We start from the raw sequence: 115,343 nt of genomic DNA on the forward strand, positions 1-115,343 counted from the left end.
ATCTGGAATCAAATCGTTCATTCTATTGATACATCTCAAAAAGGTAGATTTTCCGCAACCCGATGGCCCAATAAGTGCAGTTACTTTATTGGTTGGTATTTGCATAGCAATTTCCTTCAAAGCTTTTTTTTCGCCATAATATAAGGACAAATCGTTTACTTCTATTTTTATATCTTTCATGTTTAGGGATTCTAATTTTTATATTTTGTAAAAAAAATGGGTGTGTGCTTATTTGGCTTTTCTTCTAATTCTAGATCGAATGGCTACAGCTATGATATTGAGCGATAGGGTTAAAATTAGTAAAACTAATGTAGTAGCAAACTGTATAGGCATGGTTTTTTCTACATCTGATGATTGTGTGGACATGATATAAATGTGGTAGCCCAAATTCATAAATTGGTCGCTCAACGATTTGGGTAAAGTAGCCAAATAATAAGCGGCACCTGTAAACAATATTGGAGCTACCTCGCCAGCACCTCGGCTAACGGCCAATATAGTTCCCGTCATGATTCCCGATACAGATCCAGGCAAAACGACTTGTTTGATGGTTTGCCATTTGGTAGCACCAAGAGCCAAACTGGCTTCACGAAGTTCGCGTGGAATGGTTTTGAGGGCTTCTTCTACAGACACAATAATTACGGGCAATGTAAGCAATGACATGGTAAGACTGGCCCACAAAATGTTGGGTTGCCCCCAATGCAGTTGCCCGCCATGAAACACCTTGTCGGCACCGTTGCCAACAAATTTTATAAAAAAACCTAAGCCAAAAAGGCCAAATATTATAGAAGGCACGACGGCCAATGTTCGAACTGAAAAGCGAACAGCTGCCGCAAATTTTGAGTTTTCTCGAGCATATTCTGTTAAATAAATAGCCGTAATGGTGCCGAAAGGGACTGCCGCAATCGACATGAGGATTACTAATATAAAAGTACCAATTAAGGCAGGAAAAATACCTCCTTCTGTCATTCCATTTGTGGGAAACGAGGTAATGAAGGCCCATGAAAATTGTGTTCTGCCCTGATAAACTATAATACCCAAAATGATGGCTAAGATAGCAATTATCGTAACTACGGCCATTTGAGTAATACCAACAATCAATTGGCCTTTTATTGCCTGACTTTTTGAGGTTTGATTAAAAAAAGGGTTGGGTTTTGAAATGGTTTGATTTTCCATAAATTATTTTCCTTGAAATTTTTTGATTAAGCGTCCTTTTACATAAAATTCGGCAATGGCATTGAGCCCAAATGAAAAGACAAACAACAACGAACCAATAAAAAACAACACACTATAATGGGTTTCGCCAAACACAGTTTCGGCCATTTCTGAGCCAATGGTGGCTGCAAAAGTTCGTACAGACTCAAAAGGATTTGACGATAATAAGGCGGCATTACCTGTTGCCATTAAAGCAATCATGGTTTCGCCAAACACACGACCTACACCCAACAAAAGGGCAGCAAAAATACCTGGGGTTGCCGCAGGCAAGGTAACAAAAAAAGCGGTTTGCCATTTGCTTGCTCCAAGTGCCAAACTGGCTTCGCTATATGTTTTTGGTACTGCCGAAAGAGCATCTTCTGAAATGGTATAAATAATAGGGATGGCTGCTAATGCCATAGCCACACCGCCAACAAAGGCATTTAGCCTAGATTCGTAACCAAAAAGGCTTTGAAACAAACTGGCTAAAACCATCAAAGCAAAAAAACCAATTACTACCGATGGAAATGCGGCCAGCATTTCTATGATAGGTTTGATGATTTCTTTTTTGCGTTTGGATGCAAAACACGAAGTGTATAGGGCAGCTAAAACGGCTAAGGGCCCTGCAATAAGCATTGAAATCAGGGTAACTTTGAGTGTGCCAAAAAGCAATGCAATTAGTCCAAAACGAGGGTGTTCTGATACAGGAACCCATTCTGATGTAGCAAAAGTGCTCCAAGTTTTATCGGCTCCTTCGTTGTTTTGGGCCACTTTTGGTTCTGCAATGGCAGGCTCTGGTGCATTCAAATCCTCTAGGGGTTCACCATAAGTTTCTGGTGCAATCGTTGGTGCATCTGGTGCATTCAAATCCTCTACAGGCTCGCCATAGGTTTCTGGTTTTAGTGTTTCGGGCTCTGGTGCATTCAAATCCTCTACGGGTTCGCCATAGGTTTCTGGTTTTGAGTTGTTCTCGATTACTTTTTCTGTTTGAGGCTTAGCTGATTGTCCAAAACTAAATAGCGGCAGCGATTCTTTGAAAACAAAAATAAAGATCAAAAAAATGATGGTTATCGATAAAAAAGCCACGCCCGAAATGATTTTTTCGGATAAAAATTCGGAGAGTCTGAATTGTTTTTTAAGACTTTCTTTTGTAAAGCTTTTAGGAGCAGTTTCGGAAATCATAGGATTGAATTAAAGCATGCTTAAATGGAACACAATACTAAATTAAACTTTCTCTAGATTGAAAAAGGAGACTAAATTCTAAATAAACCAGCAAAATAGATTGAGCCTATTTTGGGCGTTACCACAAGGGTCGGGCTATCCGTTTCAATCTTTTTTGAGGCAAAAAAAGCCTCAAAAAAGGATTTCCACTACTATCCCTAACGCAAAACACGGTAACTAATAGCATTTAGCTAAAAAAGGATAATTTGAAAAAGAACAAAACTATTTTACAGGAAAATACCCTACACTCGAAACAATTTTTTGACCTTCGGGACTCAAAATCCAATCGATAAATTTTTTGGTATCACCTGTTGGTTTTGTTGTCAAATACATGAATAAATATCTTGCAATAGGATACGTTTTGTTTTTGATGTTAGCCTCTGTTGGCAAAACACCTTTTGATTTGGCATCTTTTTTTACCTTACAGTCTTTTACACCTTCGGCATAAGCAGCACCACCGTATCCAATACTGTATTTGTCTTTTTTAACAGCATTGATGATGGCTGCCGTACCTGGCAACGTTTGGCATGTTGGTGCAAAATCTGTTTTAACCACATGGTCCTTAAAAAACTCAAATGTTCCAGAGCTACTTTCTCTACCATACAATTGAATTTTGGCATCATCGCCACCAACTTGTTTCCAATTGGTTATATTTCCTGCAAAAATGTCTCCAATTTGTGCAATAGTAAGTTCAGAAACTTTATTTCCTTTGTTTAAAAACACAGATAAACCGTCTTTTGCACATGGTATTTGAATGGCATTTTTACCAAATTTGGCTTTTATTTTTTCTAATTCAGCTGGTTTTATAGGTCGGCTCGAATTGGCAATTTCTGTCGAGCCATTGATTAAGGCCGCAAGCCCAACGCCCGATCCTCCACCTGTAACTTGAATAACCGTTCCTGGGTTTTTCTTCATATATACTTCTGCCCATTGCTGAGACAATATTACCATAGTGTCTGACCCTTTTATGGTAATTTTATTTAATGTGGTAAACGAATACGAAAGGGCTATCAATGCGATAAAAGCCGTAATAAGAATGTTTTTTTTAGATTTCATGTTGTTGTTTTTTTTAAAAATTAAATTGCATTTGTATTCTTAATAAATTTCCTTTTTGTCTGTTGTTTTTCAAAGCACTGTCTTCAAATGTTCGGTCGGAAATTACCCATTCTGCAACAAATTCAAAGGCTTTGAATGGTTGCCATTCTAAACCTATTTCGTAATCACGAACGATATAGCTTCTGGCATCTTTTTCAAATTTTTTGCCTCCATCATAATATTGAAATTTGGCAAACGGATATAATAATTGGTGTTTTGGAAGGTCTAATTTGTAGTTTAAGGTTACGTAACCACCTTCTAAATGGGATACCGCAACACTGTTGGTTGTTTTGTCATATCGAGGCCCTTTACCAATGTTGTATTCTGCTTGTATTCCAAAAGGTTTTGGATACAATATAAGCGAAGCAGCTAAACGTTCGTCGGCAACATTTAGCCTTTCTGGAATACCAACACCTGTCGAAATTTCGCTACTAAAAGCCCATTTACCTTTATAAGCTTGAAGTCCTGGCTCTATGATTTGATTTTTTATTTCAAATGGATAACTAATTCTCGATACAATGTGCAAGTTTCTATTTCCTTCTGATTTGTTGGCCGTTTGTCCATTATATGCTCCAAAAGCAAAAACACCATAATCGCCAGATCCTTTATAACCATCTTTGACCAACATTGCAAAACGATCTCTAATTTTGCTTGGAGCCCAATAGAAAAATGCTCCTAAATCTCGTTCGTTTGCAACAGCACTGTTCAAACCATCATTTCGATCTAACGTCAATCTGTTTTGACTTGATTGTAAATTCTCGAATCCAAAGGGTACTTTACTTTGTCCAAGTCGTACACGGTATTCTTTTTTGGCATCAAAAGATATATCGGCATACAAATCTCTAATTTGAGCAAAATGATTGACCCCTGTAGAAGGAGAACTGGCCAAATCTGGCTGTATATACACATACACATTTGGATGTACTTGTCCAGAAAAAACCAATCGGGCTCTTCTAATAAAAAAACCATTGTTTGATTGTGCATCTGATGCTGTAGAGGTGGTACCCCATGATTTATCACATTGTTCGCAGGACACTTTGTCGTTGCTAGAAAACAAACCATTGTATCTGATTTGTGCATAGCCACGAAGTGATATTTTGTCAAACCAATTGTCTTTTTTGGCTTTGGTTTTTTCTTCTAATACTTTGGCTTTATTAATAGAATCTAAAATTCTAAATACCTCTTTTGAAACAGCTTGATTATCTGTTTTTTGAGCATGAGCAAAAGTGGTTAGTACTATTAAAATTAAGGTAATTTTTTTCATTTTATTTAAATTGATCGGTTGTTTTTAACTTAGGCAAAGATGCTACCTTTATGTTAAGACCAGGTTAAAGCTGTATTATCTTAATAACAAGATATGGTTAATATAAAGTAGCTTTATTGTTAATTTAATGTTAATTCCATTGCGTCTTTTTTTTTTGCCTAACCTATCAATTTATAACCCACTCCTTTTATGGTAACAAAGTTATTATTGCCAAGTTTTTCCCTTAACTTTCGAATGTGCACATCTATAGTACGGCCACCAACCACAACATCATTTCCCCAAATTGTTTCTAAAATTTCTTCTCGGCTAAATACTTTTCCTGGTTTTGAGGCCAAAAGGCAAATGAGTTCAAATTCTTTTCTAGGCAAAATGATTTCGATATGGTCTTTTATAATTTTATAGGCTTCTTTATCAATTTGTATGCTACCAATAGTTTGAATGCTACTTGTTTCTTCTTGAGGTATGTTTCGCCTGAGCAACCCTTTGATTCTGCTCATCAACAATTTTGGTTTTATAGGCTTTGTAATATAATCATCGGCTCCTCTTTCAAAGCCTGCTACTTGCGAATAATCTTCGTTTCGGGCAGTTAGAAAAGCAATTAAAATGTCTTTCAATTCTGGAATTTTTCTAATCTGTTCACATGCTTCCATGCCATCCATGACGGGCATCATAATGTCTAATAATATCAAATGTGGTTTTTCTGACTTGGCTTTTGCTATGGCTTCTACACCATTTGTTGCTGTCATCACCTGATAGCCTTCCTGATTCAAATTGTAGCTTATAATTTCTAAAATATCTACATCATCATCAACTATCAATATTTTAGTTTTCAAATTTTTCATGTTTATATAATCAATGTTTCTGTTATTGTACCTTTTCTCAATGTTAAATCCCATTGTTGCTTGTTTTTTTGAAATACTAAAACTGGTTTGCAGTGCAAAGTTTGTCAAAAAAATATGGGTAAAAGTAGCAACAAAACAACAGCTTCAACTATGACATATACTTAATTAACCGTAATTTAATGTAGTAACAATTTGATAATAGTCTGTAAACTTAATAGTAATCTTGGGCTAACTATTAGTTCAAATGTTAGCCTTTTCTTTGCACAAATTAAAAACGACATTATAATGAAAATCCAACGCTTACTGATTGTGTTATTTTTTACATCAATTTGCTTTTCACAAAATTCTGGAACAATTGCAGGGCAAATCACAGAAAAAAACTCGGACAACAAACCGATTTCCAACGTATCCATAATAGTTACAGGTACCTCAATTGCTACAACAACCAACACCCAAGGCCAGTTTAAATTGGAATTGCCTGCGGGTCAGTATGTAGTAGGTTTTAGTTTGCCAGGATATGAATATGAAGAAATTGTTGCGGCAGTACAACAAGGAGTTGTAACCACTATCAACACAAAATTGACACCTTCAAACAATCATTTGAAAGAAGTAGTTGTAAAATCGACTTCCAAAAACCGAGAAAAAGCAACCGCATTGTTATTAGAACAAAAAAATGCAATGGCAATAAAACAAAGTATAGGGGCCCAAGAAATGTCTGCAAAAGGTATTGGTAATGTAGAAACAGGATTGACCAAAATGACGGGTATTTCAAAAGTAGAATCTAAAGGATTGTTTATTAGGGGTTTAGAAGATAGGTATAACAATTTATTACTCAACGGTATGGCAGTACCTTCTAACAGTCCATTCAAAAAAATGATTCCATTAGATCAATTTCCAACAGATGTTGTAGGATTTATGGATGTGTATAAAACGTTTAATTCTGATATTTTTGGTGATTTTTCAGGAGCTACCATCGATGTGGCCACAGCCCAACCCACAGAGGCAAAAACCAAAATAGCTTTGGGAGCTGGATTTACAACTCAAAATAGTTTACAAAATTTCCTACAATCAGTTGATGCCGATAACAGCAAAAGTTATTTTGGTTTTGGAGGTCAGGAACGCCGTTTGCCCACAGGTTATGGCAACATTCCTTCGGCAAAAATTAGTAACGATTATCAATCGACATGGGATGTAACTTCTAAAAAAGCACCCTTGAATACAAGTTTTGGCATTGGACATTCTGATAAATTTTTGTTTGGCAATAGTGGTGCAAAATTATATTATCATGTTGCAGCTCATTTAGACAATAAATACCAAATCAGACAAGGTGTAGATCGTACCTTTTCGCAAGGGCAAGGGATTTACGACAACAATTTGTATAGAACAGCATATAGCACTCAAACACAATCTTCGGTTATTTTTGGACTACAATTTAAAACCAAACGATTGCATTTGTTTTCAAATAGTTTGTTTTTGAAAACTACCGAAAACAGCATTCAAGATCAAAAAGGTTATACCCGAACAGCTGTTCAAAATCCCAACGAGTTTATCAGATTGAATCAATATGAATCTTCACAATATTTTGCCAATCAACTTTTTGGAACATATAAAATTACCGACAATGACCAACAAGGTATAGCGGCTGGTATTTCATATACAAGAACGCAATACGATATGCCAGACAGAAAATTTGTAACAGGAACTCAAACAGGCAGTAATACTATTGATACCCAATATGGTAGCAACAATTTGATCAGGCAGTTTTTTAATATCGAAAATAATTTTCATGTATCTGGAAAGCTGGAATATTATTTGAAATGGGGGCAAAACCAACACAATAAAGTAAACTTTGGATACAACGGTTTTGCAGAATATATGCAATCTGTTTTTCGATTTGCTTTTGGAAAACCAAATGGTGCTGCGATACCTTTTACTGTAAATCCAAATCAAATAGAGGCAACAATTCAACATGATGTAGCCAGTAACAAAGTGTATTTTCAAGAGGAATCATCAAGCGAGTATAAAACAAAAGTTTTTCAAAGAGCCGACGGTTTTTATTCAAATGTATTATTTCATCTAAATGACAAATTAGAAATTAATACAGGAATTAGAGCTGAAAACACCATAAGAGAGTACAAATACAGAACCATTTCCGATCCTATAACAAATCCATTTAGAAAAAAATCAGTCGAAAAATGGTATATTTTACCAGCCATAAACGTAAAATATATAGCCTCTGAAAAGGCCAATATTAGATTTGCTGCCTCAAAAACTTATACCAAACCAGTGCTTTTTGAAAGCCTAGATATTAATTTGATCAATGCCGACGGAACTACAGAAAGAGGTAACTCTAATCTACTAAACAGCGAAAATTATAATGCCGACCTAAAATTGGAAATATTTCCAACCAAAAATGAACTATTTGCAGCAACCTTTTTTGCCAAATACATCAACAACCCTATCGAAAGAACTGTACAGGCAAGTGCCACAGGAAGCGGACAAACAATCACTTATTTCAATAACAAAAGTGCCCAATTGTTTGGAGCAGAATTTGAAATATTACTACAATTATCAAGAATCAACGACAATTGGAAAGGGTGGTCTTTTGGTTTTAACACCTCATTAATGTTTACACAAGCAAATGTAAACAAAAACAGAGAAGGCTATTTTGATACTTTTGAAAAAAGAAAACTTCAAGGAGCCTCAACATGGTTGGTAAATGCCGATATAAAATATGAATTTAATATGGGCAACAATTGGAAAAACACAGCGTCTTTTGTATATGCAGTAAATGGCGAACGTATTTATGCCGTTGGCGTTGCGGGATACGATCATATATATGAAAAACCGTTTCATAAATTAGATTTTGTATGGGGTAGTGTGATTAATAAAAATTGGAATTTCAAATGGTCTATCGATAATATTCTGAATCCTATTTATAAACAAGTATTAGGCTCAAACAATCAATTGGCTATTGCCGAAACCTCCTTATTGTTACGGTCATACCAGCGAGGCATTGGCTTTTCAACAGGATTATCTTATTCGTTTTAATAATATTATCTTGATCGGTTGTATGGTTAAAATTAATCCGAAAAGCCATTTTTTATAGCAAAAGAGCCTAAGAAATTGGGCTCTTTTTTGTTTACAATTTCATAATATTTAGGAAACAATATGTTGTTTTACAGCTAACAATTATATAACGATTTACAAACTTTGAATATGAAATGTTGCGCTACATTTGTCAAAAGTTTTAAAAACAAATCAAAACAATTTTCAAAAATGAAACAATTATTTTTTAGCTTAGCTTTAGTCGCTTTATCAATAACAGGATGTTCAACTAGCGACGATGTTGAAACAATTCAACCCGTAGAAGGAGAAATAACGGGATCTATTACGACCAACAAAACCCTAGCTTATGGTAACTATACCTTGAAAGGAATTGCAACAATAGAATCGGGGGTTACTGTTATTTTTGATGCGGGTTCCAAAATTATATGTACTGCGGCAGACGGTGTAGATGCATTAGTAGTAAAAAATGGCGGAAAATTAATCATCAACGGAACGGCTTCTCAACCAGTTGTTTTTACAGAATCATCTGCAACACCAGGGGCTTGGGGTGGCATCATTATGTATGGCGATGCTCCAATAAATGGTGCGGGCGGTGTAACAAGCAAAACATCTGAAGATGGATTGAACTTGCCTTATGGCGGTACAAATCCATTGCACAATGGTGGAACTCTTAGATATGTTCGAGTAGAATTTGCGGGCAAAAAAATTACCGATGGAACAAGCGAAATGAATGGATTTTCATTTTATTCTGTTGGGTCTGAAACGGTTTTAGAAAACCTTGTTTCATACAAAGGAGCCGATGATGGTTTTGAATTTTATGGAGGAACGGTAAGTGCTTCTAATTTAATTTCTTATGGCAATTCAGACGATTCTTTTGATTGGCAAGATGGCTGGAAAGGTCAAAACAACGCAAACTGGTATGCTTATCAAATAGGTGTTGGAAATTTTGGAATGGAAATTGAGGCGTCAAACAATGATAATGCTTATTGGCCAGTAATTTCTAATATTACACTTAAAAGAAATGCTGGAACTGTAACCGAAGGGGGCTCTTCTGCTGCAGAGTATGATGCCATTCAATTTAAAAAACATGGTAATGGTGATTTTTCAAACATACTAATTACGGGTTACACAACTACTGGAGCAACTGCCGTACGAATTCAGGATGCGGCTACTAATACCTATCAAGTAAATGCCAATAAAATCAAATTAACTGCCGTAAAAATAAACGATGCAACTAGTCAATTTGCTGGTGCTGGTACATTATCGGTTGCATTTCCAAACAGTCAATATACGTTGAGTACTACTGCTACGGGAGCCAATATGACTTTAGGCAATTGGACCACAGTAAATGGCGAAAGTTTGATCAAATAACATTTTTTTTATACAAATTCAAACCACCAATTTATTTTGGTGGTTTTTTTATTTGTATTTTCGCACCAAAATAACCAATAAAAAGCCCTTTTTTATGGAAATCAACAAAGCCTCGTTCAAAATATTTAATGCCTCGGCGGGTTCTGGTAAAACTTATAATTTGGTAAAAGAATACCTGAAAATTATTTTGTCTTCCAAAAAAAATGATGCTTATCGAAATATATTGGCTATCACTTTTACCAATAAAGCAGTTCATGAAATGAAATCTCGAATTGTAAACAACCTTTCGGATTTTGCTCAAGACGAACCCAATGCTAAAACAGTAGCACTCATGACCGAAATTGCGGCAGAGTTATCCCTTTTAAACAAGCCTTTGTCTGTATTGGAAATCAAAACAAAATCGCAACAAATCATCAAACATTTGATTCATAATTATGCCGCTTTTGATATTTCTACCATCGACAAATTTACCCATAGAGTCATTAGGGCCTTTGCCCTAGATTTAGGCCTTTCTGCAACTTTTGAAGTGAGTTTAGATACCGATAACTTATTGGCCGAAGCTGTTGATTCATTAATTGCACAAGCTGGTACAGACCCCGTTTTGACCCAATTGATGGTTGATTTTACTATGGAAAAAACCGATGACGACAAATCGTGGGACATTTCAAACGAAATTTTAGAAACTGGAAAATTAATTTTGAACGAAAACAACCGACTCGAAATAGAACAACTTCAGGACATTACAATCCCACAGTTTATTGAAATAAAGCAAGTTTTATGGGCCAAAATCAAAACCCTCGAGGCCATCAATGTGGCATTGGCACAACAAGTTTTTGATTTTTTAAACAACCATCAAGTAGATTTAAAATCATTTTCGGCTCAGGTATTTCCAAAACATTTGAACACCATTTTAGCCAACCAATTTAACAACAAAAACAAAAAATTTCAATCAGAATCTGATTTCAAAATCAATAAAACCGCAAAAGACAAGGACTTGATAGAAAGTTTGTTAAGTCAATTAGTCGGATTAATGAAACCTATTTATGACAATTACGAAAAAATATATTTTCATAAAGCTTTTCTAAAAAATATTACGCCGCTTTCGCTCCTCAACAGCATTGGAAACGAATTGGCAAAAATTCAAAATGAGCAAAATTTATTATCCATATCAGAGTTTAATGCTATTATTCATCGAGAAATTCAAAACCAGCCCGCGCCATTCATCTACGAACGTTTGGGCGAAAGGTACAAACATTTTTTTATAGACGAATTTCAGGATACCTCCGAAATGCAATGGCAAAATTTGATACCACTAATCAACAATGCCACGGCCAGCGAAGATTTGATGGGTGAAAGAGGTTCGCTTATGATTGTAGGTGACCCCAAACAATCTATATACAGGTGGCGTGGCGGAAAGGCCGAACAATTTATAGAATTGAGCAACAACAACAGCCCTAACAACAACCCTTTTAGCAATCCGTCGAGACAAGTTACACAATTGGACACCAATTTTAGAAGTTTTTCTGAAGTAATTCAATTTAATAATGATTTTTTTAAAATGATGGCCAATGAATTTCAGCATTTGGATTACAAAAATATGTATGAAAACAATAGCTTTCAAAAAAACAACACACATACAGGCGGCTATGTAAACATTACTTTTATTAATGAAACCACCACACCAAACGACCTTTCGGAAGATGAAACACCAGAGGATGAGGTTTTGGAAAAAACGGATGTTTATGTGTTAGAAACCTTCCAAAAAATTAATGAATGTATCGAAAAAGGATTTCAATATAAAGATATAGCCGTATTAACTCGCAAAAGAAGCCACGGAGTTTTGATTGCCAATTACTTGACAGCACAACAAATACCAATTATTTCGTCTGAAACTTTATTGCTTAATAATGCAAAAGAAGTACAGTGTATCATACATGTTTTAAGGTATTTGAAAAATAATAATGACAAAGAATCCAAATCAAGATTTTTGCAATATTTGGCACAATACAGCCAATCCGAAATGGAAATTCATGATTTTATTGCACAAGGAATGTCGTTTGAAACAGAAAATGAATTTGAACATTGGTTGGCTCATTTCAATTTGAGTTTTTCATTTGAATTAATTAGAAAAAAATCACTTTTTGAAACAGTCGAAACCATCATTACCCATTTGATTTATCAAAACACCCAAGATAATTCGGAAAATGCTTATTTGCAATTTTTTTTAGACATCGTTCTCGAAAGAGAAGTCAAAAATCAATCGGGTATTTCCGATTTTTTAATTTTTTGGGAAAAAAAATCAGATCGTTTGAGCATTCCAACCCCCGAAGGCAATAACTCTGTTGTCATCATGACGATTCACAAATCGAAAGGATTGGAATTTCCTGTGGTTATCTTTCCATTTGCGGTAGAAGATTACAACCGAAAACCCAAAGATAAATTATGGATTACGGTGGACAAAGACAATTTTGGTTTACCTAAAGTATTGATAGACAACAGTTCAGCCGTTTCTGATTATGGCTTATTGGCCAAAGGGGTGTATGAAAGTAAAAAACAAGAAGAGGTGTTGGACAATATCAATGTGTTGTATGTTGCCCTTACTCGTGCCGAAGAGCAATTGTATATCATTACAGAATATTTGTCGCCAAAGCAAACCAAAAACAACGATGGCGAATATGAAACGCTGTATAAAAATAATATGGCATCCTATTTTATAAAGTTTTTAATACAAAAAGGATACAACCCAGCTCAGAATACCAGCTTTAAATTTGGCTCCCCAATCAAATTATCAACCCAGCCAAACAATAGCAAACCCAATATACCGATTCCAATTGTAAAACAAATTTTAGATCCCAAAAACATCAAAATTTCTCAAAAAAGTGCCATGCTTTGGGGTACCAATAGAGAAGAATCGATTGCTTTTGGTAATGTAGTTCACGAAATTTTATCGTTTATAAAAACCGCTGCAGATATACCTTTTGCCATCGAAAAAGCTTTGAATGACGGCTTGTTGCCAGTTGTGCAAATGGAATTTGTGCAAAACAGTATTGAACAAATTGTAAAACATCCGAAACTATCAGCCTATTTTAATCCTCAACATATTATTTTGAACGAAAAAACAATTATTGGCCCCAATAGTCAGACTCTAAAACCCGATAGGATGGAAGTAACCCCAACTAATAAGGTATTGCTATTGGATTATAAAACAGGAAGTTACGACGAAAAGCATTTAATGCAAATGAATTTTTACCAACAAGAAATAGAAAAAATGGGCTATACTTTACTACACAAATCATTGGTATATATTGGAAATGAAATTATAGTCTTGGATTTGTTAGCCAACGCATAAACTAATATGACATGAAATTTCCAGAAAAATTAGCTCAAAAAATAGCCCAAAGAGTTCAAAAAAATGCTTTGAGAACTTTGCAATCTCATAACAACGGAATTGATTTTGCAACAAACGATTATTTAGGATTGTGCCAAAGTTCACTTCTTTTTGATCAGGTTCATACATTTTTGATTAGTCAAAATATTAAAAAAAATGGTGCTACGGGTTCCAGATTACTTACAGGAAATAGCCCTTTGTATGAAGCAACGGAACAATTTATTGCACAATTTCATCAGGTAGAAGCCGCTTTGATTTTCAATTCTGGCTATGATGCCAATGTAGGTTTTTTTAGTAGTGTACCACAAAAAGGCGATGTCATTTTGTTTGACGAATTCATTCATGCTTCTATTCGAGATGGTATTGCAATTTCGTTTGCAAAATCTTATAAATTTAAACACAACGATTGTGATGATTTAGAACGACTGTTGCTACAGAATCAAAATACCACCGTTTATGTTGTTACAGAAAGTGTGTTTTCTATGGATGGCGATACTCCAAATTTACAAAACATGGCTGCCATAGTTGCCAAACACAAGGCTTATTTTGTGATAGACGAGGCACATGCTCTTGGTGTTTTTGGAACAAAAGGGGTAGGGTTGGTTCAAAACTTAGGGCTAGAGCATACCGTTTTTGCTAGAATTATGACCTTTGGCAAAGGACTAGGATGCCATGGGGCAGCCATTTTGGGCAGCCATCAACTCAAGCAATATTTGGTAAATTTTGCCCGTAGTTTGATATATACCACGGGGCTTTCGCCACATGCCGTTGCCACTATTTTGATGGCTTACCAATATTTGGACAAACAGCCAAATGAGTTGGCCCTTTTAAGGCAAAACATTTTGTATTTCAATCAACAAAAACAGCAAACGGGGCTCAAACCCATGTTTATATATAGCAAATCGGCTATTCATTCAATTGTAATTCCAGGTAACGACATGGTTAGGAATATCGCAACAAACTTACAAAATAAAGGGTTCAACATCAAAGCTATTTTGTCGCCCACCGTGCCAGAAGGACAAGAACGGCTGCGGTTTTGTATTCATGCGTACAATACTTTCGACGACATAGATACCGTTTTGCATACATTAAGCCAATGTATTTTTTGAGTAAAAACCAATCATAAAATGGTGGTAATTGGTTTATATACAGCAGTTTTTTTGTTTGGAAAAACACAGAACATATTTGAAAATAATACCAAATATACATATAAAATAGTCCAATCTACTTGTTCTTTTTTGCTAAAATCATTCAAAAAAAATAGTTCCGTAGCCCAGCTATGCAACGATTTTTTTTGAAAATTTTTTCTAAAAAATAACTACGCATCTTTGGACTATTTTATAAATATATTTGGTATAACTTATTTATAAATATATTTGGTATTAAAAATTTGATAAAAATGAAGTGCAATTATTACTATATTACGGATAATTAAACGACATGGTACCCAAGATGCCTTTTTGATATTTTCGATTTTCAATTTTACGACAATTATCTTATATTTGCCATCTTTATTTTTATTTACAAATAAAATAAAGCAATACCGTAATCAACATATCTTATAAATGAAAAATTTAATTGCAGAATTACAATGGCGAGGCTTGGTTCATGATATTATGCCAGGAACCGAAGAACAACTTTGTAAAGAAATGACAGCAACCTACATTGGCTTTGATCCAACTTCTGATTCTTTACATATTGGCAGTTTAGTTCCTATCATATTATTGGTACATTTAGAAAAATTTGGACACAAACCCATCGCACTTGTTGGTGGAGCCACAGGCATGATTGGCGATCCGTCTGGAAAATCTGCCGAACGAAATTTGCTCGACGAAGCTACTTTACAACATAATGTACAAGGGATAAAAAATGTATTGTCTCGGTTTTTAAATTTCGATTCTCACTCTGCAAATGCACCACTTTTGGTAAACAATTACGATTGGATGAAAGATTTGTCGTTTATCAATTTTGCTCGGGATGTTGGCAAAAGAATTACAGTAAATTACATGATGGCAAAAGACTCCGTAAAAAAACGTTTGGCTGGAGAAGGCGAAGGAATGTCTTTTACAGAATTTACCTATCAATTAATTCAAGGGTATGATTTTTATCATTTGCACAAAACCCATCAATGTTTGCTCCAAATGGGAGGGTCGGACCAATGGGGGAATATTACAACAGGTACCGAGTTAGTCCGAAGAATGAACCCCGAAGGTGCCAAGGCTTTTGCCATGACTTGCCCCTTGATTACCAAAGCCGATGGTTCGAAATTTGGCAAATCTGAAGGTGGCAACGTATGGCTTACCGCCGATAAAACTTCGGTGTATAAATTTTACCAATTTTGGCTCAATACTACCGATATTGATGCAGAAAAATACATCAAAATTTTTACTTTTTTGGACGAAAATACCATTCAAAATCTCATTGCAAGTCATCATGAAGCACCTCATTTACGTGTTTTACAAAAAAAATTAGCCGAAGAAATTACCATTTTTGTTCACGGACAAGACGCTTTAAACAAAGCCATAAACGCCTCGGCTATTTTATTCGGAAACGCTTCCTACGATGACTTGAATGCGTTAGACGAAGCAACGTTTTTAGAAGTGTTTGAAGGGGTACCTCAGGCCGAAATTGACTTAAATGAATTGCAAGCGGGCATTCAAATTGTTGCGGTGTTGAATGAAAAAACAGGATTTTTTAAATCTAATGGCGAAGCCCGTAGAGCTTTAACTGCAAACGCTATTGCGGTTAATAAAGTGAAAGTAAAAGAAGACTTTGTATTAACTCAACATCATTTGATAAATCATCGTTTTATTTTGCTTCAAAGCGGCAAAAAAAATTATTTTATCATTAGAGCGGTTTAATTTTTTTTATAATAAAATAAAACCAACCATAACAAAGGTTTGACACTTTTGTTGGTTGGTTTTTTTTGGGTCTAATAATATTTAACATTTGATGCCAAAACAACAAAATTTTGAAGTCAAGTGTATAAGATTTCTTTAAATACAAATCCTTGTAACGATAATTGTTCTAGCACTTTTGGAAGGATGACAGACAAGTTTTGGAAGGCTTTTTGACTGTCATGAAATACAATAATACTACCCGATTCCGTATTTTGAACTACATTTTGCAAACATTTTTCGGGAGGGGTACTTGCATCATAATCCACACTCAATACATCCCACATAATTATTTTGTACCCTTTTTTTTGAATCCAATGGGCTTGAAAAGGATTTATTTTGCCATAAGGAGGTCTAAAAAGCTTGGTTTTTTGAGGCAATGTTTGCTCGCATTGTTCAACATCGTTACAATACATTGTTGTTTTGCACTTAAATCCGTTCAAATGGTTGTGGGTGTGGTTGCCTATTTGATGGCCTTCTGCAATGATTCTGCTTACTATTTCTGGATATAAATCGGCATTTTTACCTACACAAAAAAAGGTAGCCTTTGCGTTGTATGTTGCCAATTGATCTAAAACCCAAGGGGTAATTTCTGGCGTTGGACCATCGTCAAAGGTTAAAAAAATGTGATTATATTGGTTTGGAATGTCCCAAATCCAGCCTCGCAACAAGCGCTTGATCCATCGATTGGTTTTGACCCAAAAAAACGACATTTTTTATTTTTATTAATTAAAAAAAAGTAACATGTATCTTCCAAACACGTTACAAAAATACACATTATATTTTGAAATAGTCTCAATAACACCAAATATATTTATAAAATAGTCCAAAGATGCGTAGTTATTTTTTAGAAAAAATTTTCAAAAAAACCGTTGCATAGCTGGGCTACGGAACTATTTTTTTGACTCATTTTAGCAAAAAAGAACAAGTGGATTGGACTATTTTATATGTATATTAGGTATAAATTAGGTGTAAAATTTGAAAAAGGTTGCAGCTTGTTTGCCCAAAATAAAAAAAGCCTCTTTATTGTATAGCAATAAGAGGCTTTTTTATTCATTTAACAATGTATTAAATGATAACTCGAACTACTTGCCCTGTGTTTGTAAGGAGTTCTATTTGAGCACTTTGATTGTCGTTTTTGTTAGAAATAATTCTCGAAACTGTTTCAATATCTGTTGCCTTTACATTGTCGATACTTAAAATGATACCGCCTTTTAAGTCGTTGGTATAATCATTCAAACGGTCGTTGTTGATGTTTTTAATTTTTACCCCATAATTTATTCGAAATTTCTTTTTATCTATCGAATCAATATTTTCTAATTCAATGCCTTTAAATTCTGTAATTAGGGCATCATTTTTTGTTAAAACAACAGGTAGGGTAATGGTTTTTTCGTTTCTAATTACGGTAACTTGCACGGTATCGTTTGGTCGTTTGGTACTAATGTAGCCAGAAAGTTCTGCAAACGAATTGATGTTTTGACTGTCAAGCTTGATAATCACGTCGCCTTTGGTTAAACCCGCTTTTTCGGCACCCGAATTTTGAGTTACTTTTTTGATATAAAAACCTTGCGAGGCCTTGATTCCTAATTCTTTAGAGGCATTTCCTGAAAGCTCGTTGCCCTCTACCCCCAAAATACCTCTTTGAACATTACCAAACTCCATAATGTCTTCTATAATTTTTCGTGCAATGTTTGAGGGCACCGCAAACGAATAGCCAATATAGGAACCCGTTTGAGACGATATCATGGTATTGATGCCAATGAGCTCTCCCCGAGTGTTCACTAAAGCACCACCGCTATTGCCCGGATTTACTGCAGCATCTGTTTGCAAAAAGGATTGTATGCCATTGGTGTCTAAATTTCGAGCTTTTGCCGAAATAATTCCTGCGGTAACCGTTGATGTCAAATTGTATGGATTCCCCACGGCCAGTACCCACTCGCCAACTTTTACTTGATCCGAATCGCTAAAGGTTGAATAGGGCAATTTTTCGTCGGCATTGATTTTTAGCAAAGCAATGTCCATTTTTGAATCGGTACCAATAAGTTTTGCCTTATAATTTTTTTTGTTATTAAGGGTAATTTCAATTTCGTCCGCATCTTTGATCACATGGTTGTTGGTAACAATGTAGCCATCCTCCGAAATAATAACTCCAGATCCCGTGCCAACTTGCTCTTGTTGAGGCAACGTGCCACCCCTAGAACCATAGAAAAACTCCATTATTGGATTGCTCAACGTAACTCTCGATACATTTTTTACGTGTACTACCGAATGAACGGCTTTGTCTGCGGCAGTTGTAAAATCAATACCCTCTGCACCAAAACCCACTTGATGCTGCATTCCATTTGAACTCGAAGTAACAATGGAATTTGATGGTGCTTTGGTTTCGAAAATCAATTGATAAGCCCCTAAAGTGGTTGCCCCACTTAATAACGACACCAAAAATAAACTCGAAAATTTTCTCATAATGATTACTATTTAATTGTTATTACTGAATATGTTATTTTAACTGATTAGTATTTTTTTATTTTATCAAAACAACGTAAACTTCATTTTTTTCAACAAAATTAAAAATAAATACTTGTCTGAAAAAATGCTTTAACGCTCGTTTAACAATCTTTAACTTAACTTTAATAAAACCGAGATTTTGAATAAAAAAATGCAAGAAATTCTTTTTTTATGTTAAATAAAATACAATTCAATAAAAAAGCAAAAGTTTTGAAAAAAAGTTTAACTTTGTGCTTTCAAACAATCAAAAACAATTGAAATGTTACTACAATTTTTTAAATATCAAGGTACTGGAAATGATTTTGTGATGATAGACAACAGAAATTTAATATTTCCAAAAGACAATACCCATTTTATAGCCCAATTGTGTAATAGAAAATTTGGCATTGGTGCTGATGGCTTACTGTTGTTAGAAAACGAAGTTGGCGTAGATTTTAAAATGGTATATTACAATGCCGACGGCAACGAAAGTACCATGTGTGGTAATGGAGGTAGGTGTTTGGTTGCTTTTGCAAAACAACTCGGGGTAATACAAAACAAAACCACCTTTATGGCCATCGATGGGGTGCATCATGCTACTATCGACGAAAATCATGGGGTTTCTTTGCAAATGATTGATGTAGATGATATTACAATTTCTGATGATTATGTGTTTTTAAATACAGGTTCGCCACATCATGTAACCCTTGTAGATCAATTGAAAAATTACAACGTAAAACAAGTAGGGGCAACCATTCGTAACAGTAGTTTGTATGGAAAAGAAGGCAGTAACATCAATTTTGTTGCTCAAATTTCTGAAAATCATTTTGCCATTCGTACTTATGAAAGGGGCGTTGAAGACGAAACATTGTCCTGTGGCACGGGAGCAACGGCCGTGGCACTAGCTATGAATGTACTTCAAAAAACCAGCAGCAACCTGGTTGATATAGATGTAGAAGGAGGAAAACTCCAAATCGCTTTTGATAGAAATGGCAACGAGTTTACCAATATTTTTTTAAAAGGTCCCGCACAATTTGTTTTTGAAGGCCAAATTGCGTTGCCATGATCACACTATCAGGACAACGAATCTATTTGAGAGCATTAGAACCCGAAGATTTATTATTTGTTTACGAAATTGAAAACGACGAAAACATTTTGGAAGTTAGCAATACCAACACCCCATACAGCAAATATTTAATCAAACAATACTTGCAAAATGCACATCAAGATTTATTTGAAGCCAAACAATTGAGATTAGCCATTTGTTTACAAAACAATTTTAAGGCCATTGGATTGATAGATTTGTTCGACTACGACCCCCGAAACCAACGAGCAGGAATAGGAATTGTAATCAAGGAACAAACCCACCATCAAATGGGCTACGGCACAGAGGCTTTGGGATTACTTATAAATTATACTTTCAAAAAACTGCATTTGAAACAACTATTTGCAAACATTAATCCAGAAAACCTTGCTAGTATCACACTTTTTCATAAATTTGGCTTTCAATTAATAGGCACCAAAAAACAATGGAATTTGATTAATGGTGTATATAAAGACGAAAATTTGTACCAACTCATCAACTTTTAAAAATCGACTATTTTGAACAAAAAGAAATTAACCATTTGGGGGCTTTGTATAGCCATACCCTTGCTGCTTTTGAGTATTTATTTGTATAGCCAATTGTTTGCATCAAACACCAATTTTTCTGAAAAAGAAATATACATCAAAATACCAACCAATGCCACCTACCAACAAGCCAAGCAAATTATAGCACCTTATTTGAAAAATGTGGCTCAGTTTGAAGCCATTGCTCAAAAACGTTCCTATCCAGAACACGTAAAAGCAGGACGGTTTTTAATTCAAAACAATATGGGAAACTGGGCTATTGTTACAGCGCTTCGCAAAAATGTTGCGGTCAAATTAGCCTTTAATAATCAAGAAAGATTAGAAGATTTAGTGGGCAGGGTAAGTCATCAAATTGAAGCCGATAGTACTGCGTTGCTCAACACCATCAAAGACCCTGGGTTTTTGCAACAAAATGGCTTTACGCCAGACAATGTTTTGGTTATGTTTATTCCAAATACTTATGAAATGTATTGGAACACTTCGGCCGAGAAATTTAGAGATAAAATGATTAAAGAATACCACAAGTATTGGACAAAAGACCGTATTGCAAAAGCACAACAACAACAATTAACACCTATACAAGCCACTATTTTGGCCTCTATTGTGCATAAAGAATCTGTTAAAAAAGACGAACGACCTCGAATTGCAGCTGTTTATTTGAATCGACTAAAACTTGAAATGCCATTGCAGGCAGATCCTACCGTCATTTTTGCATTGAAAAAAAATGCAAACGATTTTGATCAAGTCATCAAAAGGGTTTTATATGACGATTTGAAAATGGCATCGCCTTACAACACCTATTTGAACTTAGGTTTGCCACCGGGTCCCATTGCCATGCCCGATATTACTGCACTAGAAGCCGTTTTGAACCCCGAAAAAAATGATTATTTGTTTTTTTGTGCCAGTGTTAGTCGTTTTGGCTATCATGAGTTTGCAACAACACTTGCCGAACACGATGTTAATAGAAAAAAATATACCGATTGGGTATCCAGTAAAGGCATCAATAGATAGTCTTGGAACTCTTTTTCAGGTTAAAAAATATAGATTTTTTCTTATTAATAAATGAGCAAAAACATTTGTTTTAACATTTATTTAACATATTTGAAACCCTTCTATTTTGAGGCAAAAGTCAGCAAAATAAAAGGGTTTCAAAACTTTTGAAAAGGCAAATTTGGGTTTTAGAAAACTTTAACTATTTGAAATTCAGATTTGTATTTTTTTTGAGTATCTTTGTGCCGTAGAAATTTCATCATGTGACAGGTTTTGAAGAAATCAAATTTATGTTAAAAAAATGGATATTTTATAGTAGTTTACTATTAATTATTGGCTTTATTAGTTTGAGTTTTAAACCTTTTAATTTGAACGAACACGCCCTTTGTCAGGACAACCAAGATGTTGTTTTTGACTACATGTTCCCTTCTCCTGAACCTAAAAGTTATGTGCCAAGTACAGTGCCATACAAAGGCAAATTTTTTATAGGTTTCAAAGAAGCCATTGGCTTGAAAGAATCGCAAGGCCAATACCACTTAATCAACACCCTTGGTTATATGGGCAAATACCAATTTGGAATACATACATTGAAAACAATAGGTATTCATGACAGCACCCTATTTATGAACTCGCCAAAACTACAAGAAAAGGCTTTTGATGCCCTCATCAAACGAAATAAATGGGAACTTAGATCTGAAATTCAAAAATATTCTGGAAAAATTATTAGCGGAGTCAAAATTACAGAATCTGGCATTTTAGCAGCAGCCCATCTTGGTGGAGCCGGCTCTGTAAAGCAGTTTTTAAAATCAAATGGAAGCAGAAAATGCAAGGATCAGTACGGAACTTCTATCAAGCATTATATGAAATCGTTTGGTGGTTATGATACAAAAGGTATTGTAGCCGATAGAAATGCAAGAGTAAAATAATACCAAGTATGATGATTATTTATATGTATATTTGGTATTAAATATAGTTGTTATAAAAAAAGCCTTTGAAACAACTTCAAAGGCTTTTTTTTATGAATGAATAAAAAAAACCACCATTAAAAAATGATGGTTTTTATACACAGAGCCGATAGAGGGACTCGAACCCACGACCTGCTGATTACAAATCAGCTGCTCTAGCCAACTGAGCTACACCGGCGTTGTTGTTTTACGAGTGCAAATATAAGACTGTTTTTTATTTTTCCAAAACATTTTTGCACTTTTTTTTCAAAAAAAACAATTACAAATCGTTGATTTTGCTAATGATTTGATTTGCAACTTGTTCCAATTCTACATTGATTTGTTTGAAATGGGCTTTCTTATTTTCAACATTTTTTGCATTAACTTTTGTAATTAATTGATCAAATGCTGCAATAGCCTCGTCAATCAAAGCATTGGTAGTTTCGGTTGGTTTTCCTGTAGAAGTGATTTCGTATAAATAAACTGCTTCAATAATATCTCCTAATACGTAATTGATGTCTTTCTTTAAATTTTTTACGTTTGCCATTTTTATATTTGTTTTTTGTTAATTTCGGTGCAAAAATACGGATAAACTTTTGATTTATAACTATTAAACATAAATTTCTAATAAGGTTGCTTGTCCTTCGATTATAAAATCTTCAAAAAGGGCAGGTATAAGTATGGTATCGCCCATTTTGTAGTGGTCTTTTTGATGGGTACTGTGTATCCAAAAATGGCCAGACACACACATATACACCCTAAAAGTGGTGGGTTTTTGTGGCATTTGCAATCGACCATTTAATTCAATAACATTTGTTGTAAAATAAGGGCAATGCACAGCTAAATTAGGTGTGTTTGCTGTTTTTGAATAATATTTTTGAGTGTCTATTTTATTATAATTAATGGCTTCTAAGGCTAAGGCAGTATGCAACTCTCTTTTTGTGCCGTCAGCTTCTAATCTGTCAAAATCGTATATTCTGTATGTAATGTCTGATGTTTGTTGAATTTCAGCTATCAAAATTCCTGCACCAATTGCATGTACAGTACCAGCTTCTAAAAAATAAATATCGCCTTGCTTTACTTGATGGGTATTGAGTAGGGCTTCTAAATGATGGTTGTTTAATTGTTCTAAAAAGGATTCGGGGGTTATGGTTTCTTTAAAACCAGCCACTATTTGTGCGTTTTCCTCGGCTTGCACTACATACCACATTTCGGTTTTTCCATAACAATGGTGTCGTTTTTGTGCCAAATCATCGTTTGGGTGTACTTGGATAGACAATTTTTTTTGTGCATCTAAAAATTTAAACAACAATGGAAATCGAACTCCAAATTGTGCTACTACTTGTGTTCCTAAAATTTCATTAGGGTATTGGGCAATTACTTCGTTGAGGTTTTGATTTTGAAAAAAACCATTAGAAATGACACTTACACTTTCTGCAACAGTCGAAATTTCCCAACTTTCACCAACTTGATCGGTAGAAATGGGTTTGTTTAAAATCGTTTTTAATTGCTGTCCTCCCCAAATTCGTTCTTTGAAAATGGGATAAAAGGTAATCGGGTATAAATTCATGTGGCAAAGATAACAAAACTTTATGGGAAGTAATATTGAATTAACATATAGAAATTCAAAAAAAATTTAAACTTCGTTTTGCAATAGGGCTAATGATTGTTCCACATGTTTGGAAGCCATCATGTGGTCTATAACCGCTACGATGAGGCCTTGCTTGTTTACGATATAAGTAGTTCTGCCTGGTATAAAAAACAAATCGTTGGCTACACCAAACAAGTTTCGGAGTTCTTGTTTGGTGTCAGACAATAAAATAAAAGGCAATTGGTATTTGTTTTTGAAATTTGCATGCGATTCGATAGAATCCGAACTGATACCAATCACTTCAGCACCTAGCAATTTAAAATCTTCATATTGATCTCTAAGTCCACAAGCTTGTGCCGTGCATCCTGGGGTGTAATCTTTGGGATAAAAATAAATAACTACTGGCTTTTTTCCAATAATTTCTTGGCTGTCAAACACGCTTCCGTCTATGTTTTGAGACAAAAAATGTGGTACGCTATCTCCTTTTTTTAATGCCATTTTATGATCCTTTATAAGTTACAAAATTGCGATTGGTTTCATATAATTGTATTTCCAACAAATGTGCTGGGTCTATATAAGGGCGTAATTTATTCCAAATCACAACGGCAATATGCTCTGCGGTGGGATTTAAATGTTCAAATTCGGGCACATCCAAATTCAAGTTCCGATGATCAAAAGCTTCTTCTATATGAATTTTAATTAAATCGGCCAATATTTTGACATCAATTACAAAACCCGTTTCTGGATTTACAGCTCCCGTTACCGACACAATGAGTTCGTAATTGTGTCCGTGAAAATGAGGATTATTGCATTTGCCAAATACAGCATCATTTTGTTGCATCGACCAGTCTTTGCGATACAATCTGTGGGCAGCATTAAAATGGGCCTTTCTCGATACAGTTACAATCATAAGGTATGGGCTTCTAAATAATGATCAAATTCGTCAAAAATAATTTTAAACCATACAGTGTAATCCTCTGGATGCAAAGCCATATCGTGTTTGATAGCATGGATGCTCATCCACTTCCACGAAGCTACTTCGTCTGGGTTTATGTTGGGGGTTTGTTGGTATGTACCAATCAAAACATGGTCTAGTTCGTGTTCTGTAAGGCCATTATCAAAAGGTGCTTTGTATATAAAATGAAACAACTCTTTCAAATCGGTTTCAATACCCATTTCTTCAAACAAGCGTCTTTTGCCTGCTTGAATGTTGGTTTCGTTTTCTCGCTGATGACTACAACAAGTGTTGGTCCATAACAAGGGCGAATGGTATTTGTGTGCTGCCCTTTGTTGTAGCATGATCTCCTTTTGATTATTCAATATAAAAACCGAAAAAGCCCTATGCAAAACACCTTTTTCGTGTGCCTCTAGCTTGTTCATTAATCCAATTGGTTCATCATTTTCTGAAACCAAAATTACTTGTTCTTCCTTCATAATGTATTTTAAACGTTTCAAAAGTACAAAAAAAATATGAGTTACCATTATTTTTTCTGATATCAACAAGCGTTAAACTTTCCTTAAAACGCTTATTTTGTTAGATAGCTAACATTTTTATCTCATACAATTCGTTATCTTTGGCTTTATTAAAAATGGTTTAAAAATTATGAAAATCTATCTTAATGGTTTCAAGTACATCGTTTTAGCGTGTTTTTTTTGCTTACAAGCCTGTGGTCAAAAACAAAATAATAGTTATTCTAATCCTCAATCTATGAAAAACAAAATTCAAAAACCCGAAAACCCTATTTATTCAAACACCGACACCCAAAAAGTTGAACTCACAGATGCAGAATGGCAAAAAATATTGTCGCCCGATTTGTATGCTGTTGCTCGAAAAGCAGATACTGAAAGGGCTTTTACGGGTAGTATGTGGAGCTCCGAAACCAAAGGTACCTATTATTGTGCTGCTTGTGGGCACCCATTATTCAAATCGGATCAAAAATTTACGAGCTCGTGTGGCTGGCCTAGTTTTTTTGAACAAGAAAACCCCAATAGTATTATTTTTAAACCCGATAATTCTTACGGAATGCAACGGATAGAAGCTTTATGTGGTAGGTGTGATAGCCATCTGGGGCATCTTTTTGACGATGGTCCAAAACTAACTGGCAAACGGTATTGCATGAATGCCATTTCGTTGGATTTTGTTCCAGACGAAGCACAAAACCATCAAACTATTGTTTTGGGTGGTGGATGTTATTGGTGTGTAGAGGCTGTTTATCAACGCTTGAAAGGGGTAGAAAAAGTAGAATCGGGATTTGCTGGGGGGCATGTCGAAAATCCTTCTTATGAAGCGGTGTGTACTGGTACTACTGGCGCTGCTGAAGTGGTAGCAATTACTTTTAACCCTGCCGAGACCAACCTCAACGACATTTTTAAAGTCTTTTTTACGGTACACGACCCAACGACCCTAAACCGCCAAGGTGCCGATGTGGGCACTCAATACCGATCGGTTATTTTTTATAAAAATGATACTGAAAAAAATACCGCAATGGAATTGATTAACAAATTGAATGCGGCCCATGTTTTTGACAACGAAATTGTTACCACCCTCGAGCCTTTTAAACAATTTTATAAAGCCAAAAAAGAACATCAAAATTATTATAACAACAATCAAATGCAGCCATATTGTAGCATGGTGATTCAACCTAAAATAGAAAAATTTGAAAAAATATTTAAAGAGCAATTAAAAAAATAAAATTTTGAATACATGTAAAAAAAGCTGTCTATAATATACTGATAGCTTTTTTTTTGATACCTATTGGGTGCTCAATTCCAAATAGAAAACCCATTAGCATTCCTATATTTTGGGCGTTATCACAAGGGGAGGGCTATCGGTTTCAAACAACTTTCATTGAACATCAAAAGAAATGAAATTTTGTGAAATAATTTTTTTTTTGGCAGCTAAATCCTCAAAAAAGGATTTCCACTACTATCCCTAACGCAAACTGCAGTAAATAGTAGTATTCAGCCACTCATTGCCCGGCTTGCAGCCGCAACGAAAGGCTAGCTGTTTGGCAGAAGCCTTTTTAGGTCTTAAAATAATTTTATGACTTTAGTTTGAATAACAGTTTGTTTCATAATCTTTTATCAATTCTATAACACCTTCTTCGCCATTAATTTTCAATTCTTTACCCTCAACTTTTTTTATTGTAATTGGACAATCAGTAATTTCTCGATTAATTACTTTTTTAGATATGAGTCTGCTTAATCCCATTGCTTCCATATATGAAATTTTGCCACTGTTAGGTCGTACAATAATATAGAAATTTATTGATGTGTAACCAGATTTTATGAAACGATATAATTTCAGTTTGTTTTTATATATCGGTTGAGCGAAAAATTTATTATCCAAACTTTCATAATTATAATTTTTGTCTTCATATTTAAAACTAAATGAATTTACTTCTGATGGAAGTAATTCTTTTTTATTTCCATCTTTATCACTTATAACCAATTTTTCTTGCAGTTTATAGTTTAATTCGACTCTTGAGAAAAAATTCATTTTCAATTCAACATTTTTTAAAGTGTCATTCTGTTTTGTTACAATTTCTAAATCTGTAACTTGTGAATAAGAATTGTTAATTCCTAAAATAATTGCAATAATAAGCGTTACTTTTTTCATTTTCTGATTTTCGATTTTTTCAGTTAATATTTCGCCCAACGTCAGTCTGTGAAAAAACTGTCGTTAAATATTTTTCAAAAATAATAAAAAAATAAAATAAAATAGTGTTTTTTATTATTATTTTTTGTACATTTAACCATGCAACATATTCAAGGAATTTCTGATAAACGTGCGAAGGAATTTGTGTGGCAGTGGCAAGTTACGTTATCCCACCTGCAAGGTTTCCAAAACCTTGTAGGTGTAAATAAATAGATATAAAAAAGAGGAACCAAATCCACTTAAAATTCTAACAAAAAACTTTTCGATAAACCCATAAGGGGTGTGCATGTAATCGGTTTAGTTCAACACGAGTTTAACTATTAAACAATATTTTTTAGAGGTATTCGTTGATTACAATTCATTGCTCGGCTTGCAGCCGCAACGAAAGGCTAGCTGTTAAAGGGCGTTTTTCTTTGTCCGCCTAATGTTTTCATTTACAAAATTCCCACCATTTTTTCTCAGTTTGCTTGTCCCAAAGTGTGTTTTTACTTGCTGAAAATCCTGTTCCTTTGTCTTCCGAAACTGTTACCCAAAGTTTTGATTTCTTTTCTTCTTCGGTTCGTAAATCTTCGTATTCGTAATGACCAATTTCGTCTTGCTCACCTGTCAAAATAATTTTCTTTGTTTCAAGCCAATAAATGACTTGTTTAATACACTCTTCAAGTTCGGGTGAAAAACTGTCCAAGAGTTCTTTTTGTTGTTCGCTTGTTAATTCGTCGTAAGTGTCAGCAGTAGTATTATTTACCCTTGGCACTTCAACCGCAAGTCCAATTCCAATTCCAAGGTCTTGGAAAAAGTTATAACCTTTACAATACAGGTCGTAAAACTCCATCAGAATATATGGAAGTCGGTCGGTCTTTTGCTTCGCTTCATTTAGAAGTTCAAGCATTTTGTATGTTTCAAATTCTCCATGGTCAATATGCTTTTTTAGCAAGTTCCAAAGGTCATATTTTGCACTACTTTTCTTAAAACTTAAAGAAATTAAGTCAAGATAGTCGTTAGAGTTCAAATACTTTTCAAGTTCTTTGTCGGCATACAACCACTGTTCAAAGTCGTCAAGTGAAATTTCGCCTTTGATTGTCTTGTAAAATCTTTCTTTTATGTCTTGCGGTAGTGTCGTCATTTAAAATGCCCTATAACGTCAGTCTGTGAAAAAACTTGCCGTTTAATATTTTTTCAAAAATAATAAAAAACTATGAAATAAAATAGTTTTTTTTACCCTAACCCACCTCAAAACATCGTTTTACAGCCCACATTATTTGGCAACAAAATAATGCTGCTTAAAAATAACCCTTTCGCAAATGGCTTCTATTACATTCAAAAACCAGCGTTTTTTTGGTTTTTTGGATAATAAACAGGGTTTTTTCACAGCCTGACGTTTGGCAGCTTCAAGAAGTGGCGATGAACCAAGACCAAGCCTTCACAAATATACTAAAACTTTTAATTAAAAACCTTTCCATTTTCTGATAAATCCCGTGCCTCGCCATTTCTTGAAACCGCTGTTACCAGCTGGCATTTATTCTTTATGAATTAACCAATTACTAACACTTCTTCTGCAAAGTTGCATTGCTTCAGCATGTTTTATATTTAGTGCTTCTGTTTTGTCCGTGAAATCCCAATCTAAAAAATTATCGCCTGATAACAAGAATCCAGTATGAGTAATTTGAGATCTTATAGAATAAATTTTATTATAAAGTTTTTTCGCATCTATACTACTCGCAACATATTTAAACAAAAATTCTCTAAATTTTGCAGAAATACCCCATATTGGTTTTCCGCACTTATTACAAGAATGGCTTGATATTTTGACTGACTTACAATCGTTACATTCAAATTCTATTTTGTCATTTCTAAACTCATAATTTACAAGTGTTTCTATACATGAAACAAAAGAAAAGAAAGATAGACTTTTCATTGTTTTGAAAAGGTCTAATCCATTTGTAAATTGATGAAGCGAAGAATTGAAAATTTTCTTTTCTTCATTAGTAAGTGAAAAATACTTTTCTAACACTCTGTCAATATTCTCAGGAAAATCAACTTTTTTTTTATCACCATACATTGGCTCATACCAATAATAATCTATTCGAGGAATTAACTTAATTTTTTCAAATTCGGGATTGCTAAAAGTACTTATTTGAAGGTCATTGCTCATATTCTTATAATAATATAATTGCCCTGACCATTTACTAGATGAATTATTTATTTCTTCTCTATTTTCCTCGTTAATTTCCTCTGGAATTTGAATTCCCCAAGACATAACTACATTGCGATAAAAGAAAAATCTAAAATTTGATATAGTTGAAAGTAAATTTGTAAGCTCGATTAATTTATTGGTTTGATGGCTTGTTTTTGAAATCATCTCATTTAGGCTTTCATCGTCTTTTCCATCAAATGCTTTAACTTCTTTAACTTCTTCTTCTTCATATTGATATTCGATAATCAATGGAAAATGCTTTGAATTTTTTGACATTGGAGCATTTTCAATATTAAGCGGATAAATTTGAAACTCATCTTTGTAACGATAAATTCCAGTAACTTCTACTTGGGAGAAAATGATATTTTTAATGTATTTTATTGCCATGAGTTTCGGTATGCTTGCTGGTAACGTCAGTCTGTGAAAAAACTGCCGTTAAATATTTTTCAAAAATAATAAAAAAATAAAATAAAATAGTGTTTTTTATTATTATTTTTTCACCCAAACCCACCTCAAACATCGTTTTACAGCCACATTATTTGGCAACAAAATAATGCTGCTTAAAAATAACCCTTTCGCAAATGGCTTCTATTACATTCAAAAACCAGCGTTTTTTTGGTTTTTTGGATAATAAACAGGGTTTTTTCACAGCCTGACGTGTCGCCGCTTAACGAAGTTGCGGATTTTCAACACTTTTGATTACAAATATAAACAAAATTTAGTTTCAAAAATTACCAATTCTGATTAATCCCAAACCCCGCAATTTCGTGAAACGGCTGTTAGCTGATGTTTTTTTCTTTTAGTGATATGTCTAGCCATAGTTCATACCAACCTAAAAATGTAATTTTATCTGTTATGTCAAAATATGGGTCAGGAAATATTCCATTCTCGTTTACTCTGTCATCTACCCAAATATTTCCTTTTTCTTTTCCGTTTACCACGATATTCATTCTTACACCACAACCGAAATTTGATATTCTTAAAAGTCCACTCACGAATTTATTGTCATAATAATTTTTATTTTTTTGTTCTTCAATTTCTTCAAAATTGTCATCATTCATTTCCTCAAACTCTATATTCCAATGTTCTGTAAACGGAAATGGTTTTGACAAGTCAATTAAATCTTTTCCATCTATGTAGTCTAAATCAACTTCTCTTCCATTTTCAAGTAGTTCAAGTCCGTAATATGGCCCTGCACCTCCATTTCCAACATACAAAAGAAATTCTCTATATTCTTCAGGTAGTGTAATTTGATTTTCGTTTTCAAATTTTATTAATTCTTCTTCCGTTTTGGTTGGATTTAGGTTGTATTCGTGAGTGTCTGAACCAAATATTTCATAATCTTGGTCAGCTTCTTTAAGTCGATTTAGTTTTTCTTTAATTCGAGATATTTGTTCTTCAAATTTCATTTTGTCCGGTGTATTTGTAAAATATCAGCTAACTAGTAGATATACGAAAGTTATTGCGTTTTTAACATTCTATATCCACTTCACAAAAGTACAAACAAAAAAAATACTTTGCAACTTTTTTATAAAAAAGCCACATGAATAAATATTATCGTAAAACAAACGTATCATTACAACTTATTTATTTTCAAAAAAGTGCCAGCAGTTTGTTGCTGTATGTTCAGGGTTACTCTTTTGGGAGTCTAACTGAAAGTCGCCCTTGGGCTATGGATGAAAGATTGCTACATTTTTTGTAGGTCATCTTGTTTTTGAAAAAAAAGCTGCTTGAATAGGGTTTGTTAAAAATGGTTTGCTAACTTTAATTTATTTTAAATGTAAAATTTAATTTTGCTTTTATCACTCGTTTATCCACTACAAACATAAAACTATTTTTTTATTTCTGAAAACTATTTTTACATTTATTTTGTTCCAATACCAAGTAGAAAGTTAGAGATACGAAGTTAGAGGTACGAGGTTAGAAATTAGAAGCAAGAAGTTAGAAGCAAGAAATTAAAAGCGGGAAAACGAAAAGCAAGAAGTTTGAAAAAGTCTTTGGTGAATGGAGACTGACTATTGGAGGTTGCCCGCATGAGGGATTATAGCAAGGCACCGTGTGCTCGTGATAGCCCGACGGCAAAAAAAGGAAGCCCCGCCTGAAGGGTTTGGGGCGTGGGGGCTTTCTTTTTTTTGGCGGCATGCCCTTGTGTGGATGGTTCTTTTTTGCTAAAATGTGTCAAAAAAAATAGTTCCGTAGCCCAGCTATGCAACGATTTTTTTTAATTTTATCTAAAAAACAACTTCGCATTTTTGGACTATTTTATATGGATATTTAGGTGTTTAGACTCAAATCTACAAAATATTTGTAAAACAAAGGGATGGTTTCAATTCCTTTTAAATAATTGAAAATACCAAAATGCTCGTTTGGCGAATGTATGGCATCAGAATCGAGCCCAAATCCCATGAGTATGGTTTTGCTTTTTAGTTCTTTTTCAAATAATGCTACAATTGGAATGCTGCCTCCCGACCTCACGGGTATGGCTGGCACCCCAAAGGTTTCGGTATATGCCTTGTTGGCTGCTTGATAGCCTATGCTGTCTATTGGGGTTACGTAGCCTTGCCCCCCGTGGTGTGGGGTAACTTTTACTTGTACTGCGGCTGGTGCTAGGCTTTCAAAATGTTTGCTAAACATTTCTGTTATAGTTTCCCAATCCTGATGGGGTACTAATCGCATAGAAATTTTGGCAAAAGCTTTGCTTGGTATTACGGTTTTGGCTCCTTCGCCCGTATAGCCTCCCCAAATGCCATTAACGTCAAGAGTGGGTCTTATGGCATTTCGCTCGTTGGTTACATAGCCTTTTTCGCCATATACATCGGCAATGTCTAGGGCTTTTTTGTAGTTTTCTAATTCAAAAGGAGCTTTGGCCATTTCGGCTCTTTCGGCTGCTGATAATTCTACAACTTCGTCATAAAATCCAGGGATGGTTACTTTTTGGTCTTCATCATGAAGCGAGGCTATCATTTTGGTTAATACATTGATAGGATTGGCCACGGCTCCTCCATAAAGTCCAGAATGTAAGTCTCTATTGGGGCCTGTAACTTCAACTTCTACATAACTAAGGCCTCTAAGTCCTGTGGTAATAGAGGGTTGTTCGTTGGAAATCATGCCTGTGTCGGAAATCAGGATAACATCGTTGGCTAATTTTTCTTGGTTTCGAGATACAAACCAGCTCAAACTTTTGGACCCAATTTCTTCCTCGCCCTCTATCATAAACTTGACATTACAAGGCAAAGTTTGGGTTTGTATCATGAGTTCAAATGCTTTTACGTGCATATACATTTGGCCTTTATCATCGCAAGCACCTCTGGCAAAAATAGCACCTTGAGGGTGGAGGGTGGTTTTTTTGATAACGGGTTCAAAAGGAGGCGACGTCCAAAGTTCCATAGGATCTGGAGGTTGTACATCGTAATGGCCATATACTAAAACGGTGGGTAAATTTTTATCGATGATTTTTTCGCCATAAACAATGGGATAACCAGGAGTATCGCATAATTCAACAAAATCACAACCAGCGTTTTCGAGGCTTTTTTTTACGGCATCGGCAGTATGCAATACGTCGGTGGCATAAGCGGTATCGGCACTTACAGAGGGGATTTTGAGCAATTCGATCAGTTCGTCAATAAAACGTTGTTGGTGTTTATCGACATAATTTTTGATATGATTCATGGGTTTTAAATTTTTGAGATACCAAAAATATAAAAAAAAATATAAAATATAGTAATTTGTTTTGAAATTTAAAAGATATGATTATCTTTGCACCCACAATTGAGCGGATATGGTGAAATTGGTAGACATGCCAGACTTAGGATCTGGTGCCGCAAGGCGTGTAGGTTCGAGTCCTATTATCCGCACAAAACAAAATGCAACTCACTTGTTTTTAGAGAGTTGCATTTTTTTATTTGTAAAAACATGTGATTTTTCAAGCATGATAGATAGTGATGCTATAACCTAACTTCTAAAAAAAAGCGTTGTTTGTTGATTACTTTTAAATTAAAATTAATTGATAGCTTTTTCGTATATTGTATGTACTGCTTATTGTTTGGTTTGTTGTTAGGGTGTTGTGATTGCGTATTGGTTTGCTACAAATAGTAGTTATAAAGCTGCACCATTTTAGCTTTATTATTAATAAAAAATAAAGTAATTTTGTGGTCCATTTTAGATGAAGTCATTTGGATTGGAAACGGGATTTTGCGATAGGGATAGCAACGGCATCCTTTTTGTTTTTTCTTTAAAAACAAAAAGATAGAGTGGATAGCCCGGTCCACAGGCTACCAGGATGAGGTGGTTTTGCAGGGAGTTGCTGCCTGTGGGAATCGCCCAAAACACTTAATAAATTATGACAGATTATAGAAAAAAAGTTGGTTTTTATACCTTAGGCTGTAAGTTAAATTTTTCGGAAACCTCTACTATTGCCCGAAATTTTCAGGACGAGGGGTTTGATAGGGTAGATTTTGAGCAATGGGCCGATATTTATGTGATTAATACCTGCTCTGTTACGGATAATGCCGACAAACAGTTTAAACAAGTGGTTAAAAAAGCTTTGAAACAAAACAACCAAGCTTTTGTGGTGGCCGTTGGCTGTTATGCCCAATTGAAACCCGAGGAATTGGCTGCTGTGGATGGTGTGGACTTGGTATTGGGGGCTACAGAAAAGTTTAAAATATTGGATTATATTCATAATTTGTCTAAAAATGATTATGGCGAAGTGCATAGTTGTGAGATTGCCGAGGCCGATTTTTATGTTGGCAGTTACTCCATTGGCGATAGGACTCGGGCTTTTTTGAAGGTTCAGGACGGTTGTGATTATAAATGTACGTATTGTACGATTCCTTTGGCCAGAGGCATTTCGAGAAGTGATGCGTTGGACAATGTGTTGAAAAATGCTTATGAAATTGCCCAACAAGGAATAAAGGAAATTGTGCTAACGGGAGTGAACATTGGCGATTATGGCAAAGGAGAGTTTGGCAATAAAAAGCATGAGCATACTTTTTTGGATTTGGTGAAAGCCTTAGATACGGTTGAGGGCATTGAGCGTTTGCGAATTTCGTCGATAGAACCCAATTTGTTGAAAAATGAAACGATTCAGTTTGTGGCGGCAAGCAAGGTTTTTGTACCTCATTTTCATATTCCGCTACAATCTGGCAGTGATGCGATTTTGAAATTGATGAAGCGTAGGTATTTGACCGCATTATATGTAGATAGGGTACAACAAATTAGGATTGAGATGCCCCATGCGTGTATTGGAGTTGATGTAATTGTTGGGTTTCCTGGCGAAACGGAGGCTCACTTTTTAGAAACGTACCATTTTTTGAATGATTTGGATATTTCGTATTTGCATGTGTTTACCTATTCGGAACGAGATGATACAGAAGCGGTTGAATATGAAGGAGTTGTGCCAGCCAATGTACGGGCCAAACGCAGTAAAATGTTGCGAAGTTTGTCTGTCAAAAAACGGAGGGCTTTTTATGAAAGTCAGCTAGGGAGTAGTCGGACGGTGTTATTTGAAGCCGATATAAAGGAGGGCTACATTTATGGATTTACAGAAAATTATATAAAAGTAAAAGCACCTTGGAACCCCGAATTGGTTAATACTTTACACAAAGTTGTATTGGAAAAAATAGACGACGACGGTAGTGTAAGAATCCAATTTGTAAACCAATAATTTTATTTTAAAATATTGATAATGAATAAAATACCTGTATATTTTATGCCAGGATTGGCCGCTAGTTCACAAATTTTTGAAAACATCAAATTGCCTTTGGATCAGTTTGATATGTATTATTTGGAATGGTTTTTGCCACTAGACAATGAACCGCTAGAGGCTTATGCGGGCAGAATGGCCCAAAACATTAAGCACGACAATGCCGTTTTAATTGGGGTTTCGTTTGGTGGTATTTTGGTACAGGAAATGGCTAAGTTGATTCGGGTACAAAAAGTTATCATCATTTCGAGTGTCAAGTCGAACGTGGAGTTTCCGCAGCGGATGAAAATGGCCAAAGCCACTCAATTGTATAAAATATTGCCCACTGGATGGTTGTCTGATATCGAAAAATTATCTAAATTTGCTTTTGGGAGCTTGGCCAAAAATCGTATCGCATTGTATAGAAAGTTTTTGACTTTGAACGATAAAAAATATTTGGATTGGGCCTTGGAACAAATTATTTGTTGGAAGCAACAAGTTGAAGATTCCTCCGTTTTACATATACATGGCGACAACGACAGTGTGTTTCCTGTAAAAAATATTCGGAATTATATTCCTGTCAAAGGAGGTACACATGTAATGATTGTAAACAAATTCAAATGGTTGAATGAACATTTGCCTGGTATTATTTTGAATGGTGTAACGAAGGATTCTATTTCATGAAAAAAAATGATTAAGTAAAAAATATTAAACTAAAAAACAAAAAAGATGACAAGGAATAATCACTTATGCATGATGGTTTTGGTGGTATTAGTAAGCGGGATGTTGATTTTTGCAACATCGGATCAGGACAAAAAAGCAATTTTACGTGAAGGAACTACAGATTATTTTCCTACGCATGTTGATTTTGCGGGCGAAAAAACCCCGTTGCATGTTGCCGATGTTTATGAACGTTTTGATAGAGAATTGATTGTAAATGTGAATTTGCAAGGATCTACAAATTTGATTTTAAAGCGAGCAAACAGGGCTTTTCCTATTATTGAACCCATTTTGAAAAAAAACGGTGTGCCAGATGATTTTAAATATTTGGCAGTAATAGAAAGTGGTTTGGTTAATGCTGTTTCGCCCTCTGGAGCAAAAGGGGTTTGGCAGTTTATGCCCGATACTGCCCGAGAAAAAGGAATGGAAGTAACAGACAACGTGGACGAACGCTACCATTTAGAAAAATCGACCGAGGCGGCTTGTGATTATTTGTTAAAGGCTTATAAAAAATTTGGATCGTGGACTTTGGCTGCAGCGTCTTATAACGGAGGTATGGCCGGCATTAGCAAGCAAATGGACAGCCAAAAGGTTTCAGATTATTATGATTTGATGCTAACAGACGAAACGGCCCGATATGTATTTAGAATTTTGGCCCTGAAAGAAATTATGAAAAACCCTTCAAAATTTGGTTATAATATTCAAAAAGAAAGGTTGTATGACCTTATACCTACCAAAAAAGTTGAAGTAGATAGCACTATAAACGATTTGGCTACTTTTGCCATTTCGCAAGGTGTCAATTACAAAATTTTGAAAATTCACAATCCTTGGCTTCGTGAAAAAAAATTAGACAACAAAAGCAAGAAAAAATACACCCTTGAAATACCAACAGATGGGTATTGATTTGGGATTATTTATAAAAACAAAAAAGGTTTATAGCAATATAAACCTTTTTTTTTACACTTGATTTATAAAGTATAAATCAACAAACACACAAACATCATATTTTATAAATATATTTGGTATTATTTAAAAAAAGAAATACCATTACATCTTAAAGTGAACAATACCATAATCCATTTCAAAAATTTGTCCAGAAATGGCTTTGGCCTGTTCCGAGGTTAAAAATTGTGCCATTTGAGCTACTTCTTCGGGTTGCAAAAAATTTTTCATGGGGTGCCTTTCTTTCATTTGTGCTATCAAACGGTCGTTTCGCAGTAGGTTAGATGCCAAGCTGGTTTGTGTTAAAGTGGGTGCAATGGCATTGATTCTAATGCTAGAGGCCCACTCGGCTCCTAATGATTTTACCAATCCTTCTACACCCGCTTTTGCCACAGCTATGCTGGCATGATAAGGCATTCCTAGTTTTGTAGCCACCGTACTAAAAAGGAGTACATTGGGTTGGTTTCCTTTTTTGAGTATAGGCAAATAATGTTGAATTACTTTGATGGCACCCATCACATTGAGGTCAAAATCATTTCTGAAATCGTGCTCGGTCAATTTGTCAAAAGGTTTCAAATTGATAGAGCCAGGGCAATAAATCAAAGTGTCTATGGCCTCTAGTTGCGGTAAGGCATCATGAAGTACATCAATAGTAAAATGTGTCAAATTGGGGTGTGCTTCATTTGGCGGAGTTCTACTAAGGTTATATACCTGATTGTTTGTAATATTTTGTTCTAAAATGGCTTTGCCAATGCCTTTACTGCCGCCAACAATGAGTATTTTTTTCATTTATGTACAATTTATTTGTTAAAGGTCTTGTATGTAATTGCCTTTATTTATTAGTGTTTATACTAAATATATTTATATTCCAACCAAATGGGTTTTTTATACCAAAAACTACTTTTATGAAGCATTAGCTATAACTTCCGTTTGAAACTATGATGGTAGCTTTTAAATCAAACAGCAAATTATATAGCCCAAAAAACGTACGGTTCATATAAATAAAATGTTTAGATCCTCTATTGCCATTCATCTTTTTGAGGTTGGTATCGTCGGCAAATTTTTTCCCCAAATGGGCCATCGATTCAAAAAAATGGGTATCTGAAAAATCAAAAGTCTCGCTTTGAAAAGGCTTGGTAAAAAGGGCTAAAAGTTCAAAAAACATAGCCGAAAAATAAACTCTTTCGGCAGCCGAGTCGTCGGGTCTTAAAATTTCGAGCTCCAATAATTTTTGGTTAAAAAGCACTGGATTATGCAACACATCTGGATTTACTAATTCAAAATAAGGTATATAAAAATCGTTTGGAATGGTTTTCATACAACCAAAATCTAAAGCTACGAGTTGGCTATTGTTGTTAATCAAAAAATTTCCAGGATGCGGATCGGCATGTACTTTTTTAAGTTTATGGATTTGAAACATATAAAAATCCCACAAAGCTTGTCCAATTTTGTTAGCTTCTTTTTGATTGGTATTGATACTTGTAAAATCCGAAAAATGAACACCCTCCATCCAATCCATCGTCATGATTTTTTGATTAGAAAAAGCAGGATAATAAGTTGGAAATACAATGTTTTGCAAATGCTGGCATTGTTGTGCAACTTCTTGACTTTGAGCAATTTCTAAATCATAATTGGTTTCCTCTATTAATTTTTCTTCTACTTCTTTAAAATATTTATCAGAATCTTTTCCTTGTAAATTAAACATTTTGATGGCAATAGGTTTTACCAAAGCCAAGTCAGACGAAATGCTATTGGCAACCCCAGGATATTGTATTTTGACAGCCAATTTTTTACCCTTCCATGTAGCCAAATGCACCTGACCAATGCTGGCAGCATGAACGGCTGTACCGTCAAAAGTGTCAAAAATGTCGTTTGGATATTTGTTAAAATTGGACTTAAATGTTTTTAAAACTAATGGTGTTGATAATGGCGGAACAGAAAATTGCGATAATGAAAATTTTGCAACATATTCTTTTGGCAAAAAATGTTTGTCCATACTCAACATTTGAGCAACTTTGAGGGCGCTGCCTTTCAAACTTTTCAATCCATCATAAATGTCTTGTGCATTTTCCTGATTCAATTGGTCTTTGTTGAGGTCGGGGTTTACTATTTTGTTGCCGTAATATTTAAGGTAGTTTACACCAACTTTGGCTCCAGTTTCTACTAATTTGCTGGCTCGCTGAATTTTGGAAGTAGGTATATAATCTAGGGTTTTCATTTTTGGGGATTTTTTGTTTCGGGTTTTGTGGTTTATTATTTATAAAAATATTTACTTTTAATAATACTTTTTAAATGAATTGTTTTTAGTTGTTATACTCTTGAAAACACTTTTTCTTTAAATAAAAATTTTCCAAAATCAATCACTTTTTCCCATGGTGCGATTGACATTATTTCAAAACTGGCTTGAACCGATTTTTCAATTAATACATCTGTTTTTTCAAACGCTGGAGATAAATCTTCTATCCAAAATTGAATTACAAACATAAATTGGGCCCATAAACTTTCTTTGATGGCTGTAATTTGTAACTTTTGGGCTCGTGCAATCGAAATCAAATCTTTGTCATCTATAATTTCGGATACATAATTTTTAAATGCCAATCGCAATTCGCCCAAAATCATAAAATGCGACACTTTTTTGGAACGATTTTTTAAACACATCAACACAAAACTCCTGTTTGCAGTGAGCATTTCTATATAGGTAAAATAAAAACTCAATAATTTTGTTTTAAAATCATACGTGTGGTATTCCTGATTTTGATGCAATAGAGCCACCGTTTTGTCTAATATCGATTTAAAAATATGTCTTTCTACAGATTCAAAAGCTCCAAAATATTGATAAAAATGTGCTTCTTCAAAATGGTATTTTTGTGCAAATTCATATACAGTTTTGGGCATTGTGGCGTGTTCTAACATATATTCCATATACATCGAAACTATGTTTTCTTGGTTCAGGACTGTTTTTTTAGCTCCCATAAGTATTTATTTTAGTGATTTGAGGTTATAAAATTAATTATTGTTTAACTAATATCAAAATAAATTAAACAAAATATATGTTAAATTTTGCATAATATTTATACTGTGCTGATAATCAAAGTGTTGAAGGTAAATTAATATTAAGGTTACACTTTTTAAACGCTCCTTTTTAATGATATAGACTTGAATTAGTTGCTTAGTTTTAATGGCATTTATAAAAAAAACTAATACAAAATATTTAGTGAGGCTTTTTTTATTGTATTTTTGAAGTCATGATTAGGTGTGGATAAAATTTTGGGGCTCGATTCAATGGCCTTTCAAAAACGATTTTAAATTTTTGGCTTTAATTATTAATAAAAATAAGATTTTGTTTAATAAAAATTATATATTTATGAAAAAAATGTATTTAGTAATTATTTTGTCCGTTCTATCACAAATAGTTTGGGCTCAGTCCTACCAGCAAGAAGCAAAAGCCATCCAAAAACTATTGGAAACAGAAGGCAAAACATGGAGGTCTGGAGATGTTCAAGCCCATGCCGATTGTTGGTCGATAAAACCCTATAGTCGCATCATCGTTTCTACCACAGAGGGCAAAACTATGGATATAGATCCTTATACCATGCTACATCCCCCTCTCGAATGGGTAGGCAAGGGGGGAAGTGCCATACATCAAAATTATAAATTCAATATCCAAAAAAATATAGCTTGGGTAAGTCACGACGAAGTTTCAACCTCCTCAGACGGCATTAAAAGTTATTCGTACGAAATACGATTATTAGAAAAAATAAAAGGCAAATGGAAACTAATTGGCCAATCCATCCATTTTTATCAACCATAATAAAACCGTTTTGTAAATTTTTTAGTAATATACCCATAAAAAACTATTCAGATAGCGGCTTTATGAGATGCAAAAGGGTAGGAGCCAAAAGCTTATTTTTCATGAAAATTTTTGACCAAAAATTACATAACGTAGCATCAAAAAGTATTACTAGCCATACACTATAATCTTGGTATTAAAAATAAAACTATCTTTGTGCGGTAATTTTTTTAATAATGAATGAAAATGAAAAATACAGTTAGTGGGTTTTCTAAATGGACCAAAAACGAAAAAGTAGCATGGATTGCTACAACCTATTTTGAAAATCCCGCAGAGGCTTCGCAAATCATCAAACAATATTGGAACTCCGATTTGGACATCCAACAACTGCATGACGAGTTTATAGAAAACACCATTTCAAATTTCTATTTACCACTTGGCGTAGCTCCTAACTTTTTGATAAACAATAAGTTATATACCATTCCCATGGTAATCGAAGAGAGTTCTGTAGTAGCAGCAGCAGCAAAAGCAGCCAAATTTTGGGCCACACGTGGCGGGTTCAAAGCAGTTGTCCTAGATACTGAAAAAATAGGTCAGGTGCATTTTACTTTTTCGGGTAATGCCACAGATTTAGAACTGTTTTTTGAACGTATCAAACCCCGTTTTTTTGAAGATTGCCAATTGATTACCCATAATATGCAAAAAAGAGGCGGCGGTATTTTGGATATTCAACTTCAAAACAAAACGAAGCAAATGGCCCATTACTACCAACTTCATGCCACATTTGATACCAAAGACAGCATGGGGGCTAATTTTATAAACTCGTGTTTAGAGCAGTTTTCAAAAACTTTATTATCAGAATTTCAATCAGACGACCAAGTAAATTCCAACAACAATACTTTGGATGTTATCATGAGTATTTTGTCAAATTATGTTCCAAATTGTATCGTTCGGGCAGAAGTAAGTTGTGCTGTGGCATATTTAGCCGAAAAAAATATTGATAACCCACAAGAATTTGCCGAAAAATTTGTGCAAGCAGTACAAATTGCAGAAATAGAACCATTTAGAGCCGTTACACATAACAAAGGCATCATGAATGGCATAGATGCAGTTGTGCTAGCAACAGGCAACGATTTTAGAGCCGTAGAAGCTGGTGTACATGCATTTGCCTGCAAAAAAGGGCAATATGCCAGTTTATCTCACGCCACAATAGAAGACGGCATTTTTAGGTTTTGGCTCGAAATTCCGTTGGCTCTTGGCACCGTTGGAGGTCTTACCTCCTTGCATCCATTAGTCAAATTGGCCCATACCATGCTCGAAAACCCTTCGGCTCAAGAGCTCATGCAAATTGTGGCCGTGGCAGGTTTAGCTCAAAATTTTGCAGCACTAAAGTCGCTTACAACCACGGGCATTCAGGCTGGCCACATGAAAATGCACCTCAATAATATTTTAAATCAATTTGAAACCACCGTCGAAGAACGTAAAATCATAAAAACCTATTTTGCTAAAAATGCCATTTCACACGCAGCTGTTGTGGCGTTGATCAACGAAATTAGAACAAAAAAATAACATGGAACAAACATTTTATAGCCATGGCAAACTGTTACTAACGGCCGAATACCTGGTGCTCGATGGAGCAAAAGCACTGGCATTGCCCAGCAAAATGGGACAATTTTTACATGTAAAAACAATCCCTAAACCCCAAATCATTTGGACAAGTTTTGATGTAGATAACAGTGTGTGGTTCCAAGACATACTGCCGTTTGAAGCCATCATCAACTCCCAAGCCGATGCCAACAGCGAGCCATCCATCAAGCAAACCTTGTTGGCCATCTTGCACGAAGCCTATAAGTTGAATCCGCTTTTTTTGTCAGAAAAAAACGGGTACGAAGTGCAAACTACCCTTACATTTTCACGACATTGGGGACTTGGCACCTCGTCAACTTTGATAAACAATATAGCACAATGGACACAAACAAACGCCTATTTATTACTACAAAATAGCTTTGGAGGCAGTGGCTACGATATTGCTTGTGCCAAACACAAACAGCCTATCGTATATGAATTACAACACGGAAACCCAAAAGTAACACCCGTTTTTTTTCGACCCCATTTTACAGCCAATATATATTTTTTATACCTCAATCAAAAACAAAGCAGCAAAACAGCCATTGCCAATTATAGAAAAAAACAACACGATTTAGACGACGAAGTGCCAAAAATCAACCAAATAACCCAAAGCCTATTAGAAGCAAACGATTTGAATCTCTTTGCAAATTTACTCGAAAAACACGAAAATCTGATGAGCACTATTTTAGAAATCCAAACCGTAAAAGAATATCTTTTTGCCGATTTTGACGGAGTTGTCAAAAGTTTAGGTGCCTGGGGTGGCGATTTTGTAATGGTAGTTTGCCGTCAAAATCCCGCAGCCTATTTCAAGGCCAAAGGGTACCCGGTTTTAATCCCTTACGACAATATGATTTTATAAAAATACCATTCGAGTAAAAAAAATCCTAATCGAGCCTTACAAAAGCACACAATGTTTAGATAATAAACAACAAAAAATCAAACAAAAAAACCACATTATCAAAATAATACCAAACACTTATATAAAATAGTCTAAAAATGCAAGGCTATTTTTTTTCAAGATTTTATAAAAAAATCATTTCATAGCTGGGCTACGTAATTATTTTTTTGTGAAATATTTGGAGAAAAAGAGCTAGCAGATTGGGCTATTTTATAGGAGTGTTTGGTATAAGGGCATGCCGCCAAAAAAAAGAAAGCCCCCACGCCCCAAACCCTTCAGGCGGGGCTTCCTTTTTTTGCCGTCGGGCTATCACGAGCACATGGTGCCTTGCTCTATCCCTCATGCGGGCAACCCCCAATGGACAGTCTCTACTCATGAAAGTTTTTTTTAAACTTCTTACTTTTCGTTCTCCCACTTCTAATTTCTTGTTTCTAACTTCTTGCTTCTAACCTCTAACTTCTAATTTCATAATTCCTACTTCAAAACTTCTATAATTGTTTTTATAAGTTTGTTTTACGATAATTTTTATTCTTGTGGCTTTTTTATAAAAAGTTGCAAAGTATTTTTTTTGTTTGTACTTTTGTGAAGTGGATATAAAATGTTAAAAACGCAATAACTTTCGTATATCTACTAGTTGTGTGTAATACTAAACCAAAAATATGAAAGAAAACTACTTTAAAAATTTATTAGAAAGTTATACATCAAAAACAGTAATTACATTATTAGGTATTATTGGAACAATAATCACTATATATGCATTTCTACAGGAAAAAAATGTTGATTTAAAGTATGAAATAATCGCAAATACAAATGTACTAGACTTTAATGCAGATATAAGCAAATTAGAAGTTACATATGACAGTACAAACCTTAAACAAACTAAAGAAAACCTTAGAATATATACCATTAAAATTATAAATAATGGTTCGCAAAATTTACTTAAAGAATTCTATGATGATAATGAGCCTCTAGGAATTAAAATTAATTCAGGTAAAATCATTGAAAAACCACAAGTAATTGAAACTAGTAATGAGTATTTAAAGCGAAATATAAAATTCATTAATTTAAAAGAAAATCAAGTTAGCTTTTCAAAAGTAATCCTAGAAACAAACGAATATTTTACAATAAAAATTTTGGTTTTACATAACAAAAATCGGATTCCTAAACTTATCTCACTTGGTAAAATTGCAGGACAAAAAAATATTGAAGTCCTAAATAGTATAAGCGCAAAAGATGAAAATAATTTTTTCAAAAAAACTTATTACGGAAATCTTTGGGTTCAATTATTGCGTCTAATATCTTATTTTATAATTGGGATACTTATCATTTTAATTGTTGCAATAATTGCAACAAAAATTGAAGATTCTAGAGATGAAAAAAGAAAAATCAAACTAATCAAGGATTTTAAAGATTTAAAAAACTATAGTTATTCAAGAATGGATGATGCAATTTTTGATAGATATCAAAAAGATGATTCATATGCTTTTAATAATATTACAAAACTCATTGAAAACGAAAATGAATTAAACGATATTTATTTAAAGCTTTCCGAGTTATTAAAAGACGATGACTATATAAATAATAGAGAAAAAATTGACGATTATAAATTACAAAAACACTTAGATATAAACAGTTGGTCAACAATTACCGAAATGCTTAATGATGGAATTATTTTTAAAGAAAATGACAAACTAAGAATAAATCAAGCAATGAAAGGAACTTTGACTAAATTTTCTGATTTTTTAAACGAAAAAAAAGAATTCAAAAAAAGAGGTAATTACAGAAGTTATAAATCCGAAATTGAAGAGTAAAAAAAGTACTACACACAACAGCTACTACAACGGATTTGGGCAATAGGCTAAATGGAAAGATGGTTTTGTATTTATATGATTTGGCACATCCGAGGAATGGGCTTAATTTAGTCCCAAACCCGCTGTAGTACCAAAACGTTAACTGCCATTCCCCCTAGACTCACGTCCTGACCCCGTAAGCTAATGGTACGAAAGCGGAAAAATTAGGAAGAATAATAAAAAAATAAATATTGTAAATGATTGATTTACAAAACATTAATAAAACGTTAGTTAGAATTTTATGAAAAAACTGCAAAAAAAAACATTTAGAATTTTAATAATTTCAATCTTGGTATTAATTGCTCTATATAATTTTCTTTTGAGTGATTATAATGGAATGTTTAAAGATGCAGCTTTTATGGAACTAACTAAATCAATTAGAATTGCCAAAAATGAAAATTTAGAGCCTATTCTAAAAGTTTATAACAAAATCTATAATGACAAATCTCAAATAAAAAAAAGAAATTGTCCCTGTGAAAATGCCTCAAATTATATCGGACCATATAGACACGGATTTTCTTTTACGAAAAAAATTTACAAGCTGAAAATTGAGAAAGAATTTACTGAAGAGGAATGTTTAAAGTTTGATTTTTTAAACGCAGATTATCTGTATGGAAATAAAGGAATCAAACAAGCTTCTAAATATTATTTCAACAAAGAAATTGAGAAACTTAATGAAAAAGAAATAATCAATTTAATTTTAATGCTTGAAAATCCAAGTTTGCATAATCCAAAAAGAGAAAGAAATATAACAAAAACAAAAATCGATTTCATCCAAAGATATATAAATAGAAAAAACGGCAGTTAACAGAGGTTTCATGAAATGGCGAGGCTCGGGATTTATCAGAAATTGGAAAGGTAATTAATTAAAAGTTTTGTTTATATTTGTGAAGGCTTGGTCTTGGTTCATCGCCACTTCATGAAGCCGCGAAACGTCAGACTGTGAAAAAACTCAAAATGAGTCTTTGAGAATTGGCTGTATGGAATTTTTCTCCGATAGGTATCCGAATTCTTTCTCTTTTTGAGTTGGTTTTTTCACAGACTGACGTTATCGGCAAGTAGTACCAAACAACTGTTTAAAAAGAACGAAAATGAGAATAAAAGTTTTACTTTTTTTATTTACATTATTTATTTCAATTAATGTAACATCCCAAGTTAGATATGGGTCAAATAACGGAAAATATTTGACAATTAAAGATACAAAAATATATTACGAAGAATATGGAAAAGGTATTCCTTTACTATTGATTCACGGTGCATTTGGTGGAATTAATGATTTTGAAAATGTAATTCCATTATTGTCTAAAAAATATAGAGTAATAATTACAGATGCTCCAGGATTAGGACGTTCAGAATTTCCAAAAAATAAATTAAGTTATAATTTACTTGCTGAATATCAATCCGAAATAATTAATAAACTAAAATTAGATAGTCTATATGTTTTAGGTTGGAGCGATGGTGCTATAACAGGACTAATTCTTACTAAAAACAGACCTGATAAAGTAGAAAAATTAGTTATTTCTGGTGCAAATTATAAAGCAAATGGTTCCAAAAATTTAGAAGAACTAAGAAATTGGTCAAATCCAGATTGGATAGAAAAAAATTGGCCAAATTGGGTGAATCATTATAAAATAAACGCACCGAAAAATAACGATTGGAAAAAATATGTTAATGAAACTAAAGATATGTGGTTTGAAGAACAATATTTTCCCAAATCAGTTTTAGAAAGTATAAAAGTACCCACTTTAATAACTTATGGTGATAATGACATGTATACTTTGGAACACGGAATTGAAATTCACAATGCAATAAATAAAAGTCAATTCTGTGTTATTCCAAATTGTTCACATGACGTTTTTGCTGAAAAACCTGAACTTATTACTAAATTAGTATTTGATTTTTTTAATAATAAATAAACTCTACCTGCCGATAACAGCGGTTTTAAGAAATTGGGGTTTTTGGGCTTTATTTAAAATTTGTTTTGTACTTTTGAACTTCAGGCTTAACTGAAAGTTTCGGGCTTACAAATCCCCAGCCTTCGCAAATACCCGACCGTTAGCGGCTACTCTATGACGAAAGTGCAAACTCAAACGACAAAGCAAAAAACGAATGACGAGACAACAACTTTTGACGACTTTAAAACAACAACGACAAATACTTCCACTTTTGTTGCTTACAGCTTATTGCATTGACGCAATTATTACAGCAGTTCGTGGGACAGTAGTTATGGCAGGCGTTACTTATGACTATGAGTTGACAATAAAACATTACATAGCTTTTGGAGCAATTGGCATTAACTTCTTGACTTATTTTTTTCTCCGACAATTTTACAAATACACTTTAGGGTTGACAATTGCCGTAGGACTTTTTAATCTTGTGAATTTTTCCGCTTTGCAAACAACATTAAGTTTTGGCATTGGCAGTTTGATCATAGGTTTTCAACCATCTGCATTTTGGGCTGGACTTCTTGCTTACATTATAAACTTTAAAAGGGTAAACAAATTTATGGTTGACAACTTAGCATCAAAGCAGACACCAGAAGAACGAGAGAGAATTGACAAAGCAAGATTTACAGAAGTAGTAAAAAAGTTCAAACAAAAATATGACGGTTATTCAGCAGAGACCTTAACAGAAATAGTAACTGCAAATAAATACGTTCCCGAGGCACTTGAGGCGGCACGACAATTACTAAAGGACAGACAAGCAAACGAAAATGCTAACTAACCCACGACAGGACATAAGAGCAGCCGATAACAGCTAGAGTTTTGTTGCGGCTGCAAGCCGAGCAATGAATTATAATCAACAAATACCTATAAAAAATAACCCACATGAGTTAACCCAATTCCTTTCTTGCTTCTAGTGTTTTTATCTAGCTTTTAAGTGGAATTGGTTTTTTATAAAATTATAAATAAACACCGTATTTATTTATCAAAAATAATATAAAGGTATAAACTCAATAAAACGATGATGATTTCAAAACCAAATAATGAGGGTACAATTCCAAAAATGTCTGCCAAATAGCCCAAAAATATGGCTGGAATCCCAAAACCAATATAGCCAAACAGCATATAACCCGAAACGGCTCTTGCCCGCTGGACTCCTCCAAGTGTTGCAATTAATGCCAGCCCTCCTAAATAACTAAAACCATAAGCTCCCGAGCCAATAATTGCGGTGCCTAATAAAACCACTGGCAAGATTTCTAAATAGCACCCCAAAACTACAAAGGCAAACCCAAGCGGAATGATCCCAAAGCCAATTTTTAAACTCGTTTTGGAACTAAAATGTTTGCGAATGAGTTTTTGTAAAAATGCCCCAGTCCAATTGATGAGAACCAAACAAAATCCAGCATAAGCCGCATAACCAAATTGGGCCAATTTTGAAGGAACTATTGCAATTACAACTCCCGTTGTAGCCCAACAAATGGCAATTGATAAATTGATAGGAAAATAGCCTTTTGGAAAATAAGGCAACCTTATTATCGAACCTCCAATGGGTTTCAAATGGGGAAGTTTGAAGGCTAAAATCAAACCTATAACAGTTATTGTTATTGCTATAAAATACGTAATGGGTTGATAATCAAAATAAATCAACAATGCAATACTCGTCATAAAAGCACCACCACTAAAACCAAATGCAGTAGAAAGCGAGGCGGCATTGGCTGCTTTTGAAGTGGCTTGAGGGTCGTCTAAATACAATTCTGTCAAATAAGCAGTACCCGTTCCCATGCTTAATCCAAGGGCAACTCCCTGAAAAAACCGTGCGGCTATTAATGCAAAAACATTCGGATATAGCGTAATAATCACGTCAGATATCAAAGCACAAAACAAGCTGATCAATAGTATAGGCTTTCTGCCCAATCGATCAGAAATACCTCCTAAAAAAACATAACAAGGTATCATACCAAAAATGTAAGTTGCTAGTACCAAGGCAGTCTGACCATTGGATAAGCCAGCTAATTTGGCATAAGGCCGAAACAATGGCATCGAAATATTAACCGCCAAAGTAATTAGAAACAAGGCAAAAGGAACAATTTGTGTGTGTTTTATTTTCATGTAGTTAAACGAATTTTGTTAAAATAAAAGCTAGTTTCTAATAAGTACAGCACGTTGCACAAAGCTTGTTTTGGGCGTTCCCCAAGGGTCGGGCTATCCGTTCTAATCTTTTTTGAGGCAGAAAAAGCCTCAAAAAAGGATTTCCACTGCTATCCCTAACGCAAATGACAGTTCATATTAGAATAGAGCCAAATGAATCAAAAAGCCATGCCATATTTTTTTTGAAAATTCAAACCCTGTACTTTTTTCAATTTCAAATGGTTGTAATTGAAGCAACAAAAATACGGTTTTATAAAATTACATTAAAATAAAACAGCAAAAATGCAAATGATTTGAATAATTGCTAATAAACCTAATTTATTTTTGCGTTTTTTCAAATTTATGAATAGAAAATTCACTACCATCAAATACACCATAAGTAAAATAGGTAATCCAATCACCCAAATTGATGTAAAATGAATCGGGTTGTAATGGCAACTGCATAGGCAAATGTCGGTGTCCAAAAACAAAGTAGTGGTAGTGTTGGGTTGTCAGTTTTTGTTTAGCATATAAAATAAGCCATTCTTTGTCTTCACCTAAAAAATGAATGTCTTCCACACCCGAAATCATTTTGTTTTTTACCGATAAATGTTGGGCTAATTTTACACCAATATCTGGGTGCAACCATCTAAAAAGCCATTTAGATAATGGGTTTGTAAATATTTTTTTCATTCTTTTGTAGCCTTTGTCCCCCGGCCCCTTGCCATCGCCATGGCCAATCAAAAACGATTTATTGTTAAATGAAAATACCATATTGTCATGAAAAACAGGTATTTGCAATTCTTTTTCAAAATAATCCGACATCCAAAGATCGTGATTGCCAACAAAAAAATAAATCGTAATACCAGCATCTCGCATCGATGCCAATTTGCCTAAAACCCTTACAAAACCTTTTGGTACAACTGTTTGGTATTCAAACCAAAAATCGAATAAATCGCCCACTAAAAATAATACTTCAGCATCTTTTTGGATACAATCCAACCAAGCTACAAATCGTTGTTCACGTTCAAAACTGGCTTCGGGTGTTGGAGCTCCAAAATGCTGATCGGAGGCAAAATATATTTTTTTGTTGGGTTGTAATTGCATTTTTTGCGTTTGAATTTCAATAAAACATTAATAACGATTCCTTATTTTTTGCAAAAATACAAACAGTTTTATGATTCAACAATCCTTTTTTATACATTTGTGCTTATGATTTTAAATATAACACCAAAAACAGCTTCAATAGGCTACTTATTGTTAGTGTATTTTATAACAGTAAGTTTACAAGCACAAGAGATGATGAAAGCACCTGATTTTTTACAAAAAGGAGATACCGTTGCCATCGTAGCAACGGCCAGAAAAAACATTGATGACAATTTGCAACCCGCTATCGATTTGTTGCATTGCTGGGGGTTGGAAGTTAAAATTGGCTCATCTATAGGCTTAGATGTCAATCAATTAGCGGGTACAGACGAACAACGGGCCGCAGATTTTCAATCCATGATGGACAATCCAAACATCAAAGCCATTTGGTGTGTTAGGGGAGGCTACGGAACCGTAAGAATGATAGACTTACTGGATTTTACTTTATTTAAAAAAAATCCAAAATGGGTAATTGGTTTTAGCGATGTAACCGTTTTGCATAGTCATTTGACTACTTTAGGTTTTCAATCCATACACGGCATTATGCCTATAAGTGCTTTAAGAGCCTCCGAAGAAGCAAAAGAATCTTTAAGAAAAACATTATTAGGCGACACTTTGTCCTACGAAATTCCACCTCACCCTATGAACCGTTTGGGCACAGCATCTGGAATTTTGGTTGGCGGAAATTTATCTATTTTATACAGTCTTTTAGGTTCTAATTCGGCCATTGATTGTACCGATAAAATTTTGTTTATAGAAGATTTAGACGAATATTTATACCATATCGATAGAATGTTAATGAATTTAAAACGAAACGGTTGCTTGGAAAGCCTCAAAGGTATTGTTGTTGGTGGGATGACTAAAATGAAAGACAATGAAATTCCATGGGGAAAAAATGCCCTTGAAATTATAGATAATGTAACCCAAAAATACCATATCCCCATTATGTATAACTTTCCAGCAGGGCATGTTCAAGACAACAGAAGTTTGATTATAGGTAAAAACGTACGTATTGATGTCTCTGTTTCAGGCTCCATATTGAGTTTTGAATAATTATTATCGATGAAAAGTATTTTTTATCGATAAAATGAAAAAATTTATTTTTTTTTGTGAATATGTTATAAAAATATACAAAAATGTAATTTATTTTCATTAGTTTTGAAAGTTAAAAATAACATGATTATTTATTTATCAACTTTTAATTTTCATTTTATGAAAAAAATTACCTTATTATTATTGTTTTTAAGTTCGATGCTGGGCTACTCACAAATGGCCCTCGAAGGATTTGAAAACACCACGGGTCCTGATGCTTTACCAGCTACAAATTGGACTTTAGGCACAGGCAGCTGGGCCGTTTTTGATAATGGAGTGGGTACCGCAGAGCGTTGGAACATCAACAGCTCGGTTTCTACTCCACCTTTTGTTTATGCTGGCACCAATTCGGCTTATATGACAAGAGAAAACATTGGAGCTGGAAACACTTCCGAGGACTATTTGGCTACGCCTGCCGTAACGATTCCTTCAAATGGTCAGTTGAAGTTTTTTACTAGATCTTTTACTTCTACTAATTTAGGTACACTGTATCAAATCAAAGTCAAATTAGTAAGTGCTGGTGCCCAAAATGTTACTACGGGTTATACCCAAGTGCAACAATGGGACGAAACTACGCTAAATACAACTTTTAATATTTACGAAGAAAAAACGGTAGATTTGAGTGCTTATTCGGGCCAACAAGTATATGTGGCTTTTGTAATGAAATATACCCAACCTGCTACCGGAACCGTTCCTGGCGATCGTTGGTTGGTAGATAATGCTCGAATTATTGCCCAATGTTTGCCCCCAACTGCGCTTACAGCTACTGCTATTGCAGGAACTACGGCTACTTTAGGCTGGACAAGTCCTGGAGGTGCGAGCAGTTATGAAGTGGAAAATATGCTGGCTACTGCTACCCCAACAGGTGTGGCTACTGGAACAGCTACTACTACAAGTTTTTCCCAAACAGGTTTAGCGGGATTGACCAATTATAAGTTTTATGTTCGCACGGTTTGTGGCTCTGATTACAGCACTTGGGCTGGGCCTTTTGCCTATACTACAACCGCTATACCACCAGGTTGTGGTGGCAATTTTGTAGATGCGGGCGGAACAGCTAATTACCCAAATAGTTCTAATAGCGTAACAACGATATGCCCAACCGTTGCTGGCGAAAAAGTAACTGTTACTTTTACAGCATTTGACGTTGAGGCTTCTTGGGACGGATTGTATGTTTTTAATGGAAATAGTACAACAGCTCCACAAATTGCTAGTGCCAACCCCGCAGGAAATGTACCTGGTGGTTTGGCTGGTGCCTTCTGGGGTACTACAATTCCTGGCCCTTTTACCTCTACCAGTGCCGATGGCTGTTTGACTTTCAGATTTAGAAGTGATGCCTCTGTAAACAGACCAGGGTGGGTGGCCAACGTAACTTGTGCCTTGCCACCAACTTGTCCTGCACCAACAGGATTGGTTACTTCGGCCATTACTTCGACAACTTTGACTCTTGCTTGGAACACAGTAACACCATCTACTTCTTGGCAAGTATTGGCATTGCCATGTACGGCTCCAGCCCCAACGGCTACAAGTACAGGATGGGTTTCGGCTACTGCCAATTCTTTGAATATCACAGGATTAACACCAGATACTTGTTATAATTTTTATGTTAGAGGGGTATGTTCTACTACCGATATGAGTACTTGGGCAGGGCCAAAAACGGCTACGACTTTAATAGCACCACCAGTTTGCGGGGGGACATTTGTAGATGCTGGAGGAGTTACCAATAATTATCCAAATAGTTCCAATACTACCTATACCATTTGTCCAACAACACCTGGTGATTTGGTTACCGTAACTTTTACTGCCTTTGATGTAGAAGCTTCATGGGACGGATTGTATGTTTTTGATGGAAATAGTACAACAGCACCACAAATTGCAAGTACCAATCCTGCGGGTAACGTACCTGGTGGTTTGGCTGGTGCCTTCTGGGGTACTACCATTCCTGGACCATTCACCTCTAGTAGTACCGATGGCTGTTTGACTTTTAGATTTAGAAGTGATGCCTCTGTAAACAGACCAGGATGGGTGGCCAATGTAACTTGTGCTCCTGCTCCTACTTGTACTCAACCTAAATTACTCACGGCTACTTCTATTACTCAATCCACTGCATTATTAGGCTGGACACAACCAGCAAATCCTAATGGCACAACCGCAAATACTTGGCAAATTATTGTTCAAGCTGCTAATTTACCAGCACCAACTGCTAGTTCAACTTGGATAACAACAACTTCTAATCCATACAATGCTACAGGGCTAACTCCTGGTACTAATTATGCTTTTTATGTAAGAGCGGTTTGTAGTACAACAGACTCTAGCTTTATTTCTGGACCAAAAAAATTCAGTACAGTTGCTTCAAATGATGAATGTATAGCTTCTATACAAGCACCAGTTAATAGTGATGCTGCTTGTGGTCAAACGGTTAGCGGTGTTTTGAATGGAGCTACTGCATCTACGGTTCCTGCAAATGGCTGTATTGGAACAGACGATGATGTTTGGTTTCATTTCGTAGCATCATCTACCACACATTTTATTTCGTTTTTAAATGTTACAGGCACTGCAACTACATTAAGTTATTCCTTGTTTTCGGGCAATTGCAGCAACTTAACTTTTATTAATTGTAATACGACAAATAGTACTGTTCAAAACAATTTAGTTCCTGGGCAAACGTATTATGTACGAGTATATTCGGCAGCTACTACACCACAATCAATAAGTTTTGATTTGTGTATAGGTACAGCAGTTACATGTGCTGATGCTCAGAATTTTTGTGGTGCAACTGGTATAACTTATGCAAGTTCAACTGGTGTGCCAAGTGCTGGAACTGTAGGATGTTTATTTACAACTCCAAATCCATCTTATTTTTATATGACCGTAGAACAATCTGGTCCTTTGTTGTTTAATATTTCTCAAACATCTACTGCGGGTGCTCCTATAGATGTAGATTTTGTGGCTTGGGGGCCTTTTACAAGTTCTCAATCTGCCTGTACATCAATACCAGCCAATCCACTAGCTGGTGGCACTCCACCTGCACTAAATGGATGTAGCTATTCTACTGCAGCAGTCGAAACATTGTCTCTACCAAATGCCGTTTCAGGACAAGTTTATGTTGTTATGATTACTAATTTTAATGGCGGAACAGGTACCATTACTTTTAATCAAACAAATACTAGTAGTACTGGAGCTGGAACAACCACTTGTTGTCCTTCGGCAAATTTTAGTTATTCTAGTTTTGCTTACTGTCAAAATGCTTCAAATCCAACACCAACTTTAGCCACTGGTGCTACAGCTGGAACTTTTTCTTCTACAACAGGATTGGTTATTAATGCTACAACTGGTCAAATCAATTTAGCAGCTAGTACACCGGGTACTTATGTTGTAACACATACCATAGCTCCTACCACTTTGTGTGTTGCGGGAGTAACTTATACTAGAACCATAACTATAACAGCAGTACCAAATGCAACGTTTAGTTATAGTGCAGCCTCTTATTGTAAAACAGTTACCACTGCTCAAAACCCAACATTTACGGGTACGTCAGGTGGGTATTATACTGCTTCTCCATCTGGATTGACAATAAATGCGACAACTGGAGCTATTACTCCTAGTACAAGTACCGTAGGTAATTATGTTGTTTCTTATACTATTTATAGTAATGGTGGTTGTAATACATTTACTACTACTCAAAACGTGAGTATTATACTTCAGGCGTCTGCATCTTTTAGCTACGATACCATGGCTTATTGCAAAACAGGAACCAATCCTATATTGAGTTATACCAATGGTGGTGTTGCGGGTACATTTAGCGCTTCTCCAACAGGCTTAAGCATCAATGCAAGTACTGGTGCTATCAATTTATCGGCTAGTAGTGTGGGTTCCTACACGATTATCAATAGTATTGCTGCTGCGGGAGGTTGTTTGGCAGTTAGTGCCACATTTGATTTAACCATTACGGCACCTCAAGACGCTACTTTTAGCTATACTGGAACACCATATTGTCAAAATGCGGCCAATCCAAGTCCTACATTGGCAACGGGTTCAAGTGCAGGAGTATTTAGTAGTACAACAGGTTTGAGTATCAATTCTAGTACAGGACTTGTTAATTTAGCGTCAAGTACCCCAGGTACTTACACGGTTACCAATACTATTGCAGCTACAGGCGGCTGTGCGGCTTCTATCAAAACAGCAACTATTGTTATTACGGCAGCACCACAAGCTAGTATTGCCTATGGAACTCCTTTCTGTTCATCTGAAAGTAATGTACAAGCTGTAACCTTTACGGGTACTACAGGAGGTAGTTTTAGCGCTAGCCCAACGGGACTAACCCTTAATGCAACAACAGGAGGTATTACACCAAGTACCAGTACACCAGGTACTTATACTGTAAAATATACGATTGCCGCCGCAGGTGGATGTCCGTTGTTAGAAAAAACAACTCCTGTTACCATAACAGCACCATTTAACGTTGTATTATCTGGTGGATGCGAGGGCAATACCTTTAAATTAAAAGCAGAACCAGTAAATAATTCTTTCAACCCAACAACAGCTCAATACAGTTGGAGTGGTCCGGGCATTGCTACCAATCAAATGGGGGTTCAAACGCCAATTATTACTCAAGCGGGTGTTTACAACGTGTCCATTACCGATGCGAGTGGTTGTATTGTACAAAGCAACATTACAATTACCAGTACCCAATGTATCATTCAAAAAGGGATTTCGCCTAACAACGACGATCAAAACGATTTCTTTGATTTAACGGGCTTGAATGTAAAAGAATTAGGCATTTTTAACAGATATGGCATCAAAGTATATAGCCGAACCAATTACAAAAAAGAGTGGTTTGGACAATCAGATGCAGGCGAAGAATTGCCAGATGGTGCATACTATTATGTAATAGAAAGTGATGGTAAAGAAACCAAAACAGGATGGGTATATATTAATAGAGAAAACAAATAATATATCCGTTTACCTTACAAATGAAGCTGTTTGAAATACGACAGCTTCATTTTTTAAAAAACAGAATAAAACAGTAAATAGGTTGTTTTTTGGTGTTTTGAATTTATTTTAAAAACAAAAAAACAATCACAAACAGCATATCTTTTAGAAAAAATTAAACCAAAATTGAAGAGGAGATCCTGCAAAATTGCAGCAATACCGCTTCAAATTTGAAATAAAACCATTGTTGTGAATCAATCAAAATTTAATTGATAATTTGCAAAAAAAGCAATCATAAAGATATGACCGCTAACCCATAAATTTCAGATAAATGAAAAAAATATACCTAGTAGCCTTGACCTTATTTTTAGGAATTGTTGATGCCACAGCACAACAAGACCCACATTATACGCAATACATGTATAACATGAACATCATCAATCCAGCGTATGCAGGCTCAAAAGAGAACTTATCCTTTGGATTGTTGTACCGTAAGCAATGGGTAGAAATAGAGGATGCTCCCACAACATTTTCGCTTTCTGGCTCTATGCCTGTTGGCAAAAACGTGGGTGTAGGACTCTCGTTGCTCAACGACAAAATTGGCCCCGTAGAAGAAACCAATGCCTATGCCGATTTTTCATATACCCTAAATTTAGGAGGCGATCACCGCTTGGCCTTTGGGGTAAAAGGAGGAATTACAATGCACAAAATAGACTTTAATGTCATCAGACCCACTTTGCCTATCCAATCCGACCCTACTTTTGCACAAAGCAACCCGAGCAGCAGCCGGATGAACATTGGATCGGGATTGTTTTATTATACAAACAAATATTATGTTGCCTTTTCTGTACCAAATATGTTAAAAACCAAATATTTAGACTACAATGGCAGGGCTTATGGAACAGAGGTAATGCACTATTTTTTAACGGGAGGGTATGTATTTGATTTGTCGCCAAATGTAAAATTCAAACCTTTTACAATGATCAAATCTGCTTTGAACGCCCCAGTTTCGGTAGATTTTTCGACCAATTTCTTAATCCACGACAAATTAGAATTAGGAGCTACATACCGCCTTCAAGACAGCTTTGGAGCGATGGTGAATTTTGTAATAAGTCCTTCATTAAGAGTGGGTTATGCTTACGACCATATTGTATCTGACTTAAAAATCAGCACACCGTCGTCGCACGAGGTTATATTGTTATTCGACTTGAATTTTCCAAAAAAGATTTCTCGTTCGCCAAGATATTTCTAGCATAGTATAAATAGAAGAGATTGAAAAGATTGAAAGATTGAAAAATTGAAAGATTGAAAAATTTAAAAATCAAAAATAAAATCCAACTCTTTTATACAATACTATAAAAACAACATCAAATTTGACATATATGACAAGGAGCTTCATTACGACTTGGTTTAAAACACCAATTGATAAACAACGACAACATATATGCTTGTAAAAAATTAATATTACATTTATGAAAAAAATATATATTTCGATGGGGGTTGCCCTATTGGCTAGTGGTATGTTTGCTCAAAATCAGCAAACCAAAACGGCCGACAAATTGTTTAACCGATTTGAATATGTGGCAGCTGCAAAAAATTATTTAAAATTAGTCGATCAGGAAAAAGCCGATGCTTATGTTTACAAACAATTGGCCGAGAGTTACTACAACGTATTTGACGCTCCAGAGGCAGTGAATTGGTATGCCAAAGCCGTTACCGAAAAACAACCTGCCGAGGTGTACTACCACTATGCACAAATGCTAAAAGCCACGGGCAAATATGAATTGGCCAACAAACAAATGCAAGAATTTGCCAAATTAGCACCAAATGATCAAAGAGCCAAAGCCTTTTTGGCCGATCCAAATTATTTGCCAAAATTGGCATCGCAACAAAAATCGTTTGACGTACAAAAACTCGATTTCAACTCTGAAGCTGCCGATTTTGCTGCTGTTTTAACCCAAAACGACCAAGTTTACTTTGTAAGTGCTAGCAACAAATCCAGACGCACAGATGGCTGGAACAAAGAGGCTTTTTTGGATATTTATAGAACCCAACGCAATGCCGACGGCAGTTATACAAAACCAGAACCCGTAACGGAGCTTAATACCAAATGGCACGATGGCCCTGTGAGTATTTCGGCAGATGGCACCACTATGTATTTTGCCAAAGACAGTCATGATGAAAACAGTTTTGAAAAAGATAAAAGTTTGAATGCCAAATTTGGACAAGTAAACCTATATAAAGCCAATAACGAAAATGGCAAATGGAGCAACATTAGTGCTGTTCCGTTTAACAGTACGGCCTATTCAAACAGTAGTTCGAGCCTTTCAAAAGACGGAAAAACCCTTTATTTTACCTCCAATATGCCTGGTAGCAAAGGCGATTCAGACATTTGGAAGGTGGCCATAAAACCAGACGGTAGCTATGGAACCCCAGAAAACATGGGGCCAAACGTCAATACAGAAGGCAAAGAACAATTTCCGTTTGTAAGCGACGACAACATTTTGTATTTTGCTTCAAACGGTCGTCAAGGATTTGGTGGATTAGATGTTTTTCAAATCGATTTGAACAATCCAGGGCCAGCAGTCAATTTGGGCAAACCCGTAAATACTGAAAAAGACGATTTTGCATTAACCTTTCATGTTCAAAAAAACACTGGATTCCTATCGAGCAACCGCTCTGGCAACGATGATATTTATGGCATTACCCCAGTATGTGCTTTGGATGTAACCACAATTGTAAGCAATACCAAAACAGGCGATGTATTGGCCAATGCTAAAGTAGCCATTTTGGACGATCGCAAAAACATCATTGCTACCCAAACCACCAACGAAAAAGGAGAGGTAAGCTATAAGGTAGAGTGCGAAAAAGCTTATGTAATACAAGCCAGCAAAGAAGGCTTTGAAAGCAATACATTTGCAGTAGCCAAAGTTAGCAAAGCCAGCAAAGCTAGAATTGATGCCGCCTTGAACCCTATCGAGCACATCATTACTCCAACGGAAGTAGTCTTGAACCCCATCTTTTTTGAATACAACAAAAGTAATATTACACAAGAAGGAGCATTTGAGTTAGACAAACTTGTCGAAGCCATGAAAAGCAACGACAAATTGGTGGTATTTGTAAAATCGCACACCGACAACCGAGGTGGCGATGTATTTAATATGAATTTATCAGATAGACGAGCCAAAGCCACTGTGCAATATGTATTGTCTAAAGGCATAGCCGAAAGCCGTATATCGGGCAAAGGATTTGGCGAATCAGAACCAAAAGTAGATTGCAAAGACACCTGCACCGAAGAAGACCATGCACAAAACAGACGATCTGAATTTTTAATAGTAAAATAAAAAGGAGTCTAAAATTAATAAAGCCTCAAAAATTTTAACGATTTTTGAGGCTTTTTGTTTGATGTTGTACATCAAAATTATAAGGGGGGGGGATGAATCTTACAATCTAATTTTTTGTTCCCATTTCCAAGCGCTTGCAAGGCTTTCTTCTAGTGTTGATTGGGCTTTCCAACCCAAAATTTGGTTGGCTTTATCTGTATTGGCATAAGCCGCAATGACATCACCTTCTCTACGTCCTACAATTTGATAATTCAATGGTTTTTCTGAAACTTTTTCAAAGGCTTTAATAACTTCTAAAACCGTGCTACCTGTTCCTGTTCCTAGATTGAAAGTTTCAACCTTGGCAGTATTTTTTTGGTGTAACAGCCTTTCTAAAGCCACAACATGGGCTTTTGCCAAATCGACCACATGGATATAATCACGAATGGCAGTTCCGTCTGAAGTAGGGTAATCCGATCCAAAAACAGATAATTTTTCTCGTAATCCAATGGCTGTTTGAGTTATATAGGGCACCAAGTTTTGAGGTATGCCAATGGGCAATTCGCCAATTTCGGCAGAAGGATGTGCTCCAATAGGGTTAAAATAACGAAGTAATATGGCATTTATTGGACTTACTTTTGCTACATCAGTAATAATTTCTTCGCCAATTTGTTTAGTATTTCCATAAGGCGAAATGGCGGGTTGTACAGAGGCATCTTCGGTTATGGGCATTTTTTCTGCCTGACCATAAACGGTACAAGAGGAACTGAAAATAAAATTGGCCGATGGAAGCTGAGTTAATTCTTGCAATAGATAAACCAGCGCATTGAGGTTATTTTCATAATATAATAATGGATTTTCAACACTTTCGCCTACTGCTTTTGATGCTGCAAAATGAATAACACCTGTAATATCGTTATATTTTTCAAAGAAAGATTTTACAGCGCTTTTATCACGCAAATCCATTTGTTCGAATATTGGTTTTCGACCCGAAATTTTTTCAATGCCATCTAAAACGGATAGACTTGAGTTGGATAAATTATCGATAGCTATTACTTCAAATCCTTTGGCTTGCAGCTCTACCACGGTGTGCGAACCTATAAATCCTAGGCCGCCTGTTACTACTATTTTCATGTGTTTATGTTAGATTATTGGGGTTTATTAGGCATTATTCATAAAATCCAAAACGGTTTGGGTTATGAATTGGATTTGTTCATCATCAAGTTCGGTGTGCATTGGTAGTGCAATAACTTCATGAACCAACAAATTAGTATTTGGAAAATCCGATTCTATATATCGACTATCAGCATAGGCTTTTTGAGCATGAAGCGGTATTGGGTAATAAATAGCACAAGGAATGTCTTTTTCCTGCAAGTGAGCCATCAACGCATCTCGTTTGCCATTGGTTATCCGGATTACATATTGATGAAAAACATGACAGTCGCAAGCATCACATATAGTTGGTGCAATAATGCTGGGGTGGGTATTTAAAATTGACGAATATTTTCGAGCGGCCTCTTGACGGGCTTTTTCATAATCGTCCAAAAAAGGTAACTTGGCATTCAAAACAGCTGCCTGAATGCTGTCTAATCTGGAATTTACCCCAACTACGTCGTGGTGGTAACGTATGTACATTCCATGATTGACAATACCTCTCAAGGTGTGTGCCAATTGGTCATCGTTTGTAAAAATAGCTCCGCCATCGCCATAACAACCCAAATTTTTTGAAGGAAAAAACGATGTGGCACCAACGTGTCCTATGGTTCCTGCTTTGGTTTTTGTTCCGTCTTTTGACGTATAATTGGCTCCAATAGCTTGAGCGTTATCTTCTATAACATACAGCTGATGTTCATGGGCAATAGCCATAATAGCCTCCATATTGGCTACTCTTCCAAATAAATGTACGGGTACAATAGCTTTGGTTTTTGGAGTAATGGCTTTTTTTAATGCTTCTATCGATAGGTTCATGTTGTTCAAATCAACATCTACCAAAACGGGCGTTAACTGCAACAAGGCAATCACTTCGACCGTGGCAGCAAATGTAAAATCGGCAGTAATCACTTCGTCGCCTGGCTGTAATCCCAACCCCATCATGGCTATTTGTAAGGCATCTGTACCATTGCCACAAGGAATAACATGCTTAACACCTAAATAGTTTTCAAGTGCCACTCTAAATTTTTGAACTTCGGGGCCGTTGATATAAGTGGTCGTATTTAAAACTTCTTGAATGGAGGCATCAACAGTGCTTTTGATTTTATCATATTGACTTTTTAGGTCAACCATTTGAATTTTTTTCATGAATATAAAAAATTAATTGCTTTTTTTTCGATTTAAAAAAACAAAAATAGTTATTTTATAAAATATTACAATGAAATTTGTTGAAAGAAATGTAATTTAGCCACATAATTTTTATTTTATGTTTTTCATTTATCAAATCGTTGCTGTATTGGCATCAAGAATAGTAGTGTTATTAGCCTTTTTTAGTCCAAAAATGAAACTTTTTGTCGATGGACGAAAAAATGTTTGGCAACAAATAAATACCCATATTGCACCTTCAGATCGAACGATATGGGTTCATGCTGCCTCTCTTGGCGAATACGAACAAGGATTGCCTATTATGGAAGGACTAAAGCAACAATTTCCCAATCACAAATTAGTACTTACGTTTTTTTCACCTTCAGGTTTTGAGGTTCGCAAAAACAATCATTTAGCACATCTAACGCTCTATTTGCCATTAGACACTTTGTCCAATGCCCAAAAATTTGTGCAATTAGTACATCCAGAAATGGCCTTTTTTATTAAATATGAATTTTGGCCCCATTATTTGCAACAACTTCAGGAACATCATGTTAAAACCTATTTGATTTCGGGTATTTTTAGAAAAAATCAAGTTTTTTTTAAATGGTATGGCGGTTTTTATAGACAAGCATTACAGGCATTTGATCATTTTTTTGTTCAAAATGAAAGTGCCAAAACATTGTTGCAACAAATGGGTTTTCAGAATAGTACAGTGTCTGGCGACACACGATTTGATAGGGTAGTTACCATTTTGGAACAAGACAATACGTTGGATTTTATCGAAAAATTTACAAACCAACAAACTACTATTGTTATGGGAAGCACTTGGAAAAAAGACGAAGAGCTGCTTGTAGCATACCTGAACCAAGCCCCTCAAAACATCAAGTTTATCATAGCTCCACATCAAATAAAGCCAGAACAAATTGCTTATTTGCAAGCATCTATTACCAAAAAAACCATATTGTTTTCAAATAAAAACCAATATGATTTATCCAATTACGACGTTTTTATTGTAGATACTATTGGAATTTTAACCAAAATTTATCAATATGCCAATATAGCTTATGTTGGAGGAGGCTTTGGACATCCTGGAGTTCACAATATTTTAGAGCCCGCTACATTTGGAGTACCTATCGTTATTGGGCCTCATTACAGTCATTTTGCAGAGGCTACAGCTCTTGTGCAAATGGGAGGTTGTGTAACTATACAAGATGCAGCAACCTTAAAAGAGGCTTTCGATTTGTTGCTTCAAAATGACGATGTACGACACGAAAAAGGGCTTATTTGCCATACTTTTGTACAAATGAACAAAGGGGCAACTGCCCTTGTATTGGCTAAAATAAAATCGTTTTTTACAAAATAATACTAACCCAAAATGAATTAATTATGAAAAAAATCCAGTATGTATTGCTTTTTATTGCTCAACTTGCCGTGGCACAGCAAGGAGGTATGTGGATTCCTTCGTTGTTGAAAGGAATGAACGAAACAGAAATGAAAAACTTGGGCATGAAAATCTCTGTCGAAGACCTATACAGTGTCAATCATTCCAGTTTGAAAGATGCTGTACCTCATTTCAATGGGGGGTGTACCTCCGAAGTAATTTCGCCAAAAGGATTACTACTAACCAACCATCATTGTGGTTTTGATGCCATACAAAATCATTCCTCTACCGAACACGATTATTTGACAAACGGGTTTTGGGCGTATAAAATGGAAGACGAATTGCCAAACGAAAATTTGGTTGTTACTTTTATTGTAAAAATAGAAGACGTTACAAAACAAGTTTTGGAAGGAGTGGATGATCAAGCTACAGAAGCTGCCAAGCAACAAAAAATAGAAGCCAACATGGCAACAGTAGCCTCCCAATTTCCAAAAGAAACTTGGCAAGAAAACAAAATTAAAACCTTTTATGAAGGCAACCAGTACTTGCTTTTTGTTACAGAAACTTTCAAAGACGTTCGACTTGTGGGGACTCCTCCATCTTCAATTGGCAAATTTGGCTCCGACACAGACAATTGGGTTTGGCCCAGACATACAGGTGATTTTTCTATCTTTAGAATATATGCCGATGCCAACAACCACCCAGCTGCTTATGCTAAAACCAATGTGCCGTATGTGCCAAAACATTTTTTACCCATCTCGCTCGATGGTGTAGATCAAGACGATTTTACAATGGTTATGGGATATCCAGGACGCACTACAGAGTATTTGCCCGCAGTAGCTGTTGCCCAAATTCAAAATGATTTAAACCCAGCTAAAATTGAAGTAAGAGAAGCTGCCCTTAAAATTGCCGATAGTTATATGAGAAAAGACAATGCCATCAAAATTCAATATGCTTCAAAATATGCTAGTATTGCCAATTATTGGAAAAAATGGATAGGCGAAACTCAAGGGCTTAAAAAATCTAATGCCGTTTTGATCAAACAAAAACAAGAAAAAGCTTTTTTGGAAAAAGTAGCAAAAGCCAATAAACAAGCCATATATGGCCAATTGCTAAACGAATTTGAGCAAAATTATGCTGCCATAAAAGAATATGCTCTTGCCAGAGATTATTTTTCGGAAGTGATGATCAGAAATGTTGAATTTACAGGTTTGGCATACAAAGTGTATCAATTAGAGCAGGTGTATCAAAGCAAAGGTAAAGATGCTTTTGAGGCTGCTAAAAAAAACATGATGGCTTCCATGCCTGATTTTTACAAAGATTTTAACAAAAATGTAGATCAAAAAATATTTGAAAAATTAATAGACATTTATCAAAACAAAGTTCCAAAACCATTTTTGCCAGACCATTTGAAAAATGCGGTTATCCAAAATGTATCTAATGATTTATACAATAAGTCGGTGTTTATCAATTTAGAAGGTCTTCAAACTCTATTGAATAACGACAACAATACCATTACCACAATACTTCAAAACGATCCTGCTTATAATTTTATCAAACAAGTAGTAGAAAAATTTCAAAAAGAGGTGGTGCCAACTTATAATGAATTGAACTTAAAAAACAACGCTTTACTTAAAACGTATATGAAAGCCCAATTGGAGCTTAACCCAAATGCACGTATTTTTCCAGATGCCAATAGTACCTTGCGTGTAACTTATGGAAAAGTAAAAGGCTACGAACCCAAAGACGCAACAGTTTATAAACCAATAACTTATTTAGAGGGAGTAATAGAAAAATATGTGCCAGGCGACTATGAGTTTGATGTACCACATAAATTAATTGACTTATACCAATCTAAAGATTATGGTGTGTATGCCGAAAATGGTAAAATGCCCGTTTGTTTTATAGCCACAAACCACACCACAGGAGGCAACTCTGGAAGCCCAGCTATTGATGCGTATGGCAACTTAATTGGGTTGAATTTTGATAGAGTTTGGGAAGGAACTATGAGCGATATTTATTATGACGCACAAATTTGTCGAAATGTTATGGTAGATGCACGTTATATTTTATTTATTATTGATAAATTTGCGGGTGCCCAAAATTTAATTTCAGAATTAAAATTAGTTCATCCAAAAAAGAAACCCATCAAAAAACCCTCAAAAAAGCAATAATATCGGAGTTTTTGCTATTAAGTCAATACATTTAAAAATAATATTTGTTGTTTAATAAAGTTTGGCACGGTATTTGTTAAAGATAAAAATGTTGTAAAGAATTGATTTTTGAAAAAAAAAATTAAAAAAATAATTTGGAATATTAAAAAAATTATATCTTTGCATCGAATTAATAATTAACCTTTTATATTAAGTAAGATGAAAAAAGTATTTTTAAGTTTAGCAGTAATCGCTACATTAACTGTAGTATCTTGTAAACAAGCTGAAGCTCCAGCTCCAGAAGCTACTGAAGCTGCAACTGATTCTGCTGCTGTAGCAACTGATTCTGCTGCAACTGCTACTGATTCTGCTGCAACTGCTACTGATTCTGCTGCTGCTCCAGCTGCTGAAGCAACTAAAGAAGCTGCTGCTCCAGCAAAAAAATAATTAGAAATAACATTCTAATTGAAAGAGAATCCACGTAGCTTACGTGGATTTTTTTTGTTTATACAACTAATGCTGTTATACAAATCGTTATCTGTATATGTAATGATTTACTAAGATGTGTAACCCGTTTAAGGTATCATAATAAAAAAGTAATATAATAAATAGCCACTATTCTAATAAGATTATTTGCTTGCCCTTGCAACAATTGCGCTGTGCAATATGTGAATAGCACAGGGAGTGCTTGCCTTTTTCAAAATAACACCAAATGTATTTGTAAAATAATCCAAAGATGCGTAGTTGTTTTTCAGAAAATTTTTAAAAAAAATCGTTTCATAGCTGGGCTAAGTAACTATATTTTTAGATTCATTTTAGCAAAAAAAACCAATAGATTGGGCTATTTTATATGTGTATTTGGTTTTACAATCAAAATCAAATATCATGTATTGATCAATGCAATAATTATAAAAAAACAGCTTCCTCTGGCGGAAAAGCAAAATCAGAGCCAGAAAAATCCAACGTTTCTGCCAAATGTCCATATTTAACTATTTCGTCTATGCCTTTTTGCAACCGCAATTCGGTGGTATATTTTCGACTGGTGGCTATTGTGGCATAGTTGAGTTCTAGTTTGAAATAATGTTTGCCTCCTGTTGCTTTAAATTTTTGAAAAACAGCCTTATCCAATTGTAATTTGAGAAGTGCAATTTCGTGTTCACAGGCTTCTTTAGACGCATAAGCGTTGCTAGTAAAGATGGTTTTACCTTTTCGAGAAGTAAACACAAATTTGAATTCGCCATTAAAACGTTTACTGATTACAAAAGCCCCCATTTGAAATTATTTGAAAAATTAGTTTTGTATAAATTAGATTAAAAACACACAACTGATTGGAAATAAAACGGTTGTGTTTGAACAACAATTGATGTAAAATAGCAAGGAGTTGCATAAAACAAAAAAACCTCTTCAAAAGAAGAGGTTTTGTACTCAGAGCGGGACTTGAACCCGCACGAACATTGCTGTTCACTGGATTTTAAGTCCAGCGTGTCTACCAATTTCACCATCCGAGCTGGTTTTGATAACTTGAGCGAAAAACGGGGCTCGAACCCGCGACCTCGACCTTGGCAAGGTCGCGCTCTACCAACTGAGCTATTTTCGCATGATTTATATGTTTGCTATACTTGTTGTTTGATGTTGTTCATTCAACTTGTTTGCGAGGGCAAATTTAGTACATATTTTTTATTTTGCAAGCATTTTTTAAATAAATTTTAATATTTTTTTTAATCAATTGAAAATCTTTATGTTACAATTGGCTTAACGGTTTATCAGCATTCGTTTAATTTCATTTAACTTCATCATGGCCTCAATTGGGGTTAGGATGTTTAAATCTAAATGTACTATTTCGTCTTTTATCTCTTCCAAAAGGGGATCGTCTAAATTGAAAAAACTCATTTGCATGTCGTTTTTATTTTCCTTAATTCCATTTAAGGCCTCATTTGAATGGTCTTTTTCTAATTTTTTGAGCAATTTTTGAGCTTTCAAAATAACTGTTTGAGGCATTCCAGCCATTTTGGCTACATGAATCCCAAAACTATGTTGGCTACCCCCTTTTACTAATTTTCTAACAAAAAGTACGGTGTCTTGCAATTCTTTGACCGCAACATTATAATTTTGTATTCGAGGTAGTATTTCGCTCATTTCGTTCAACTCATGATAATGTGTGGCAAATAGTGTTTTGGGTTTGGCGGGGTGTTCGTGCAAAAATTCTGCGATGGCCCAAGCGATAGAAATACCATCATAAGTACTTGTACCTCTGCCAATTTCGTCTAAAAGTACCAAACTTCTTTCGGAAATATTGTTTAATATCGATGCTGTTTCGTTCATTTCGACCATAAAGGTAGATTCGCCCATCGATATATTATCCGAAGCGCCCACTCGGGTAAATATTTTGTCTATAATTCCCATTCGCAAGGATTCTGCTGGAACAAAGCTGCCCATTTGTGCCAACAATACAATTAGTGCCGTTTGTCTTAAAATGGCCGATTTACCAGACATATTTGGCCCTGTAATCATGATGATTTGTTGGGTATCCTTGTCTAAAAACACATCATTTGAAATGTAGGGTGTACCCACTGGTAGTTGTTTTTCTATCACTGGGTGTCTTCCGTTTTTGATTTCTAATGTAAACGTATCGTCCAATTCTGGGCAAACATAATGATTGTCTATGGCTAATTGGGCAAAAGATGTCAAACAATCAAGTTGGGCTATCAAATTGGCATTCAATTGCACAGGTTTGATATAAGTAGCTATCCAAGCGACCAATTGTTCAAACAATTGATTTTCAATTTGTTGTATTTTTTCTTCGGCACCTAGTATTTTGGTTTCATAGTCTTTTAACTCTTCTGTAATATACCTTTCGGCATTAACAAGGGTTTGCTTTCGTATCCACTCGTTGGGCACTTTGTCTTTATGGGTGTTTCTAACTTCTATATAATAACCAAAAACATTGTTGAAAGCAATTTTTAAAGACGAAATACCTGTTCGTTCCGACTCTCTTTTTTCAATAGTTTCCAAAAAAGTTTTCCCCGATTTGGATATGGCTCTTAAATCGTCCAACTCTTCGTGGATGCCACTTGCAATGGCATTGCCTTTTGCAATGGCTACGGGTGCTTCTGGATGCAATGTGTGGCCAATTTTTTCACGAAGCAATTCGCAACCATGCAAACTGTCGCCCATAATTCGAACAGCTTCTTGCTTACTTTGTAATGCTAATGTTTTGATGGGAATAATGGCGTCCAACGAGTCTTTAAGGTAAATAACTTCTCGGGGCGACACTTTGCCCGTAGCAATTTTTGATATCAACCTTTCTAAATCTGATATTTGTTTGATTTGATGTTGAATATTTTTCAGCACTTCGGGGTTGTCCTTCAAATAAGCAACCACATCATGTCTGGATTTGATTTTGTTCAAGTCCTTGAGTGGTAGTGCCAGCCACCTTTTGAGCAGTCTGGATCCCATGGGCGACAACGTTTTGTCTATTACTTCTAGCAATGTAACGGCATTTGGATTATAAGAATGGTATAACTCCAAATTCCTTATCGTAAACCGATCCATCCATACATAAGCATCTTCGGCAATACGTTGAATAGCCGTAATGTGCTGTCTTTTATGGTGTTGCGTTTCAGACAAATAAAATAATACAGCGGCTGCTGCAATGATGCCATTGGTCAAATCTTCGATTCCAAATCCTTTTAGCGAAATGGTTTCAAAATGTTTGGTAAGCGATTCTACGGCATAATCTTCTTTAAAAATCCAATCTTCTAAATAAAACAAATGAAAATCATCGCCAAAAGCGTCCTTAAAATCAGCTTTGTTTTGTTTGGAAACTAAAATTTCGCTAGGACTAAAATTTTGCAACAATTTATCAATATATTCAACATGACCTTCTGCCGTTAAAAATTCGCCAGTAGAAACATCTAAAAAAGCAATGCCAATGTTTTTCTTTCCAAAAAATACAGCGGCCAAAAAATTATTAGATTTTGATTGCAAAACTTCGTCGTTCATAGAAACACCTGGCGTAACAAGCTCTGTAACTCCTCGTTTCACAATAGTTTTGGTCATTTTAGGATCTTCTAGCTGGTCGCAAATGGCCACTCGAAGCCCCGCTTTGACCAATTTGGGCAAATAGGTATTCAAAGAATGATGAGGAAATCCTGCAAGGGCCGTTTCGGTTTCAGAACCAGCACCTCTTTTGGTAAGTACAATTCCAAGAATTTTACTTGCTCTAATGGCATCCTCTCCAAATGTTTCATAAAAATCGCCTACTCTAAACAACAAGCAAGCATCAGGATATTTGCGTTTGATGTCGTTGTATTGCTTCATTAATGGAGTTTCTTTGGCTGTTTTTTCTTTGGCTGACAAAATATTTTGATTTTAAATTTAAAAAAGCGAATTTATGATTTTTAAACCCATTTTTCAACATGAAATTAAAAAAATTACATTTTAAGAAAATTTTAAGTACTTTGTTCAAAAAAAAATGTACTTTTGTTCTGTTATTTATTAAATATTAAAATTAAAAAACATGAAGAAGATAGTACTATTGCTTGCGTTTACAATTTTTGGAACAACAGCTACTTTTGCTCAAGAAGTTGCTATTGCAAAAAAAGAAGTAAAAGGAAAAATTAAAAAATCGAAAAAAGAAGTAAAGTCAAAAACGCCTCAAATTGAGGGAGCAGGAATGGTTTTTGAACAAGAAACTATCGATTATGGCACCATTGCTCATAATGCCAATGGACAAAGAGAGTTTGTGTTTACTAACAATGGCAACAAACCATTGGTGATTACCAACACACAAGGATCTTGTGGTTGTACCGTTCCTACCTCACCAAAAGAACCTGTAGCTCCAGGAGCTAAAGGAGTTATTGGCGTAAAATATGCTACGGATAGAGTTGGTGCATTTACCAAAACTGTAACTGTAACTTCTAATGCAGAAGGGCAACCAACAAAAGTTTTGACTATCAAAGGAACTGTATTGCCAGACGAAGCTCCTGCAACCAAAAGCTAAATTGTAATTGTAATTTATACTACAAGCTTCCTAAACCATTTTAGGAAGCTTTTTTTTTAATCATGAGAAAATTAGACAATTCAGAATTAGATCGAAAATCAATTTCCGATTTCAAATTAGCCCCCAAAACACCATTAACCATCATTTTAGACGATATTAGAAGTTTGAACAACATTGGATCGGTTTTTAGAACCTCAGATGCTTTTTTGATAGAAAAAATATACCTTTGTGGGATTACCGCAGTACCTCCAAACAAAGAAATTCACAAAACGGCTCTTGGAGCTACAGAAACAGTTGCTTGGGAATATGCAGCAAATGTTTTGGATTTAATACCCAAATTGCAACAAGACGGGCTTCAAGTATGGGCCATTGAACAAGTTGACAATGCTATTTCGTTAGAAAAATTTGAAATAATACCACATCAAAAATATGCTTTGGTATTTGGCAACGAAGTTTTTGGGGTCAATGAGCAAGCCGTTCGGTTGTGCAATGGAGCTATCGAAATTCCACAGCTTGGTACCAAACATTCGTTGAATATTGCTGTAAGTGCTGGTATTGTTTTGTGGGATTTGTTTAAAAAAATCAGGTTTTAACATTTTTTTATTTTAAAGAATCAATAATTTGGTATTGTACAGCGTTATGAAGTAGTCATTAACAGCTTGTTTGTTGCAGAGAAAGACCTACAATACCCAAAACTACAACTGTTATGGCTATTGTGTAAACAATCCCTTGAAATATACAGATATTACAGGAAATGTTTTTGGTATTGATGATATTATTATTGGGGCTATTAGCAGTATTGCCACAAGTTTGAACCAAGGCGTTGGATACGAAAATGCAGGTTGGCACGGTTTAGGGAGTTGTGGTGCAACAAATAAAACAGGGATGATTATTTTTGGAACAGTTATGGGCGCTGCAGGAGCTAGCCTAACAGGAGGTAACTTTTATCTCATCGATAATTGTTTTCAGCGGTTTTCGATGAATCTTCGATTTGGCAGGGTGCCGTAACAGGGTTGTTTGTAAGTGCGTTGAATCATTCGATGCGTCACACAATGAATAAAATGGGCGACAACTATGATAAACCTAAACCCCCAAAATTTAGATGGCGACATTTATTTGGTCCTGATGCTCTCTATGTTGCTGGAGCTGAAGATTTAGGAATTGGCGTAGGTATCGGGTTTGAACATGGAGCAATTATTATCTTTAGAGGCAAAGATGCGGGAATTTATCCAGCACAAGATTTTGGTGTTGGGGTATCAACGGCATCGGGTTCTCTATCCGTAGAAGCTGTAAAATTATATTATTCGGGAGATACACTAACAAAAGATGTATTCTATGGAAATAGGTATGAAGCTAATTTTGGAGCTGATGCTTTGGGACATATAGGATTTACTGGAGTTTATGCACCAATGAAAGATGGGAATATGGTTTGGGGTTACGTAGTTACATTAGGAGTAGGTTTTAGTGCCACAATCTTTTCTGGAAATATTAACTATGGAAGAACACAAACAAATTGGGATTCTATGATACCTAATTTAGTTAATAAAAAATAAACTGTATTATGAAAAAACCATTTTTTATTGTGATGCTCATTATTGGATTAGTAATTTTTATATACCTAATATTTATTAATGAATCCTATCAATCAGAATTAAAAGAGATTAATTTTGAGGATAATTTAAATGTAAAAGTTGAAAAGGCTTATAACGAAAGAGGTATCTATATATTAAATGATACATACTTTTTAAATAGTGCTACTTTTATGATTGGAGACAATTCAATTAATGTAAAAGACGATGCAGTTTGGAGACCAAAGGGAAGTGAACATGTACCAAGAATATCAGATATTAGTGCTCCATTCACAATTAGTAAAAGCAAAAATACGAATACTATACTTGTCGAAAAAGATGGGAGTAAAATCTCACTACTATTATCAAATTAAGGGTTAATTTGGATTTTTATAAAAAAAACTCGCAATTTGCGAGTTTTTTTGTGTTTTATAACATTGCTACATTTTTATTAAAAAAAATTTTAAACTTCTTTGTTATGAGTATTTTATCAATAATTTGAAAAACAGTTGTTTTGTCGCTATTCGTCCAATTATTTTTTGAATTTATATCAATACATTTTTGATAAAAATAATTTTCTTAAAAAAATGACATTATATAAAATCAATTATTATATTTGTCATTATAAATAGCGTTGTAGGGTGGCTTTGCTGCAGGAGCCGTTAGCAGTATTGCAAGTAGTGTTTGGCAAGGAGGGTCTAGTTCAAATACATATCATGTTGGGACATTTTCGGATACAGTAACAACTACTCATAAGGGTTTAGGAGCTATTTGGGGCTAAACAACTCTATTGGCACATTGCCTTTGGAACAGTTATGGGTGCCGCAGGAGCAAGCCTAACAGGAGGCAACTTCTGGCAAGGGGCCGTTACAGGGTTGTTTGTAAGTGCTTTGAATCACGCAATGCATCAGATTGACCCACCGGGCAAGAAAAGAGACCCTTTGGTTAGAGCCGATGGTTCTCGAATTACAAATGCTGATGTTGATGGAGATGGTAAGATAGCTTTAATAGAATTAGAATATTGGTACAGAAATGGTGGTGGCAAGGCAATTAATATAAATGCATCTTCTTTAAGTATGGATGGTGTCGACCCAAATTTATTTAAAGGGATGGCAGTTGGAACAAAAGTAGGAGTAAATTTATTGTTTTCAGATTTTTGGGGAGGAGAAGGAGCTTTATATGGCGAATTAGAGTTTACTTATCAAGGAGGAAATAAAGTTTCGATTTCGCCCAATATGTATAATTTTGATGTTGGTGCTGATGTTGGTAGTCCTTGGTTTAATTCTGCATCTGGTTTTGTTAGAAATGTTGGTACAGTTCTTGGAAATATCGCCGCAGGTTCAGGAACAGGATATATGATTAATTTTAAGGGCAACGCAACATTAAACTTCAATCCAAATAAATAGTAAGATGAAAAAAACAACTTTAATTATCTATTTATTATGCAGTTCTTGTAAGTTTGAAAGTGATGATATAAATGTAAATCTTGGTAAAGATTATTTGTGTATCAAAAAAGGAACTTTAACAGAAATATATGCAAATGACAGTTACGGTTTTGGTCAAGGGATTTATCCTTTTGTAAAGAATTTTGCGTTTGATAAAGAATTTATTATAATCGAACAAGAAACTAAAAAGAAAGAGATTGTAATTTCATTTACAGAAAAATTAAGGGGCAAATATGGGTTTTTGTTATATATGAAAGACTCTATAAAAATCACTAAAGATGTTGAAAAATTTATGCAATCAAAAATTTGGACAGATTCGATTTGGCATAAAGAAATATCTAGGGAAATTTTACCTGAAAGCAATGTGAGAAGTTTTGATACTTTGGGTAAAATTGCTTCAAAAATTATAAAAGAAGACCCTTATTTTAAAGAAATGTTTTCAAGAAAAATTAATTATTACATAATTGATAAGCAAAAGCAGGAGGTTTATGGACCTTTTTCAAAAGAAAATTATCTAACTAAAAGGAAAGAATTAAAAGTTTCTGAAACATTATTTTTTGAATAAACATAGAAAAGCCGAGCGATGCTCGGCTTTTTTGCTTTATAAAGTCGCTACATTTTTAGCGAAATAATCTTTAAACTTTTTTGTTGTTAGCATTTTATCAGTAATTTTAAAAGGGTTATTTTGTCGCTATTCGTCCAATTGTTTTTAAAATTTCTTAAAAAAAATAGTGTTTTAAAAACTATTTTTATATTTTTGTAAAAACAAATAGCGTTGTAGGTTGGCTTTACCGCAGGAGCCGTTAGCAGTATTGCCTCAAGTTTATACCAAGGCGTTGGATACGAAAATGCAGGTTGGCACGGTTTAGGGGGTTGTGGTGCAACAAATAAAATGGGATTGATTAGCTAGATTCAATTAGTAAATGAAACCTTTGTCAAAGCATCAACCCTGACAAAGATTTGTATTTTGGTTTAATTCAAAATTATTTTAAACCATCAACAGCTACATTTACATTGCCATTTACTTTCACAAATGCCACAATGGCTTTGTTGGTTAGTTGGATTTTTTGAAAAGTAATATCGTCTATTTTTCCGTTTACAAAAACGCCTGGCATGGGGCTATAATTGGTAAGGTATTGTTTCATGCTTTTTTTGGCTTCGTCCAAATTTGGTGCAATGGAATACCGACACATTTGCTGTATTTTTTTCAAAATAACACCTTGTGCCAGCCAATTTGCGGTTCGGAGCAAAGAACTTTTAGTATCTAGGGCATAATCCATTTGATCAAAAAAGATTTCTTTGGTTTGATCGTTATATTGTGGAAATCCTGTCAAATATACCGTGCCATTTACACTTCCAAGAAGGTCTAATGCAATTACAATTTTGCCTTGTTTGTGCCATAAGGCCACGTTTTGAACGGTAACTTTTTTACTTCCCGAACCAAATTCTTGCCCAGCAAAATTCTTTTTGATAATGTTTGTGGCGTCAGAATAGGTAGATACTGCCACAATATTGGCCGCAATGGCATTTGGTATATCGCTAACAGATTTTAAAACAGTTTTGTCTTTGTAAAAACGTTTCTCGGGCATGTTGCCAATTAAGGTTTCCATATTGCATTTCAACCCCATTTGTAAATTCAATTGGTCTTTCTGAATTTTGGCATCGGTGGCATACAATTCTGTAGGCACAATTCTCAACCAACTCTGATAGGCCGCACTCATTTCAAATGGCGTGGCAATTTTGTCCAAAGCTTCCATTACATTTGGCTTAAAATCCATTGATTTTTCTATACTTTCATCAATTTTTTGTTCAATTTTCGATTTGAATAATTTCAATGCCGGATTGATCAAATAGGTGATGGGCATGTTTTTGCCAAAAACCATAACCGTAGGACTCTCTTTCCAATCTAATGATTTGAACTCTGTTTTGGTATTCAATTTCCAGTTTACCAAATGGGTTTCGCTCAAAAGTGTGATAACACCATTGAGGTTGAATTCTTTTGTATCTCGTAAATCAACCCCCATTTTATTTACCCCATAACGGTATTTGGCAATAATTTTTAAGGGCAAAACGGTTTTTATACGCCCATTTTCGTTGCTGATTTGAATGGGTGCTTGCTTCCAAACTTTCAATTCTATATCGTCGTCTTCCAAATTGCTATCGTCAAATATTAAACCATTAAGTGTAGCATTGGTTTTATTTTCAATATCTTTCAATTTTATCGAAATGGGCATGTTGAGGTAAGAATCTACTTTTTCATATACCAACGGCGCTGCATCGTCTGGCTCGGGTTTCATAGACTCGATTTTGCTTGTAGTAGAACAAGCACTTGTAAGCCATAATAGCGATAATATAATAAATCCTAAATAAAATTTTGTCATAATGAATAGTGGGCTAATGTTGTTAAAAATTTGTTTTTTGAAATAATGAAATAATTTGTAACAAAAATAATACTTTCACGTCAAATTCAAATATCAAATCACAACAAATCATGTATTTTTTGATTAATTTTGCGTTTTATTAGTATCAAATGGCTTTTGTCATGATTTTAAATATAAACGAGAGCATGTTTTACCGCTATAAACGCATACTTTTGTATTCAAATTTTATAAAAAAATGACCTATTAAACAGATGAAAAAGATTTTTTTAACCCCATTGCTCGTAGTGTTTGGATTGTTTTCAGGATTCGAAACAACCGCTCAAAGCCAAAATCAAAAATGGACTTTAGAGGCCTGTGTGCAATATGCTTTGGCACACAATATTTCGATCAAACAATCTGATTTAGATAGTCAATCGGCGGCGGTTGAAAAAAAAGCAGCGTTAGGAAATTTTTTACCCACGGTAAATGTTAGTGGCACTCATTCCTGGAACGTAGGTTTGAATCAGAACATTACAACTGGCATTTTAGAAAATCAAACCACACAAAACACCTCCGTAGGACTCAATTCGGGCATTACGATTTATAATGGAATGCAAAACCAAAATCGATTACGACGGGCCAATTTGTCGGTATTGGCAGCACAATTTCAATCGCTGAAAATGAAAGACGATGTGGCTTTGAATGTAGCCAATGCCTATTTGCAAATTTTGTTTAACAAAGAAAATTTGAAAGTTCAAAAAGAGCAATTGGCCAATAATCAAAAACAATTGCAACGTTCGACTGCTCTGGTAGCGGCAGGCTCTGTGCCACGAGGCGATTTGTTAGACATCAAAGCAACGGTGGCTTCAAACGAACAAAACGTGGTTTTGGCCGAAAACAACCTATTGATTTCAAAATTGAGTTTAGCTCAATTGTTGCAACTCGATGATTTTCAGAACTTTGACACAGCAGACGATATTCCAACAAGCCTTACGGAAAGCGAAATATTGATACAAGACCCCAAAAATATTGTTCAAAAAGCAAAAGAGAATAGGGTAGAACCCAAAATTGCCACTACCAATTTTGAAATAGCACAAAAAGATTTGCTGATTGCAAAAGGAGCATTACAACCAAGGGTGTCTGGGTTTTACAGTTTTACTACCCGTGCAGGTTATTCGGACCGAGTTGTTGGCGTGGTTCCCAATTTGGCCAACCCAACAACCCCAATAGGTTATGTAGAAGGGACCAATCAAGCGGTATTGCAACCCAATTTTTTGCCAGTAACAGGAAAGGCAGCCCCTATTTTAACTCAATTTGACGATTATAAAGGACATTCGGTGGCATTGCAATTATCGATTCCTGTATTTAATGGATTTAGTGCCAAAAACAATATTACAAGAGCCAAAATAGCTTTGGAACGTACTAAAATAGCACAAGAGCAAACAGCTATCGACTTGGAACGCAACGTTTATACGGCTTATACAAATGCAAAAGGAGCTTTGAATGCCAACAAAGCTGCTCAAACGACCCTTTTGGCAAGACAAGAAGCTTATAATTATGCTCAAGAAAAATATGCCGTTGGAATGATGAATGCTTTTGATTTTAATCAATCGCAAACAGTATTGGCCAATGCACAGTCTGAAGTATTGAGAACCAAATATGATTATATTTTTAAATTAAAAATTATTGAATTGTATTTTGGAATACCAATTATTAAAAATTAATAAAAAAACAACATAAAATTAGCCCAATATCATGTCAAAAAAAAGAATTTATACGCTGTTAGGAATCATTGTAGCGATCATTATTTTGTTAATAATTCTTAAAAAAACCAAAGTCATTGGCAATAATGATGCCGATGCACTTGCCGTCGAAACCGTCAAAGTCAATCAAACCACCATCGTAGAAACGGTGTCGGCAACAGGCAAAGTACAGCCCGAAGTACAAGTAAAAATTTCATCAATGGTGTCAGGCGAAATAATAGATTTGCCGGTAAAGGAAGGACAAATTGTAAAAAAAGGTGATTTATTAGTAAAAATAAATCCAGATTTATATACTTCGGGTCTCAACCGAACTGTGGCAGGATTGTCTGGTACAAAAGCCAGTTTAGGTCAGGCCGATGCCCAATTTAACGAAGCCAAAACCAGTTACGAACGCAATAAAACCTTGTTTGAAAAAGGAATAATTTCCAAATCGGATTGGGATAAAGCTACTGCTTCTTTTGAAGTAGCCAAAGCCGCCAAACAAGCCGCATACTATAACGTTCAAAGTGCTACGGCAACCGTAAAAGAAGCCAAAGACAACTTGGGAAGAACCATTATTTATTCGCCTGCCGATGGTACAATTTCGTCGTTGAATGTAGAATTGGGCGAACGAGTTTTAGGGACACAACAAATGGCAGGAACCGAAATTATGAGAGTTGCCAACCTCAATAATATGGAAGTTGAAGTAGATGTCAATGAAAATGATATTGTAAAAATCAATATTGGCGATGAGGCAAAAGTGCAAGTAGATGCCTTTTTGAAAAAAGAGTTCAAAGGTACCGTTACCAGCATTTCTAATGCTGCCAACGCCACCACATCGGCCGATCAGGTAACCAATTTTAAAGTAAAAGTACGTATTTTAAAAGAATCTTATGCCGATTTAATGGAAGGCAAACCAGCCAGTTATTCTCCTTTTAGACCAGGAATGACTGCAACCGTGGACATTATTACTAAAAGAAAAACCAATGTAATTGGAGTGCCTATTAGTGCCGTAGTTGTAAAAAACGACACTACACCAATTAAAAAAATAGATGTGCCAGACGACAATGCCATGCCAAAAGCCAAATCTGACAAAAAAATAGAATGTGTTTTTGTAAAAGTGGGCAACAAAGCCAAAATTAGAATTGTAAAAACAGGGATTCAAGATGATGCCAATATAGAAATCATACAAGGACTTCATAAAGGCGACGAGGTGATTACAGGGCCTTACACTACCGTGTCAAAAGATTTACAATCAGGAGATAAAGTAAGCTTGACTTTGGATAAAAAATAGTAACTCAATTCTAATAAATAGGGTATTTGCGTTAGGGATAGCACTGGAAATCCTATTTTTGTTTTTTTCTTTAAAAAATCAAAAAAGATTATGTTACATTATTATATTTCTTTTTGAGTTCAATGAACGTAGTTTGTAACCGATAGCCCGACCCTTGGGGAACGCCCAAAGACTATTTATGGCAAGTTTTTTATTTTGGATATAGGTAAAAATAGTTTAAATCAATCAATCAATCAATCAATCAATCAATCAATCAATCAATCAATCAATCAATACATTGGGTTATATATTAAGTTTAGAAACGGCTACTAAAAACTGCTCGGTAGCCCTTTCTAAAAACGGCGAAACATTATTTTATAAGGAATTGGCAACATTAGGTTATTCACATGCCGAACAATTGCACGTATTTATAGAAGCCTTATTGCATGAGGCACACATCACATTTTCTGATTTGGTAGCCATAGCAGTAGGGCAGGGGCCGGGCTCTTATACGGGCTTACGTATAGGGGTGTCGGCTGCAAAAGGATTGTGCTATGCCTTGAATATTCCGCTCATAGCCCTCGACACTTTACAAGTTTTGGCTAAACAAGTTGCTGTTTCAAATGGTTTGATTGTACCCGTGATAGATGCCCGAAGAATGGAAGTTTTTAGTGCTGTTTTTGATTGTAACCACCAGTTAATCAGGTCGGTACAAGCCGAAATTATCACGGAACATTCTTTTGAGCAATACAGCCAAACCCTTTATTTTGTTGGCGATTGTTTAGCAAAATGTCAAACGGTATTAAGCCACAATCGATTGGTTTTTTTAGACCAATACCAATTCCCATCGGCAAAAGACATGGCATATTTGGCTTATGAAAAATTTCAAAAAGCAGCATTTGAAGACGTAGCTTATTTTGAACCTTTTTATTTAAAAGATTTTATGATGACAACCTCAAAAAAATAAAGAAAATTAAAGTTTATATTTCAATTATAGCTTTGAAATAGCCAATTTATTGGATTTTTTATGCCAAAAAGAATCAAAAAAAAATAGTTGCTAGCTTATTTTTGGTAGTTTTTTTGAAATTTTTTCTAAAAAATAATTGTATATTTTTAGGCTATTTTATATATATGGTATTATATATATTTGGTGTAATATTTTAGCTAATAAAAATACAAGATAACAAGTTGCGACCAAACCCACCTACATGCTGTTGTTTTATACAAAATAGACCAAAAACCGTTGATTTTTTTGAAATATTCAGTTAAATTTTGATAATTTTCACTTAATATATTTATAAAAACAACTAGTCTTTTGGTCTATTTTTATTTAAATAACTACACTATCTGATATTGTGCATTAATTTTTTTATGATTGGTGTCATTACAAATGACAAAGCAGCCACAGCAAGTGAAACAATAGCCAACATCCAAAAGAAATAGCTTAATCCTTTTTCATCTGCTATTTTATCAATGTTTTCGCCAAATTTTGCAGCACCTTTCATACCAATTGCAACTGCTAAATACCATATTCCAAACATCATGGCTATCATTCGGGCAGGGACTAATTTACTTACGTAAGAAAGTCCCACGGGCGAAATACACAACTCGGCCATGGTAACAAACAGATACACTAAAATCAAGTAAATCATGCTTACAGAAGCCGTTTTGGCTCCAGGAGCAATGCCATTTGCACCAATAGCCACTACCATCATCCCAATAGCTAGAAAAACCATTCCTAAAGCATATTTCATATTTGCCGAAGGATTGTATTTACTTTCCCACCATTTTGAAAATAAAGGAGCTAATGCTATAATATATAATGAATTTAGTGAAGAAAACCACGAGGCGGGTACTTCTAAAGATTCGTCTGTAAATTGATTTTTCAACATCCAAATAGCTATCCCCCAAATGATTACAAAACTAGAAGCCAAAACTAAATTGGCCACCGCATATTTTGCAAATGTTTGTTTGAATAGTAATAATAAAACCCATGTAATGATGCCTAACGGCACTACAACAATTCCGGCATTGACAATTTTGAAAATCGTTCCTGCACTTCCATCGAGTACTCTATTGGTATAATCTTTTGCAAAAATGGTTAATGTTCCTGGTGATTGTTCAAAAATAGCCCAAAAGAAAATGGTTAGAAAGGCAAAAAACGAAACGGCAATCATTTTTTCTTTAGTAATTTGAGCGTAATTCATTAATCTATAAACCAATAGAAATAGGAATAAACCAATGGCTACTAATATAGTTAAATTATTTCCTGTTAATCCAAATAACTCAAAATTGAAAATGTCGATGTTGCCATTAGAAATAATTTTGGCGGGTTCAAAAACAATCCAAAGCAGTCCCAAAACGGTCATTAGTCCAATAAGAGCCAATTGCCAAACGGGAAAAGGATTTAATTTGTCGTTATTCTCGTCTGTAAGTGCTACTTCTTTTTTTACGGGTTTTAAACCGATATCTCCAAATATATTTTGAGACAGCCAAAATTGAATTAAACCAAACAGCATAAATATTCCGGCTAAACCAAAGCCCCAATTCCAGCCGACTTGCTCTCCTAGGTAGCCACATAAAACGATACCGAAAAAGGCTCCAGAGTTTACACCCATATAAAAAATGGTATATGCACCATCTTTCTTTTCTGGTCTGTCTTTGTACATTTCAGACACAATTGAAGTCATATTGGGTTTAAAAAAACCATTTCCAAATACTAACAAAATGAGCCTATATAGATAAAAAAAGGCGATTCTAATGCCATAGAGCCATGACCTAATGTCATCAATAAAGCACCAATTACTACTGCCCAGCGGTAGCCAATTACTTTATCGGCAAAATAGCCCCCCATCATGGTAGATAGGTAAACAAGCCCAACATAGGACCCAAAAAGTGCCATAGCTTGTTCACGAGTCCAATCCCAGCCGCCATTGATAGCCGTTGCTGTAAAAAACATTACAAGTAGGGCTCTCATTCCATAAAATGAAAATCGTTCCCACATTTCGGTAAAAAATAAAACAAATAAGCCGCTAGGATGACCGAGTACGGTACTTTTAAAAAATTGATCGGTAGAGTTTTCTGTATTCATAGTTTAGTTATTTAGTTCTTTGTCCACACCGTGCATTAATTTTTTTATTAATGGCGATACTATAAGTAAAATAGCTCCAAAACCCAATCCTGTATAAAACAAGTATTCAAAAAGTTTCAAGTAGCTTTGCTTTGCAAGATTCAAATCGGGTGCTGTTCCGTTAGTAGTGTCGATAGAAGCAATATTGGCTAATACAGAGGCGATAAATTCGGAACTTGCTGTTGCCAAAAACCAAACCCCCATCATAAAACCAACTATTTTTACTGGCGATAGTTTTGTAACTGCAGACAAGCCAACGGGAGACAAGCTTAATTCTCCGCAAGTATGTAAAAAATAAGTTAAAATTAACCAAAAAGCGGCAACTTTTCCAGTTTCAGACACGTTTATACCCAATACCAACGAGCCAAAACCTAGCCCTACAAGTATTAGAGCTAAGGCAAATTTTACAGCAGTATTTGGATTGTAGGCCCCTAATTTTACCCATAACCATGCAAAAGCAGGCGCTAATAAAATAATAAAAAGGGCATTAAAACTTAAAAACTGACCTGCAGTTAGTTGAAACCCAAACACGTTTCGGTCGATAATTCTGTCGGCAAATAAATTTAAAGACGTATAAGCTTGTTCAAACAAAGCCCAAAAAACAATGGTGAAAACAATAAGAATGGTTAAGGCTATCAATTGGTCTCTTTCTTTTCCTGAAAGTTGGGTTGCTGTAAAATAGACAATGTATAAAAATGAAATACCTCCAGCTATTTTCAAAATCCATGAAACGGCATTGTGGTTTTGTACCATTTGCCAAAAAAAGAAAGCCGACAATGCACTTACCATATAAATCAACCATTCGTTTTTGAATCCAAATGATTTTTTTTCCAAAAACGCTGGTACTTTTGATTCGCCTTTTCCTTCCAAAAATCGTTTGCCAGAAATAAAAGTAAGCAATCCAAAAAACATTCCTACACCCGCAGCGCCAAAGCCATAACTCCAACCAAAATTTTCGCCTAGCCAAGCACAAATAATAGTTGCCAAAAACGACCCTAAATTGATACCCATGTAGAAAATAGTAAATCCAGAATCTCTTCTTTTGTCGCCCACTTTATACATTTCACCTACTAAAGACGAAATATTTGCTTTAAGAAAACCAACACCAACAATAATTAAGGACAATGAAAAATAAAACACTTGCAAGGCTTGATTGTCTCTAACAATTTCGCCCGTCATGGATCGTGTGGCGGCATTGCCTTCGTATGCCATGCCTAAATGCCCCAAAACCAGCATGATACCCCCAAAAATAATGGCTTTTCTAAAACCTAAATATTTATCGGCAATAAAGCCACCAATAACAGGCACGGCATAGACTAAAGCAGCATAACTACCAATTAAGGAATTTCCTGAATCATCTGAAAACAAATGGTATTTTGTTAAATAAAAAATAAGTAGGGCTTTCATTCCATAAAATGAAAATCGTTCCCACATTTCGGTAAAAAATAAAATGAACAACCCTTTTGGGTGTCCAAAAAGGGTTTGTTCTGAAGTTTTTATTGCTGTCATTTGTTATAATTTTTCTTTAATAAAGTTAGTCATTTTATTATACAATTGAATTCTTGTTTTGCCTCCATAAATGCCATGGTTTTTATCTGGATAAATTTGAGAATCAAATTGTTTATTGGCTTGAATCAAGGCTTCCATCATTTGCATACTGTTTTGAACATGCACATTGTCATCGCCCGAACCGTGGATTAATAAAAAGCTGCTTTTTAATTTATTTACATGGTTGATAGGCGAATTATCATCATAGCCGCTGGCATTTTCTTGTGGGGTTTGCATGTATCTTTCGGTATAAATGCTGTCGTAAAAACGCCAATTGGTTACGGGAGCCACCGCAATGGCCATTTTGAAAACATCTGCTCCTTTCAAAATACAATTACTGGCCATAAATCCGCCATAAGACCAACCAAAAATGCCTATTCTTGTTTTGTCAACATAAGGATAATTTCCTATTACTTTTGCAGCATCGATTTGATCTTCTACTTCATATTTTCCTAGTTGTAATTGGGTACATTTTTTAAAAGCCGCTCCTTTAAATCCTGTTCCTCTTCCGTCAACACAGGCAACAATATAGCCCTCTTGTGCCAACATCATAAACCAATAATCGTCTGTGCCGTTCCAATCATTGTTTACTTGTTGAGAGCCTGGCCCTGAATATTGATACATAAAAACAGGGTATTTTTTTGTTGGGTCAAAATCTTTTGGTTTGATCATCCAAGCATTAAGCTCATTTCCTTTTTCTGTTTTTAATACAAAAAATTCTTTGCTTGGCAAATGGTATGGTTTTAATTTGTCAGACAATGCTTGGTTTTGCTCCACAATCTGAATTACTTTGCCCGTTTTAGCCTCGTTCAAAGTATAGGTAGTTGGTTGGGTAGCACTCGAATACGTTTGTATAAAGTAGTCATAATTAGGGCTAAATGTGGCACTACTTGTACCCGTTTGTAACGAAAGACGTTGTTTGTTTTTGCCATCGAGACTTATTTTATACACGTCTCTATTAATAGAACCGTTTTCTACGGATTGATAAAAAACGGTTTTGGTTTTTTCGTCAAAGCCATAGTAGTTGGTTACTTCCCAATTTCCTTTGGTAATTTGATTTTTTAATTTTCCAGTTTTATCATAAAGATAGATATGATTGAAACCGTCTTTTTCTGATGTCCAAATAAAGCTATTGTCTTTCAAAAAAGTTAAGTTATCTGTTACATCTACATAGGCAGCATCTTTTTCGTTCAATACGATTTTGGATTTTCCAGAATTGACATCAACAAAAAGTAAATCTAAATTGTTTTGATGCCTATTCAATACCTGAACCGATACAAATGCAGCCTCGTTTGTCCATTTGAGTCGGGCAATATAAAAATCATTATAGCCAGACAAATCAATGTTTTGTACAGCATTGTTGTTTAAATGGTACAAATGCAACGATACTTTTGAGTTTTTTTCGCCCGCTTTTGGATATTTAAAAGTTTCTATTTTTGGGTACAAATCTTTTCCAAATAGGTTCATCGAAAATTCGGGCACTTGAGTTTCGTCAAATTTTATAAAAGCCAAGTGTTGGCTGTCTGTACTCCAATCAAAAGCCCTAACATAAGCAAACTCTTCTTCATAAACCCAGTCGGTAATACCATTAATGACACGATTTTTTTGTCCATCGGTAGTTATTTGGGTTGTTTTTTTGGTGTTTACATCGTATATATAAAGGTTGTTTTGTTTGGCAAAAGCTATTTTGCTGCCATCTGGCGAAAATGTAGGTTCTTGTACTTGTTCTAAAATTTTAGATAATTCGCGGGTTTCGGGTACATAAAGAAAATAATCTGCCGTAAACGAATGTCTGTAAATGGGATTGGTATTATTGGCAATCAACATTTTTTTCTCATCGTTGCTAAACAAAAAGCTGTCAATGCCGTCCGTCAATAGTGGATGGTTTTTGGTGTCGATAATTGTTTTTATTTTGTTGAGCGTAGCAAAATCATAAACGTCTATTTGCATCGTTCTATTATTATAATCCGTATTGAGTACGGTATATTGGTTTGCATTTTTCATCGATTGCAATTCGTCCATACCTTTTGCCCTAAAGGTGCCTGTATAAATAGCTTCAACCGACATTTTTTGTTGTGCCCAGCCTGAAAAACAAAGGGTTAGCAACAATAATTGGATTTTATATAAATGTTTCATTCTTAATTGTAATTTAATAAATATTCAAAAATCAAAATAATTGGCTAATTTATAAAAAATTATTATAAAAAATATCAATAACACAAAAACAAGTGTATTTTTTTTGTTTAAAATTATTTTCCATTAAAAGCCGTCATGGTATTGCCTATGCCAGCCGTGCCAAAAGACTTTATTATTGATGCTCCAAGTGCCAATCTTTCAGGAAGGAGTTCTTGTTCTTTTGGATCCCAATTGCCTAATACATAATCTACTTGTTTGCCTTTTTTGAAAGCATCACTAATGCCAAATCGAAACCGAGCATAGTCGTTTGTGTTCAATATTAAGTTGATGTTTTTTAAACCATTGTGTCCGCCATCGCTCCCTTTTGGTCTTATTCGAATAGAGCCAAATGACAAATTCAAATCGTCTGTTATGACCAAAATGTTTTCTAAAGGAATTTTTTCTTTGTCCATCCAATAATGGACTGCTTTGCCACTCAAATTCATATAGGTATTGGGCTTGAGTAAAATAAAAATTTTACCTTTATGTTTTAATTCACAAACAGCCCCCAGTTTTACATTTTCAAATGTCAATCCTTCCTCTTTTGCTAAAAAATCAACAATTTTAAACCCAATGTTATGACGGGTGTTTACATATTCTGGACCAATGTTGCCAAGACCAACTATAAGAAATTTTTTCATATACGATGTTTTTTCTTTTTTTTTAATAAAAGAAAATAATGTTTTAAAAAGGGTCATAAAAACAGTTTTTTTCGCTTTGATAAAAAATAATTTGTTTTTTTGGAGCGAGTTTACAAATATAAATAATTTTATTAATTTACCAAAATACATCAAAATGATATAAGAAGCCTCAAGGGCAAGCCTCAACTTAAAAGAAATTATTATAAAGTCTTATTTACTTTATTTGTAGGTAAAATAACCATCTAAATATAAGCCCTCACACATGGGGTGTAAATTATAAATGATTTTAATGAAATTTTCTTCGGACGTTTTAGAGTATTTCATTTTGTATTATTTTCAGTTAATGTCACCCCCTCCTTTGGAGGGGGACAGGGGGAGGATAAAAAATATATAGTCCCCTCCCCGACCCTCCCCAAAGGGGAGGGAGACGAAGCTACAATAACTAATCAAAAAAAGAGAAGGTATAAATTTTATTGTTTTCTTTCAAAATTTACACCCCAACTCACACATTTGGACAATATTATAATTACTTTTAATATCTATTGTTTTGGGAATTAAATAGGTATAAAAGTAAAAAACAACACGTTTTGTATATCAAAAATGTATTTTATTTGAATAATTTATCAAAAAACAAACTGTTATTCAATAATTATTTTTAATTTTACTTTCATTTTTAAACGAAAATTCCCATGCAAATGAAGACCATCATCATAGACGACGAGTTGCTGAATATCAAAAATATAGTATTTTATATGGATAGTTATTTTCCGTGGATTCAAATTGTTGGGACATTTACAAACATTCATGCCGCTAGCGAATTGATTTTGAAACAGCATGTGGATTTGGTTTTTTTAGACATTCAAATGCCCACAGGAAATGGCTTCGACTTGTTGGACTTGTTCCCAGAGCGGGCTTTTGACGTTATTTTTATTACCGCTTTTGAAGAATTTGCCTTAAAAGCCATCAAAGCAGGTGCCGTTGATTACGTATTGAAGCCCATTGTATTAGATGATTTGACCGTTGCCATGGAACGAATACATAAAAAATATTTGGCTCATCAGCAATTGAATGCTGCTATTGAACCCAAATCAGAAAAAATATTATTGCAAAATTCAGATACTAAACGATTTGTTTGTAAAGAAGACATCATTTACATTCAAGGGATAGATAATATATGTAAGATATTCTTTGAAAATAATACCAAAATGATTTTATCTAAAACCCTAAAACATTTTGAAACCTTGTTAGGACAAGATTTTTATAGAATTCATAAATCGTTTTTGGTGAATTTAACAAGTTGTAACAGCATACAAACTACCGAAAAATATCAGGTAGTATTGAAAAACAATGTTAAATTGCCTGTTTCCAGACGTAGTGTCAAAGAGTTGAAAAACAGACTAATAGGATTGTAACTTTGAAAAAAATAGTATTGATTTGTTTATTGTTGTCGTTTCAATTGTTTGGACAGAGTCGTTTTTTTAGGTATGCTTATACTACAGACGACGGATTGCCAAGCAATACCATTTATGATATTAAAGAATCGCCAAATGGCATCATAACTTTAGGAACAGACAACGGCATTTCGTTTTTTGATGGCCTGCATTTTCAAAATCTCAATACCAGCGACGGATTGAACAAACCTTATGTTATTGGTTTGCAATACAATAAAAAAGGCGAATTGTTAATTGGTAATTATAACGGCAAATGTCAAATATTCAAAAACAATCGTTTTCATACCACCCCAATTGATGCCTTATCTGTTGATGAAGTTTTCTTTTTGAAAAACAACGAAATTTGTGTAAAAACCTATATATCTAATTTTAATAGCAAAACTAAAAGCAGTGAAATCAATATCGTTTTTTCTTTTTATAAAAACAACAAACTTGATAAATCTATTTTTTATTTGAATAATCCAGAATACAACAAACCTTTAGTATTCAATTATTTGTATGAAACGATGTCGTTTTTTGACGCTAAAAACGAGCTGCCTTTTTCGTGGAATATACCTGCAAACGGAGGTAAAATATATGTCATAAAAAAAAGAAAAAACGATTGGGTTTTTGTGGCAAACCAACACTTATTTATTGTTGATAGCAATGGACATTTATTAGAAAAAGTAGCTTTGCCTTATCCGTTGCTCAATGAAGTAAACCGTTTTGGTGTTGAAATAGACAACGAAAATAACATTTGGCTCCTGCTTCAAAAAAAAGGTTTGTTTAGATACAGTAACCAAAAGTGGGATGCCATACATCCGCTTATTGGTTTGAATAGCAACCAAAATATTAACAAAATTTTTAAAGATTCTAAAGGCCGCATGTGGATAGCTACCAATGAAAATGGCTTGATATGTGTGCCAAACACCGCTGTTTTTCAGTATTTTACTCCAAATAAATTGGATTTTTTTAAATCTTTTTTTGTGCTAGATCAAGCTTTATATGTTTCAAATCGATACCAGTTTTTACAAATCAACAAAACAAATCTTAGCCCAATTGCAATTCCTCAATCGTCTGATTTTTCATTAGGATACTTCAAAGGAACACCTGCTTTTTTTGCTTTCAATCCCAATTATCATTGCAAAAAAGTATATAAGAATGTGATGGCTTACAATTTTAAAAAATATTGCAGTCTCAAAAACAACCAATATTTGTATTACTCTTCCAATGAATTGTTTTTGTCCGACGACCATTTTGATAATGAAAACTACATTTTAAACCCCAATAATTTTAGGTACTATAATGTTGTCAATCATCATGATACCATTTATTATAATGTGGGTAATCAATTGTTTATAGGCGAAATAAAAAAACCTAATTTAATCAAAAAAAAGATTTTATTTGATTCCAAAGGTTTTATTTCAGACATGGTTTTTAAGGGAGATACGCTTCTAATAGCCGAAGACAAGAAACTGCATTTTTGGTTTAAAGACAAAATAATCAAAACCATTTCGACAGTAAATGATGCTTCGTTTGAAATTATAAACAAAATAATGATACAAAAAAACGACATTTGGCTTGCCACTAAAAATGGTTTGTTCAAAGTAAATGCCAATCATTCATTTGTTTTTAACAAATACAATTATTTGCCCAATAATGATGTTACCGATATTCATTTTTATAAAAACAATTTATTTGTTGCTACTTCAAACGGCTTGGCCAAAATCCCTTTTTCGGTATTTTCAACGCAGCAAGAACCACTACATTTTACGGTAAAAAATTATAAAACCAATCAACTGTATGAATTGAAAGGAAATACTATTTTTTTGAAGACAGACGACGATTACTTGAAAATTTTGTTTCAAATTACCAATTATTTATCGCCCAAAAATCAAATCATTCAGTATAAATTAGACCAATCCAATTGGATTAACATTCCTACAAATTATTTGGAATTGTTAAAGTTACCCTATGGCACCACCAAAGTTTTGATTAGAATCAAAGACATCAACTCCAGTTGGAAGACCCAACAAATTGTCATTCAAAAGGCTTATCCCTTTTATCTCAAATGGTGGTTTGGACTAGGGGGTATAATGTTGTTTTTGATTATCATTTATGCCGTTTTTAGAATAGAATTGCATCGCCAAAAAACCAAGCAAGATTATGAAAACGAGGTCAATTTGAAAATGGCAGAGTTAAAACAAAGTGCCTTGTCGGCTATGATGAATCCCCATTTTGTATTCAATAGTTTAAATGCCATTCAATATTATGTAAATACCAATCAAACAAAACAAAGCAGCGATTATTTAGGCAAATTGTCCAAATTGATTAGGCTGTTTTTACTACATGCTTCAGAAACATTCATCACTTTAGACGAAGAATTAAAACGATTGCAGCTGTATATGGAATTAGAACAGCTGCGTTTTAGCAGATTTGCTTTTGATATACAAGTAGCTGTTCAAAACCCGCTTCAAGAAATAGTAATACCCAACATGATTATTCAACCTTTTTTGGAAAATGCCGTTTTGCATGGTATTTCGCATATTGACGACGGTACTGGTCAAATAGATTTGAATATTTCTCAAAATCAAAACCATTTGACAATAGAAATTGTGGACAATGGGTATGGACTCATAGATAAACCAACTCACAAAAGCCACGTTTCAAAAGGCATGTCGATTATTGCGGAAAGAATTCGTGTTTTGCAACAGCGGTTTCCCAACAAAATTTACAGCATTATCAAACAACCCGCTTTTGAAAACGAGCAACGTTGTGGATTTAAAATAACCATTCAACTGACCATTTAGCCCAAAAAAATATTTGGCAAATGGCATTTTTGTTCCATTTGATAATGCTTAATTTACCGTTCCCTCAATATAGTTACAAAATCTGACAATTGAACATCAAGGTCAAACCTATAAAGCCTATAACGGTACGCTAGCCATCAAAAGAACCTCAAGCAATACAGAAGAATTTACGTATTATTTTTCGTGCAGATGCTACCTCATGCTCGGACAAGGATTAACAATACAAAAGTAGGAATCTAGAAATTTTAAATGTGTCCAAAATGATACCAAATATATTTATAAAATAGTCCAAAGATGCGTAGTTATTTATTAGAAAAAATTTTCAAAAAAAATCGTTGCATAGCTGGGCTACGGAACTATTTTTTTTGGATAATTTTAGCAAAAAAGAACCAATAGATTGGACTATTTTAAATGTATATTTGGTATTATATCCATTTTTTTGCCAAAAAAACTATTTTTTCAATAGCGTTAATAACAGCTCCATTTTTACTTTCAAGGCTTCGTTTTCGGCTTCAAGCTCGGCTATGCGTTGGTTTTTCTCAAAAAACGGATCGGTCGTTGTGGTATATTCCAAGGGCAATTGCAGTGCCATGTCCATAAAAAAATTGTGCTTCGTGTGGGTCGAAATTTCTAATAAAGTACGGGTTTGAATACTATCTCGCTTTTGATAATGCAACAACGAATTATAACTAATCCCCAACAATTTAGCCAAATAAGCACGGTAAGTTCTGTTTTTTTCAAAATAAGCAGTCAGTAATTTTCCAGTATGTATAGTCATGGGCGTTTTTTTTGTAAAAATATATAAAAAAGAGATACCATCAATTTTTTTTTGAATTAGGTATTCATTTTTCTTTGGTATAAATGCTATTTTCTTTGGTATTAATGCCATTTTCTTTGGTATAAATGCTATTTTCTTTGGTATTAATGCCATTTTCTTTGATATAAATTCTATTTTATTTGGTATAAATGCCATTTTCTTTGGTGTAAATGCCATTTTTTTTGGTATAAATGCAATTTTCTTTGGTATAAATGCAATTTTTTTTGGTATTAATTATATTTTATTTGGTATTAATTATATTTTTTTTGGTATAAATGCAATTTTCTTTGGTATAAATGCAATTTTCTTTGGTATAAATGCAATTTTCTTTGGTATAAATGCTATTTTCTTTGGTATAAATGCTATTTTCTTTGGTATCAATGCTATTTTCTTTGGTATCAATGCTATTTTCTTTGGTATCAATGCAATTTTCTTTGGTATAAATTAAATTATCTTTGGTATTAATTATATTTTCTTTTGTATAAATTAAATTTTTTTGATATAAATGCCATTTTCTTTGGTATAAATGCTATTTTTTTTGGTATCAATATACAGTGGTTTGAGGTATGATAGCGGCAAAAAAAAATCCGCTTTGTTGAAAGCGGATTTTGTATTATTTTAAACAGAAAAGTTGAGATGCTCTGTTTGCTTAATGGCTTGACACTACCATGATTTTATTTTGTAAACACTACTTGATTGCTGAGCAATAAAAAAAATTAAACGGTAGTGTTTGCGGGTCTTCCCGTGGCGTTGCCCTGTGCATCAAATCGAGCTTTGAGTTTGTCCACAGACGATTTAGCATTGGCAATGCCGCTGTCGTTGGCGGTTTTAAATGCGTTGTAAATCACGTTGGCTTGTCCATATCCTTCGTGTCCTGCAATTCTTTTGGCATCTGCCACCCTTTGCAAAGCGTTGTTTAGGGCACTTTCTATTTGGTCGAGTTGGTTAAAAATAGCCAAATCGTTTTGCATATTGGTCAGGTTGACAAACGCTGGCAAAATGCCTGCACCGTTTAGCTGTGCTTCAGATAGACAGTCTTCGGCAAATACTTTATTGGCTACATTTATGGCATTGTAGCCCAAGCGTTGCTCGTCTGTTAGGGTGGTGTTGGCTGGAATTTTCGACAAGATAGTGGCTATACTTGTGTTGATTGCTGCCATATCGGCAGCGGCTAAAACGACATTGATTTTGTTTTCTGATAAATTAGACATAAATAAAATATTGAATGAGTGCCTACTCTATTAACCGTTTTCGGCTTTTCGGGTGTATAAAAATAAGAACTTTGTATTTTTATAAAACAAAAATAGGTATTATTTGTTATAATGCTTATTAATTTTAACAAATTATTTTAGTTGTTATACTTCCTTTTCATCAAATATTAGTTTATTTGTTTTTTTTGTAGGCTATTCATTTTGGCTATCGTATGTATTTTTTAATTGTTATGTAGCCTTTAATTAAACTTCTAAATGATACTTATTGATAATTTGCAAAACGTCTTCCAAAATAATTTTTTCTTTATTGATGGTAGTTTCGCCAAAATTTTTTATTATTTTAAAATCATAAATACTTCTAATTTTTTTATAATGATCTGCAATATCTTGTCTTCGGCTAATTATTTTTGAGTGTGTTGGGTATTTTTCTTTTATTAGGTTATAAATTTCTTGCTTGAGGTTTTCTTTTAGGTTTTCTGTTTTTTGTTGTTCGCTATATACCAACGTTTTATAAAATATAGAAATGTACAAATAACATACCTGTTGTTCTATCACTATTTGAGTGCTGCTATTAACTATTTCATATTGATTTGGATTGAGGTATTGGTACACATCAATTTCTTGATTTTCTTCAAAAACTACTTTTATTATTTTTAGTTTCAATTTAATTACTTTTTATTAATCACTCTATTTGTATTTTCAATTTTTCTATCGGCATACAAAACAACTTCTTTTATGACCAATTTTTGAATGGCGGAGATAAAGGTTTCCATTAAAGCGTAATCTGGTTGGTTGTTTATTACTGGTAATGAAATATTTAATTCGTCGGCATCTTTTGCATAAAAGTTGCGGGAATAACTAAATTGTCCTGCTGCTGATGTTTTATGGATTGAAGCTGTAACAAAAATTGAAGCCAATTTTGGTAAATCTTCTGTATGTACTATTGCAACGTGGTCATCGCCACCATATTTGTAATTTCGGTATTTTGCTGAACCAAACATATCAATTGTAGTAGTGTTTTCTGAAAAAATGTGAACATCATTTCCTATAAAAGCAGAAATTCCGTCATTAAATTCGCCCGCAGTTACAAATGGTAAATTACCCGAAATCCTGTCTGTACTTTTTAATCGTTGCCCTCTTGTTGATTTACCAAATAATTTTTCAAGATTATATGTTTTCCAATCAAAATTCTCAAAATCTTCTAAAACTTGTTTTTCATCTGCTGTTAAATGATAGTCTTTAAGATCTGTCGCAGACAGGTACGCTTCCAGCTCCGCTATACGCTCCGCTTCCAGCTCCGCTATAAAACTTTCCATAAATTCATAATCTATTTCTCCGTTTTTTGTTGGAAGTTGGATTTTGGTATTATTCATTGCATCACGATTAAATTTATTACCATAATCGTATTGTTTTGATGTTGCAACTCTACAAGCTGAAATGATAATGCTTGCAATTGCTTTATTAAAAGGTTTAAACTTTGGCACTAAATGTTGTATGTGCGAATAACCAATAAAATCATTTTCTTGGTAAAACATTGTATCCGCACCAATTGTAGTGTCTGAACAAGTAATTGTATTTCCTTTATTTAATGGTTTTAGATTAGAAAAGCCCATTATACCATTTTCTGTTGATGAATTTGATATTAACGGAACAGTACCATTTGCTGAAATTATTTCTCTGTTTTGCAAACGATAATAATTAGTTGGATTTATCTCAAACAAATCCCCAATTCTAAACTCACCCCACTCAACATTTTGTAATTTTTTGTTGAGTAGGGTATCTACTTTCCCAAGGTTTCGTCCTCACTTTGTTGTTTCAGTAGATTTGAAACTTCCCAAGCCAAGTAATCGCCAACTGTTTTCTTGAAATCTTGTAAGGTGGGTTTGGTGTCTATTTTTTGGTATTGGTCATAATTCCAATCGTTTCCTTTGTCGGTTATCACACTCATTACCACTTGTTGTTTCAAATTCCATAATGTATCTGAAACGTTTGCAGTTGCACCATTTTTATATATCTCGATAATGTCATTATATCTTTGTACTGGGTTATCAACTTCTATAATACCTCGTTTGGTGCGTTTGTAACCATCGTTTCTAAAATCAATAAACTTTACTTGTTTTTTGTAATCGTGTGTTTTGCCCGTATGTTCAATAACATAAATAGAAGTTTGCACACCTGCCATAGGTTGAAACAAATCTACAGGCATTTTAATACTTGCTATTAATTGGTTTTGAGCTAAAATAGCGGTGCAACTTTCTACACCTCTACCATTACCCGCAGAATCTTGAATGATAATGGCGGCTTTGCCACCAATTGCCATATTTTCTAAACCAAATTTTATAAACGGCATTCCATTTTCTTTGTAACTAAAAGGCGGATTGAGTAATAATTTATCGGCTTGAAATGTTTTGTACAGGTCGACTGGTTCTTTAAAAGACGAACCTTTACGAATATTACTTGAACCATCGCCACGCAAAATCATATTGGTAGATGCTAGTGTAAACATTTGAGCGTCTAATTCTACACCTAATAATTGATGTTTTTTTATTTGTTCAATTTTTTCTAATGCTTTTTTTGTTTTTTTTCCATATTTCTCTTCTGCATATTCTATCATTAATTGCATAGAGGAAATTAAGAAACCTGCCGAACCAGTTGCTAAATCCATTACTTTAGAATTTTCGTCCACTTCTAAAATTTGTGTCATCATTTTGGTAACATAAGGCGGTGTGAGAACAATTCCAATTTCTTTGCCATCGCCCAATGCATATTTTAAAAACTCCGAGTACATTTCTCCCATAATATCTAAATGACCGCTCATTGAGTCAATAGATAAAAATATGTTTTCGTAGATGTAAGTAAAAATTTGTTTATTTACACTTGCTGTATCAGGTAATAATTTACCAATAATGGTGTCTAATTCTATTTTTTTATCTCGGTCAGCATCTTTGTTGATTTCCCTAAAAGATGCCATCATAAGATTTTTTTTGTCTAGCGGTATTTCTTTTAAAGTAAGATAGTTTTCAATTTGGTTTACGATGGTGTCGCCATCTCGTTGATTATCAAGATTTATTCCTTTTAAATCGTCTGGAACTAAACCTTTCTTAATGTCTGCAAGGTCTTGCATAGCCAAAAGCATACCCGAAACATACAAAACCCTTTGTGGTGCTGTTATGGCGTGGTTGTGCATTAATTTATTTAATTTTTTCGCATATTCTTGTAACTTGGCTTGCGAATCAATTAAGATTTTATGTTTTTCGTCCTCTGTTAGATTGGCTATTTTACAAAATTCTTCAAATGATTTTTTAGATTCCAAAAAATCTAATGTAGTATAAGATTCTACTAATTTATAGGTTTCGTCTGTTGCACCAAAAACATAATACACTTGAATTTTTACATTGGTTGCATTATCTCCTGAAATTCCTATCGCAATAACTTCGGTATATTTTTTACTCATTATGGCACATTGTGCATAATGAATGGCACCATTTACGGCAAAATTTTGAACAGATTTTATGTCTGTTTTAATTTTGTCTCCATTGGTTGCTGATAATTTACTTATTCCTAATTTGTTCTCGATTAATACCGGAATGTCAAAAGATTCCAATTCAAAATCGGGTTTCCAAGATTTACCTTTTTCTTTTTCTCCAGCTTCTTCTAATGAAAGACGTTTTAATACAACTCCTTTTTGTATTGCTTCTTTTAGAAAAGGAGTCATTGATGATTCAACAGAATAATTGGTTTGTTTTATTCTTGCAAATTCGGCTTTTACCCAATCATTCACGTTATCTTCTAAATTCCAGTTTTTCATTTTTTTATATTATATAATGATGATATTTATTTTTATTTTACTAAAATGTTCTTATAACCCGCATATTCAACTAGAATAGTAGGTTGTATTTTTTTAGCCAACTGTTGGCTAGAACTTCAATATTAGGGTTAACGGATTGAATGGTAGTTTTTATTCTCATAATTTTATAAACCTTAAAAAATAATAATTTTTTTCTTAAAATATTCCTTTTTGTGCTGTAAAAATACAAAACTCTTTTATATTTTTTGCTACTATTTGTTTTTTTGCTCATCGATAAATCTAAATTAGGGTTCAAAAAAAATTAGGATATACTGTATATTGAAAGTCCTACAAGGTCTGAAAAAAAACCTTGCAGGACAGATTCGTTGTTTTTTTTAAAAAAAGATTTGAAATTTTTTACGAATAAAAAGTCCTACAAGGTCTGAAAAAAGACTTTGCAGGACAGATTCGTTGTTTTTTTTAATAAAAGATTTGAAATTTTTTACGAATAAAAAGTCCTACAAGGTCTGAAAAAAGACCTTGCAGAACAGATTCGTTGTTTTTTTTAAAAAAAGATTTGAAATTTTTTACGAATAAAAAGTCCTACAAGGTCTGAAAAAAGACCTTGCAGGACAAGAGGGTTGTCCTTTTTAATCTTTTGCAATGAAAGTCCTACAAGGTCTGAAAAAAGACCTTGCAGGAAAGATGAATTGTTTTTTGATGTTTAATTATTCATTGGCTTGTTGTGCTGATGGTATATAATGGCAAAATACTGTTAATGCTCCTGCTATAAGTACTATATTTTTGATAATATATTGTCCGACCAAGGTTGGAAAGTAATACCCTTTTGAGAAACATGTTTCTTTTAGAATAATTATTGGAAAAAAAGTAACTATCATGTGCAATAATAATAGGATTACTATATAGGGAAGGATTTTTGATATGAGCAACCCTAGTCCTATAAACATTTCGCACAAACCCAAAATGGGTATAAAAGTTTCGGGTTGCCACCAATAAACCGTGTTACTCACAAGCGCTTCGGCGGGGCTGTTTCCAACTATTTTAAGGCATCCAAACCATATATAAACCAATGCCAAAGAAATCTTAAGCAAAAAAATACTTTTGTTGTGAAATTTGTTGGCACAATATGCCATTTTTTGTTGTAAACGATTCATGTGTTTTCTATTTTTAAAAATTAATTATTCTGCTCCGTCTGTTGTGGCTCTGACAACTGCAAAATGGCCAACGGTTTCGCCTAAAAGCAATCCTTTTTCGCAATCACTTCTGTAATGGATGGCTCCAAACAAGCGGGAGTTCGAAGCGTCTTTGGCCATGTTTTGAAAGTCTTGTGCTTTTTGTGGCACAATATGACCTAAAATAGTGGCGGCAGCTCCGCTAAATGTGGAATGTCCCGATACATAGGCAGGAAAATTGGGAATACCCGTCAATGTTTTGATAGATGGATCTACTTGACTGGGTCTTGGATTGAAGTAAAAATATTTGGCATCCCAGCAACTGATTGCGGCATCCATCAATGAAATGTTCAACAAAGCCATATTTCTTGCCCATCGTATTTCGCTATAATTTTGTGGCACAAACGTCTCTGCTGCAATGGCATTCCAATGGCCTGGAGGGGTGTATGTACCAACGCCATCTGCCCAAAAACTTACAATTTTCATTTGTTCACGAGTGGCATTTGTTGCAAAATATTTAACTTCTGCCAGTTCTGCAGCAAACTGTGCCGAATGGGTAGATGGTGGTGGTACGGGTCTGGAGGCAACAACATTGGCCGGTGTCATCAAAAACGATTTTACGTTGCCAAACAATGGCAACATGGGCGGTCTGGCTGGCATATCAAGCGATTTCCAAGCCATTTCGCCTGTGGCCTCTGTATTGGTTTGCAAAGCATTCCATAGCGTTGCATTGCCCACAGCAGCACCCGCTCCATCGGTTTTGGCTCGGGTTACAAATTTTGCAGCCACTTTTTTTCCTAATGCAAATCCTGCCTCAATATCGCTTCTTACATTGGCTCCTGCAATGATGCGATACAGCTTTTCTTCTTCTGCTTTTTCATTGATAAAAGGCACATCGGTGGGAAATAATAATTTGAGCATTTCTACCGTTACTCCCGCTAAAACCGCATCTTCAGACGGGTAAGACGGTAACACCGATCGAGGTACCAATGACATAATACTGGCATCTACCGTATATGGTGCTGGCCTATTATAAATTTTTTTGAAATGCCAAGCAGCAACCAGTGCGTCATATTGTGCGGCACTTACATAAGCAAAGGCTCTTGCTGCATACGGTGGATTTGAAAATGGAAATTGCGGATTGGCAAACGGATTGGTACTCGAAGGTATCGGATACGATCCGTCGGGGTTTTGATACGGTGGCAAATTGTGCTTAGCCACCAATGTACGCATGATTTCATTCCATCGCACCACGCTTCCTGCACTCCAGTAGTCTTTCAATTGATGTTGAGCCACTGTTATATTGGTTTGATAACTCTTGATTTCATTGATTTCGCTAACATAGCTGGCCGAATTGGTAGCGGCCGGAACATCTACGGCAAATTCGTCTGGAGCTGTTAGCAAATACGTTTTCCATAACCCCGCATTCAAATCAGGGTTGGTCGGATTCAATTGTGGGAACTGTTCATTTCGTTCGGTAAGTTCTTTGTTGCAAGACGATATGGCTAATATGCTTATTGTCAGTACTATAAATAAATTTATTTTAGTTAGTTTTGTTTTCATTTGGTATAGATTTTGAAAAATTAATAATATAAAAAGCACCAATATTATAGGCCAATGTTTGCCCCACGTTGCGACCTGATACTACATAGCTAGAGCCTCCCGTTATAGACAAACCCGAAATTTTTTTGAAAGTATATTTCCAGTTAATCCCCACTCGAGAAGCGTTCATCGTATTGCTCGGAAATGGCATATTATTGGTACTTATATCAAAACCCGTTTGGGTAATCATGTTGTCCCACAACAACTCGGCTATCCAATAATCCGAACGGTAACCCATTCGCAATTGGGTTTGTATAGCATTTGGCATTTTAACTTCGTTTGTATAATGATATGTTGTTGTATAATAGGCTTCTCTGTCTATCGTTATGTTGTTTCGATACATAAAAGCTCCCGAAATCGTACTAAAAAAATGATGCCGCTGAAAATCGGCCATTACTCTAAATGTGGCAGTTTTACTACGCAAACCCAAGCTCAATGGCAAATAATCGGCTGGATAATTGGATACGGGAACCGAAAAACCTACTAGCGTATATAACGAATAGGTGTTGTTGCCAATCGTAGTTTCGATGGGCATATATTTGGCCATCAACGTCAAATCCTGAAATCCTTTTTGCCCCGCTAATGTTCCAGCACTCGCTTTTGCCGTTACATACGGCAACCCAAACAATAAGTTCAGTTTGCTAGACACGCCATAATTTCCCATAATTCCAAACGATTGATGAGTTACCGTGCCTAAATTTAGATTGTCCCGTTTAAATGTTCCTTCCCAGTAACGGTCCCAACTTTCATGTTGAAACATTGTTCCTATGCACAAATTGTTTTTGTCCATCATCAAAGCATCGTTGTCGGTTTGACCCCATCCCAATAAAGCACTACATAATGCTATACTACAATAGATTTTTTTCATATAATTTAGTTTAGTTTAGTTTTTTTTTGATTTTAGTTTTCGGCTTTCATAAACATTTCATGAAACCCAAAGTACCTAAATTTTTTCATTCTAATGCCTCAACATAGCACCGTGTAGCAAGTATCAAAATAAAAATGTTTAAGTGAAATTACATCAATTATACCTACAAAATAGTCCAAACTATTAACGTTTTTTTGCTAAAAAATAATGTCGCATTTTGGAACTATTCTATAAATATAAATGGGTATAAAGTGAAATAAAAACAGCACAATCTCTTGATAACAAAATGTTTAAAAACACAGTTACGCTAAGAAATCAATACTTAAATAGAATAAAATACAGACAAAGGCTCCGTGTAGGAAGGGAAAAGCATTTTTTTTGCCCCATCAAAACGCTTCCATCAAGACAATGATTGTAACCAACTACAATACGATTTTGTTTTTCCTTATTCAAAACATATTCAGGCCAATTGTTTGGGCGTGCCCCTCCGTAAACTACGGGTCGGGCTATTCGTTTCAATCTTTTTTGCCCCAAAAAAAGGGGGCAAAAAAGGATTTCCACTGCTATCCCTCACGCAAAATCTAACAACCGTTTTTTAAAGATGTTCTATTAATAAAAAAATGAAGTTTCAAAACAGCAATTTTTTAGATAAAGCCAATACGTTTGACGTGTCAATAAGGTGTTGTTAATAACAAAAGTAAATCGTCGTTTTACGAAATTTTATAGCATGTTCCTTTTGCCCTAGTGCTTTGCACCAACAAACAAATCATAGCAATATAATAATCTCATAAATTCCTCATCAAGTATGAGTTAAGTACCTGCATTTTTGGTATCAACAAAAATCAGGAGGCGAAAAACAGCTAGCCAAATAACCCGATAGGGTTTTGCTGTTCGTACAAATAAAAGGATTTGTATGTGTTGCATTTTTTGAAATACAGTTTGCAATAAAAGGCATTTCAAAACAAACATAATCGTTTGAAAAAGCTTTTAATAATTTTTTAATCGGCATTTTAGAATGTGAAGTATTGAATAATTCATCATCGGCCAATGCTTTCAAGTTTTTATTGATATTGTCTTGGTGGTGGTTTCTTAAATAATATAAATTTAAAATATTATCTCGAATTTGTTTCTTAAAAATGTGATAGGTAACATTGTTTACAGTAACATTTTCGTTTACATATTCCATCTCGGTATCGTCGGTAAAGGCATACAAGGTTGCATTCAACTTCAAGACATTAAATTCGTGATTGGGAATTTTCTGCATCGTATTTACCCAAGCCTGTTCCTTTTCAAAAGCATACATCAAATAGTACCCAATAGCATTGTAAAACAATGTTACCGTAAGAGTAAGTATTAATAATATAGAGGCCGTCCGTTTCATATTTGCAAATATATATATTTATTGATAACAAAAAAATAATTTTGTATTTTTGCAATATTCCTATTTTTTATTCCTTTTAGGCATCATAAAATTATTTAATTTCAAAACTTAAAGCTTCTGATTTAGTTATTTATAATAATTGCTTCACTTTTGAGTTTGTGCGTATTTGCCAAAAAATCAGCTTTTTAATCCCATTTTAACCCATATTACGGATTTGAAAGTTGTTCACATTTAATATTTTTAAAAAAACCATTAATAACCTTTATCTTTGCACTCAAAAAAAATGATTTTTATAGATACACACACCCATTTGTGTGCAACAGATTTTGATCAAGATAGGTTTGCAGTAATTCAAAATGCCCTTGCTAGTGGTATTCAGCACCTCATTATTCCTGCAATCGATGCCGAAACTACGCAGCAACGGTACGATTTAGCCGCACAATTCCCTTCAAACATTCATTTGATGATGGGTTTGCATCCCACACATGTAAAAGACAATTATTTAGACGAATTGGCACACGTAGAACAAGAATTATCTCAACGACAATTTTGTGCCGTTGGCGAAATTGGCATTGATTTGTATTGGGACAAAACATATTTAAAAGCCCAACAAATAGCCTTTGAACAACAAATTAATATGGCAAAAAAATGGCAACTTCCTATCAATATTCATTGTAGGGAAGCTTTTGACGAAGTTTTTGAAATTTTAGAAGCCCAAAAATCACCCGAATTGCGTGGGGTTTTTCATTGTTTTTCGGGCAATCTTGCACAAGCCAATCAAGCCATTGATTGTGGAATGGCACTAGGTATAGGTGGCGTGGTTACATTTAAAAACGGAAAAATAGACCGCTTTTTGCACGAAATTCCATTACAACATATCGTTTTAGAAACAGATGCCCCTTATTTAGCCCCAGTGCCACACAGAGGCAAGCGAAACGAAAGTCAATACATTGTTTTGATAGCCCAAAAATTAGCCGAAATTTATCAAAAACCTTTGGCAGAAATAGCAGAGGTTACCACTCAAAATGCTCAATCTATATTTGGTATCAAATAAAATTTTGGTGCAAATGATAATTTTTTGTTTATTTGTTCTCGAAAACTAAAAACCCATAAAATGTCGAAATTTGATCACATCCGTCCTTTTTATGATGCCGAAGTCAATGAAAACCTTAGGGCTTCATTAAATCATCCGATGATGAAGGCTTTGATGAATTTTACATTTCCTGATTTGCCTAGCGAAATTTGGAAAGATCAATTGTCTAAAACACATTCTATTCGTGATTTTCAGTGTAATATTGTTTATCATACTTTGCAAAAAGTATTACACAACACATCCGATGGTTTAAGTACCTCTGGATTTGAAAATTTAGAACCCAATACATCTTATATCTTTATATCAAACCATCGAGATATTATTTTAGACACTTCGTTGCTCAATTCTTGTTTGTTCGAACACGGACTCATTATGACAGCGTCTGCTATTGGAGACAACTTGGTTCAAAAAGCATTTTTGCATACGCTTGCAAAATTAAACAGAAATTTTTTAGTACAAAGAGGCTTAACACCTAGAGAAATGCTTCAAAGTTCTAATTTATTATCTGAATATATACGACAATTGTTGCTCAAAGAAAATCGATCTGTTTGGATTGCACAACGTGAAGGCCGTACAAAAGATGGCAATGATGCTACTAATCCAGGAGTTCTCAAAATGCTAGGAATGGCATCAGACGAAAAAAATATTTTGCAATATTTCAAAAAAATAAAAATTGTCCCTGTTTCTATATCTTATGAGTACGACCCAACGGATGCTTTGAAAATGCCACAGCTTTTGGCAGAAGCCAATCAAGAAATTTATATAAAGGATAAAAACGAAGATTTTGTAACCTTAATGAGTGGGGTTATGGGCCAAAAAAAGCACATTCATATTCATGTTGGACAAGTTTTAGATCATGAAATTGATGCAATTGAAAATCAGGTCGATAATCCAAACAAACAAATTCAGGCATTGGCACAAGCCATAGATGCCAGTATTTTAAGCAATTACAAGCTTTGGCCAACAAATTATATTGCATTTGACATTTTGAATAAAACAAATCAATACAGTCATCAATATACAGATAATGAACGTTCGTTGTTTGAAAGACGACTTGAAATGCGTATAGACGATAAAAATCCAATTGCTTATGAACGTTTTTTGAATATGTATGCAAATCCCGTTGTCAATAAAGCAAAGTTTACAAAATGAATAACAAACCTAGAATTTTATTGATATATACTGGCGGTACGATTGGTATGGTAAAAGATTTTGAAAGTGGGGCTTTGAAAACATTCAATTTTAAAAAATTATTGCAACGCATCCCCGAACTCAAACAACTCGACTGCGAAATTGCCACACATTCTGTAGCTATTCCTATAGATTCGTCTAACATGAATCCTTCAAAATGGGTAGCATTGGCTTCTATTATTGAAGATAATTATAATTTATATGATGGTTTTGTAGTGCTTCACGGTTCTGATACCATGTCCTATTCTGCATCGGCTCTGAGTTTTATGCTCGAAAACTTATCCAAACCTGTCATTTTTACTGGTTCTCAATTGCCAATTGGTGATTTGAGAACCGATGCTAAAGAAAATTTGATAACTGCCATTCAAATTGCATCGCTTACAAAAAATCAAGAACCTGTTATCAAAGAAGTGGGGCTTTATTTTGAATATAAATTATATAGAGGCAATCGAACCTCTAAAATCAATGCAGAACATTTTAAAGCATTTGCCTCACCCAATTATCCACCTTTAGTGGTTTCGGGCGTGCATTTAAAAATAAATGATGATTTGTTTTTAGATTCAAAAGTAAGCCAACCATTGATTGTGTGCAAGAATTTGGATGATCATGTAGCCATTTTAAAAATGTTTCCAGGTTTAAATGAAAGTGTTTTGAACTCATTTTTATCGATTCCAAACTTGAAAGGCATTATTTTAGAAACCTATGGATCTGGCAATGCACCTACAGAACCGTGGTTTGTAAACGCACTGGCCCATTCTATTGCAAAAGGTTTACATATTGTAAATGTAACCCAATGTTCTGGCGGGAGTGTTAGCATGGGGCAATATGAAACCAGTACCATGCTCAAAAAAATAGGTGTCATTTCTGGAAAAGACATCACTACCGAAGCAGCAATAACAAAATTAATGTATCTTTTGGGACAAAATTTAGAACCTAACGAGTTCAAAATCAGATTTGAAACTGCAATTCGTGGCGAAATGTCATAAAAACAGTAAAAAAATTTGAACAATTCAATAAAAAATCGGTTATTTGCAAAACAAAATTTTTAGAGAGGTGTCCGAGTGGTTGAAGGAGCAAGCCTGGAAAGTTTGTATATGGGTAACTGTATCGTGGGTTCGAATCCCATCCTCTCTGCAATAAAAAACCGTCAAAGTATTATTATTTTGACGGTTTTTTTTATGTAAAATACTAAAATCTTATTTGTTTCCTTTTCAAATGTTAATTTTTGCTGCTGCTTACAACAAATGGTTGTATTTGGATGCCTGCTTGGTCTAAAGCTGTTTTGCTGTTTTCTAAAGTTTCAGCACACACTGCATTAAAATTGTCTATGGTAGCACATGGTTTGATAGACAGTTGTATGGCATTATCTGTCAATTGTTTAACAACAACAATTGGTTCAGGATTTTGAAGTATTTTGGCATTGTTTTTCATTACTTCTTCAATCAAGTTTTTAACCACTTTGATGTTCGTTTGATAGGAAATGGCCAATGTCAAATCAGCTCTTCTATAACCCAGCATCGAATAATTCGTAATGACACCGTTACTTAAATTACCGTTTGGAACAAAAACTACTTGGTTATTTGGTGTAATCAATTTAGTAACAAATATTTGTATTTCGCTCACCGTTCCAACTACGCCTTGGGCCTCTATCAAATCATTAACTTTAAAAGGTTTGAATAAAATGATAAGAATACCACCAGAAAAATTAGATAACGATCCTTGCAACGACAAACCAATGGCCAATCCTGCAGCCCCTAATATGGCAACAAAAGACGATGTACCAACACCAAGTTGCGCAATTACTGTAACAAATAACAAAATTCGCAATGTCCAAAATAAGATGTTTGCTAAAAAATTTGATAAAGTTGGTTCAAATTCTCGTTTGATCATTATTTTTCTAACGATTTTATTAATGAACCTAATGCTATATATCCCAATAAATAAGATGGCAATTGCTGCTATCAAGTTTGGTGCAAATTCAATTAATTTTTCATAAAGTTTAGTGCTTAATAAGTCAATTTTTTCCATTTTTTGTTCATTCAATTTTTAGTTAAAATCAGTAAAGCCCTCTCAATCGAGAAGGCTTTTACAATTTTTTCATAAAACGCTACTTATTGTGCAGGTTTGTCTTCGCCACCTGTCAAATCAGTTAATTTTTCTTTCACAGTATCTACTGCATTTTCTGCAAATGTACCTGCTGTTTCAATAGCATCACCCGCTTTGTCTTTTACAGTTTCTACAATATTATTCAACGTTTCTGTTGCTCCTGGCACATATTCGTTTACTTTTTCTTTAGCATCATGAGCCAAATCTTCGGCTTTATCTACTAAATCTCCTGCTACTTCTTTAGCTTTGTCAATTGCACCTTCGGCAAAATTTTCTGCTTTATCAAGCAAATCATTAAAAAAACCTTCTACACCCATTGTTATTAATTTTTTAAATTAGATTGAGCTACAAAATTACATATTTTTTATTATTTTTATAAGCATTCCATTAATTTTTTTTTCAATAATTGAAAATCCGTTACAGGCAAATGACATTCTTTATTTTTGCAAAAATAATACATACTTTTATTTGAAGTTTTGTCTTTTAAATAAGGTATTTTTGAATGATCAAAACAGCCAAAAATCCTATTTTCAGGATGATAATGTCTGTGTATTTCCGAGGCTTCAACTACTGCATTTTCAGAATTTAATACCATTTCTGATGTAAAATACAAATTGTCCATTTGTAACCACAACCAGTTAGAAAATGCAGATGGATAATCTACATTAGCTGTGGCTTGCAGCAACATGTTGTGAGCTGTTTTTTGATAATACAAATTGTCAAATGCCAAACTCAAATAATTTAAATTATGTGCCATAACACTATTTGAACTCGGTATCACATTGTCTTCAATTTCAAAATGTTGTGCAATCAATTCAGGGTCTTTTCGAGAGTTAAATCTGAACATTTGTTTGGATGTATCAAAAAAGTAATCAAATGTATAATCTGTAAGTGTTTTGGCTTTCAACAACCAGTCTTCGTCAAAAGTAACTTCATATATGTGAATAAATGCTTCTATTACAAAAGCATAATCCTCTAAAAAACCATTAATTTTGCATGTTCCATTTTGATAAATATGCCACAAATGCCCATCTGGCGACCAAAGTGTATGGGCAATAAATTGGGCATTTTGCAGTGCCATTTGCAAATATTTTTTGGTTCCAAATGTTTTATAAGCTTCTACTAACCCTTTGATAGTTAGTGCATTCCAAGAGGTTATTACTTTATTGTCTAATCTTGGTTTTGGTCGTTGCTGCCTTTTTTGATACAATTTTTGTTCCCATTCTTGCTTTTTATTTTTCAAAACGGCTAAATCTATAGATTCCTTTTCTGCCCAATAAGCCAAGGTTTGGTTTTGAATTAATACATAATGTCCATGTTCCCAATGTCCAAATTCATTGATGTTGAAAATTTTACTAAAAAGGACATAATCATCCCCTAAAAGGGCTATGAGTTCATCTTGAGTCCAAATATAAAAAGCACCCTCTTCAAGTACATTTTGACTATTTATACTATCTGCATCATAAGCAGCACAAAACGATTTATTGTCAGTAAACCATTCTTTTTCAATAAATTGTATTGTTTTTTCTACTACTTCTTGGTATAATGGATCGCCTGTTTTTTGAAAAGCTTGGGCATATAAAAACAGCAGTTGGGCATTGTCGTATAGCATTTTTTCAAAATGAGGAACGTGCCATTTCATATCTACGGAGTATCTAGAAAACCCACCTCCCAACACATCAAACAAACCACCATAAGCCATTTTTGTTAAGGTCAAATGCACAAAATCTAGCAATTCTTCATCTTGGTTCTGATCTGCATATCGAAGCAATAGCACATAATTGTTGGGCATCATAAATTTAGGGGCTCTTGCCATACCGCCAAAATCCAAATCAAAACTACGCTTCCATTTGGAAATCAAGTCTTCTAATGTTTTTTTTGAAAAAACCAGATCATCATGAAATTGGGGTTTAAAACCTATGGTATCAATACCTTTTTGTAATTTTTCTGCATAGTCCAGCATTCTTTCTGGCTGATTTTCAAATACTTCCTGAATTTGTTTTAAAGCAGTTGTCCAATCTTCTTTTCTAAAATAAGTACCTCCCCAAACTGGTCGCCCGTCGGGCAAACAAACCATGTTTAAGGGCCACCCTCCTTGTCCTGTCATGATTTGTAAGGCTTTCATATAAAGGGCGTCTAGGTCTGGACGCTCTTCTCGGTCTATTTTGATATTGACAAAATGGGAATTCATGACTTGGGCTACTTCCAAATTTTCAAAACTTTCATGTTCCATAACATGACACCAATGGCATGCAGAATATCCAATACTTACAATCATTAATTTGTTTTCATTAATAGATTTTTGCAACGCATGGTTGTTCCAAGCGTTCCAATGTATCGGATTTTGAGCATGTTGCAATAGGTAAGGACTACTTTCTAAGTGAAGTAAATTAGACATTTTATATTAATTTTATATATTTAAATAGTAGAATCCAAAATAAAAATCATGCTTCCATCTGTATCTCTCAAAATGATTTGTGTAGGAGCATCTTCAATTGCAAAACGGGTTTTATTGATGTTTTTCATAAAATTGTTTTCTATTGTCATAACTTCATTTGGGCATAACTTTCGTGTTAGACCTACATTTTCTAGTATTAAATACCCTTTTTCAAGTTTGTAGGTTCCAAAAAAAGTATTACAACCTGCCATTCCACTAACAGTACCGTTTTTTAAAAATGTCATCGTTAGTTTTGAATCCCCCTCGGTTACTTGTACCCCATTTCCAGAATTGACGGATACATTCCATTGATTTTCAATTAAATGCGACAAAATATCTTGCTTTTTCCATATCAATTGTTCATTTTTTGGAGTGGTCATCATAAGTGTTGTTCCTTGTAAAGCTATTTTTGTAGCACTATAAAATAACGTTGTGAATTTTCCTTCGTATCCATCTATACATGCCATTAAAGTGGTCATGCCTTTACCTTGATCAAATGCCATTTGATTATTGCTTATCGTCCATTTTCCGGAAATATTGTTGCATAAAGCATATAAAGAAAATTGATTTCCTTTGATTGTTAAGGAGGTTCCAGCTTTAATTTCAAACCCATTTTTAGTGGTGCTTTCCAATATCCATAAGCCATCTAAATCATCATTTTTAGACAAATTAGTGGCTTTTTTGGCTGTTGGTTGTTCTTCTATTACTGCTTTTTTTGAAGTTGTGCATTGTGTTAATAAAAATAAAATTGATAATGCGATAGCCGATTTTAGGGTCTTATTCATGTTGGAGTAGTTTTTTATTTTTTTAAAATCTTTAACTTTATTTATACTATTAATGATTTGGTATATGAAAGTGTCTAAAAAAAAATGAGGCTTAAAAGTAAGCCTCATTTATTGAATATTTATGTCAATTTCGACTTTTTAATTTAAAATAAAAGTCATAGCACCATCTTTGTATCTGAACACAATTTCACTAGACGAGTCTTCTACTGTAAAAATGGATTTATTTAAGTTTTTTACAAAATTATTTTCCACCTTCATACCTTCTGGAAGACAAGCCATTTTAGTGAGTGCAACATTTTCAATAATGATCTGATCTCCTTCTAGTTTGTAAGTACCGTTAAAAGTATTGCATCCAGCAAAACCACTAATTTTACCGTCTTTTGAAAAAGACATTGTTAGCTTTGGGTTATCCTCGCTTATTACAATGGCATCACCTGTATTGGTAACTACTGCCCATTCTTTTTCTTGCAAATGTGTAAGTATATTTTGTTTTTTCCAAACAATTTTGGATTGATCTTTTGTTGTCAAAGTTAAAATGTCATTTTGCATTTCAAAACTTACTACTTCAAACAATAACTTAAGAAAATCTTGTTCGTAATTGTCTGGACATCCTTTCATCGTTTGCATCAAACCTTTGCTATTGAATTTAATTTCAGAATCTTTAATGGTAACACCTCCATGATTAAGATTGCACAACGCATTCAAATGAAATTCTGTTCCTTTAAAAGCTACAGAAGTTCCTTTTTTAATTTTAAAATCAGGTTTGGAAGTCGATTCTAATATCCATAATCCATCCAGATTTTGTTTTGTAGTATCTTTCATTGCAGTTTGTGTTTGAGGTTCCACTTGGTCTTTTTTAGTATTATTGGCACATTGTATAAAAAGCAATGCCAAAAATAAAATGCTCGTTCCTTGAATTAATTTTTTCATAATAAATGTTTTTTAATAACAATCAACAATTGTTTCTCGTTAGTGTTTTAAAATTTGAATTATTTTGAAATTTGTTATCAAAAATTATACCAAAGTTACTCATCGTTTTTAAACCAATTCGAATACATCACATAATTGTTTGAAATTCGGTCTATTTCTCCTGCAAAATCAGAAGTATTGATGTCTTTAACTTTTTTAGCTGGCACTCCAGCCCAAATAGTTCCAGATGCCACGGTTGTATTCTGTGTAATTACAGATCCCGCAGCAACTATTGAATTACTTTCAATAACACATCCATCCATAACAATGGCTCCCATTCCTATCAATACATTGTCATGAATATGACAACCATGTACAACAGCATTGTGCCCAATTGAAACATTGTTACCAATAATTGTAGGGTGCTTTAAATAGGTACAATGTATTACTGCCCCATCTTGTATATTTACTTTGTCGCCAATAGTAATACTATTCACATCTGCACGTACGACAGCATTAAACCACACACTACAATTTTTACCAATACTAACTTCACCAACTATAGTTGCATTTTCAGCAACATAACAATCCTCTGGAATTATGGGACTTTTTCCTTTACATGATTTTATTAACATAATACTTTAAAAAAATATTCATGAATAATCATTTAGATTATAAATTTATTAATTATTTGCTGGGCAATTACAGTGGTATTTTTCTGGTTTACATGAAAAATCAAATCCTAAAGTCAACTGATGGAAGCCACCATTATCAAAATTAACTTTACCCGCCAAATATGAATACGTATAAGCAAACATAAAATTTTTATAATTTACACCAACAATTGGGGTAATATATTGTAATTTTTGAGTTGCAACACTTCTACCTTCAATATAATTTGCACCATCTAAACTTCTTCTGTAGGAAAGTCCACCCCAAAATTTACCTGAATCCATTGCTTTGTAAGCTTTTATATTGAAATCAACAGTAGATTCTTTTGTTTGGGTAATATATTGAAACATTATTGAAGGTTCCCACATGATGGATTCGCTATCGCCAAAGGTATATCCGGTATTAAAAATAGCCCTCTTCAAATCAACAGGTTCATACAAAGAATAAATCTCTCGTTTACTTGCTAATACATTTTTTAATGTAAAATGAGCATAAAAATCTAAAAAGTTGTATGTTGCCCCTAAATCGATATTAAAATAGGACGCTCTTTGTACAATACCTCCAATACCAGGCTCTAAGTAAGAATTGTTTGATCTAAAACTTGTTTCATCTAACGAACTTTGGCTAAAACCAACATTTACTCCAAACGAAAGTCTATTCAAATCAATTTCATCACGTGAAAACAATAAATGATGGGCATAACTTAATTTTAAACCTGTTTGCGAGTGGTATCCATTTTTATCATTAAACAAGATGATACCCGCTCCATCTCGATCGGTTATAGCTCCATTAACACTCAATGTTTGTAATGCTGGTGCATCTGTTTGACCAAACCATTGTTGGCGGCCAGTTAATCTAACTTTTGAACAGCTTGCAGCTCCTGCCATAGAAGGGTGTAGCAAATAATAATTATCAGATAAATAATCTGAATATACAGGAAGACCTTCTTGAGAAAAGGTTAATTGCGAAATAAATATCGCAAAAGATAGATAGATTTTTTTAATTTTCATTTTTTTATCTTTTAAGTGAGAAATGGGCTTTAAATTGTTTAGCTAAAGTTTTTTCAATATAATCTACTGTAAACCAGTAATCTGTGGAAGGGAGTTGTGCTCCGTTTAGGGTTCCGTCCCAACCTTCGTTTTGATTTACAGAGGTAGCACTCAATTGTTTGAGTAGTTTTCCGTTGCGGTCAAAGATATAAATTTTTGTGTTAGGTTGCGATTTTAAACCCGTAATATTCCATGTATCATTAAATCCATCGCCATTTGGTGTAAAAAAGTGCGGATAATCAATGGTTTCTACATCCAATATCGTGTAAGGATCACAACTTTGATTTCCTCCCTCAATGTCCCATACCCAAAGGGTGTGCGAGCCAAGGCTCACATTTTCAAATTTAGGACTCACCTGTTGTGGCCCATCGTCTAGGCTGTACAAGTAAGTTCCATAACCCGCTACGGTGGCCTCTATAATTTGATTGCTCTCAAAAGCATTGGTTATCGTATAAGACACCCCAGCTATTGGAGCCGCTGGCCCTGATTGATATACATCAAAACCAACAGAGGTAGTCGTGCAGCCCAAAGTACTGTTGCTAATAACTTTGACACTAAATGTTCTTACGGCATCATTCACAGAGATGTCCCCGTTTTCGATGGTGTATGTAGCCCCCGTAGCTCCAGGTATTACCTGCGGAACGGCCGCTCCCTCCTTGACATACCACACATAGGTATAATCGCCCGTTACCTGACTGTCTAGCGTAAGGGGTCTTACTACTTTTTTGGTTAAATAATCCACACAAATGTAGTTGTAGCCATTATTGGTTTGGATGATAGGATTAGGATAACGCTCTATTTTGATGTTGATGGTTGTAAAATCTGTACATTTTGGCAAATAAATATTGTTGGTGTTGGTTACTTTTACATATATCGTGGACAACACAGGGTTTACACCCGCACTACTTGGGGCAGGCGTAACGTAATTTTGAGCCTGAACCAAAGTCAATGCGTTGGTGTCATTGGCCAAGTCGGTAGGGTTTGTAAAATAGGACAATACAAAAGTAGCAGGATCCTGGCCATTGAGTATTAGACCATCAAATTGTGTCAAATCAACTTTGCCAATACCGTCATAAGGATCGCCATAGTTGTCGCAGGTTGCAAAATTTTGAGGCCCAGTGGCTCTGGCTCTGTCTTCTACAATAAGGGTTAGGGTGCCAATTTCGTTGGTACAACCCGTGGCATTATTTACGATTCTTACATAAATGGTTTGGCTGTGTGGCGTAGTGTTGGTAAACAACAACGGCAAAGCATTAGTTCCATTTTGTGCCTCGGTTTGCAAGGCATGAAAGGTAAGGGTAAAGTTAGCGGGCAACTGCGATGTGCCTAATAATAAAGCTATTTTGGGTTGCAAATCAAACTGAGCCAAACCATCGCTGTTGTCGTCACAAATTTTATAAACAGGCAATGTAGCCACAGTTGGTCTTGGGTTTACCGTTAGTGTTTGTTTTACCATCACAAAACAATGTTGCCCTTGGTAATCTGTTCGGGTATTTTCTACACGAATCCACACATCGCCAGCCACGGCGGCGGCTGTTGGGTTCAGGATTTCGTTTACAGGAGGCACGGCTGTTGCCTCTGCATAAGAACGGAAATACCTCAAGATCAAGTTCGGATCGCCATTCATAATATAAGTAGCATTAACCGTCAAATTGAAAACCGACAATGGCACATCCAACGGGTTGTTGGGATCGGTGTAATTGTAAGCACATTGAGTACCTAGGCTAGGAATACCCGTTGTTCTTGGTGTTGGTATTGGCAAGACTCTTATGTCGAGTTTGGTCCAGCTTTTGCATCCAGTAGCATTGTTGGTAACCATTACACCCAGCGTTTGAGCAAATGGTGTGGTGTTGGTATAAGCCGTTGGATTGGCAATAGGTGTTCCCGTTTGCGGGTTGCTGTAACTTGGATAATATGTTACGGTATAGCCCGTCAAACCTTGGGTAATTTCGTTGTTTTTAAGGGTCAAATCAAAGGTATAAAACTGGTCGTTTGGATTGGCATCGGTGTCGCAAACACTCAAAGCCGTAGGGATAGTCAAAGCCAAAGGCAAATTGACAATCAAATCAAAGCGGGTAATGTTTCTACAATTGGTGCTGTTTCGTTTGATGCTGGCCCAAATGGTTTGCGGGTTGCTTATGTTGTAATAAGCAGCTGCATTTACAATTGGATTGGCACCCGTTAGGGCATCGGCTTGTGTCAAATGATAAGTAACAGTATAGTTGCTAGCGGCACTGGTTTGCAAGGCTAATAAACCTGCCGTTTGTTGGGTCAAATCAAAAAGGGTTAAACCATCTTGGTTGTTGCTATCGGTTTGATCGCATTTTGTCAAGTTGGCAATACTTCCAGAACCAGGCACAATTGGTGCAATATTGACATTCAATTCTATCGTAATGGCTTTTCTGCAACCGTATTGGTTTACGGCACTGGCATAAATAAATTGTACCAAAGCCCCACTGTTTTCATAATGTTGCGGATTGGCAATAGGATAAGATCCCGTTTGGGCATCGCTCAAGGTTTCGTGGTAAGTAATGGTAACGTTTAGAGCACCCGCCAAAATATTGGCCGTAAGGGTTGTCAAATCAAAAAAGTATTGTCCATTTTGATTGGTATCGCAAATGGCCAAAGGTGTTGTCGGTACAACAGGCATAGGCAACGGATTGACAATCAAATCCATGGTGCTAATATTGGAACAACCTGTAATGACATTGGTTAATTTTATACCCAAGGTTTGTGAATATGCCGATACATTGGTATAACTGCTCCAGTTGGCCGGCAAAATGGCATTGGTATTGGCATTGGCATCTGGCAAACTAGGATAAAAAGTAACATTCATGCCTGTTTGTCCATTCAAAAGGGTGGTAATTTGGCTGGTCAAGTCAAAATTTTCAAATCCCAACGGAGCGTTAGCATCGCAAAGGGTCATTGATGTAAAGCTCGAAGGTACAAGGGGTAATGGTTTTACAATTAATTTAAAATTGCCAATACTAAAACAACCCGTTCCAGGATATTGTATTCTGAAATAAACCGTTTGTTGGTTGGGGCTAGTGGTATTGGTATAAAAGTTAGGTAAAGCATTGGTTTGGTTTTGAGCATCGGCTAGGGAGCTGTAATATTTGATAACCGTTCCAATAAGGCCATTGGCAATTTCAGCATCTTTGGCGTGCATGTCAAAAGTTTCAATCCCATCGTTTGTAGGAGCGGTGTTGTCGCAAAGCACATAATCGGTCAGATTCACATTTGGAATCGGACGCGGATTGACAATCAGTTGCAAGGAGCTTGTAGAGAAACAAGCAGGAGCTAAAGGATCGAATATTCGTACATATATGGTTTGAGAAAAAGGTGTGGTAATGTTGCAATAGGTGTTGGGCAAGGGTTGCTCGCCT

At 34.7% G+C, this 115,343-nt stretch carries 91 protein-coding genes, 5 tRNA genes and 2 pseudogenes (2 of these 98 only partly in view); 44 read left to right on the top strand and 54 right to left on the bottom strand.

The window, feature by feature from the left end; genetic code table 11:
- The 6 genes from pstB to FBFL15_RS01995 form a co-directional block, all read right to left on the bottom strand.
- Nucleotides 1-180, bottom strand: the start of a protein-coding gene (gene pstB, locus FBFL15_RS01970) for a phosphate ABC transporter ATP-binding protein PstB (RefSeq protein ID WP_014082998.1). It extends 579 nt beyond the left edge of the window; only the first 180 of its 759 coding nucleotides appear in the window; it begins with the start codon at nt 178-180; the stop codon falls past the left edge of the window.
- A gap of 48 nt (nt 181-228) precedes the next feature.
- A complete protein-coding gene (gene pstA, locus FBFL15_RS01975) occupies nt 229-1,173 on the bottom strand; it encodes a phosphate ABC transporter permease PstA (protein ID WP_014082999.1) in 945 nt (314 codons plus the stop codon).
- Nucleotides 1,174-1,176: 3 nt separating this feature from the next.
- Nucleotides 1,177-2,373, bottom strand: coding sequence for a phosphate ABC transporter permease subunit PstC (gene pstC / locus FBFL15_RS01980; RefSeq protein ID WP_014083000.1), 1,197 nt, complete (start codon nt 2,371-2,373; stop codon nt 1,177-1,179).
- A 261-nt stretch (nt 2,374-2,634) separates the two neighbouring features.
- On the bottom strand, nt 2,635-3,468 hold the full coding sequence (locus tag FBFL15_RS01985) for a phosphate ABC transporter substrate-binding protein (RefSeq protein WP_014083001.1): 834 nt from the start codon (nt 3,466-3,468) through the stop codon (nt 2,635-2,637).
- 13 nt (nt 3,469-3,481) lie between these two features.
- Nucleotides 3,482-4,771: a porin gene (locus tag FBFL15_RS01990; protein ID WP_014083002.1), complete on the bottom strand. Its 1,290-nt coding sequence runs from the start codon at nt 4,769-4,771 to the stop codon at nt 3,482-3,484.
- A 158-nt stretch (nt 4,772-4,929) separates the two neighbouring features.
- Complete coding sequence (locus FBFL15_RS01995) at nt 4,930-5,613, bottom strand: response regulator transcription factor (RefSeq protein WP_014083003.1); 684 nt, start codon at nt 5,611-5,613, stop codon at nt 4,930-4,932.
- Nucleotides 5,614-5,898: 285 nt separating this feature from the next.
- Between FBFL15_RS01995 and FBFL15_RS02000 the strand changes: the two genes are divergently transcribed.
- The 5 genes from FBFL15_RS02000 (at nt 5,899) to tyrS (ending at nt 16,302) form a co-directional block, all read left to right on the top strand.
- Nucleotides 5,899-8,664, top strand: a complete 2,766-nt coding sequence (locus FBFL15_RS02000; RefSeq protein ID WP_014083004.1) for a TonB-dependent receptor — start codon at nt 5,899-5,901, stop codon at nt 8,662-8,664.
- A gap of 228 nt (nt 8,665-8,892) precedes the next feature.
- Entirely contained in the window at nt 8,893-10,053 is a 1,161-nt protein-coding gene (locus FBFL15_RS02005) for a hypothetical protein (RefSeq protein ID WP_014083005.1), read from the top strand.
- Nucleotides 10,054-10,147: 94 nt separating this feature from the next.
- Complete coding sequence (locus FBFL15_RS02010; protein ID WP_014083006.1) at nt 10,148-13,402, top strand: UvrD-helicase domain-containing protein; 3,255 nt, start codon at nt 10,148-10,150, stop codon at nt 13,400-13,402.
- A gap of 11 nt (nt 13,403-13,413) precedes the next feature.
- Complete coding sequence (locus FBFL15_RS02015; RefSeq protein ID WP_014083007.1) at nt 13,414-14,550, top strand: aminotransferase class I/II-fold pyridoxal phosphate-dependent enzyme; 1,137 nt, start codon at nt 13,414-13,416, stop codon at nt 14,548-14,550.
- Nucleotides 14,551-15,006: 456 nt separating this feature from the next.
- Nucleotides 15,007-16,302: a tyrosine--tRNA ligase gene (gene tyrS / locus FBFL15_RS02020; protein WP_014083008.1), complete on the top strand. Its 1,296-nt coding sequence runs from the start codon at nt 15,007-15,009 to the stop codon at nt 16,300-16,302.
- A gap of 116 nt (nt 16,303-16,418) precedes the next feature.
- Here the strand turns inward: tyrS and FBFL15_RS02025 are convergent, their stop codons facing one another.
- Both FBFL15_RS02025 and FBFL15_RS02030 read right to left on the bottom strand, forming a co-directional pair.
- The gene (locus tag FBFL15_RS02025) at nt 16,419-17,051 is read right to left on the bottom strand and encodes a polysaccharide deacetylase family protein (protein ID WP_014083009.1); all 633 of its coding nucleotides are present in this window, start codon (nt 17,049-17,051) and stop codon (nt 16,419-16,421) included.
- Between the two features lie 355 nt (nt 17,052-17,406).
- Nucleotides 17,407-18,801, bottom strand: coding sequence for a trypsin-like peptidase domain-containing protein (locus FBFL15_RS02030; protein ID WP_014083010.1), 1,395 nt, complete (start codon nt 18,799-18,801; stop codon nt 17,407-17,409).
- Nucleotides 18,802-19,102: 301 nt separating this feature from the next.
- On the opposite strand from FBFL15_RS02030, the gene dapF reads away from it, so the two are divergent.
- The 4 genes from dapF to FBFL15_RS02050 all read left to right on the top strand — a co-directional run bounded on the left by dapF (nt 19,103) and on the right by FBFL15_RS02050 (nt 22,367).
- Nucleotides 19,103-19,888, top strand: a complete 786-nt coding sequence (gene dapF, locus FBFL15_RS02035; protein WP_014083011.1) for a diaminopimelate epimerase — start codon at nt 19,103-19,105, stop codon at nt 19,886-19,888.
- A complete protein-coding gene (locus tag FBFL15_RS02040) occupies nt 19,885-20,412 on the top strand; it encodes a GNAT family N-acetyltransferase (RefSeq protein ID WP_014083012.1) in 528 nt (175 codons plus the stop codon). Before dapF ends, FBFL15_RS02040 begins: the two co-directional genes overlap by 4 nt.
- A 12-nt stretch (nt 20,413-20,424) precedes the next feature.
- Nucleotides 20,425-21,462, top strand: coding sequence for an endolytic transglycosylase MltG (gene mltG, locus FBFL15_RS02045; RefSeq protein ID WP_014083013.1), 1,038 nt, complete (start codon nt 20,425-20,427; stop codon nt 21,460-21,462).
- 269 nt (nt 21,463-21,731) lie between these two features.
- Nucleotides 21,732-22,367 carry a hypothetical protein gene (locus tag FBFL15_RS02050; RefSeq protein ID WP_014083014.1) on the top strand — a complete coding sequence of 212 codons (636 nt, stop codon included), beginning with the start codon at nt 21,732-21,734 and terminating at the stop codon, nt 22,365-22,367.
- A 143-nt stretch (nt 22,368-22,510) separates the two neighbouring features.
- Here the strand turns inward: FBFL15_RS02050 and FBFL15_RS02055 are convergent.
- The 6 genes from FBFL15_RS02055 to idi form a co-directional block, all read right to left on the bottom strand.
- A tRNA-Thr gene (locus FBFL15_RS02055) sits at nt 22,511-22,584 on the bottom strand.
- 81 nt (nt 22,585-22,665) lie between these two features.
- Nucleotides 22,666-22,932, bottom strand: a complete 267-nt coding sequence (locus FBFL15_RS02060) for a hypothetical protein (protein WP_014083015.1) — start codon at nt 22,930-22,932, stop codon at nt 22,666-22,668.
- A gap of 63 nt (nt 22,933-22,995) precedes the next feature.
- Nucleotides 22,996-23,955, bottom strand: a complete 960-nt coding sequence (locus tag FBFL15_RS02065) for a type I phosphomannose isomerase catalytic subunit (RefSeq protein ID WP_014083016.1) — start codon at nt 23,953-23,955, stop codon at nt 22,996-22,998.
- Between the two features lie 66 nt (nt 23,956-24,021).
- Nucleotides 24,022-24,474, bottom strand: a complete 453-nt coding sequence (locus FBFL15_RS02070) for a peroxiredoxin (RefSeq protein ID WP_014083017.1) — start codon at nt 24,472-24,474, stop codon at nt 24,022-24,024.
- Nucleotide 24,475: 1 nt separating this feature from the next.
- The gene (locus FBFL15_RS02075; protein WP_014083018.1) at nt 24,476-24,886 is read right to left on the bottom strand and encodes a 6-pyruvoyl trahydropterin synthase family protein; all 411 of its coding nucleotides are present in this window, start codon (nt 24,884-24,886) and stop codon (nt 24,476-24,478) included.
- Entirely contained in the window at nt 24,883-25,410 is a 528-nt protein-coding gene (gene idi / locus FBFL15_RS02080) for an isopentenyl-diphosphate Delta-isomerase (RefSeq protein ID WP_014083019.1), read from the bottom strand. The genes FBFL15_RS02075 and idi overlap by 4 nt, the downstream gene beginning before the upstream one ends.
- A gap of 274 nt (nt 25,411-25,684) precedes the next feature.
- Between idi and FBFL15_RS15655 the strand changes: the two genes are divergently transcribed.
- Complete coding sequence (locus FBFL15_RS15655) at nt 25,685-26,668, top strand: bifunctional methionine sulfoxide reductase B/A protein (RefSeq protein WP_231847483.1); 984 nt, start codon at nt 25,685-25,687, stop codon at nt 26,666-26,668.
- A 357-nt stretch (nt 26,669-27,025) separates the two neighbouring features.
- Here the strand turns inward: FBFL15_RS15655 and FBFL15_RS02090 are convergent, their stop codons facing one another.
- The 5 genes from FBFL15_RS02090 to FBFL15_RS02110 form a co-directional block, all read right to left on the bottom strand.
- Nucleotides 27,026-27,595: a hypothetical protein gene (locus tag FBFL15_RS02090; RefSeq protein ID WP_014083021.1), complete on the bottom strand. Its 570-nt coding sequence runs from the start codon at nt 27,593-27,595 to the stop codon at nt 27,026-27,028.
- Between the two features lie 469 nt (nt 27,596-28,064).
- Entirely contained in the window at nt 28,065-28,757 is a 693-nt protein-coding gene (locus tag FBFL15_RS02095; RefSeq protein ID WP_014083022.1) for a hypothetical protein, read from the bottom strand.
- 393 nt (nt 28,758-29,150) lie between these two features.
- On the bottom strand, nt 29,151-30,215 hold the full coding sequence (locus FBFL15_RS02100) for a hypothetical protein (RefSeq protein ID WP_014083023.1): 1,065 nt from the start codon (nt 30,213-30,215) through the stop codon (nt 29,151-29,153).
- Nucleotides 30,216-30,607: 392 nt separating this feature from the next.
- Nucleotides 30,608-31,237, bottom strand: coding sequence for an SMI1/KNR4 family protein (locus tag FBFL15_RS02105; RefSeq protein ID WP_014083024.1), 630 nt, complete (start codon nt 31,235-31,237; stop codon nt 30,608-30,610).
- Between the two features lie 865 nt (nt 31,238-32,102).
- Nucleotides 32,103-33,497 carry a dipeptidase gene (locus tag FBFL15_RS02110; RefSeq protein WP_014083025.1) on the bottom strand — a complete coding sequence of 465 codons (1,395 nt, stop codon included), beginning with the start codon at nt 33,495-33,497 and terminating at the stop codon, nt 32,103-32,105.
- 103 nt (nt 33,498-33,600) lie between these two features.
- Here FBFL15_RS02110 and FBFL15_RS02115 point away from each other — a divergent pair.
- From FBFL15_RS02115 to FBFL15_RS02130, 4 genes are all read left to right on the top strand, one after another.
- Nucleotides 33,601-33,682 (top strand) — tRNA-Leu (locus tag FBFL15_RS02115).
- 485 nt (nt 33,683-34,167) lie between these two features.
- Nucleotides 34,168-35,493, top strand: coding sequence for a tRNA (N(6)-L-threonylcarbamoyladenosine(37)-C(2))-methylthiotransferase MtaB (mtaB, locus tag FBFL15_RS02120; RefSeq protein WP_014083026.1), 1,326 nt, complete (start codon nt 34,168-34,170; stop codon nt 35,491-35,493).
- A gap of 21 nt (nt 35,494-35,514) precedes the next feature.
- Nucleotides 35,515-36,195: an alpha/beta hydrolase family protein gene (locus FBFL15_RS02125; protein WP_014083027.1), complete on the top strand. Its 681-nt coding sequence runs from the start codon at nt 35,515-35,517 to the stop codon at nt 36,193-36,195.
- 45 nt (nt 36,196-36,240) lie between these two features.
- Nucleotides 36,241-37,134 carry a lytic transglycosylase domain-containing protein gene (locus FBFL15_RS02130; protein WP_014083028.1) on the top strand — a complete coding sequence of 298 codons (894 nt, stop codon included), beginning with the start codon at nt 36,241-36,243 and terminating at the stop codon, nt 37,132-37,134.
- Between the two features lie 144 nt (nt 37,135-37,278).
- On the opposite strand, the gene FBFL15_RS02135 is transcribed toward FBFL15_RS02130, so the two are convergent.
- The 3 genes from FBFL15_RS02135 to FBFL15_RS02145 form a co-directional block, all read right to left on the bottom strand.
- Nucleotides 37,279-37,962, bottom strand: coding sequence for an SDR family NAD(P)-dependent oxidoreductase (locus tag FBFL15_RS02135; protein WP_014083029.1), 684 nt, complete (start codon nt 37,960-37,962; stop codon nt 37,279-37,281).
- Nucleotides 37,963-38,086: 124 nt separating this feature from the next.
- A complete protein-coding gene (locus FBFL15_RS02140) occupies nt 38,087-39,391 on the bottom strand; it encodes an ABC1 kinase family protein (protein WP_014083030.1) in 1,305 nt (434 codons plus the stop codon).
- Nucleotides 39,392-39,483: 92 nt separating this feature from the next.
- On the bottom strand, nt 39,484-40,146 hold the full coding sequence (locus tag FBFL15_RS02145) for a TetR family transcriptional regulator C-terminal domain-containing protein (protein WP_014083031.1): 663 nt from the start codon (nt 40,144-40,146) through the stop codon (nt 39,484-39,486).
- 391 nt (nt 40,147-40,537) lie between these two features.
- Between FBFL15_RS02145 and FBFL15_RS02150 the strand changes: the two genes are divergently transcribed.
- From FBFL15_RS02150 to FBFL15_RS02160, 3 genes are all read left to right on the top strand, one after another.
- A complete protein-coding gene (locus FBFL15_RS02150) occupies nt 40,538-40,984 on the top strand; it encodes a hypothetical protein (RefSeq protein WP_014083032.1) in 447 nt (148 codons plus the stop codon).
- 225 nt (nt 40,985-41,209) lie between these two features.
- On the top strand, nt 41,210-42,532 hold the full coding sequence (locus FBFL15_RS02155; protein WP_014083033.1) for a hydroxymethylglutaryl-CoA reductase, degradative: 1,323 nt from the start codon (nt 41,210-41,212) through the stop codon (nt 42,530-42,532).
- Nucleotide 42,533: 1 nt separating this feature from the next.
- Nucleotides 42,534-43,451, top strand: a complete 918-nt coding sequence (locus FBFL15_RS02160) for a GYDIA family GHMP kinase (RefSeq protein ID WP_014083034.1) — start codon at nt 42,534-42,536, stop codon at nt 43,449-43,451.
- A gap of 244 nt (nt 43,452-43,695) precedes the next feature.
- Here FBFL15_RS02160 and FBFL15_RS16455 read toward each other — a convergent pair whose 3' ends face one another.
- Complete coding sequence (locus FBFL15_RS16455) at nt 43,696-43,866, bottom strand: hypothetical protein (protein ID WP_158309083.1); 171 nt, start codon at nt 43,864-43,866, stop codon at nt 43,696-43,698.
- A 283-nt stretch (nt 43,867-44,149) separates the two neighbouring features.
- Between FBFL15_RS16455 and FBFL15_RS02165 the strand changes: the two genes are divergently transcribed.
- From FBFL15_RS02165 to FBFL15_RS02180, 4 genes are all read left to right on the top strand, one after another.
- On the top strand, nt 44,150-45,301 hold the full coding sequence (locus tag FBFL15_RS02165) for a hypothetical protein (RefSeq protein ID WP_014083035.1): 1,152 nt from the start codon (nt 44,150-44,152) through the stop codon (nt 45,299-45,301).
- Nucleotides 45,302-45,581: 280 nt separating this feature from the next.
- Entirely contained in the window at nt 45,582-46,148 is a 567-nt protein-coding gene (locus tag FBFL15_RS02170; protein ID WP_014083036.1) for a transglycosylase domain-containing protein, read from the top strand.
- Nucleotides 46,149-46,431: 283 nt separating this feature from the next.
- Nucleotides 46,432-47,256: an alpha/beta fold hydrolase gene (locus FBFL15_RS02175; RefSeq protein WP_014083037.1), complete on the top strand. Its 825-nt coding sequence runs from the start codon at nt 46,432-46,434 to the stop codon at nt 47,254-47,256.
- Between the two features lie 193 nt (nt 47,257-47,449).
- Nucleotides 47,450-48,064 (top strand): hypothetical protein, encoded by a 615-nt coding sequence (locus FBFL15_RS02180; RefSeq protein ID WP_014083038.1) that lies wholly within the window; start codon nt 47,450-47,452, stop codon nt 48,062-48,064.
- Nucleotides 48,065-48,261: 197 nt separating this feature from the next.
- Here the strand turns inward: FBFL15_RS02180 and FBFL15_RS02185 are convergent, their stop codons facing one another.
- Both FBFL15_RS02185 and FBFL15_RS02190 read right to left on the bottom strand, forming a co-directional pair.
- The gene (locus tag FBFL15_RS02185) at nt 48,262-49,392 is read right to left on the bottom strand and encodes an MFS transporter (protein WP_014083039.1); all 1,131 of its coding nucleotides are present in this window, start codon (nt 49,390-49,392) and stop codon (nt 48,262-48,264) included.
- 357 nt (nt 49,393-49,749) lie between these two features.
- Entirely contained in the window at nt 49,750-50,517 is a 768-nt protein-coding gene (locus FBFL15_RS02190) for a UDP-2,3-diacylglucosamine diphosphatase (RefSeq protein WP_014083040.1), read from the bottom strand.
- Nucleotides 50,518-50,712: 195 nt separating this feature from the next.
- On the opposite strand from FBFL15_RS02190, the gene FBFL15_RS02195 reads away from it, so the two are divergent.
- The 4 genes from FBFL15_RS02195 (at nt 50,713) to FBFL15_RS02210 (ending at nt 59,921) form a co-directional block, all read left to right on the top strand.
- Entirely contained in the window at nt 50,713-51,609 is an 897-nt protein-coding gene (locus FBFL15_RS02195) for a S66 peptidase family protein (RefSeq protein WP_044032398.1), read from the top strand.
- 159 nt (nt 51,610-51,768) lie between these two features.
- Nucleotides 51,769-56,598: a fibronectin type III domain-containing protein gene (locus FBFL15_RS02200; RefSeq protein ID WP_014083042.1), complete on the top strand. Its 4,830-nt coding sequence runs from the start codon at nt 51,769-51,771 to the stop codon at nt 56,596-56,598.
- Nucleotides 56,599-56,908: 310 nt separating this feature from the next.
- Nucleotides 56,909-57,829, top strand: coding sequence for a PorP/SprF family type IX secretion system membrane protein (locus tag FBFL15_RS02205; protein WP_014083043.1), 921 nt, complete (start codon nt 56,909-56,911; stop codon nt 57,827-57,829).
- Nucleotides 57,830-58,049: 220 nt separating this feature from the next.
- Nucleotides 58,050-59,921, top strand: a complete 1,872-nt coding sequence (locus FBFL15_RS02210; RefSeq protein WP_014083044.1) for an OmpA family protein — start codon at nt 58,050-58,052, stop codon at nt 59,919-59,921.
- Nucleotides 59,922-60,020: 99 nt separating this feature from the next.
- Here FBFL15_RS02210 and galE read toward each other — a convergent pair whose 3' ends face one another.
- Together galE and FBFL15_RS02220 are read right to left on the bottom strand one after the other, a co-directional pair.
- Nucleotides 60,021-61,034 carry a UDP-glucose 4-epimerase GalE gene (gene galE / locus FBFL15_RS02215; RefSeq protein ID WP_014083045.1) on the bottom strand — a complete coding sequence of 338 codons (1,014 nt, stop codon included), beginning with the start codon at nt 61,032-61,034 and terminating at the stop codon, nt 60,021-60,023.
- A gap of 27 nt (nt 61,035-61,061) precedes the next feature.
- A complete protein-coding gene (locus FBFL15_RS02220; RefSeq protein ID WP_014083046.1) occupies nt 61,062-62,198 on the bottom strand; it encodes a DegT/DnrJ/EryC1/StrS family aminotransferase in 1,137 nt (378 codons plus the stop codon).
- Nucleotides 62,199-62,316: 118 nt separating this feature from the next.
- Here FBFL15_RS02220 and FBFL15_RS02225 point away from each other — a divergent pair, with 118 nt between their 5' ends.
- From FBFL15_RS02225 to FBFL15_RS02235, 3 genes are all read left to right on the top strand, one after another.
- Nucleotides 62,317-63,561, top strand: a complete 1,245-nt coding sequence (locus FBFL15_RS02225) for a 3-deoxy-D-manno-octulosonic acid transferase (protein ID WP_014083047.1) — start codon at nt 62,317-62,319, stop codon at nt 63,559-63,561.
- A gap of 23 nt (nt 63,562-63,584) precedes the next feature.
- Nucleotides 63,585-65,753 carry a S46 family peptidase gene (locus tag FBFL15_RS02230; protein ID WP_014083048.1) on the top strand — a complete coding sequence of 723 codons (2,169 nt, stop codon included), beginning with the start codon at nt 63,585-63,587 and terminating at the stop codon, nt 65,751-65,753.
- A 198-nt stretch (nt 65,754-65,951) separates the two neighbouring features.
- Nucleotides 65,952-66,179, top strand: coding sequence for a hypothetical protein (locus FBFL15_RS02235; protein ID WP_014083049.1), 228 nt, complete (start codon nt 65,952-65,954; stop codon nt 66,177-66,179).
- A 459-nt stretch (nt 66,180-66,638) separates the two neighbouring features.
- On the opposite strand, the gene FBFL15_RS02240 is transcribed toward FBFL15_RS02235, so the two are convergent.
- From FBFL15_RS02240 to mutS, 4 genes are all read right to left on the bottom strand, one after another.
- Nucleotides 66,639-67,004 carry a YegP family protein gene (locus FBFL15_RS02240; RefSeq protein ID WP_014083050.1) on the bottom strand — a complete coding sequence of 122 codons (366 nt, stop codon included), beginning with the start codon at nt 67,002-67,004 and terminating at the stop codon, nt 66,639-66,641.
- Nucleotides 67,005-67,154: 150 nt separating this feature from the next.
- Nucleotides 67,155-67,240 (bottom strand) — tRNA-Leu (locus FBFL15_RS02245).
- Nucleotides 67,241-67,256: 16 nt separating this feature from the next.
- Nucleotides 67,257-67,329, bottom strand: a tRNA-Gly gene (locus FBFL15_RS02250).
- Between the two features lie 155 nt (nt 67,330-67,484).
- Nucleotides 67,485-70,091: a DNA mismatch repair protein MutS gene (mutS, locus tag FBFL15_RS02255; protein WP_014083051.1), complete on the bottom strand. Its 2,607-nt coding sequence runs from the start codon at nt 70,089-70,091 to the stop codon at nt 67,485-67,487.
- Between the two features lie 160 nt (nt 70,092-70,251).
- Here mutS and FBFL15_RS02260 point away from each other — a divergent pair, with 160 nt between their 5' ends.
- The 7 genes from FBFL15_RS02260 (at nt 70,252) to FBFL15_RS02290 (ending at nt 74,312) form a co-directional block, all read left to right on the top strand.
- Nucleotides 70,252-70,734, top strand: coding sequence for a DUF1573 domain-containing protein (locus FBFL15_RS02260; RefSeq protein WP_014083052.1), 483 nt, complete (start codon nt 70,252-70,254; stop codon nt 70,732-70,734).
- A gap of 62 nt (nt 70,735-70,796) precedes the next feature.
- The gene (locus FBFL15_RS02265) at nt 70,797-71,327 is read left to right on the top strand and encodes an RNA methyltransferase (RefSeq protein WP_014083053.1); all 531 of its coding nucleotides are present in this window, start codon (nt 70,797-70,799) and stop codon (nt 71,325-71,327) included.
- Nucleotides 71,328-71,400: 73 nt separating this feature from the next.
- Nucleotides 71,401-71,742: a hypothetical protein gene (locus tag FBFL15_RS02270; protein WP_148267884.1), complete on the top strand. Its 342-nt coding sequence runs from the start codon at nt 71,401-71,403 to the stop codon at nt 71,740-71,742.
- Between the two features lie 53 nt (nt 71,743-71,795).
- Nucleotides 71,796-72,287, top strand: a complete 492-nt coding sequence (locus FBFL15_RS02275) for a hypothetical protein (protein WP_148267885.1) — start codon at nt 71,796-71,798, stop codon at nt 72,285-72,287.
- 8 nt (nt 72,288-72,295) lie between these two features.
- On the top strand, nt 72,296-72,676 hold the full coding sequence (locus FBFL15_RS02280; RefSeq protein ID WP_014083055.1) for a hypothetical protein: 381 nt from the start codon (nt 72,296-72,298) through the stop codon (nt 72,674-72,676).
- Nucleotides 72,677-73,117: 441 nt separating this feature from the next.
- Nucleotides 73,118-73,708, top strand: a complete 591-nt coding sequence (locus tag FBFL15_RS02285) for a hypothetical protein (protein WP_014083056.1) — start codon at nt 73,118-73,120, stop codon at nt 73,706-73,708.
- A gap of 4 nt (nt 73,709-73,712) precedes the next feature.
- The gene (locus FBFL15_RS02290; RefSeq protein ID WP_014083057.1) at nt 73,713-74,312 is read left to right on the top strand and encodes a DUF3997 domain-containing protein; all 600 of its coding nucleotides are present in this window, start codon (nt 73,713-73,715) and stop codon (nt 74,310-74,312) included.
- 418 nt (nt 74,313-74,730) lie between these two features.
- Here the strand turns inward: FBFL15_RS02290 and FBFL15_RS02295 are convergent, their stop codons facing one another.
- Nucleotides 74,731-76,128: a DUF4403 family protein gene (locus tag FBFL15_RS02295; RefSeq protein WP_014083058.1), complete on the bottom strand. Its 1,398-nt coding sequence runs from the start codon at nt 76,126-76,128 to the stop codon at nt 74,731-74,733.
- A 251-nt stretch (nt 76,129-76,379) separates the two neighbouring features.
- On the opposite strand from FBFL15_RS02295, the gene FBFL15_RS02300 reads away from it, so the two are divergent.
- From FBFL15_RS02300 to tsaB, 3 genes are all read left to right on the top strand, one after another.
- Nucleotides 76,380-77,831, top strand: a complete 1,452-nt coding sequence (locus FBFL15_RS02300) for a TolC family protein (protein ID WP_014083059.1) — start codon at nt 76,380-76,382, stop codon at nt 77,829-77,831.
- Between the two features lie 31 nt (nt 77,832-77,862).
- Nucleotides 77,863-79,143, top strand: a complete 1,281-nt coding sequence (locus tag FBFL15_RS02305) for an efflux RND transporter periplasmic adaptor subunit (protein WP_014083060.1) — start codon at nt 77,863-77,865, stop codon at nt 79,141-79,143.
- A gap of 277 nt (nt 79,144-79,420) precedes the next feature.
- Nucleotides 79,421-80,089: a tRNA (adenosine(37)-N6)-threonylcarbamoyltransferase complex dimerization subunit type 1 TsaB gene (tsaB, locus tag FBFL15_RS02310; RefSeq protein WP_014083061.1), complete on the top strand. Its 669-nt coding sequence runs from the start codon at nt 79,421-79,423 to the stop codon at nt 80,087-80,089.
- Nucleotides 80,090-80,465: 376 nt separating this feature from the next.
- Here the strand turns inward: tsaB and FBFL15_RS15660 are convergent.
- The 4 genes and pseudogenes from FBFL15_RS15660 to pth all read right to left on the bottom strand — a co-directional run bounded on the left by FBFL15_RS15660 (nt 80,466) and on the right by pth (nt 86,616).
- A pseudogene (locus FBFL15_RS15660) lies at nt 80,466-82,213 on the bottom strand (peptide MFS transporter).
- A gap of 3 nt (nt 82,214-82,216) precedes the next feature.
- Nucleotides 82,217-83,761 carry a peptide MFS transporter gene (locus tag FBFL15_RS02325; RefSeq protein WP_014083062.1) on the bottom strand — a complete coding sequence of 515 codons (1,545 nt, stop codon included), beginning with the start codon at nt 83,759-83,761 and terminating at the stop codon, nt 82,217-82,219.
- Nucleotides 83,762-83,764: 3 nt separating this feature from the next.
- The gene (locus tag FBFL15_RS02330) at nt 83,765-85,936 is read right to left on the bottom strand and encodes a S9 family peptidase (RefSeq protein WP_014083063.1); all 2,172 of its coding nucleotides are present in this window, start codon (nt 85,934-85,936) and stop codon (nt 83,765-83,767) included.
- A 113-nt stretch (nt 85,937-86,049) separates the two neighbouring features.
- Nucleotides 86,050-86,616 (bottom strand): aminoacyl-tRNA hydrolase, encoded by a 567-nt coding sequence (gene pth, locus FBFL15_RS02335; RefSeq protein WP_014083064.1) that lies wholly within the window; start codon nt 86,614-86,616, stop codon nt 86,050-86,052.
- Nucleotides 86,617-87,311: 695 nt separating this feature from the next.
- On the opposite strand from pth, the gene FBFL15_RS02340 reads away from it, so the two are divergent.
- Both FBFL15_RS02340 and FBFL15_RS02345 read left to right on the top strand, forming a co-directional pair.
- The gene (locus tag FBFL15_RS02340; protein ID WP_158309084.1) at nt 87,312-88,028 is read left to right on the top strand and encodes a LytR/AlgR family response regulator transcription factor; all 717 of its coding nucleotides are present in this window, start codon (nt 87,312-87,314) and stop codon (nt 88,026-88,028) included.
- A 2-nt stretch (nt 88,029-88,030) separates the two neighbouring features.
- On the top strand, nt 88,031-90,856 hold the full coding sequence (locus FBFL15_RS02345) for a sensor histidine kinase (RefSeq protein WP_014083066.1): 2,826 nt from the start codon (nt 88,031-88,033) through the stop codon (nt 90,854-90,856).
- A gap of 451 nt (nt 90,857-91,307) precedes the next feature.
- Here FBFL15_RS02345 and FBFL15_RS02350 read toward each other — a convergent pair whose 3' ends face one another.
- From FBFL15_RS02350 to FBFL15_RS02395, 10 genes and pseudogenes are all read right to left on the bottom strand, one after another.
- On the bottom strand, nt 91,308-91,850 hold the full coding sequence (locus tag FBFL15_RS02350; protein ID WP_014083067.1) for a hypothetical protein: 543 nt from the start codon (nt 91,848-91,850) through the stop codon (nt 91,308-91,310).
- 539 nt (nt 91,851-92,389) lie between these two features.
- On the bottom strand, nt 92,390-92,884 hold the full coding sequence (locus FBFL15_RS02355; protein WP_014083068.1) for a hypothetical protein: 495 nt from the start codon (nt 92,882-92,884) through the stop codon (nt 92,390-92,392).
- Nucleotides 92,885-93,127: 243 nt separating this feature from the next.
- Complete coding sequence (locus tag FBFL15_RS02360; RefSeq protein WP_014083069.1) at nt 93,128-93,547, bottom strand: hypothetical protein; 420 nt, start codon at nt 93,545-93,547, stop codon at nt 93,128-93,130.
- Between the two features lie 5 nt (nt 93,548-93,552).
- On the bottom strand, nt 93,553-94,179 hold the full coding sequence (locus FBFL15_RS17115) for a restriction endonuclease subunit S (protein WP_338030135.1): 627 nt from the start codon (nt 94,177-94,179) through the stop codon (nt 93,553-93,555).
- A pseudogene (locus tag FBFL15_RS17120) lies at nt 94,159-94,626 on the bottom strand (restriction endonuclease subunit S); the annotation flags it as partial. The pseudogene FBFL15_RS17120 and the gene FBFL15_RS17115, both read right to left, overlap by 21 nt.
- 38 nt (nt 94,627-94,664) lie before the next feature.
- Complete coding sequence (locus tag FBFL15_RS02370) at nt 94,665-96,692, bottom strand: HsdM family class I SAM-dependent methyltransferase (RefSeq protein WP_014083071.1); 2,028 nt, start codon at nt 96,690-96,692, stop codon at nt 94,665-94,667.
- Between the two features lie 707 nt (nt 96,693-97,399).
- Complete coding sequence (locus FBFL15_RS02380; protein WP_014083072.1) at nt 97,400-97,846, bottom strand: hypothetical protein; 447 nt, start codon at nt 97,844-97,846, stop codon at nt 97,400-97,402.
- 24 nt (nt 97,847-97,870) lie between these two features.
- Nucleotides 97,871-99,427, bottom strand: a complete 1,557-nt coding sequence (locus FBFL15_RS02385; protein WP_014083073.1) for a vanadium-dependent haloperoxidase — start codon at nt 99,425-99,427, stop codon at nt 97,871-97,873.
- The gene (locus FBFL15_RS02390) at nt 99,408-100,334 is read right to left on the bottom strand and encodes a hypothetical protein (protein WP_014083074.1); all 927 of its coding nucleotides are present in this window, start codon (nt 100,332-100,334) and stop codon (nt 99,408-99,410) included. The genes FBFL15_RS02385 and FBFL15_RS02390 overlap by 20 nt, the downstream gene beginning before the upstream one ends.
- An 832-nt stretch (nt 100,335-101,166) precedes the next feature.
- Nucleotides 101,167-101,715 (bottom strand): hypothetical protein, encoded by a 549-nt coding sequence (locus FBFL15_RS02395; protein ID WP_014083075.1) that lies wholly within the window; start codon nt 101,713-101,715, stop codon nt 101,167-101,169.
- 283 nt (nt 101,716-101,998) lie between these two features.
- Here FBFL15_RS02395 and FBFL15_RS02400 point away from each other — a divergent pair, with 283 nt between their 5' ends.
- The 4 genes from FBFL15_RS02400 to FBFL15_RS02415 all read left to right on the top strand — a co-directional run bounded on the left by FBFL15_RS02400 (nt 101,999) and on the right by FBFL15_RS02415 (nt 105,133).
- Nucleotides 101,999-102,769, top strand: a complete 771-nt coding sequence (locus FBFL15_RS02400) for a TatD family hydrolase (protein WP_014083076.1) — start codon at nt 101,999-102,001, stop codon at nt 102,767-102,769.
- 60 nt (nt 102,770-102,829) lie between these two features.
- Entirely contained in the window at nt 102,830-103,960 is a 1,131-nt protein-coding gene (locus FBFL15_RS02405; RefSeq protein ID WP_014083077.1) for a 1-acyl-sn-glycerol-3-phosphate acyltransferase, read from the top strand.
- On the top strand, nt 103,957-104,985 hold the full coding sequence (locus FBFL15_RS02410) for an asparaginase (protein ID WP_014083078.1): 1,029 nt from the start codon (nt 103,957-103,959) through the stop codon (nt 104,983-104,985). Before FBFL15_RS02405 ends, FBFL15_RS02410 begins: the two co-directional genes overlap by 4 nt.
- A gap of 61 nt (nt 104,986-105,046) precedes the next feature.
- Nucleotides 105,047-105,133 (top strand) — tRNA-Ser (locus FBFL15_RS02415).
- 84 nt (nt 105,134-105,217) lie between these two features.
- Here FBFL15_RS02415 and FBFL15_RS02420 read toward each other — a convergent pair.
- From FBFL15_RS02420 to FBFL15_RS02455, 8 genes are all read right to left on the bottom strand, one after another.
- Nucleotides 105,218-106,027, bottom strand: a complete 810-nt coding sequence (locus FBFL15_RS02420) for a mechanosensitive ion channel family protein (RefSeq protein WP_014083079.1) — start codon at nt 106,025-106,027, stop codon at nt 105,218-105,220.
- A gap of 83 nt (nt 106,028-106,110) precedes the next feature.
- Entirely contained in the window at nt 106,111-106,422 is a 312-nt protein-coding gene (locus FBFL15_RS02425) for a YtxH domain-containing protein (RefSeq protein ID WP_014083080.1), read from the bottom strand.
- Between the two features lie 56 nt (nt 106,423-106,478).
- Nucleotides 106,479-108,503, bottom strand: coding sequence for a thioredoxin domain-containing protein (locus tag FBFL15_RS02430; protein WP_014083081.1), 2,025 nt, complete (start codon nt 108,501-108,503; stop codon nt 106,479-106,481).
- A gap of 20 nt (nt 108,504-108,523) precedes the next feature.
- On the bottom strand, nt 108,524-109,327 hold the full coding sequence (locus tag FBFL15_RS02435) for an META domain-containing protein (protein ID WP_014083082.1): 804 nt from the start codon (nt 109,325-109,327) through the stop codon (nt 108,524-108,526).
- A gap of 138 nt (nt 109,328-109,465) precedes the next feature.
- Nucleotides 109,466-110,257 (bottom strand): META domain-containing protein, encoded by a 792-nt coding sequence (locus tag FBFL15_RS15665; RefSeq protein WP_014083083.1) that lies wholly within the window; start codon nt 110,255-110,257, stop codon nt 109,466-109,468.
- A gap of 95 nt (nt 110,258-110,352) precedes the next feature.
- Complete coding sequence (locus FBFL15_RS02445) at nt 110,353-110,871, bottom strand: gamma carbonic anhydrase family protein (RefSeq protein WP_014083084.1); 519 nt, start codon at nt 110,869-110,871, stop codon at nt 110,353-110,355.
- A gap of 48 nt (nt 110,872-110,919) precedes the next feature.
- Nucleotides 110,920-111,918 carry a PorP/SprF family type IX secretion system membrane protein gene (locus FBFL15_RS02450; RefSeq protein ID WP_014083085.1) on the bottom strand — a complete coding sequence of 333 codons (999 nt, stop codon included), beginning with the start codon at nt 111,916-111,918 and terminating at the stop codon, nt 110,920-110,922.
- Between the two features lie 4 nt (nt 111,919-111,922).
- Nucleotides 111,923-115,343: the 3' portion of a choice-of-anchor L domain-containing protein gene (locus FBFL15_RS02455; RefSeq protein WP_014083086.1), read on the bottom strand. It continues 3,146 nt past the right edge of the window; 3,421 of the gene's 6,567 nt are visible here — the last part of the coding sequence; its start codon lies beyond the right edge, outside the window — the gene reads right to left on this strand; it ends in the stop codon at nt 111,923-111,925.

Source organism: Flavobacterium branchiophilum FL-15 (genome assembly GCF_000253275.1).
In the GTDB taxonomy this organism is placed as follows: Bacteria; Bacteroidota; Bacteroidia; order Flavobacteriales; family Flavobacteriaceae; genus Flavobacterium; species Flavobacterium branchiophilum.

Bases quoted from the DNA above. Each gene is read 5' to 3' on its own strand.
- pstA (WP_014082999.1), bottom strand. From the start codon at position 1,173: ATGGAAAATCAAACCATTTCAAAACCCAACCCTTTTTTTAATCAAACC.
- pstC (WP_014083000.1), bottom strand. From the start codon at position 2,373: ATGATTTCCGAAACTGCTCCTAAAAGCTTTACAAAAGAAAGTCTTAAA.
- FBFL15_RS01985 (WP_014083001.1), bottom strand. From the start codon at position 3,468: ATGAAATCTAAAAAAAACATTCTTATTACGGCTTTTATCGCATTGATA.
- FBFL15_RS01990 (WP_014083002.1), bottom strand. From the start codon at position 4,771: ATGAAAAAAATTACCTTAATTTTAATAGTACTAACCACTTTTGCTCAT.
- FBFL15_RS01995 (WP_014083003.1), bottom strand. From the start codon at position 5,613: ATGAAAAATTTGAAAACTAAAATATTGATAGTTGATGATGATGTAGAT.
- FBFL15_RS02000 (WP_014083004.1), top strand. From the start codon at position 5,899: ATGAAAATCCAACGCTTACTGATTGTGTTATTTTTTACATCAATTTGC.
- FBFL15_RS02005 (WP_014083005.1), top strand. From the start codon at position 8,893: ATGAAACAATTATTTTTTAGCTTAGCTTTAGTCGCTTTATCAATAACA.
- FBFL15_RS02010 (WP_014083006.1), top strand. From the start codon at position 10,148: ATGGAAATCAACAAAGCCTCGTTCAAAATATTTAATGCCTCGGCGGGT.
- FBFL15_RS02015 (WP_014083007.1), top strand. From the start codon at position 13,414: ATGAAATTTCCAGAAAAATTAGCTCAAAAAATAGCCCAAAGAGTTCAA.
- tyrS (WP_014083008.1), top strand. From the start codon at position 15,007: ATGAAAAATTTAATTGCAGAATTACAATGGCGAGGCTTGGTTCATGAT.
- FBFL15_RS02025 (WP_014083009.1), bottom strand. From the start codon at position 17,051: ATGTCGTTTTTTTGGGTCAAAACCAATCGATGGATCAAGCGCTTGTTG.
- FBFL15_RS02030 (WP_014083010.1), bottom strand. From the start codon at position 18,801: ATGAGAAAATTTTCGAGTTTATTTTTGGTGTCGTTATTAAGTGGGGCA.
- dapF (WP_014083011.1), top strand. From the start codon at position 19,103: ATGTTACTACAATTTTTTAAATATCAAGGTACTGGAAATGATTTTGTG.
- FBFL15_RS02040 (WP_014083012.1), top strand. From the start codon at position 19,885: ATGATCACACTATCAGGACAACGAATCTATTTGAGAGCATTAGAACCC.
- FBFL15_RS02050 (WP_014083014.1), top strand. From the start codon at position 21,732: ATGTTAAAAAAATGGATATTTTATAGTAGTTTACTATTAATTATTGGC.
- FBFL15_RS02060 (WP_014083015.1), bottom strand. From the start codon at position 22,932: ATGGCAAACGTAAAAAATTTAAAGAAAGACATCAATTACGTATTAGGA.
- FBFL15_RS02065 (WP_014083016.1), bottom strand. From the start codon at position 23,955: ATGAATTTATACCCGATTACCTTTTATCCCATTTTCAAAGAACGAATT.
- FBFL15_RS02070 (WP_014083017.1), bottom strand. From the start codon at position 24,474: ATGGCATTAAAAAAAGGAGATAGCGTACCACATTTTTTGTCTCAAAAC.
- FBFL15_RS02075 (WP_014083018.1), bottom strand. From the start codon at position 24,886: ATGATTGTAACTGTATCGAGAAAGGCCCATTTTAATGCTGCCCACAGA.
- idi (WP_014083019.1), bottom strand. From the start codon at position 25,410: ATGAAGGAAGAACAAGTAATTTTGGTTTCAGAAAATGATGAACCAATT.
- FBFL15_RS15655 (WP_231847483.1), top strand. From the start codon at position 25,685: ATGAAAAACAAAATTCAAAAACCCGAAAACCCTATTTATTCAAACACC.
- FBFL15_RS02090 (WP_014083021.1), bottom strand. From the start codon at position 27,595: ATGAAAAAAGTAACGCTTATTATTGCAATTATTTTAGGAATTAACAAT.
- FBFL15_RS02095 (WP_014083022.1), bottom strand. From the start codon at position 28,757: ATGACGACACTACCGCAAGACATAAAAGAAAGATTTTACAAGACAATC.
- FBFL15_RS02100 (WP_014083023.1), bottom strand. From the start codon at position 30,215: ATGGCAATAAAATACATTAAAAATATCATTTTCTCCCAAGTAGAAGTT.
- FBFL15_RS02105 (WP_014083024.1), bottom strand. From the start codon at position 31,237: ATGAAATTTGAAGAACAAATATCTCGAATTAAAGAAAAACTAAATCGA.
- FBFL15_RS02110 (WP_014083025.1), bottom strand. From the start codon at position 33,497: ATGAATCATATCAAAAATTATGTCGATAAACACCAACAACGTTTTATT.
- mtaB (WP_014083026.1), top strand. From the start codon at position 34,168: ATGACAGATTATAGAAAAAAAGTTGGTTTTTATACCTTAGGCTGTAAG.
- FBFL15_RS02125 (WP_014083027.1), top strand. From the start codon at position 35,515: ATGAATAAAATACCTGTATATTTTATGCCAGGATTGGCCGCTAGTTCA.
- FBFL15_RS02130 (WP_014083028.1), top strand. From the start codon at position 36,241: ATGACAAGGAATAATCACTTATGCATGATGGTTTTGGTGGTATTAGTA.
- FBFL15_RS02135 (WP_014083029.1), bottom strand. From the start codon at position 37,962: ATGAAAAAAATACTCATTGTTGGCGGCAGTAAAGGCATTGGCAAAGCC.
- FBFL15_RS02140 (WP_014083030.1), bottom strand. From the start codon at position 39,391: ATGAAAACCCTAGATTATATACCTACTTCCAAAATTCAGCGAGCCAGC.
- FBFL15_RS02145 (WP_014083031.1), bottom strand. From the start codon at position 40,146: ATGGGAGCTAAAAAAACAGTCCTGAACCAAGAAAACATAGTTTCGATG.
- FBFL15_RS02150 (WP_014083032.1), top strand. From the start codon at position 40,538: ATGAAAAAAATGTATTTAGTAATTATTTTGTCCGTTCTATCACAAATA.
- FBFL15_RS02155 (WP_014083033.1), top strand. From the start codon at position 41,210: ATGAAAAATACAGTTAGTGGGTTTTCTAAATGGACCAAAAACGAAAAA.
- FBFL15_RS02160 (WP_014083034.1), top strand. From the start codon at position 42,534: ATGGAACAAACATTTTATAGCCATGGCAAACTGTTACTAACGGCCGAA.
- FBFL15_RS16455 (WP_158309083.1), bottom strand. From the start codon at position 43,866: ATGAGTAGAGACTGTCCATTGGGGGTTGCCCGCATGAGGGATAGAGCA.
- FBFL15_RS02165 (WP_014083035.1), top strand. From the start codon at position 44,150: ATGAAAGAAAACTACTTTAAAAATTTATTAGAAAGTTATACATCAAAA.
- FBFL15_RS02170 (WP_014083036.1), top strand. From the start codon at position 45,582: ATGAAAAAACTGCAAAAAAAAACATTTAGAATTTTAATAATTTCAATC.
- FBFL15_RS02175 (WP_014083037.1), top strand. From the start codon at position 46,432: ATGAGAATAAAAGTTTTACTTTTTTTATTTACATTATTTATTTCAATT.
- FBFL15_RS02180 (WP_014083038.1), top strand. From the start codon at position 47,450: ATGACGAGACAACAACTTTTGACGACTTTAAAACAACAACGACAAATA.
- FBFL15_RS02185 (WP_014083039.1), bottom strand. From the start codon at position 49,392: ATGAAAATAAAACACACACAAATTGTTCCTTTTGCCTTGTTTCTAATT.
- FBFL15_RS02190 (WP_014083040.1), bottom strand. From the start codon at position 50,517: ATGCAATTACAACCCAACAAAAAAATATATTTTGCCTCCGATCAGCAT.
- FBFL15_RS02195 (WP_044032398.1), top strand. From the start codon at position 50,713: ATGAAAGCACCTGATTTTTTACAAAAAGGAGATACCGTTGCCATCGTA.
- FBFL15_RS02200 (WP_014083042.1), top strand. From the start codon at position 51,769: ATGAAAAAAATTACCTTATTATTATTGTTTTTAAGTTCGATGCTGGGC.
- FBFL15_RS02205 (WP_014083043.1), top strand. From the start codon at position 56,909: ATGAAAAAAATATACCTAGTAGCCTTGACCTTATTTTTAGGAATTGTT.
- FBFL15_RS02210 (WP_014083044.1), top strand. From the start codon at position 58,050: ATGAAAAAAATATATATTTCGATGGGGGTTGCCCTATTGGCTAGTGGT.
- galE (WP_014083045.1), bottom strand. From the start codon at position 61,034: ATGAAAATAGTAGTAACAGGCGGCCTAGGATTTATAGGTTCGCACACC.
- FBFL15_RS02220 (WP_014083046.1), bottom strand. From the start codon at position 62,198: ATGAAAAAAATTCAAATGGTTGACCTAAAAAGTCAATATGATAAAATC.
- FBFL15_RS02225 (WP_014083047.1), top strand. From the start codon at position 62,317: ATGTTTTTCATTTATCAAATCGTTGCTGTATTGGCATCAAGAATAGTA.
- FBFL15_RS02230 (WP_014083048.1), top strand. From the start codon at position 63,585: ATGAAAAAAATCCAGTATGTATTGCTTTTTATTGCTCAACTTGCCGTG.
- FBFL15_RS02235 (WP_014083049.1), top strand. From the start codon at position 65,952: ATGAAAAAAGTATTTTTAAGTTTAGCAGTAATCGCTACATTAACTGTA.
- FBFL15_RS02240 (WP_014083050.1), bottom strand. From the start codon at position 67,004: ATGGGGGCTTTTGTAATCAGTAAACGTTTTAATGGCGAATTCAAATTT.
- FBFL15_RS02260 (WP_014083052.1), top strand. From the start codon at position 70,252: ATGAAGAAGATAGTACTATTGCTTGCGTTTACAATTTTTGGAACAACA.
- FBFL15_RS02265 (WP_014083053.1), top strand. From the start codon at position 70,797: ATGAGAAAATTAGACAATTCAGAATTAGATCGAAAATCAATTTCCGAT.
- FBFL15_RS02275 (WP_148267885.1), top strand. From the start codon at position 71,796: ATGGGCGACAACTATGATAAACCTAAACCCCCAAAATTTAGATGGCGA.
- FBFL15_RS02280 (WP_014083055.1), top strand. From the start codon at position 72,296: ATGAAAAAACCATTTTTTATTGTGATGCTCATTATTGGATTAGTAATT.
- FBFL15_RS02285 (WP_014083056.1), top strand. From the start codon at position 73,118: ATGGGTGCCGCAGGAGCAAGCCTAACAGGAGGCAACTTCTGGCAAGGG.
- FBFL15_RS02290 (WP_014083057.1), top strand. From the start codon at position 73,713: ATGAAAAAAACAACTTTAATTATCTATTTATTATGCAGTTCTTGTAAG.
- FBFL15_RS02295 (WP_014083058.1), bottom strand. From the start codon at position 76,128: ATGACAAAATTTTATTTAGGATTTATTATATTATCGCTATTATGGCTT.
- FBFL15_RS02300 (WP_014083059.1), top strand. From the start codon at position 76,380: ATGAAAAAGATTTTTTTAACCCCATTGCTCGTAGTGTTTGGATTGTTT.
- FBFL15_RS02305 (WP_014083060.1), top strand. From the start codon at position 77,863: ATGTCAAAAAAAAGAATTTATACGCTGTTAGGAATCATTGTAGCGATC.
- FBFL15_RS02325 (WP_014083062.1), bottom strand. From the start codon at position 83,761: ATGACAGCAATAAAAACTTCAGAACAAACCCTTTTTGGACACCCAAAA.
- FBFL15_RS02330 (WP_014083063.1), bottom strand. From the start codon at position 85,936: ATGAAACATTTATATAAAATCCAATTATTGTTGCTAACCCTTTGTTTT.
- pth (WP_014083064.1), bottom strand. From the start codon at position 86,616: ATGAAAAAATTTCTTATAGTTGGTCTTGGCAACATTGGTCCAGAATAT.
- FBFL15_RS02340 (WP_158309084.1), top strand. From the start codon at position 87,312: ATGAAGACCATCATCATAGACGACGAGTTGCTGAATATCAAAAATATA.
- FBFL15_RS02350 (WP_014083067.1), bottom strand. From the start codon at position 91,850: ATGGCATTTACACCAAAGAAAATGGCATTTATACCAAATAAAATAGAA.
- FBFL15_RS02355 (WP_014083068.1), bottom strand. From the start codon at position 92,884: ATGTCTAATTTATCAGAAAACAAAATCAATGTCGTTTTAGCCGCTGCC.
- FBFL15_RS02370 (WP_014083071.1), bottom strand. From the start codon at position 96,692: ATGAAAAACTGGAATTTAGAAGATAACGTGAATGATTGGGTAAAAGCC.
- FBFL15_RS02380 (WP_014083072.1), bottom strand. From the start codon at position 97,846: ATGAATCGTTTACAACAAAAAATGGCATATTGTGCCAACAAATTTCAC.
- FBFL15_RS02385 (WP_014083073.1), bottom strand. From the start codon at position 99,427: ATGAAAACAAAACTAACTAAAATAAATTTATTTATAGTACTGACAATA.
- FBFL15_RS02390 (WP_014083074.1), bottom strand. From the start codon at position 100,334: ATGAAAAAAATCTATTGTAGTATAGCATTATGTAGTGCTTTATTGGGA.
- FBFL15_RS02395 (WP_014083075.1), bottom strand. From the start codon at position 101,715: ATGAAACGGACGGCCTCTATATTATTAATACTTACTCTTACGGTAACA.
- FBFL15_RS02400 (WP_014083076.1), top strand. From the start codon at position 101,999: ATGATTTTTATAGATACACACACCCATTTGTGTGCAACAGATTTTGAT.
- FBFL15_RS02405 (WP_014083077.1), top strand. From the start codon at position 102,830: ATGTCGAAATTTGATCACATCCGTCCTTTTTATGATGCCGAAGTCAAT.
- FBFL15_RS02410 (WP_014083078.1), top strand. From the start codon at position 103,957: ATGAATAACAAACCTAGAATTTTATTGATATATACTGGCGGTACGATT.
- FBFL15_RS02420 (WP_014083079.1), bottom strand. From the start codon at position 106,027: ATGGAAAAAATTGACTTATTAAGCACTAAACTTTATGAAAAATTAATT.
- FBFL15_RS02425 (WP_014083080.1), bottom strand. From the start codon at position 106,422: ATGGGTGTAGAAGGTTTTTTTAATGATTTGCTTGATAAAGCAGAAAAT.
- FBFL15_RS02430 (WP_014083081.1), bottom strand. From the start codon at position 108,503: ATGTCTAATTTACTTCACTTAGAAAGTAGTCCTTACCTATTGCAACAT.
- FBFL15_RS02435 (WP_014083082.1), bottom strand. From the start codon at position 109,327: ATGAATAAGACCCTAAAATCGGCTATCGCATTATCAATTTTATTTTTA.
- FBFL15_RS15665 (WP_014083083.1), bottom strand. From the start codon at position 110,257: ATGAAAAAATTAATTCAAGGAACGAGCATTTTATTTTTGGCATTGCTT.
- FBFL15_RS02445 (WP_014083084.1), bottom strand. From the start codon at position 110,871: ATGTTAATAAAATCATGTAAAGGAAAAAGTCCCATAATTCCAGAGGAT.
- FBFL15_RS02450 (WP_014083085.1), bottom strand. From the start codon at position 111,918: ATGAAAATTAAAAAAATCTATCTATCTTTTGCGATATTTATTTCGCAA.